Origin of the sequence: Streptomyces sp. NRRL F-5123 (assembly GCF_000721495.1) — a bacterium.
Lineage (GTDB): Bacteria > Actinomycetota > Actinomycetes > Streptomycetales > Streptomycetaceae > Actinacidiphila.
In genome coordinates this window covers 1-89,861 of sequence record NZ_JOHY01000036.1, presented here as the reverse complement: position 1 = coordinate 89,861, position 89,861 = coordinate 1, and the positions used below count along the sequence as shown (strand labels likewise).

The following is an 89,861-nucleotide window of genomic DNA, read 5'->3' as shown; positions in this document are numbered from 1 at the left end:
GGTGGGGGTGGGTGGGGTGATCGTGCCCGTCCCCCGACGTCTCGTGGGCGGCTGCCTGTCGGTGGGGGTGGGTGGGGTGGAGCGTCGCCCTGCTCGTGCGTTGCGCTGGCGGCTGCCTGCCGGTGGGGTGATGTCCCGGGGACTGCGGTGCGCCCCCGACGGCGAATGGGCCCCACGGGAAGACCGTCAGCCGATGTCCTCCTCGCACGAGTGGCGGGGGGGGGAAACACCCCGCGCCGCAGGCGCGGGCAACCCCCGCGGCGGGAGAGCCGCAAGCCACACCCGTCAGCGGGTGGCGCGGGCCGCGGCGATGCGGGCGGCGGGGGTGGGGTGCGTGCCCCAGAGGAGGTGGAGGGCCCGCGGCGGTGAGGGTTCGGCGACGTTCACCGCCGTGAGGCGGCGCTGCATGGCGATGAAGCCGGCGGAGTCGCCGGTGAGGGCGAGCGCGTGGTGGTCGGCGCGGCGTTCCACCCGGCGGGAGAGGGCACAGCCGAAGGGGCCGGCGAGGGCGGCGCCGGTCGCGGCGGTGGCGGCGAGGAGCCAGGCGGTGCGGGGGTCGGCGAAGTGGGTGGTGCCCGCGGCGGTGAGGAGAGGGGACCAGGTCACGGCGAGGGCGAGGAGGCAGACGCCGGCCGCGGCCCCGAGGGCACCGAGGGCGGTGCCGCGGGGGACGTCGCGGTGGACGACGTGGCCGAGTTCGTGGGCAACGACGAGTTCGACCTCGCGCGGCTCGGCGGTGGAGAGGAGCGTGTCGTAGGCGACGATCCGCCGGGTCCGGCCGAAGCCGGAGACGTACGCGTTGAGCGCCGTGGTGCGGCGCGACGCGTCGGCGACGAGCACGTCCCGTACGGTGACGCCGTCACGTGCGGCGAGGGAGAGCAGCGCGTCCCGCAGGGGCCCGGCGGGCATGGGCGTGAAGCGGTTGAAGAGCGGCTCGAACACCACGGGGGCCGCCCAGGAGAGCGCGACGGTGACGGCCGCGGCGCCGAGCGCGGCCCAGGCCCACCACCAGCGGGTGACGCCCGCGAGCGCGTACACGGCGAAGAGCGCCCCGGCGACGAGCGGCAGCGAGATGAGCAGGCCGCGGAGCTGGTCCGCCGCCCAGCCGCGCCAGCTCTGGGTGACGAGGCCGAAGCGGGACCGTACGACGCGGCCGCGGGCGGCGAAGGGCAGGGTGAGGAGCTGCGGCAGCAGGACGAGTGTGAGCGCGGCGCCCGCCACGCGCCCGGCCCAGGCCCCGCCGAACGCGGCGACGAGGTGTGCCCCGGCGGGGGTGAGGCCGAGGGTGAGGAGCAGCGCGAGGTTCGCGGCGCGGCCGGCGAGGGCGACGGGCCACACGCCCTGGCGCAGCGCCCTGGCCCGGGCGATGTGCTCGGGGGTGAAGTCCGCGTCCGCGGGGTTTTCCGGTGAGGCTTCCGGCCGGCTCATCGTGCGTCCCCCCGGCTTCCCGGCCCGGCGGTTGCGGGACCCCGGGCGCTCCGTTCCCGCCCGGGGAGACCGCCGCGCAGCCCCCGCTCACCTCGGCTCACGGTCGCGGAGTCCCGTCTCACGTCAGCTCCTGCCGGACGTACGTGCGCCAGCGCGCCGTGAAGGCGGCCAGGCTCAGGTGCAGGTGCGCCTGGAGGACCGCGTCCAGGGGCGTGCCCGTGCCGGCCGCGCGGTAGACGGCTGTCAGGGTCGCCGGGGACCACTGGTCCGCGATCAGGCGGTTGGCCAGCCAGCCGCCCTCGTACGCCTGCGGGAGGGCGGGCGCGGTGGGGCGGAAGTCGGCGTTGGCGGGGAGGGCGGCGGGAATGTGGCCCGCGGTGACGTCCTGGGCGAGTTCGGGGGCGATCTCCGGGGCCGTGCGGCCGGAGTCGCGGTAGGCGGCCCAGTCGGCGAAGCCCTCCGAGAGCCACAGGGGGGTGTGGGAGGTGGTGGCGAGCCGGGTCGCCACGTGGGTCGTCTCGTGCGTGAGCACGACCTGCCGGCCGAAGGCGGAGAGGCGGCCGAAGGCGGCGGGGTTGACGAGCACCCGGTCGGCCGGGGCGGCGGCGCTGCCGCCCAGCTCGCCCGTGGTGACGGCGGCGATGCCGCGGTAGTCGTCGGGGTCGGCGGCGAGCAGCGCGCCGAGCTGGTCAAGGGTCCCGGGCGCCTCGACGACGACGCTGCCGGGCCAGCCCGCCTTCCCCCACGCCCGCTGCACCTGCGGCACCGCGCGGTCGGCGTCGGCGGCGTAGCCGCGCAGCGTCGCGGTGTCGACGAGGCCCAGTACGAGGCTGTGCGTCCCCCGTACGGCCGTGACCTTGCCCTGGTCCCACAGCTGTACGGCGGTGCGCTTGCCCGCGGAGGCCCCGTCGTCGTCCGCGGCGACGTACCAGTGCCCGGCGCGGCGGGTGAAGGTCAGGTATTCGGTGGAGAGGACCGGCCGGGCGTCGTAGCCGCGCAGCCGGTAGCTCAGCTCGACCTCGGCGGCGGTGCGCACGGTGCCGCCGGCGTCGGCGGTGGGCGGGAGCGGGAAGGCGCCCGTGCGGACGAGGCGGTAGGACCAGGCGGCGAGCGGGACCTCCGCGATGTCGTCGAACATCCGCCGCTGGGCGGCGTAGTAGCGGGTCGCCCGCGGGTCGGCGCCCGCGAGGAAGGCCTGCCGGTCCCGGTGCAGGAGCGCCGTCGCGCGCCGGGTGAGGAGTTGCTGGAGGGCGGGGTCGGCCGTGGCGGTCCGGCGGGGGGCCGCGCTCCCGCTGCCGCCGGTGCAGGCGGTCAGCCCGGCGAGGGCGCCGGTGAGGGCGCCGATCGCGGAGCGTCTCGTGGGCGGCGCGGTCATGGGGCGATCGTACGGGGCGGGCCCCGCCGCTCGCCCTAGGGGCGGACCACCGCGGTGACCGGCATCATCGACACCGGGTCGTAGCGGACCCGGGCGCCGGGGTAGGGGGCGTGGATGACGCGGCCGTCGCCGACGTACATCGCCACGTGGCTGGCGTCGTTGCGGTAGATGACGAGGTCGCCGGGGCGGGCCTGGGAGAGGGGGACGCGGCGCCCGGCGTGGGCCTGCTCCTGGGAGGTGCGCGGGAGGGAGACGCCCGCGCGGGAGTAGGCGTACTGCATCAGGCCCGAGCAGTCGAAGGAGTGGGGGCCGGTCGCGCCCCACACGTAGGGGGCGCCGAGGACCTGGTGGGCGGCGGCCACGGCGAGGGCGGCGCGGCCGGAGGCGGCGGGGAGGTCGCCGAGCGGCGGCAGCAGCGGGAAGGGCCGGAAGGAGCGGTCGGCCGTGCCGGGGGCGTAACGGGCCCGCTGGGCGGCGGGGAGGGTGCGCAGGAGTTGCCGGGCCTGGGCGAGGGCGTGCTGGACGGCGGCCTTGCGGCGGGTCAGCTCCGCGGTGGCCTGGGCGAGTTCGGTGAGCTTGCCCGCGGCCTGGGCGTGCCGGCCGTCCAGGGCCTGCTGGGCGGACCGCAGTTCGTCCAGCCGCCCGGCCTGCCGGGCGCCGAGGCGGGTGAGGGTGGCGGCCTGGTCGAGGAAGCCGCGCGGGTCGTCGGACAGGAGCAGCGCGAGGGTGGGGTCGAGGGCGCCGCCGCGGTACTGCGCTGCGGCGAGCCGGCCGAGTCCCGTGCGCAGTTCGTTGATTCGCTGCTGGCCCTGCGCGGCGCGCTGCTGGAGGCTCGCGAGGTCGGCGCCGAGCTGCCGGGTGCGTTCGGTGGCGGCGTCGTACGCCTGGGTGGCCGCTTCGGCCTGCTGGTAGAGCCGGTCGAGGCGGGCGGTGGTGCCGGCCGCCGTCGCGGACGGGTCGGCCGCGGCGGGCTGGGCGGCGCCGCCGGTGAGCGCCGCGGTGGCCGCGGCCGCGGCGGTGAGCACGGTGAGCCGGGTGGCACGGGCGGCCGGGCCCGGCTGCGGTGCACGTCGATGGGATGCCACGGCAGCCGACAGTAGCCAGTCGGGCACGTACCGTACAAACGCGGTGAGCGGCGCAGCGACCCGCACATGTGCGCGGGGGTGGTCGCCGCGCAGGTCAGCCGACCGGCACGCGGGCGGGGACGGAAACGGCACCACCCGAACGCCGTAGCGTCCGGGCGGTGTTGCGGGTCGGCCCCGGCGGGATCAGCCCAGAGGGGAGCGGCTCAGATGCGGACGCCGAACTGGAAGGGCATGTTGCTCATGGCCTCGTAGCGCACGACCGTGCCCGGCTTGGGGGCGTGCAGCACCTGGCCGTCGCCGGCATAGAGGCCGACGTGGTGGTGGTCGCCGTAGAAGATGATGAGGTCGCCGACCTTGAGGTCGGACTTGGAGTAGATGCGCGTACCGGCGTTGGCCTGCTCCGCCGCGGTGCGGGGGATGGACACCCCGGCCTGGCGGTAGGCCCAGGAGGTGAGGCCGGAGCAGTCGAAGGTGTTGGGGCCGGAGCCGCCGTACACGTAGGACTTGCCGATCTTGGACTGCGCGGCGGCGAAGGCGCTGGCGGCGTACTTGCTGGCGGACGTGCCGCCCAGCGGGGCGCGGCCGGTGTCGCGGTTGGCGCGGGCCTGGTCGTTGGATATCTGCTGGCGCTGCGCTGCGGTGAGCCCGTTGAGTATGGACTGCGCCTGCGCGAGCTTGTCCTTGGCCTCGGTCTTGCGCTTGGCCAGCTCGGTCTTGGTGGACTCCAGTTCGGCGAGTTTCGCCGTGGCCTGCGCGCGCTCCTGGTCCAGGGTCCGCTTGGCGTTCTGGAGCTGCTGGAGGGCGCTGGTCTGGATCGAGCTGACCTGGTCAAGGGCGGAGGCCTGGTCCAGGTAGCTGTCCGGGTTGGACGAGAGGAAGAGCTGCAGCGACGGGTCGATGCCACCGGTGCGGTACTGCGAGGCCGCGATCACACCTAGGCCGTCGCGCAGCGTGTTGAGGTGCTGCTGCTGCCGGGCCACCTGGTCCTGGAGCGAGCTGGCCTCACCCTGCAGCGACTTGAGCTTCTCGTTCGCCGCGTCGTACTTCTCGGTGGCCTGCTCCGCCTGCGTGTAGAGCGCGTCCACCTGGGCCTTGGCGTCCTTGACCGTGGTGGGCTTGCTGGGCTTGGCAGGAGCGGCGTTGGCAGCCTGGGCGGACAGCGCGACGGCCGCCGCAGCGGTCGCGGTCAGCACGGTCACACGCGTGCGGCTTGCCGGCTTGGGTCGACGGTGGGACGCCACGAAGGCGAGCTCCTTCTTCCTTCAGCCGCCTACCGGTTGACGACTGGCGGGCGGCCTCCGAGCGCCATCCGGATTGGATGATCGACTGCGCGGAGGTACGAGGCCTGACCTTAGTGACCTTTCCGTGATCGGTTCAAATCCCGGAAGGCAAAATCTCGACCGGTTCAAGTTTTCTTTACACGCTTTCAACGCAGCGTGATGACCGATTCACACAGGGTGCGTACTAGTGCGCTGGTGAACGCCCGCACGGACGTACGGGCGCACGGGAATGGTGAACGGACTTGCGGAGGCGCCGGATTCAGACCCGGGCGAGGCGTCGCAGCAGCAGCGTGGAGGCGACGGGCCGGGCCCCCGACTTGGCGACGCCGTCGGCGACCTCACGGTCGGCGGAGACGACGACGATCTGCCGCCCGGGCGGTTCGGCCCGCACCAGCCGCCGGATCAGCTCGTCCGCGGTCTCCCCGGCCTTGCTGAACAGCACCCGCACCCCGCGCGGCGGCGCGAGCAGCACCGGCATGTCGAGGTCGGCGCCGTCGAAGACGCACGTCACCTCGGCGCCGCTCTGCGCGGCGAGCGCCGCGAGGCCGCCGAGCAGCCGCAGCCGCTGCTTCTCCAGCGGCAGCGCGGGATAGCCGGTCTTGGTCACGTTGTAGCCGTCGACCACCAGGTGCGCCTGCGGCAGCGCCAGCAACTGGTCGAGCAGCGCCGGGTCGTTGGCAGACAGCGCCCGGGTGGCGATGTCCCGCGCGCTGAACGTCCCCGGCGCGACCGCGTCCACGGTGTCCGCGGGCAGCACGCCCATCGTGTCCCGCGGCGGCAGGGCCAGCTCGCGGCGCAGCCCGGCCGCCGCGTCCAGCACGGTGTCGAGCAGCAGCCGCAGCCGTACGTCCTCAACGCTGCGCCCCTCGCGCACGGCCCGGCGGCCGGCCTCGACCGCCGCCTCGGCCTCCGCGAGCCGGGCGCGCAGCCGGCGGGCCTCGCTGTCGGCGGCGGTCCGCTCCTGCGCGGCCGACGTGCGCAGCTCGTCGACCTCCGTCTGCAGCCGGCGCTGCGCGGCCTCCGCGCGCTTGACGTCGCTGAGGGCGCTGCGCAGCTTGCGGTGCAGCGCGTCGCCCTCCTTGCGCACGGACTCCAGCTCGGCCCTCGCGCGCGCGGCCTCGGCCCTGCCGTGCTCGTGCAGCGCCTCGACCTCGGCGCGCAGGGCGGCCAGCTCGCGCAGCGCCTCCTCGTCGGCCCGCTCGGCATCCGCCCGCTGGGCCTCCTCCCCCGCGGTGGCCACCAGCTTCGCCCAGCCCGCCGGGCGCAGCAGATACGCGGCGGCCGCGACGTCCAGCGGGTCGGCGGCCGGCGGCGGGGTGCCGTCCTCCAGCGCCCCCGCGAGCTCGGCCTGCGAATCCCGCAGCCGCCCGGCCACCCGCTGCCGGAAGGCCGGGTCGTGCTCCAGGGCGGCGGCCAGCGCCGTACCGGCGTACTTCACCCGGCGGCTGGGCGTGAAGCGGGCGTAAGGGCGGAGCGAGACGGGAAGCTCCTGGTAGGTGAAGCTGCCGAACGCGTCGGCGGCGATGGCGACCACCCGGTGGCGTACGCCCTCGGGCAGCGGCCGGTCGAGCGCAGGCTCGTCGAGCGCGGAGTCGGCGGACGCAGGCTCGGCAGACGCAGCCTCGTCGCGCGCGGGCTCGGCAGACGCGGGCTCGTCAGACGCAGCCTCGTCGAGCGCGGGCTCGTCAGACGCAGCCTCGTCAGACGCAGCCTCGTCGGACGCGGGCTCGTCGGACCCAGGCTCGTCGGACGCGGGCTCGTCAGACGCAGCCTCGTCGGACCCAGGCTCGTCGGACGCGGGCTCGTCGGACCCAGGCTCGTCGGACGCGGGCTCGTCGGACCCAGGCTCGTCGGACGCGGGCTCGTCGGACGCGGAGTCCGGCCCGCCGTGCGCGGCGGACGGCCCGGACGCGTCCGCCGGAGTGCCGGGTCCGGAACCGGACTGCTCGGCGGCCGTCGGCTCGGCAGGCTCCACCGCGGCCCCGTCCGTCCCGGGGCGCGGAAAACCGCCGCTTCCGTCCACCAGTCACTCCCGTCCGAATCTGCCGACGACCCTCGGCGTCCTCCCGGCCCCCTTCGATGACAACGCCTGCTTCTATTGTCCCCGTCCAGGCGTCAACCAGACGCGGAACCGCCCCCGGCGGCACTTTCCGCACTGCTGTTCCCGTCGTCACCGTCCGCGGCCGCGCCCGGCCGGTCGACCAGCTCGATCCGGTCCACCGCGTTGCACCAGCGGCAGCGCACCGACTCCACGGTCTCGGCCAGCACCTCGGTCTCCTCCACGGACGGCTCGCCCGCCAGGTCCAGGTGCACGTACTCCACGACCCGCGAGGAGCGGGTGACGTCGAAACGCGTCAGGTTTCCGCACAGCGTGCAGCGCCACCGCGTGGTCGCGGTCGGCAGGGGAACCGGCATGGCTGGTACCTCTTCCTGTCGGGAGCGTGCGTCCCGGTCACCCTACGGCCTTTCGTGTGCGGCGCGCTGCGGCGAGGCGGCCTATGTCCGTTACGACCGCTGCGTCATGATCAGTGCATGGTCATCCCGGTGTACGACAAGAACCCGGTCCGCCGTACGCCGGTCGTCACGTACGGGCTGATCGCCCTGTGCACCGCCGTCTTCCTGCTCGGCCCGCTGTCCGGCTTCCTCCCCGCCTACGGCACCGGGCACGCCCTCGCGTGCCGGCAGGCGCTCTACTTCGACCGCTGGGGCGTCGTCCCCGCCGAGCTGTTCCACGCCCGCCCCTCCGCTGCAGCCCTCGGCCTGCCCGCGGGCTGCAGCGCCGCCGACCCGTACCCGCCGTCGCCGTACCTGTCCGTGCTCACGTCGATGTTCCTGCACGGCAGCTGGCTGCACCTGATCGGCAACATGCTCTTCCTCTACGTCTTCGGCGACAACGTCGAGAACCGCATGGGCCGGGTGCGCTTCGCCCTCTTCTACCTCGCCGCCGGCTACCTCGCCACGTACGCCTTCGCGCTCGCCCACTCCGCCGACACGCAGAGCCTCGTCGGCGCGTCCGGCGCGATCTCCGGCGCCCTCGGGGCGTACCTCTACCTCTACCCGCGGGCCCGGGTCACCAGCCTGTTCCCCTTCCTCTTCTTCGTCCCGCTGCGCTTCCCGGCGTGGGTGGTGCTCGGCTTCTGGTTCGTGCTCCAGTGGTTCGCCGCGCAGTCCGCCGCCGCGGGCCCGGGGGTGGCCTACCTCGCCCATGTCGTGGGCTTCGCCTTCGGCTTCTGCTGGGCGTGGGCCTGCTACCGGCCCCGGTCTAAGCTGAGCGTCATCGCCGGGACGACCCAAGGAGACGCGCAGCCGTGATCACCGCGATCGTGCTCATCAAGACCACCGTGGACAGGATCCCCGAGATCGCCGAGTCGATCGCGGCGCTCGACAACGTCAGCGAGGTCTACTCGGTGACCGGCACGTACGACCTCGTCGCCCTCGTCCGGGTGGGCAAGCACGACGAACTGGCCGACATCATCCCCGGCCGCATCAGCAAGATCCCCGGTGTGGAGGCCACGGACACGCACGTGGCCTTCCGCACGTACTCCCAGCACGACCTGGAGGCCGCGTTCGCCATCGGCCTCGACTCGTGACCTTTCCCTTGCGCAGGGGGCAAGCGTTCTGAGGGGCGCGTGGGGGCACCGCCCAGGCGCCCCTGAAAACGCGCACCGCCCCACGCACAGGGCAGCTCTCTCCCGGATCAAGCCCCCGGGGCGACCGGCACGCAGCGGCCGGCTTCCGTGGCGTAGGTCCAGGCCGCGCCCTCGCGGACGAGAGTGGTCAGCGCGGCCACGAAGCGCGAGATGTCCTCGACGGGCGTGCCGGCGCCGAAGCTCACCCGCACGGCGTTGCCGTTGAACCCCGCCCCGGGGTCAGGGGATCCGCACGCCCCGAGGTCCTCCGTGTCGGTGCCGAGGAGGCGGCGGACGAGCGGGTGGGCGCAGAAGAGCCCGTCCCGCACGCCGATGCCGTACTCCGCGGAGAGCGCCGCCGCGAGGTGCGAGCTGTTCCAGCCGCGGACGACGAAGCTGAGCACGCCGACCCGGGCGGAGTCCTCACCGAAGAGCGACAGCACCCGGACCTCGGGGATCGCGGCGAGGCCGTCCCGCAGCACCTTCAGCAGCTGCCGCTCGCGCGCTTCGAGCCGGTCGAAGCCCGCCTCGGTGAGGGCGCGGCACGCGGAGGCGATCGCGTAGGCGCCGATGACGTTCGGCGATCCGGCCTCGTGCCGGGCGACGGTGGTGTGCCACTCGGTCTCGACCTGCCCGTCGGCCCGCCGGACGACGGTACGGGTGGCGCCGCCGCCCGCGAGGTAGGGCTCGGCCTCGCGCAGCCAGTCGGCGCGGCCGGCGAGGACGCCGGAGCCGAAGGGCGCGTAGAGCTTGTGGCCGGAGAAGGCGACCCAGTCGACGTCCAGCTCGGAGATGTCCACGGCCTGGTGCGGCACCAGCTGCGCGGCGTCCAGCACGATACGGGCGCCGTGCCGGTGTGCGGCGGCGGCCAGTTCGCGCACCGGCCACAGCTCACCGGTCACGTTGGAGGCGCCGGTGACGCACACCAGCTTGGGCCCCTTGGGCGCGCCGTGCAGGGCGACGTCGAGCGCGGCGACGGCCTCCTCGGGGGTGTGCGGGGCGGCGAGGCAGACGACCTCGGCGTCGGTGGCCCGCTGCCAGGGCAGCAGCGCCGCGTGGTGCTCGGTCTCGAAGACGAACACCCGGGTCCCGGCGGGCAGCGCGGCGGCCAGCAGGTTGAGCGAGTCGGTGGTGGAGCGGGTGAAGACCACCTGGTCGGCGGGGCGGCAGCCGAGGAACTCGGCGACCGTGGCGCGGCTCTGCTCGAAGAGGTCCGTGGACAGCTGGGAGAGGTACCCCGCGCCGCGGTGCACGCTGCCGTAGTAGGGGGCGTACGCGGCCACGTCGTCCCACACCCGCTGGAGCGCGGGGGCGCTCGCGGCGTAGTCGAGGGCGGCGTAGGTGACGTCGCTGCCGGTCACGAGCGGGACGGTGACGTCCCGGCCGAGCACGGGCAGCGGCTCGCAACAGGCGGGGTCGGCGGAACCGGTGGCGTCGGTGGCGGCGGACACGGTGGTTGCGGTCATGGCGATCTCCTGGCACGAGAGCAGCGGGCGGCGGCGCGCCTCGGCGGCAGGCGACAGGCCTGCGCGGGCGACGGAAGCCGTCGGACGGCTGGATGGCAGCGGACGAGGTGGTGGACCGGTGCACTGACGGCACCGCGGAAAGGCGGAACCGGGGCCGAAAGGCCCTATCGCATTCGCTTGCGCATGAGAGAACTCCCCAGTCCGGCTTGCTGTGAGCCCTGCTGCTCACAGCCTGGTCATCACCCGGGGCACCCCGCCTCGGACGGAGGGTTGCCGGACAGCGAGCCGGGGCCTTTGCGCTGTCACTCGTGACCTGAAAGGGATTCTGCCACAGCCCCGCGCACGCGCAAGGCGCCGTCCGCAGTGCGGACGGCGCCTGTCGAAGCGGGTGCGGCGGGGCTCAGGCGTTGCTGGCCGCGGCCCAGCGCTCGAGCACCGCGGCGGCCGCGCCGGAGTCCAGCGACTGCGCGGCCCGCTCGACGCCGGCGGCCAACTGCTCCTCCAGCGTCCCGATGCCGGGCTCCAGGGCGACGAGCGCGGCCGCGGAGTTGAGCAGCACCGCCTCGCGGACCGGGCCGGTCCCGCCGGCCAGGACGCGCCGGGCGACGTCGGCGTTGTGCGCCGGGGAGCCGCCGCGCAGCGCGTCGACGGGCACCAGGCCGATGCCGATGTCGCGCGGGTCGAAGGACTGGTGGGTGACCTTGCCGTCGCGGACCCACCACACCTGGGAGGTGGCGGTGGTCGTGAGTTCGTCCAGGCCGTCGTCACCGCGGAAGACCAGTGCGGACGAGCCGCGTTCGGCCAGCACCCCGGCCATGATCGGCGCGACCCGGGCGTTCGCGACGCCGGTGGCCTGCGCCCGTACCCGGGCCGGGTTGGTGAGCGGGCCGAGGAAGTTGAAGGTCGTGGCGACCCCCAACTCGCCGCGCGCGGTGGCCACATGGCGCAGGGCGGGATGGAACTTCACGGCGAAGCAGAAGGTGATGCCCGCCTCTTCTGCGACCTCCACGACCCGGTGCGGCGGCAGGTCCAGGTTCACCCCGAGGTGGCTCAGCACGTCGCTGGCGCCGCTCGCGGAGGACGCGGCGCGGTTGCCGTGCTTGACGACCTTCGCACCGGTGCCCGCGACCGTTATGGCCGACATGGTGGAGATGTTGACGGTCTTGGCGCGGTCGCCGCCGGTACCGACGATGTCGACCGTGGGACCGGGCACCTCGATGGTCTTGGCGTGCGCGTACATCGCCCGCACCATGCCGGTGACTTCCTCGACCGTCTCCCCCTTGGCGCGCAGCGCGACCGCGAAGCCGGCGATCTGCACGTCGGTGGCGCTGCCGGTCATGATCTGGTCCATCGCCCACGCCGTGTCCTCGGCGTCCAGATCCTGCCCCGAGATCAGCGCGGTCAGCACGTCCGGCCAGGACCGGAGCGATCCCGTGCCGGTGCTCTCTGCCGGGTTCACAACGCTCATGGTTACGCTCCTACCTCGCCCTCGGGCCGTGGGGGCCCACCCTATCGGCAGGCGGCACCACTCAGGCGGCGCCGGGGGTGCCTCCCGGGCGAAGCTCCGGGGGCGGAACTGGGCGGCAAACCCACCACCGGCCGGTGGCCCGGCAACCGCCCGCACCACCCCTCCGGGACGGAAGAAGCCGGGCGGGCACCCGCGAAGGGCACCCACCCGGCTCAGCGGACCGCAGGTCGGTCAGTGGTGACCGTGGCCGCTCGTGATCTCGTCGTACTCCTCGACCGTCGGCTTCGGGATCTGGCTGTGCTCGCCGTAGTAACCGCGCGACAGCTTGGCCCGGAGCTTGGTGACGGGGCTGGTCTTGCGCTCGACACCGTTCTCGTCGACCGCGGGGCCGATCTCCAGCGGCTGCGGCTGCTCGTGCGCGGTGAGCATGTGCAGCTGCTCCTGCGGGAGCGGCTCGTGGACCTCGATGAACTCGCCGTGCGGGAGCCGCTTGATGATGCCGGTCTCGCGACCGTGCAGCACCTTCTCGCGGTCCCGGCGCTGGAGGCCGAGGCAGATCCGCTTGGTGACCCAGAACGCGATCACCGGCAGGACGAAGAAGCCGATCCGCACGGCCCAGGTGATCGTCTCGATCGACAGGTGGAAGTGCGTGGCCCACAGGTCGTTGCCGCCGCCGATGAGGAGCGTGAAGTACAGCGTCAGCCAGGCCACACCCAGTCCGGTGCGCACCGGGCGGTTGCGCGGGCGGTCCAGCAGGTGGTGCTCGCGCTTGTCACCGGTGATCCAGGACTCGATGAACGGGTAGACGCCGATGGCCACCAGGACCAGCGGGAAGATTATCAACGGGATGAACACACCCAGCACGAGCGTGTGGCCCCATGCGTTGATCTCCCAGCCGGGCATCACCCGGATCAGGCCTTCGGGGAAGCCCATGTACCAGTCGGGTTGGGCACCCGTCGACACTTGGTCCGGCCGGTACGGGCCGATCGCCCAGATCGGGTTGACCGTCGCGATGGCCGCGAGGGCCGCGATGACACCGAAGACCAGGAAGAAGAAGCCGCCCGCCTTGGCCGTGTAGATCGGGAGCAGCGGCATGCCGATGACGTTCTTCTCGGTCTTGCCCGCGCCCGGGAACTGCGTGTGCTTGTGGTACACGACGAGGATCATGTGCGCGGTCACGAGGGCCGCCATGATGCCGGGGAACAGCAGGATGTGCACCGAGTAGAAGATCGGCACGAAGTTGTGGCCGGGGAACTCGCCGCCGAAGATGAACATCGACAGGTACGTTCCGATGACCGGCGTGGAGAGGATCGCGCCGTCCACGAACCGGACACCGGTGCCGGACAGCAGGTCGTCGGGCAGCGAGTAGCCGGTGAAGCCCTCGAAGCAGCCGATGAACAGCAGCGTCCAGCCGAAGAGCCAGTTCAGCTCACGCGGCTTGCGGAACGCACCCGTGAAGAAGATGCGCATCATGTGCACGAGCATGCCCGCGAGGAAGATCAGAGCCGCCCAGTGGTGGATCTGACGGATCAGCAGACCGCCGCGCACCTCGAAGCTGATGTGCATGGTGGAGGCGTACGCCTCCGACATCCGCTGGCCCTGGAGCGGGGCGTACGGGCCGTGGTAGATCGTCTCGGCCATGCTGGGGTGGAAGAACAGCGTCAGGTACACACCCGTGAGGATGAGGATGATGAAGCTGTAGAGGCAGATCTCGCCCAGCATGAACGACCAGTGGTCGGGGAAGATCTTCCGCAGATTGGCTTTGCCGACCTTGTAGAGCCCGAGCCGCGCGTCTGTCCACTCCGCGACTTTCTGGCCTGCAGGTTTCGGGCCCCGGCGAGTGTTCGTCGAGGCGGTCTCAGTCGATGTACTCATCCGCGCTCCCAGAAGGCCGGACCGACGGGAACCTCGAAGTCGCCCATGGCGACCAGATTACCCTCACCATTGACGCTGATACGCAGCTGCGGCAGCCGGTGCCCGGCCGGCCCGAAGAGCACTCGCGCACCGTCCGACAGGTCGAACGTCGACTGGTGGCAGGGGCACAGCACGTGGTGCGTCTGCTGCTCGTAGAGGCTGACGGGGCAGCCGACGTGCGTGCAGATCTTCGAGAAGGCGACGATCCCCTCGTGGGACCAGTCGAGTTCCTTCTTGTCCTTGATGTCCTCCGGCTTGATCCGGACGACCATCAGGGCGGCCTTCGCGAGCTGCTCCTGGAAGTCCTCGTCGTCCTCGCTGAGGCCTTCGGGGTTGGCGAAGGTGAGCGAGCCGACGGCGATGTCCTCGGGGCGCAGCGGCTTGTTGGTGTTCGGGTTGATCAGCGCCTTGCCCTTGGCCCACGCGGTGTGGCGGAGCTTGTCCTCCGGCAGCGGACCGAGGTCGCGCAGAATCACCACGGCCGACAGCGGGACCAGCGTGAGCGCGCCGAGCATGGTGTTGCGCACCAGCTTGCGGCGGCCGAAGCCGCTCTCCTGCACGCCCTGCTTCCACTGCTCTTCCATCGTGGCGCGCAGCTCTTCGTCGGCGCCGGCGGAGTGCCGCTCGTCGGCCATCTCCTCGTCCGACATCAGGGTGCGGGCCCAGTGGACGGCACCCGCGCCGAGTCCCAGCAGCGCGACGGCGAGCGTCAGGCCGAGGGAGAAGTTCAGCGCGCTGACGTGGCCGAACGGGAAGATGTAGACGTACTTGCCGACCGGGAAGATCACGAAGCACGCGATGAAGGCGATGGTGCCGATCATCGAGAGGGTGAACAGCCCGGCGACGACGCGCTCGGAGTGCTTCGCCGCCTTCTCGTCGATGTCCTGGCGGCGGTACTCGTGCTCGGGGTGCCCCGGGTCGCCGAAGGGGTCGCGGTGGACCGCGGTCTCGGCGCCGTGGCCGCCCCCGGCGGCCGGCAGGTGCTCGTGTGGCTCTGACACGTCGTTGGATCCGGTTTCGCTCATGACTTCTTGGCCTTAGTCGTCCGGGCCGCGATCCAGGCGGCGATGGCGATCAGCGTGCCGAGGCCGAAGACGTAGGCGAACAGACCCTCGGGCACCGGGCCGAAGCCGCCGAGCGTGAAGCCGCCCGGGTTCTTGGACTGTGCGGTGTCGACCTCGTTCAGGTACGCGATGATGTCCTGCTTCTGCTGCTGCGGCATCGTCGTGTCCGGGAAGGACGGCATGTTCTGCGGGCCGGTCTGCATGGCCTCGTAGATGTGCTTGGGCTCGACACCCTTCAGCGTGGGGGCGTACTTGCCATCGGTGAGGGCACCACCCTTGCCGACGAAGTTGTGGCACTGCGCGCAGTTGGTGCGGAACAGCTCGCCGCCCTTGGCGACGTCACCGCCTGCCGGGTCGTACTGGTTCGCCGTCGGGGCCACCGGGCCGGGGCCGAGCGAGGCGATGTACGCGGCCAGCTGGTCGATTTCCTGCTGGCTGTACTGCTTCTTCTTCTTCTGGACCTGCGGGCCGGGCTGCTGCGCGGGCATCCGGCCGCTGCCGACCTGGAAGTCCACCGCCGCGGAGCCGACGCCGACCAGGCTCGGGCCGTCGGAGCTGCCCTGCCCGTGAGCGCCGTGGCAGCTCGCGCAGCCCACCGAGAACAGCTTCTGTCCCTCGGTGATCGCGATGGACTGGGAAGAGTCGTCGGCCTGCGCCTTGGGTGCCGGAGAGAGCGCGGCGTACAGCCCCCCGGTGGCCGCTAGCGCGAAGAGTAGGACGACGAGCGCCGCCAGCGGGTGGCGCCGTCGTGCGGAGAGCTTTTTCACGGATTACCCCGGTGTCAGGATCTCTTGTCTCGATGCTTCGGGTTGTGCCTGTCCGGCACCGTGCTGTGGTACGCGACCGACTACTTGATCAGGTAGATCGTGGCGAAGAGGCCGATCCAGACGACATCGACGAAGTGCCAGTAGTAGGAGACGACGATCGCAGCGGTGGCCTGCTGGTGCGTGAAGCGCTTGGCCGCGTACGTACGGCCCAGCACCAGCAGGAAGGCGATCAGACCACCCGTCACGTGCAGCCCGTGGAAGCCGGTGGTCAGGTAGAACACCGAGCCGTACGGGTCCGAGCTGAGGGAGATCCCGTCCTTCTTGACCAGGTTCGTGTACTCGAAGATCTGCCCGCCGATGAACACCGCGCCCATGATGAACGTCACGATGAACCAGGAGCGCAGCTTCTTCACGTCACCGCGCTCGGCGGCGAACACGCCCATCTGGCAGGTGAAGGAGGAGAGCACCAGGATCGTGGTGTTCGTCGCGGAGAACGGCACGTTCAACGCATGCGCGTGTTCCTTCCAGAAGTCGGCACCCGTGACCGACCGAAGGGTGAAGTACATCGCGAAGAGGGCCGCGAAGAACATCAGCTCGGAACTCAGCCAGATGATGGTTCCGACGCTGGTGAGGTTCGGCCGGTTGACCGACGGGTGCGCGTGCCCGGTTTCTACTGCTGTTGCTGTCGCCACGTCCGTCATTATGTCGGTCGCTTATCTGGCGCTCACTCCGGGGGTCCCCTTCGGTGTGTCAAGGTCCTTCGCGCGACCGTGTCCAGCGGCGTTGAGGTCACCCGGACGGGGGACGGCCGGACGCGCCAGCGGATCCGGAGGTGCTCCGGCCCCTCCACGGAAGGCCCTCGCGGGAGTAGCATCGGCAAGCACTTGAGAAAGCGTTCACGAGCTTCGAGGAGCCAGGATGCAGGCGACCGCCACGGTGCTGGTCTACAGCGACGACGCCAACACCCGGGAGCAGGTCCGGCTCGCCGTCGGCCGCCGGCCCGCCGCGGACCTGCCGCCGGTGGAGTTCGTGGAGTGCGCGACGCTGCCCGCGGTCCTGACCGAGCTGGGCAACGGCGGTATCGACGCCTGCATCCTGGACGGCGAGACGGCTCCGGCGGGCGGGATGGGCGTGTGCCGCCAGATCAAGGACGAGATCTTCCGCTGCCCGCCGGTGCTGGTGCTCATCGGGCGCCCGCAGGACGCCTGGCTGGCCACCTGGAGCCGCGCGGACGCCGCCGTCACGCACCCGGTGGACCCGGTGGCGCTGAACGACACGCTCGCCGTGCTGCTGCGCCGCAGCGTCCCGGGGGCCGCTGAGCCCTCGAAGGCCGTCGCGGCCCGCTAGCGGGCCGCTCAGGCCGTCTCGGGGCGCAGCCGGGCGGGGTTGGACAGTGGTGACATCGGGCCGCCACCGCCGGACGTGGAGCCCTGCTGCGCGCTCGGCGCCGTGGCCTTGCCCAGGGCACTGCCCTTGAGCCACTGGGCCTCGTCGAGGTTCCAGTCGCCGAATCCGTTGTCGAACGGCGTCATCGTCGCGCCGTGGCTGTTGACGACCTGGACGATGTCGCCGGGGCGCACGTGGTCGAAGAACCAGTGCGCGTCGTCGGTGCTCATGCCCGTGCAGCCGTGGCTGACGTTGGCGTACCCCTGGGAGCCGACGGACCAGGGCGCGGCGTGCACGTATTCGCCGCTCCATGTCACCCGGGTGGCCCAGTAGACGGGCAGGTCGTACGAGTCGGAGCTGCCCGCGGCGATGCCGACGGTGGTGCTCTTCATCTGTACGAAGCTCTCCTTGGCCAGCACCACCTTGATGCCGTTGCGGGTGTCGAAGCCGGGCTTGCCCGTGGTGACGGGCAGGGTGCGGACGACCTTGCCGTCGTCCTTGAAGGTCATCTGGTCGGTCGCCGCGTCCGTGACCGCCTCGATGCGGTCGCCGGTCTGCAGCGTGAGCGGCTTGTCCGCGCCGCCGAAGAGCTTGTCCTGGACCTTGACCCCGCCCAGCGTGCTGGTGGCCGTTATCCGGGCGTGCGCGGGCCAGTAGGCGCTGGGGCGGTAGTGCAGGGTGCGGTCGTCGACCCAGTACCAGGAGCCGGGGGACGCCGCCGGGCTGGCGCTCACCTGGAGGTGGGACTCCACGACGGCACGCGCCGCCGGGGACTTGACCGGGACGCTCAGCGCCGCGGTGATGGGCTGCCCGACGCCGTACGTGCCCGCGTCGGGGCCGAAGGTGACGTGCAGGCCGGCGTCGGCCGGGGTGGTGTCGAAGGTCAGCGTCTTGCGGCCGGGGTGGCCGTCGGAGTCCTCGGTGCTCACCCGGACCGTGTAGTGGGCGCCGGCGGCCAGCGCGGTGGTGGACTGCCAGCTGCGGCCGTCCTCGCTGAGCTTGCCCGCCACGAAGCGGCCGGCGGCGTCGGTGGCCGTGACGTCGGTGATCCGGCTGCCGTCGTCCTTGACGGTGACCTTGAGCGGCTTGCTGGGGTCGGCCTTGCCGCCGTCCGCGATGGAGTACGCCACCTTGGCCGCGGACTCGTGGGGCGGCTCCGCCAGCGGGTTGCCGTCGCCGCTGCATGCGGTGAGCCCCACCGCGAGGGGAGCCGCGAGCAGGGCCGCGGCACCTGGTGGGGTGCCGCGGCCCGCCCTGGGCAGTGGTGCGGTCAGACCGCGGTCACTGCGTGCGGTCCACACCGCGGTAGTACTCGAACACCCAGCCGAAGACACCCATCAGGATGACCGGCATCGAGAAGAACAGCAGCCACCAGCCGAAGATGATGCCCATGAAGGCCAGGGCGCCACCGGCGGCCAGCATCAGCGGCTGCCAGCTGTGCGGGCTGAAGAAGCCCAGCTCCCCCGCGTCGTCCGCGACGTCGGCGTCCTCGCGGTCCATCGCCCCGGTGTCCGCCCGGTTGGCGGTGAAGCCGAGGTAGAACGCGATCATCGTGCACAGGCCGAAGCCCAGGAACAGCGCGGTGGTGCCGGCCGGCTCCTTCGACCAGAGGCCGTAGACGACGGCCACCGCGAGGATGAAGGCCGCGAAGCCGCCGAACATCCATCCTTGGACCTTCACTCGCCCGCTCCCTTGCCCTCAGCGCCGGAAATAGCCGAACTGCTCGCGCCGTGGCCCGCCAGGGCGTCGATCGCCGCGATCTCCGGGTGGTGCAGGTCGAACGCCGGGGATTCGGAGCGGATACGCGGCAGCGAGGTGAAGTTGTGCCGCGGCGGCGGGCAGGACGTCGCCCATTCGAGCGAACGGCCGTAGCCCCACGGGTCGTCGACCTCGACCTTCTTGCCGTACTTCGCCGTCTTCCACACGTTGTAGAGGAACGGCAGTATCGACAGACCGAGCAGGAACGAACTGATCGTCGACACCGTGTTCAGCGTGGTGAAGCCGTCGGCCGCCAGGTAGTCGGCGTAGCGGCGGGGCATGCCCTCGACGCCGAGCCAGTGCTGCACCAGGAAGGTGCCGTGGAAGCCGAAGAAGAGCGTCCAGAAGGTGATCTTGCCGAGCCGCTCGTCGAGCATCTTGCCGGTCATCTTCGGCCACCAGAAGTGGAAGCCGGCGAACATCGCGAAGACGACGGTGCCGAACACCACGTAGTGGAAGTGCGCCACCACGAAGTACGAGTCGGACACGTGGAAGTCCAGCGGCGGCGCGGCCAGGATGACGCCGGTCAGACCGCCGAAGGCGAAGGTGATCAGGAAGCCGATCGCCCAGAGCATCGGTGTCTCGAAACTCAGCGAGCCCTTCCACATGGTGCCGATCCAGTTGAAGAACTTCACACCGGTCGGTACCGCGATCAGGAAGGTCATGAAGGAGAAGAACGGCAGCAGCACACCGCCGGTCACGTACATGTGGTGCGCCCACACCGTCACGGAGAGACCCGCGATGGAGATGGTCGCGGCCACCAGGCCGATGTAACCGAACATCGGCTTGCGCGCGAAGACCGGGATGACCTCGGAGATGATGCCGAAGAAGGGCAAGGCGATGATGTACACCTCTGGATGGCCGAAGAACCAGAAGAGGTGTTGCCACAACAGCGCTCCGCCGTTCGCGGAGTCGAAGACGTGCGCCCCGAATTTCCGGTCGGCCTCCAGGGCGAGCAGCGCCGCGGCCAGCACGGGGAAGGCGAGCAGGACCAGCACGGCGGTCAGCAGCACGTTCCACACGAAGATCGGCATGCGGAACATCGTCATGCCCGGTGCGCGCATGCAGATGATCGTGGTGATGAAGTTGACCGCGCCGAGGATGGTGCCGAAGCCGGAGAGGGCCAGACCCATGATCCACATGTCCGCGCCGACGCCCGGCGAGTTGACCGCGCTGGACAGCGGCGAGTACGCGAACCAGCCGAAGTCCGCCGCACCCTGCGGGGTCAGGAAGCCGCCGACCGCGATGAGCGAGCCGAACAGGTACAGCCAGTAGGCGAACATGTTCAGCCGCGGGAAGGCGACGTCGGGCGCGCCGATCTGGAGCGGCATGATCCAGTTCGTGAAGCCCGCGAACAGTGGTGTCGCGAACATCAGCAGCATCACGGTGCCGTGCATCGTGAAGGCCTGGTTGAACTGCTCGTTCGACATGAACTGGTTGCCGGGCCGCGCCAGCTCCGCGCGCATCAGCAGCGCCATCACGCCGCCGATGAGGAAGAACGCGAACGACGTGACCAGGTACAGCGTGCCGATCGTCTTGTGGTCGGTGGTGGTCAGCCACTTGACGGCCACGGAGCCGGGGCTCTTGACGCGGGCCGGGATCTCATCCTCATAGGAGTCGTCGGCCGGTGCCGCGCCGTGCGGTTCGTTGAGAATGCTCATGTGGTCTTGGGCTCCGAGTTCTTCGCGTTGCCCGTCGTGGCGACTCCGGACGGGAGGTACCCCGTCTTGCCCGCCTTGGCGAGATCCTTCAGGTGCTGCTGGTACTCGTCGGGCGTCACGACCTTCACGTTGAAGAGCATCCGCGAGTGGTCCACGCCGCACAGTTCGGCGCACTTGCCCATGAACGTGCCACGCTTGTTCGGGGTCACCTCGAAGACGTTGGTGTGGCCCGGGATGACGTCCTGCTTCATCAGGAAGGGCACGATCCAGAAGGAGTGGATCACGTCCCGCGAGGTCAGCACGAAGCGCACCGTCTGGCCCTCGGCCAGCCACAGCGTCGGGCCCGGGTTGCCGGTGTCGGGGTCCACGCTCGCCGGGGTGCCGACGTCGTAGACGCCCTCGGCGCCCTTCGGGAAGAGCAGCTTGTTCGCCGGGATCCCGGACAGCTCCGGCGGGACCGTGGCACCGGTCGACGGGTCACCGTCGACGTTCTCCAGGTAGTTGAAGCCCCAGCTCCACTGGAAGCCCACCACGTTGACCACGTGGTCGGGCTTCTTCGACGTCGCGAGAAGCTTGTTCTCGTCGCGCGCGGTGAAGTAGAAGAGCACCGCGATCACCACGATCGGGACGATCGTGTAGAGCGCCTCGATGGGCAGGTTGTAGCGGGTCTGCGGAGGGACCTCGACCTTGGTCCGGCTGCGCCGGTGGAAGATCACGCTCCACAGGATCAGGCCCCAGACCAGGCAGCCGGTCGCCAGCGCCGCGGCCCAGGAGCCCTGCCACAGGGCGAGGATCCGCGGAGCCTGTTCGGTGGCCGGGCTCGGCATGCCGAGCCGGGGATAGTCCTTGTAGGAGCAACCGGTGGCCATAGCAAGGACCAGGCCCGCAGCCAGCGCCTGCGGGAGCCTCCGCCGCAACCCGCGCCGTGACGTGGAGGAACCTCCCACGCCCTGGGGGCTGTGGGCGGGGGTACCTCCCATGCCCTCCGGGCGGGGGGGGAGGTCGGAGCCGTTGGGACTCACGTAGCGCCTTCCCGAGAGTCTCGCCCGCTCGTCCGGGTGTTCCGGCCGTGTGCTGGTCGGTCGGCCCGGGCTGCAGGCATTGAGGTGTGGATGTTTATGCGGACCAAACCCTACTGGACGCTATTTGGGGTCGCGCGGGGAGGGGGTCCAACGCGCCGGGGCGCACCCCGAAGGGGTGGAATCCCACGCTCAGGGCGTCTTTCTGACGCCCATTGACCGGGCGCCGGCCGCTCCGCGCGTCACCGCACCGGCGGTACGGGCGCCCGCCGGGCGCGGCCCGCGCGGCGGTAGCGTGCGGGGGTGCCCTACTTCGACACGGCCTCCGCCGCTCCGCTGCACCCCGTCGCACGCGAGGCACTGCTCGCCGCGCTCGACGAGGGGTGGGCGGACCCGGCGCGGCTGTACCGGGAGGGGCGGCGGGCACGGCTGCTGCTGGACGCCGCGCGGGAGACCGCGGCCGAGGCCGTCGGCTGCCGCCCGGACGAGCTGGTTTTCACTCCTTCGGGGACGGTCGCGCTGCATTCCGCGGTCGCCGGGGCGATGGCCGGGCGGCGCAGGACCGGGCGCCATGTGGTGGTCTCCGCCGTCGAGCACTCCGCCGTGCTGCACGCCGCCGAGGCGTACGACGCCACCACGGTCGGGGTCGACCGCACCGGCCGGCTCTCCCCCGCGGACCTGGCCGCCGCGCTGCGCCCCGACACCGCGCTGGCCTGCGTCCAGTCCGCCAACCACGAGGTGGGCACGCTCCAGCCGGTGGCCGAGGCCGCCGACGTGTGCCGGGCGGCGGGGGTGCCGCTGCTCGTGGACGCGGCCCAGTCGCTGGCCTGGGGCCCCGCGGAGGGCGGCTGGTCGCTACTGGCGGGCAGCGCGCACAAGTGGGGCGGGCCGCCCGGGGTCGGGCTGCTCGCCGTCCGCAAGGGCACCCGCTTCGCGCCCGCGCACCCGGCGGACGAGCGCGAGTCGGGCCGCTCCCCCGGCTTCCCGAACCTCCCGGCGGTCGTCGCCGCCGCCGCGTCGCTCCGGGCCGTCCGCGCGCGGGCCGCGGAGGAGGCCGCCCGGCTCTCCGCGCTCGTCGACCTCGTCCGCACCCGGGTGCCCCGACTCGTCCCCGACACCGAGGTCGTCGGCCACGCCACCGAGCGGCTGCCGCACCTGGTGACCTTCTCCTGCCTCTACGTCGACGGCGAGGCACTCCTCGGCGCCCTCGACCGCGCCGGCTTCTCCGTGTCGTCCGGCTCCTCCTGCACCTCCAGCACGCTCACCCCGAGCCATGTCCTCAAGGCGATGGGTGTGCTGTCCGAGGGCAACATCCGCGTCTCCCTCCCGCCGGGCACCTCCCGCGCGGAGGTCGAGCGCTTCCTCGACGTGCTGCCGTCGGTGGTCGCCGAGGTCCGCGCCCACCTCGGGGCGCCCACGTCCCCGGGCCCGGCCCCGGAACCCGCGGCGGACCTCGTCGTGGACTCGCTGGGCAAGCGGTGCCCGATCCCGGTGATCGAGCTGGCGAAGGTCATCGACCGGGTCCCCGTCGGGGGGACGGTGACCGTGCTCTCCGACGACGAGGCCGCCGCCCTCGACATCCCGGCGTGGTGCACCATGCGCTCCCAGGACTACCTGGGCCCCCGCCCGGCCCCGAAGGGCACGGCCTACGTGGTCCGCCGCCGGACCTGAGCGTGTTGCTGCGCAGGGCGGTGAGCGTTCTCGGGCTGCGCCTGCGCCGCGGGGCACACCAGGGGCGCGTGGGGGCACATCCCGGGCGAAGCCTGGGGGGCGAACTGCGCGAGCAACCATCCACCGGCCGGTGGTCCGGATCGGACCGACTTACCCCTTCGGGCCGGTGACGACGTGCAGCGTCATCGTGGTTGCTCGCGCAGTTCCCCGCGCCCCTGAAAACGTGTGCCCGGCAGCGCAGCCGCAGCCACAAACACCCACCCTGCGCGGAGCGCGAGCCCCCGCGCAGGGGGAGCCTCAGCCCAGGTGGGCCCGCACCTCGGCGGCGGCGTCGTCGCCGTACGCCTTGGTGAACCGCTCCATGAAGTGCGTACGCAGCAGCTCGTACTCCTGCGTACCCAGCGTCTCGATGACCAGGGTCGCCAGCATGCAGCCCACCTGCGCGGCACGCTCGAGGCTGACGCCCCAGGCCAGGCCGGAGAGGAAGCCCGCGCGGAAGCCGTCGCCGACGCCGGTGGGGTCGACCTTCGCCTGCTCCTCCGCGCAGCCGACCTCGATCGGCTCCTCACCCTTGCGGTCGATTCGCACACCGCGCGCGCCGAGTGTGGTGACGCGGACGCCGACCCGGCCGAGGATGTCCTCCTCGGTCCAGCCGGTCTTGGTCTCGATGAGGCCCTTTTCGTACTCGTTGTTGAAGAGGTACGCGGCGCCGTCGACGAGGACGCGGATGTCGTCGCCGTTCATCCGGGCGATCTGCTGGGAGAAGTCCGCGGCGAAGGGGATGCCGCGGGAGCGGCACTCCTCGGTGTGGCGGATCATCGCCTCGGGGTCGTCGGCGCCGATGGAGACCAGGTCGAGGCCGCCGACGCGGTCGGCGACGTGCTGCAGCTCGATGAGCCGGGCCTCGCTCATGGCACCGGTGTAGAAGGAGCCGATCTGGTTGTGGTCGGCGTCGGTGGTGCAGATGAAGCGGGCGGTGTGCAGCACCTCGGAGATGCGGACGGAGGCGGTGTCGACGCCGTGCCGCTGGAGCCAGGCGCGGTATTCGCCGAAGTCGTTGCCCGCGGCGCCGACCAGGATGGGCTGGGTGCCGAGCAGGCCCATGCCGTAGCAGATGTTCGCGCCGACGCCGCCGCGGCGGACGTCCAGCGAGTCGACCAGGAAGGACAGCGACACGGTGTGCAGCTGGTCGGCGACCAGCTGGTCGGAGAAGCGGCCGGGGAAGGTCATCAGATGGTCGGTGGCGATGGATCCGGTGACGGCGATGCGCACGGCGGCAGGCTCCTGTGGTGACGGGGGAATGGGACCTGAGGGGTTGCGTGGGTCCGGGCAGTCCTCCACGCTACCGGCAATCCGCCGTGCGGCCGGGACATCTGCGGTTTGCCCCGGGTTGCGGACGCGGAGTGCGCCGACGCGGTGAAACTACCCGATAGTAGGGCTTTCTCCCCCGCTCCGGTCGTGCCAGTGTCGGAGGTATGAGCGCTACGTCACACGGCACGGCCACCCCGTCCCCGATCGCCCCCGTCCCGCTCGCCGAGCCCGACTCGATGGAGGAGCTGATCGGCGACTGCCGGAAGATGGCCGCGCACTGGCACGCCGCTCCCGCCGCCGCCCCGGTCGAGCGGGCCGCGGGGCCGCACGGCATCACCGTCCCGGCAGCGTCCGCCCACGTGGTGGCGGGCATGGCGGAGTACGGGGACTGAGCCCGCCGAGCCCCGTCCCGTAGCGCGGAACCGGCGCGCGGGCCGCCGCGTCCCATCGGCACCTGGCGGAGCCGAGGAGGGTGAGCGGTGAACGGCGAGCACGGACACGAAGGCGTTGACGAACGGCCCGGCGGTGGCACCCACGGCAGGCGGCGGCTGCTGATCGCGGTCGCCGTGGCCGCGGTGCTGGCGGCGGGAACGGGCGGGGCGTATCTGACGGTGACGGCGAAAGGCGGCGGCGACACCGTCCACCCGGTCGCGCCGATCATGCGTACGCCGTACACGGGACCGGGCCCGGCCGTCACGCTCCCCGCGCCCGTGCTCCCCTCGGACTCCGGCTCCTACCGGCTCACGGGCGCACTGCCCGACGACGTACCGGGGCCGACCCCCCTCTACCGGCCCGCGGCGGCCGGGCCCGACCGCGCGGCGGTCACCCGGCTCGCGTCCGCGCTGGGCCTGGCCGGGCCGGTCGTCGACGGTGGGGGTTTCTGGCGAGTCGGCGCACCGGACGGTACGGGGCCGGCGCTGCTGGTCGGCAAGGACGCGCCGGGCGTCTGGTCGTACGCCCGCAACGGGCAGGTCGGCCCGGGGCAGCGGACGGCCGCGCCGCCGGCGAGGAACGACGACGGCTCGTACCGGGCCACGGCCGTCGCCCCCGGCACCGTCGTCGTCTCCCCGGCCGACGGTGGACCGGTCGGCGAGCAGCAGGCGAGGGCGGCGGCCGCGCCCGTCCTCGGCGTGCTCGGCCTGTCCGGGGCGGAGGTCGACGCCTCGCGCACGGCCGGCACGTCCCGGACGGTGACCGCGGACCCGGTGGTCGACGGGCTGCCCACGAGCGGCTGGGAGACGTCGGTCGCCGTCGCGCAGGACGGCGTGATCAGCAATGCGCACGGGCACCTCGCGCAGCTCGCGGCGGGCGAGCGGAAGAGCGTGGTCGGCGCCCGGCGGGCGTTCGAGGAGCTGCCGAAGCGGCGGATGATGCACCCCGGGGACATGGGGTGCCGCAGCGCGGCCGTCGCCGACGCGGGGGCCTCGGCGACCGCCCCGCCCACGAAGCCGTGCGCTGCCCCGCCCACGGCGCCGGTGGACGTCAGCGGAGCCCGTTTCGGGCTCTCCCCCCAGTTCCTCCCCGGCGGGGGCCAGGCGCTCGTGCCGTCCTGGCTCTTCACCGCCACGCCTGAGGGTTCGCACACCTCGTACGTCGTCGCCCAGCCGGCGGTGGGGTAAGCGTTTCAGGGGCGCGTGGGGGCACCTGGGAGGTGCCCCCACGCGCCCCTGAAAACGCTCGCCCTGCGCCGCGGAAGAAAGCCCACCCGGCGCGGCCGGGAAACACGTACCCGGCGCGGAGCGCTACGGCTTAGCTGAAGGAGTCACCGCAGGCGCAGGAACCCGTGGCGTTCGGGTTGTCGATCGTGAAGCCCTGCTTCTCGATGGTGTCGACGAAGTCGATCGACGCCCCGCCGAGGTACGGCGCGCTCATACGGTCGGTGACGACCTTGACGCCGCCGAAGTCCTTGACCACGTCGCCGTCGAGCGAGCGCTCGTCGAAGAAGAGCTGGTAGCGCAGGCCGGAGCAGCCGCCGGGCTGGACGGCGACCCGCAGCGCGAGGTCTTCCCGGCCCTCCTGCTCCAGCAGGCTCTTGACCTTGGAGGCCGCGGCCTCGGACAGGATGATGCCGTCCGTGGTGGTGGTCTCGTCCTGAACCGTCATCTGCTCACTCCCGGGTTGTACGGACTACTGGCTTACCGACTGCTAACCGGCGCCCTTCCGGATTCATTCCGGCACCCACGGCGGGGCCGCGGCGTGTTCGTCCCCCCATGCTCGCACAGGTGCGCGCGGATCGAATGCGTCACATTGACGCGTCCGGGCATCGTCAAGGTGACGCGAACGGGCTATGATAGATAGTGTCAAGTAGACGAAAAGGTCTGCGCTGTCGAAGAAAGGGCGTCCGGCCCGTGACCACCACCGAAACTCTGGACGTACAGCCCACGCCGCTCGCGCTGCTGCTGCTCGGCCGCGAGTCCGACCCACGCAGCGAGCGCGGCGTGGAGTGCCCGGGCGACCTTCCGGCGCCGTCCGACCCGGATCTGGTGGAGCGCGCCCGGGCCGCGAAGGCGCGGCTCGGCGAGAAGGTCTTCGTCCTGGGGCACCACTACCAGCGTGACGAGGTCATCGAGTTCGCCGACGTCACGGGCGACTCGTTCAAGCTCGCGCGGGACGCGGCCGCGCGGCCCGAGGCGGAGTACATCGTCTTCTGCGGCGTGCACTTCATGGCGGAGTCCGCCGACATCCTCACCTCCGACCGGCAGCAGGTGATCCTGCCCGACCTGGCCGCGGGCTGCTCGATGGCCGACATGGCCACCGCCGAGCAGGTCGCCGAGTGCTGGGACGTGCTGGCGGACGCCGGGGTGGACGGGGTGACCGTGCCCGTCTCGTACATGAACTCCTCGGCGGACATCAAGGCCTTCACCGGGCGGCACGGCGGCACCATCTGCACGTCGTCCAACGCCCGGCGTGCCCTGGAGTGGGCCTTCGCGCAGGGCGAGAAGGTGCTCTTCCTGCCCGACCAGCACCTGGGCCGCAACACCGCCGTCCGGGACATGGGCCTGTCGCTCGACGACTGCGTCGTCTACAACCCGCACAAGCCGAACGGCGGGCTGACCGCCGAGCAGCTGCGGGCCGCGAAGATGATCCTGTGGCGCGGCCACTGCTCCGTGCACGGCCGCTTCTCGCTGGAGTCGGTCGAGGACGTCCGCGCCCGCATCCCCGGCGTCAACGTGCTGGTGCACCCCGAGTGCCGGCACGAGGTCGTCATGGCCGCCGACCACGTGGGCTCGACCGAGCACATCATCACCATGCTGGACGCCGCCCCCGCCGGCTCGGCGTGGGCGATCGGCACCGAGCTGAACCTCGTACGGCGGCTCGCCAAGGCGCATCCGGACAAGCAGATCGTCTTCCTCGACAAGACGGTGTGCTTCTGCTCGACCATGAACCGCATAGACCTGCCGCACCTGGTGTGGGCGCTGGAGTCGCTGGCCGACGGCAAGCCGGTCAACCGCATCCAGGTCGACGCCGAGACCGAGCACTACGCCAAGCTCGCCCTGGAGCAGATGCTCGCGCTGCCGTAGGGGTGCTCGACGGGCGCCGGGGTGCCGGAAACCCCCTGCCGCCGGCGGCCGTACGGCGCGATGATGGGGCGGTGATCCTTCGACCGGTACGCGACGACGACGCGGACGCCGAGCTCGTACGGGAGATCACCGCCGCGGCCTTCGCCGCCCCGCACTCGCTCCCGGCCGGGCCGGCCGCGCCGCCCCGGCCGGCCGACGCCCGCGAACGCGACCGCACCCGGCACCTGGCCAGGACCGACCCCGGCGGCTGCTGGATCGCCGAGGACGAGACGGCGGGCCCGGTCGGCGCGGTGCTCTCCTCCCGCCGGGAGGGCACCTGGGGGCTGTCGCTGCTGGTGGTGACGCCGGGCGCGCAGGGCAAGGGCGTCGGCAAGGCGCTCATGGCGCGGGCGCTGGTGCACGGGCGGGCGTGCCTGCGCGGCGTCATCTGCGCTTCCCGCAACCCCGTCGCGGCGCGTACGTACCGCAGGGCGGGCTTCACGCTGCACCCGGCGATGCGGCTGACCGGCGTGGTCGATCCCTCCCGGCTCCCGCCGCCGGACGGCGCGGTGCACGAGGGCACCGAGCGGCACCGCGACCTCATGGACTCCGTCGACCGCCGCTCCCGCGGTGGCGCCCGCGGCCCCGACCACGAGCAGCTCCTGCGCCACTTCCGCCTCTTCGTCGTCGACGACCTCGCGGGCAGTGGCTACTGCTACGCCGACGACCGCGGCGTCCAGGCCCTCGCCGCGACCTCCCGCCGCCTCGCGACCCGCCTCCTCACCGCCGCCCTCCTGACCATGCCCGAGGGCCACCCCGTCCGCGTCACCGAACTCACGGCGGAGCAGGAGTGGGCCGTCGACGTCGGCCTCGCGGCCGGTCTGGAGGTCTCCACCGCGGGCTACCTGTGCCTTCGCGGCATGAGGCCGCCCAATCCGTTCATCCCGTCGCGGCTCTTCGCGTAGCCGCCGCTCCCCCTTGCGCCTCGGACTGCCCCGGAGGGTGCTTTGCGCGATCTTCCGCCGGTGGGGGGCCGGACGGTCCCGCGACGAACCAGGCCCCCCACCCCCGTGGGGACACCTGGCGACGGGGCTACGCCCCCTCCGCCGGAACCCCCGCGTACGGCCGCGCCGCCAGGGGCAGGCGGACCCACACGCGGAACCCCCCGCCCGGGCGGGCGCCCGCCCGGCAGACGCCGCCGAGCGCGTTGGCCCGCTCGTACATCCCCAGCAGCCCGTGCCCGTCCTCGCCGGCGGGCGTACCGGCAGACGCCTGCCGGGGAACCCCGGCGGCAGCCGGCGCGGCGGACGTGCCGTCGTCGTCCACGACGACCTCCAGCGCACCGGATTCGCGGCGGATCCGGACCACCGCCCCGGCGCCGGGTCCCGCGTGCTTGCGGACGTTGGTCAGGGACTCCTGGATCACCCGGTAGGCGGTGAGGTCCACACTGACCGGCAGCGGCGGGCGCTCCCCCGTCGCGCACCCCCCGGCCTGCGACGACAGGCACTCCACCGTGACCTGGAGGCCTTCCCGGCGGAAGCCGTCGAGGAGCTGGTCGAGGAGGCCGAGACCGGGCGCGGGCTCCATGGGCACGTCGGGCTCGCCGCGCAGCCGCAGCAGCCCGACCGTGGCGCGCAGCTCGTCGAGGGCGGAGCGGCTGGCCTCCCGGGCGTGCGCGAGCGCCTGCCGGGCCTGGTCGGGGCGGCGGTCCATGACGTGCGCGGCGACGGAGGCCTGCACATTGGCCAGCGCGATCTGGTGGGCCACCACGTCGTGCAGCTCGCGGGCTATCCGCAGCCGCTCCTCGGCGACCCGGCGCCTGGCCTCCTCGTCGCGGGCGAGCGCGGCGCGCCGCTCCCGCTCGGCGGCGGAGGCGACGTAGGCGCGGCGGCTGCGCAGGGCGTCGCCGAACGCGACGGCGGTGCCGGCCCACGCCACGAGGGCCGTGATCCAGCCGTCGACGACCCCCAGCAGGGCGAGCAGCACCGACAGGGCGCAGCACAGCAGCAGCCCCGTCCACAGCGCCCGGCGCGAGAGCCGCGCGGGCGGCCCCCACCGCCGGGAGGTCCTAGCCAGGGATCAGCCCGTCGTTGTGCAGCATGTCGCGGACCTGGTCGAGCGTGGCGTCCGGCGCGGGGAGGATCAGCTGAGAGGGCTCCAGCGCGTCGTCGGGCAGCGGTTCGCCGAGCCGGCGGACCGTGTCGAGCAGGGCGCCCAGCGTGTGCCGGAAGCCCTCCTCGTCGCCGGCCTCGACGGCGGCGAGCAGCTCGTCGTCCAGCTTGTTGAGCTCGGTGAGGTCGGCGTCCGCCAACCTCACCTGCCCCTCCCCCATGATCCGCGCGATCATGACGGCCTCCTCCGTTGCGGCTCCATTGCGACTCAAGGGCGGTACGGCTGCGGAAGTGCGGGAACAGCGGCGCGGCGCCGTGCGGGCGTACGGGACCGGGCGGGTCGAGAGATACCGGAGCCTGGGGCGTACGTACCGGAAGCGGGCCGGCCTCGCCGGTGCGGTGTCCGCCGCCGGGCGAGGCCGGCACACGGACCACCGCCCGTCGTCACTGCTTGTCGAACCTCGGGGTGTCCTGCGGCCGGCCCTGGGCGTCCTGCCCCTGCTGGCCGCCCTCGATCGCCGGGGTGCTGCTCGTGCCGCCGGCCAGCTCCGCCTTCATCCGCTGGAGCTCCAGCTCGACGTCGCTGCCGCCGGACAGCCGGTCCAGCTCGGCCTGGATGTCGTCCTTGGCGAGGCCCGACGGGTCGTCGAGGGCGCCGGAGGCGATCAGCTCGTCCAGGGCGCCGGCCCGGGCGCGCAGCTGCTCCGTCTTGTCCTCGGCGCGCTGGATCGCCATGCCGACGTCGCCCATCTCCTCGGAGATGCCCGAGAAGGCCTCGCCGATCTGGGTCTGCGCCTGCGCGGCGGTGTAGGTGGCCTTGATGGTCTCCTTCTTCGTACGGAAGGCGTCCACCTTGGCCTGCAGGCGCTGGGAGGCGAGCGTGAGCTTCTCCTCCTCGCCCTGGAGCTGGGTGTGCTGCGTCTCCAGGTCGGTGACCTGCTGCTGGAGGGCCGCGCGCCGCGACAGCGCCTCGCGCGCCAGGTCCTCACGGCCCAGCGCCAGCGCCTTGCGGCCCTGGTCCTCGTAGGTCGCCGACTTCTTCTGCAGTTCGGTGAGCTGCAGCTCCAGCCGCTTGCGCGAGGTGGCGACGTCCGCCACACCCCGGCGCACCTTCTGCAGCAGCTCCAGCTGCTTCTGGTACGAGTAGTCAAGCGTCTCGCGCGGGTCCTCGGCCCTGTCCAGAGCCTTGTTGGCCTTCGCGCGGAAGATCAGTCCCATCCGCTTCATGACACCGCTCATGGGCCTCGCGCGCCCCCTTCTCCGGCAACTGCTCCAGCACCTCTACAGACCCCAGCCTACGGGCCCTGGTTCCATTACCGCACTGTTCGGGACCGGATGCGCTCCTCCCCAAGGACGATCACGGTTCGGTTTCCCCCTGCCCGAGGAGTAGGTGAGGGGCTGGGGTAGCGCGGCGGAACCACGTAACCTGGGAGATGTGTTCCGACGTCGTACCCCAGATGAGCAGGCCCAAGCAGTAGCTACCGTGCTTGAGGACCAGACCCGCGACCCGCAGGCTCCCAAGGGTCGCCCCACGCCCAAGCGCAGCGAGGCCCAGACCGGCCGCCGCAAGGCGCTCAACACGCCGACAGACCGCAAGTCGCAGGTCCGCGCCGCGCGTGAGGCGCGCCGCCAGGACCTCGCGAAGCGCCGCGAGGCGCTGGCCAACGGTGACGAGCGCAACCTCCCGGCCGCCCACCAGGGGCCCGTGCGCAAATTCACCCGCGACTACGTCGACTCGCGCTACCGGGTCGCGGAGTTCTTCCTGCCGATGGCGATCCTCATCCTCATCGGAAGCCTGCTGCCCGCGCTCCAGAACCTCTCGCTGATCCTGTGGCTGCTGGTCATCGTGCTCATCGTGATCGACTCGGTGGTCACCGCGATCTCGCTGCGCCGCCGGCTCGCCGAGCGCTTCCCCGACCAGAACACCAAGCGCGCGGTCAGCTACGGCCTGATGCGTACGCTCCAGATGCGCCGGATGCGGCTGCCGAAGCCGCAGGTCGCGCGCGGCGCCAAGCTCTGAACGCCGGGCTGGACTCCGGACTGCCCGGCGCCGCCGGATTCCACGGCGGCGCGGACACCTGGGTGGGCACTCTCGGCGGACTGCGGAACACCGTCCGCCAGGAGCTGGTCTCCCGGCAGCTCGACGAGCAGCTGGCCCTGCACTTCCCGCCTCCCGGCGGCGCGCACGCCGCGCGCCGCCGGCTGCGCGTGCTCGACGTAGGCCCCGGGCAGGGCACCCAGGCAATACGCCTCGCCCGCGCCGGGCACCTCGTCACGGGCCTCGAGCCCGACCCGGCGATGCTCGGCGTGCTGCGCTCGGCGGTCATGGCCGAGCCCGCGGAGGTGCGGGCGCGCATCGTCGTCCTCCAGGGCGACGGCCGCGAGACCGGCCGGCACTTCGGGCCCGCGTGCTTCGACGTCGTCCTGTGCCACGGCGTGCTGATGTACGTGGCCGATCCCGAGCCGCTGCTCGCCGCGCTCGCGCGGGTCCTCGCGCCCGGGGGGCTGCTGTCGCTGCTCGTCCGCAACGGGGACGCGCTGGCCATGCGGCCGGGGCTGCTCGGGGACTTCCCGTCCGCGCTGCACGCGTTCACCTCCGAGGGGTACGTCAACCGCCTCGGGCTGGCGACCCGGGCGGACCGGCTCGGTCCGCTCACCGCGACGCTCACCGGCATCAACGTGCCGCTGCACACGTGGTACGGCGTGCGGGTCTTCACCGACGCCGCCCCCGACCACGCGATGGCGCCTTCGGCGCCGGGGGCGCTGGCCGCCCTGCTCGACGCCGAGGAGACCGCGGGGAGGACCGACCCCTACCGCGCGGTCGCCGCCCTCCTCCACGTCTGCGGCATCCGCGCGTAAGCCCTCCTGGCCGGGCCGGCCCGTGGTGGCTGCCCTTGCGGTGGGCGGTCCGCTTTCCGCCGGGGGCGGTGACCCTGCGGCCGCCCTGTTCCGCCGTCGCGGGATCGTCCCTTGACCGTGGCTCGTCGCACAGGGCACCGCAGGAGGCAGCCCGGGGGTGGGCGCCGGGGGACCCGGATGGACGCGGTGGGCGGGTCGGGGGGCGGGCGGAAAGTCAGACTCTTCCCATGAGGCGACTCCGGAGTGCCCACGTCATGGCGTGCGTAGCAGGCCTCGCGGTGACGGCATCCTCGTGCACGAGCGGCAGTGGAAGCGCCGGGGACCCGGTGAGCGCGGCCCCCGCCGCAGTCGCGGCCTCCGGCGGAGGCGGCGAGCTCCAGTCGGCGTACGAGAGCACCGTCAAGGAGGTGCTGCCGTCGGTCGTGCAGATCACGACCGACCAGGAGCTGGGCTCCGGCGTGGTCTACGACGACAAGGGCGACATCGTCACGAACGCCCACGTCATCGGCAATGCCACCGCCTTCCAGGTGTCGCTGGCCACGGGCGGCAGCCCGCTCGCCGCGAAGCTCGTCTCGTCCTTCCCGGCGAACGACCTCGCCGTCATCCGGCTGGACTCGCCGCCGAAGGGCCTGAAGCCCGCGCGGTTCGGGGATTCGTCGAAGGTCGCGGTGGGCCAGATCGTGCTGGCGATGGGCAATCCGCTGGGCCTGTCCAGCAGCGTCACGCAGGGCATCGTGTCGGCGACGGACCGTACGGTGAGCGAGAGCGCGTCGGGCGGCGGGACGGGCGCGACGATCCCCGACATGGTGCAGACGTCCGCGGCGATCAACCCCGGCAACAGCGGCGGCGCGCTGGTCAACCTGGACAACCAGGTCATCGGCATCCCGACGCTCGCGGCGACCGACCCCCAACTGGGCAGCGGGGCGGCGCCCGGCATCGGCTTCGCGATCCCGGCGTCCGCGGTCAAGCGGATCGCCGACCAGATCATCAAGAACGGCAAGGTGACGGACTCCGGCCGGGCGGCGCTCGGCGTGACCGTCCGCGGTGTGGTCGGCCCGGACCAGCAGCCCGCCGGGGTGGCAATCGTGTCCGTCACGAAGGGCGGCGCGGCCGCGAAGGCGGGGCTGGAGTCCGGGGACGTCATCACGAAGCTGGGCGGCACGACGGTCACGACCGTCCAGTCGCTGACCGCGGCCCTCGCCGAACTCGAGCCGGGCCGGAAGGTGAAGGTCACCTACGACCGGGACGGTTCGACGAAGACCGCGGAAGTGACGCTGTCCTCGCTCGACCAGTGAGCGGGGCTCAGACCTCGGCGTGCAGGCTCATCGGGCCGTAGATCTTCGTGTCGCCGTCGCTGAGGACGACCTGCTCCGCGCCGCCCTCCAGCAGTTCCTTCCAGTACAGGCCGAGCCAGGACTCGGCGTCCCCCTGTGTGGTGAACTCCTCGGGCTGCACCGCGGGCTCCACCGCGGTGCCGTCGGCCGTCTCGAACCGCCACGTCCACGCCATGTAGGTCTCCTCGTACGTCTGCTGACGGGCCCTGCCCTGGCAGCGTAGCCGCAGGACGCGCGGGTGGGGACGGTCGCCACATGGCGGACCCCGCGCGCCCGGGGCAGCCGGACGCGAGACGATCGTGTCCGTGGAAGCGACTCTGCTCGGCACCGCGGGGCCCGCGGGCCTGCCCGTCCCCGACTGCCCCTGTGCGGCGTGCGCCCTCGCGACGGGCGACGGGGGCCGCGCGCCCAGCGCCGTACTCGTCGACGACGTGGTGCTGCTCGACCTGACCCCCGGGGTGGCGCTGGCCGCGGCGCGGGCCGGGCACAGCCTGGCGGGGCTGCGGCTCGTGCTGCTCTCGCACCCGCACGACGGGCCCCCCGTGGAGATCCCGGCGGGCCTGCCCGCGCCCGCCCGGGTGCCCGACGGGCAGCGGCTCACCCTCATCACCGGCCACAAGGTGCGGGCGCTGGCCATGGACGCGCCGGGTACGGGGTACGGCGTGGAGTCGCCCGCGGGCCTGCGGCTGCTCTACCTGCCGCCCGGCTGCGCGCCCGCGGGCCTCGCGGAGGGCGCAGGCGAGCCGCCGTACGACCTCGTGCTGCTCGACGCGGTGGGGCGGCCGGACGCGCTCGCCCGGCTGCGGGCCGCCGGGGCGGTCACCGGCACCACCGACGTCGTCGCCCTGCACATCGGCCACGACGCGCCCCCGCAGCCCGAACTCGGCCGCCGGCTCGCCGCGTACGGGGCGCGGGCCGTCCCGGACGGGACGACGCTCACCGCCGGCGACTACCACGAGGTGCCGGACGTGCCGCGCCGCACCCTCGTCACCGGCGGCGCGCGCTCCGGCAAGTCCGCCGAGGCGGAGCGGCGGCTCGCCGCCTTCCCCGAGGTCGTGTACGTGGCCACGGGCGGCACCCGGGAGGGCGACACGGAGTGGGCCGAGCGCGTCGCCCGGCACCGCGAGCGCCGCCCCGCGGGCTGGCGCACGCTGGAGACCCGCGACCTCGTACCCCTCCTCGCCGACGCCTCCGGCCCGCCGCTCCTGGTCGACTGCCTCGCGCTGTGGCTCACGCACGTCCTCGACGAGGAGGGGGCGTGGGACGACGCGGCCTGGCGCGCGGGGGCCGCGCGGCGCGTCCGCGCGCGGGTCGACGAACTCGTCACCGCGTGGCGTGCGACCCGTCGCACCGCGGTGGCCGTCACGAACGAGGTGGGCGCGGGTGTCGTCCCCGCGACGGCGTCGGGCCGCCGCTTCCGCGATGAGCTCGGCGTTCTCAACGCCGCGATCGCCTCTGAGTCCGAACACGTCCTCCTGACGGTGTCCGGACTCCCCTTCCCCCTCCGCTGACCCCCTCCCGGGGAAGGCACGGCTGCGCCGCGGGGCACGCGATGTGAGGGTGCGGATGCTCCGCGGGGCACGCGTTTTTTCGGGGACGGCTGCGCCGCCGGACACGCGCTTTCAGGGGCGTGGGGGCACCTCCCAGGCGAACCTCTGGGGGAGGACCGAACTGCCCCTTCGGACCGGTGACGACGTGACGGCACGCCGTGGCTGGTCGCGCAGTTCTCCCCCAGGCTCCGCCTGGGAGGTGCCCCCACGCCCCTGGAGTACCCGGCGGAGCATCCGCACCCTCAAACGCCCGCCGCCCCGCACAGCGGCAAACTCAGGACCCCGCACCGCTGCGCGTACCCGGCGGAGCATCCGCACCCTCGGCACGCCCGCCACCCGCGCAGCGGGAACGTGCTCCCCGCGCAGGGGGAAGGGCGGGCCGCCGGACGGGGGCGGTAACGTTCGGCGGGTGAGTGGCATCGAACTCGACGACTTCGGCTCCCTCGTGGAGCGACCCGACGCCCGGGCCCGGCGCGACTCCCAGGAGCGCTGGTCCTCCCTCGTGCGGCCCGCGGCGGGGCTCGGGAAGGCCGCGGAGATCGCGGACTGGCTGGCCGCCGTGCAGGGAGTGGTCCCGGCACGGCCGATCACCTCGCCCCGCGTGCTGCTCTTCGCCGCGGACCACGGGGTCGCGGAGCTCGACGTGTCCGCGCGGCCCGCGGGCACGGCCGGCGCGCTGGTGCGGGGAGTGCTCGACGGTACGGCCCCGGTGAGCGTGATCGCCCGGCAGTTGGGCGGCGTGCCGGTCGAGGTCGTCGACATGGCGCTGGACTGCGATCCGGCGGAGCTGCCCGCCGAGGTGACGGCGTATCGGGTACGGCGCGGCTCCGGACGTATCGACGTCGAGGACGCCCTCACCCGCGAGGAGGCCGAGGAGGCCTTCCGGCACGGTATGGCCATCGCCGACCGGCACGCCGACGCCGGCACCGACCTCGTACTGCTCGGCGACCTGAGCGTGGGCGGTACGACGGCGGCCGGCGTGCTGATCGCCGCGCTGTGCGGCACGGACGCCTCCGTGGTGACCGGCCGCGGCTCCGGTGTCGACGACCTCGGGTGGATGCGCAAGTGCGCCGCGATCCGCGACGCGCTGCGCCGGGCGCGCCCCGTGCTGGGCGACCAGATCGCGCTGCTGGCCGCGGTCGGCGGCGCCGACTACGCCGCGATGACGGGCTTCCTGCTGCAGGCGGCGGTCCGCAAGATGCCCGTGGTCCTCGACGGAGTCGTGGGCGCGGCCTGCGCGCTGGTGGGTCAGCGGGTCGCCTTCCGGGCCCCCGACTGGTGGCTGGCCGCGCACGCGACCGGCGAGCCGGGCCAGGCGAAGGCGCTCGACCGGGTCTCCCTCGACCCGCTGTTCGACCACGGCCTCCACCTGGGCGGCGGCGTCGGCTCGCTGCTCGCCCTCCCCCTCGTGCAGTCCGCCGCGGCGCTCTCCGCCGAGCTTCCCCGGGAAGAGACCCCGAAGGAGCCGGAGGAGCAGAAGGAGGAGGAAGAGGACGTCACGGCGTAGGCGCGCCGCACCTCATACGTAATGCCGTAAATAGGACATTACGCCTTATGCTTCCCAGCCATGGGAACGGGCAGCGCGCGGTCGGCGGACACGCGGCACCGCGGGCCCGTCGCGGAGGCCCGGCAGCTCTTCCCCGACGTGTGGGGGCGGGTCCGCGCGGGCGGCCTGCGCGGGATCCCGGTCACGCTCGCCGCATGCGCCGGCATCCTCGTCCTCCAGCTCCTCCAGCACCGGCACGCCACGACCGGCTGGGTGGACCGCCTCGGCGCGGTCTACGCGAACCTGCCCTGGTGGCAGGCGCTGCTGCGGACGCCGCTGTCGCTCTTCCTGCCGGACCCCGAGCTGCCGGTGTGGGGCCTGGTGCTCCAGGTCGTCGTGGTCTTCGGCATCGCCGAGGCGACGGTCGGCCCGCGCCGTATGCTCGCGGTCGCGCTGCTGGCCACTCTCGCCGGCACCGGCTTCGCCCGCTGCTGCCTGTGGGCGGACCCGCGCTGGCCGCTCGCGCTGCCGCACGCGGACCTGCTGGTGCGCGACACCGGGCCGTCCGCGGCGGTCGTCGGGCTCGGGGTGTACGTCGCGCTGCGCCACCGCGCGTGGTGGACGGCGGGCGCGATCGTCGCCGCGATGGTGCTGGAGGCCGTGTCGATCCCGAACCTCGCCGGGTACGAGCACCTGGCCGGCGTCGTCCTGGTCCTGCTGCTCGCCGCGGCCCGGGCGATGGGGCGGGGAGGCGGGGCGGATAGCCTCGCGCGGTGAACGACGACTCCCGGCCCACCACCGCGGACGCCCTGCGGTTCGCCTTCGGCACCCTCACCGTGCTGCCCGTCCGGGTGCGCCGGTGGGACCGGCGCGCGGCCCGCGGCGGCATGCTGGCCGCGCCGCTCGCGGGCGCCGTCGTGGGGCTCGCGGCCGCGGGCTGCGGCGGCCTGCTGTGGGCGCTCGGCGCGGGGCCGCTGCTCGCGGCGGTGGGTACGGTGGCCGTCCCCGCCGTCCTCACCCGGGGGCTGCACCTCGACGGGCTCGCCGACACCGCGGACGGGCTCGGCTCCGGCAAGCCGGCTGACGACGCGCTGCGGATCATGAAGCAGTCCGACGTGGGGCCCTTCGGCGTCGTCGTGCTCGTCCTCGTGCTGCTCGCCCAGGTCGCGGCGGTCGCGCAGTGCTACGGGCACGGGTGGCGGTACGGGTGCGCCGCCGCCGTGGCCGCCGGCGTCACCGCGCGGGCGGCGCTGACCCTCGCGTGCCGCGTGGGCGTCCCGCCGGCCCGCCCCGAGGGCCTCGGCGCGGCGGTCGCCGGCACGATCCCCGTACCCGCCGCCCTCGCCGCCCCCGCGGCCTGCGCGGCCCTCGCCGCCGCCGCGTACACCCCCTTCGGGGGCCTCACCCCCCTGCGCGCCGCCCTCTCCGTCGTCCTCGCCCTCACCACCGCGGAGGCCCTCCTCCACCACTGCGTCCGCCGCTTCGGCGGCGTGACCGGCGACGTCTTCGGCGCCCTCGCCGAATCCGCCCTGACGGTGACCCTGCTCCCCCTCGCCCTGCGCTGAGCCCCTCTCCTGCGGAGGGCGCCACGCGTCCCGGGGCGCGGCGGCCCCGCGGGGCAACCGCTTCAGCCTTCGGCTGGAGTGGCGGGCGAGCGTCTCAGGTTGCGGCTGCGCCACCGGCGAGCATTTTCACTCCGCGTGGGGTATCACCCACGCGAAGCTCTGGGGGAGAACTGCGCGGCCCACCCCCACCGGGGCGCGGGTCGTCACCGGCCCGAAGGGGCAGTCCGGTTTCGTACCGGACCACCGGCCGGTGGCGGGTTACTCGCGCAGTTCTCCCCCAGAGCTTCGCCTGGGCGCGCCCCTGGTGTGCCCCACGCCGCAGCCGCACGCCCCCTCGGCGCCGGGCGGTGGAAAAACGCTCACCGCCCCAGGCAGCGCAACCGATAACCCGCCGCGGAGCGGCGTACGCTCGGCTGGTCGCCCGCGAAATGCCCCGATGGTGCGGCGGATTACCATGCGGAGACGGCCCGGCCGGGCCACCCACCGGCCATCGATGCGGACCTCGACCGAATAGGACCCTACCGACCGTGACAGCTCTGACACTCAGTACCTCCGCCGCCGCAGCGTTGCGCGCGGACGCCGTCGTCGTGGGGGTGAGCAAGGCCGCCAAGGGCGGCCCCGTGCTCGCGCCGGGCGCGGAGTCGGTGGACGCCGCCTTCGGCGGCAAGCTCGGCGCGACCCTGGAGACGCTCGGCGCGACCGGCGCGGAGGGGGAGCTCACGAAGCTCCCCGCGCCGGACGGCGTGAAGGCTCCGGTCGTGGTGGCGGTGGGGCTGGGCGAGCCGCCCGCCGCAGACGAGGGCTTCGACCCCGAGGCGCTGCGCAAGGCCGCCGGCACGGCCGCGCGGGCGCTGGCCGGCGCGAAGAAGGCCGCGTACGCGCTCCCGGCGGACGAGCCGGCGCTGGTGGAGGCGGTGGGGATCGGCGCGCTGCTCGGCGCGTACAAGTTCACCGCCTACCAGGCGGACGCCGGCAAGGCCCCGCTGGGCGAGGTCGCCGTCGTGGGCGCCAAGCCGCGCGACAAGGCGTTCAAGGCCGCGGTGGAGCGCGCGGTCGCGGTGGCCGTGGAGGTGAACCGGGCGCGTGACCTGGTGAACACCCCGCCGAACGACCTGACCCCGAAGGCGTTCGCCGCCGAGGTGCAGGCCGCGGCCAAGGAATTCGGCCTGAAGGTCGAGGTGCTGGACGAGAAGGCGCTGCTCAAGGGCGGCTACGGCGGCATCATGGGCGTCGGCCAGGGCTCGGCGACGCCGCCGCGGCTGGTGCGGGTGGCGTACACGCACCCCAAGGCGAACCGGTCGCTCGCCTTCGTCGGCAAGGGCATCACGTACGACTCGGGCGGCATCTCGCTGAAGCCCCCGGGCCACAACGAGACGATGAAGTGCGACATGAGCGGCGCGGCCGCGGTCTTCGCCGCGGTCGTGGCGAGCGCGAAGCTCGGCCTGCAGGTCAACGTGACCGGCTGGCTGGCGCTGGCCGAGAACATGCCGGGCGGCGGTGCGACACGTCCCGGTGACGTGCTGCGGATGTACGGCGGCAAGACGGTCGAGGTGCTGAACACCGACGCCGAGGGCCGCCTGGTGCTCGCCGACGCGCTGGTGCGGGCCTCGGAGGAGTCGCCGGACGCGATCGTGGACGTTGCGACGCTGACCGGCGCGATGGTGCTGGCGCTGGGCGACGGCCGCTTCGGAATCATGGCGAACGACGACGCCTTCCGTACCGCCGTGCACGGCGCCGCGCTCGCCGAGGGCGAGGACTCGTGGCCGATGCCGCTGCCGCAGGCGCTGCGCAAGACCTTCGACTCCCCCACCGCGGACATCGCCAACATGGGCGTACGCCAGGGCGGCGGGCTGGTCGCGGGGCTGTTCCTGCGCGAGTTCGTCGGCGAGGGCATCACCTGGGCGCACCTGGACATCGCGGGTCCGGCCTTCAACGAGGGCGGGCCGTCCGGCTACACCCCGAAGGGCGGCACCGGTTCGGCCGTACGGACGCTCGTCGCGCTGGCCCGGCGGACCGCGGAGGGCGAGCTGCTCTGAGCGCGCCCCGTCACCTCCCCCGCGCCGCCCGCGCAGGGGGCCGCGGGAGCGGGTTCTGACAAAAGCGGGCAGCAGGTGAGATGTGTCACGCGTACGGCCCCCGACGGCATGTCGGGGGCCGTACCGCGTGTTCCGTCGGGCAGGGCCGGTGCCCCGCGAGGGCGCGAGAAGTGCGAAGATGTTGTCTCGGCACGACAGGGCCCCCCTTTGAGACAAAGCGGCCGAACCAAAGCCGCCGTCCGGTCATGGTGGACCGGCTCCGGCGAACCCATGCATGGAGGACGTGACGTGGCGAACGACGCCAGCACTGTTTACGACCTAGTGATCCTCGGCGGCGGCAGTGGCGGCTACGCGGCCGCTCTGCGTGCCGCGCAGCTGGGACTGGACGTCGCCCTGATCGAGAAGAACAAGCTCGGGGGCACCTGTCTGCACAACGGCTGCATTCCCACCAAGGCGCTGCTGCACGCCGGTGAGATCGCGGACCAGGCTCGCGAGAGCGAGCAGTTCGGTGTGAAGGCCACCTTCGAGGGCATCGACATCGCAGCCGTCCACAAGTACAAGGACGACGTGATCTCGGGCCTGTACAAGGGTCTGCAGGGACTGGTCGCCTCGCGCAAGGTGACCTACGTCGAGGGCGAGGGCCGGCTGTCGTCGCCGACCTCGGTGGATGTGAACGGGCAGCGGATCCAGGGCCGGCACGTGGTGCTGGCGACCGGTTCCGTACCGCGTTCGCTGCCGGGGCTGACGATCGACGGCAACCGGATCATCTCGTCCGACCACGCGCTGACCCTGGACCGCGTGCCGAAGTCGGCGATCGTGCTGGGCGGCGGTGTGATCGGCGTCGAGTTCGCCTCGGCGTGGAAGTCCTTCGGCACCGACGTGACGATCGTCGAGGGCCTGCCGCACCTGGTCCCGGTCGAGGACGAGAACAGCTCGAAGCTGCTGGAGCGGGCCTTCCGCAAGCGCGGGATCAAGTTTAACCTCGGCACCTTCTTCCAGAGTGCCGAGTACACCGCGGACGGCGTGAAGGTGACGCTGGCCGACGGCAAGACCTTCGAGGCCGAGGTCCTGCTGGTGGCCATCGGCCGCGGCCCGGTCTCGCAGAACCTGGGCTACGAGGAGCAGGGCGTCGCGATGGACCGCGGCTACGTCCTGGTCGACGAGTACATGCGGACGAACGTGCCGACGATCTCGGCGGTCGGCGACCTGGTGCCCACGCTCCAGCTCGCGCACGTCGGCTTCGCCGAGGGCATCCTCGTGGCCGAGCGGCTGGCGGGCCTGAAGGCCGTGCCGATCGACTACGACGGTGTGCCGCGCGTGACGTACTGCCACCCCGAGGTCGCCTCCGTCGGCATCACCGAGGCGAAGGCCAAGGAGATCTACGGCGCGGACAAGGTCGTGTCGCTCAAGTACAACCTGGCGGGCAACGGCAAGAGCAAGATCCTCAAGACCTCGGGCGAGATCAAGCTCGTCCAGGTCCGCGACGGTGCCGTGGTGGGCGTCCACATGGTGGGCGACCGGATGGGCGAGCAGGTCGGCGAGGCCCAGCTCATCTACAACTGGGAGGCGCTGCCCGCCGAGGTCGCGCAGCTCATCCACGCGCACCCGACGCAGAACGAGGCCATGGGCGAGGCCCACCTGGCTCTCGCGGGCAAGCCGCTGCACTCGCACGACTGACCCTCACTACACGCCACCCATCCGCACAGATTGCAGAGGAGTAACCGCAACCATGGCGGTTTCCGTAACCCTGCCGGCGCTCGGCGAGAGCGTGACCGAGGGCACCGTCACCCGCTGGCTCAAGGCCGAAGGTGAGCGCGTCGAGGCCGACGAGCCGCTGCTCGAGGTGTCGACCGACAAGGTCGACACCGAGATCCCCTCGCCCGTGTCCGGCGTCCTGGCGTCCATCAAGGTCGCCGAGGACGAGACGGTCGAGGTCGGCGCCGAGCTGGCAGTGATCGACGACGGCAGCGGCGCGCCCGCCGCCGCTCCCGCCCCGGCCGCAGAGCCCGCCCAGCCCGAGCCCGCCGCGCCCACCGCGCCGTCGACCGAGTCCCCCGCCCCGGCCCCGGCCCCGACGGCGCAGGCCGCCGAGGGCAGCTCCGGCGCGTCCGGCACCGACGTGGTGCTGCCCGCGCTCGGCGAGAGCGTGACCGAGGGCACCGTGACCCGCTGGCTGAAGGCCGTCGGCGAGACGGTCGAGGCCGACGAGCCGCTGCTCGAGGTGTCGACGGACAAGGTCGACACCGAGATCCCGTCGCCGGTGTCCGGCACGGTGCTGGAGATCCTGGTCCAGGAGGACGAGACGGCCGAGGTCGGCGCCCGGCTCGCGGTCGTCGGCGCCGCCGGTGCCGCGCCCGCCGCCGCTCCGGCTCCTGCCGCTCCCGCCCCGGCCCCGGCTGCCCCGGCCCCCGCGCCGGCCGCACCGGCTCCGGCTGCTGCCGCGCCCGCCCCGGCTCCGGCTCCGGCTGCTCCGGCTCCCGCCCCGGCTCCGGCCCCCGCGCCGGTGGCCCCGGCTGCCCTGGCCCAGGCCGCTCCCGCGGCCACCGCCCCGGTGGACGAGGGCGCGTACGTGACCCCGCTGGTGCGCAAGCTCGCCGCCGAGAACGGCGTGAGCCTGGGCTCGGTGCGCGGCACGGGCGTCGGCGGCCGGATCCGCAAGCAGGACGTGCTCGCCGCCGCGGAGGCCGCCAAGGCCGCCGCGAGCGCCGCTGCCGCCCCGGCCGCACCCGCCGCCGCGCCGAAGGCCGCCGCGGCGGTCTCGCCGCTGCGCGGCCAGACGGTCAAGATGACCCGGATGCGCAAGGTCATCGGCGACAACATGATGAAGGCCCTGCACTCGCAGGCGCAGCTCACCAGCGTCGTCGAGGTCGACGTCACGCGGCTGATGCGGCTGCGCGGCCAGGCCAAGGAGGCGTTCGCGGCACGCGAGGGCGTCAAGCTCTCCCCGATGCCGTTCTACGTCAAGGCCGCCGCGCAGGCGCTCAAGGCGCACCCGGTGATCAACGCCCGGATCAACGAGGACGAGGGCACGATCACCTACTTCGACAGCGAGAACATCGGCATCGCCGTGGACTCCGAGAAGGGCCTGATGACCCCGGTCATCAAGGGTGCGGGCGACCTCAACATCGCGGGTATCGCCAAGAAGACCGCGGAGCTCGCGGCCAACGTCCGGGCCAGCAAGATCACCCCGGACGACCTGGCGGGCGCGACCTTCACGATCAGCAACACCGGTTCGCGCGGTGCGCTCTTCGACACCGTGATCGTGCCGCCGAACCAGGCCGCCATCCTGGGCATCGGCGCCACCGTCAAGCGCCCGGTGGTCCTGGAGACCCCGGACGGCACGACGATCGGCGTCCGCGACATGACGTACCTGTCGCTGTCCTACGACCACCGGCTGGTGGACGGTGCCGACGCGGCCCGCTACCTGACGGCGGTCAAGGAGATCCTGGAGGCCGGCGAGTTCGAGGTCGAGCTGGGCCTGTAGGCCCCGCGAGGCCTCCGGTCGGACGGCCGCGCCCCCGCCCCGTTTCCCGGGGCGGGGGCGCGGCCGTCTGACATGCGGTCCGGTGGGAGGCAGGGTTGCCTCCGCGTCGTATCGTCTAGAGCACGCCACCGGTGAAGGAGCGCGCCCCATGACCCATGCCGCAGTCCCCCACCTGGTCGTGCACAGCCTCCGCGACCAGATCCGCGAGCACATCCTGGAGGGGATCGTCAGCGGCCGCTGGAAGCCCGGCGAGCGCATCGTGGAGCGCCGGATCGCGACCGAGCTGCAGGTCAGCCAGACGCCGGTACGGGAGGCGCTGCGCGAGCTGGAGACGCTGCGGCTCATCGAGTCCGCGCCGAACAAGGGCGTGCGGGTGCGCAGGCTCACCGCGGCCGAGCTGCGGGAGAGCTACCCGGTGCGCGCGGGCCTCGAACAGGTCGCGGCCGAGCTGGCGGCACCGCGGCTGGCGGCGGACCCGTCGGCTCTGGAGCGGGAGGTCGAGGCGCTGCGGCTGGCGGACGCCGCGCTGGACGGCGAGGCCCAGGCCCGGCACACGGTGGCCTTCCACCACGAGATCGTCCGGGCGACGCACAACAAGGTGCTGCTGCACGCCTGGGAGGCGCTGGGCATCGAGGTGTGGACGACGCTGTCGATCCGCTGGCTGAGCCCCGCGCCGCGGGCGTACGCCGCCGAGCACCAGGAGATCGTGGACGCCTTCACCCGGCGCGACCCGGAGATCTGCGCCCTCATCAAGTCGCATGTGCTGAGCTGCGCTCCGCAGGTATAACCATGCCGTTGGCCGCATAATCCTCCGAGGCGCACGGAGGGTCCCGCGGAATTCGAAGGTGAAGCCCTCGCGGCACGGCGTGCCTCGAAGGTTGGCACCCCGTGCCGACTTTGAATTCGTCCCCTGAGCAGGATTGATCGATCATCGATCGCAGAGGTATCGTCGATTCCCGAGGGCGAGCCCTGTCTGCCGACGAATCCATCGCTCCTCATCACCTCCCTCCGTCCGGAAGGCGGCACCCCATGCCTGACGCCGTTGGCCGTACCCGGCCAGGTCAGCTCGATCAGATCCCGGACCGGGACCCGGAAGAGACCGCGGAATGGCTCGCGTCGTACGACGCGGTCACCCGGGCCGCCGGCCCCCACCGGGGCGCGTACCTGATGCGGCGCGTTCTCGACCACGCCTCGGCCGGCGACACCTCCGGCCCCGGGGGCGGCCCCGTGCTGCCCGCCCTCCTGGAGACGGAGTACGTCAACACCATCCCCACCGCCGCCGAGCCCGCCTACCCGGGCGACGAGGCGCTGGAGTCCCGGATCACCGCCTGGACCAGGTGGAACGCCGCGGCCATGGTCACCCGCGGCAGCAAGCTCGGCCTCGGCGGCCACATCGCCACCTTCGCGTCGGCGGCGTGGCTGTACGAGACGGGCTTCCAGCACTTCTTCCGCGGGAAGGAGGGCGCGGGCTCCGGCGACCAGCTCTACATCCAGGGCCACGCCTCCCCCGGCATCTACGCCCGGGCCTTCCTCGACGGCCGGATCTCCGAGGCGCAGCTGGACCGCTTCCGGCAGGAGGCCGGCGGCGACGGCCTGCCCTCGTACCCGCACCCGCGGCGGCTGCCGTGGCTGTGGGAGTTCCCCACCGTCTCCATGGGCCTCGGCCCGCTGTCCGCGATCTACCAGGCGCGCTTCAACCGCTACCTGGAGCACCGCGGCATCAAGGACACCTCCGACTCGCACGTGTGGGCCTTCCTCGGCGACGGCGAGATGGACGAGCCCGAGTCGACCGCCGCCCTGGCGCTCGCCGGGCGCGAGGGCCTGGACAACCTGACCTTCGTCATCAACTGCAACCTGCAGCGCCTCGACGGCCCGGTCCGCCCCAACTTCAAGATCGTGCAGGAGCTGGAGGCGCAGTTCCGCGCCGCCGGCTGGAACGTCGTGAAGGCCCTGTGGGGCTCGGCGTGGGACGCCGTCATCGCCCAGGACACCGAGGGCGCACTGCTGCGGCGGCTGCGCGAGGTCCCGGACGCGCAGTTCCAGACGTACGCCACGCGCGACGCGGCCTACATCCGCGAGCACTTCTTCGGCGCCGACCCGGCGCTGCGCGCGCTCGGCGGCACGCTGGCCGACGCCAAGCTGCTGGAGCTCTTCCAGACCTCGCGGGCCGGGCACGAGCCGCGCAAGGTCTACGCGGCCTACCGCGCGGCGGTCGAGCACAAGGGCGCCCCGACGGTGATCCTGGCCCAGACCGTCAAGGGTCACACCCTGGGCGCGGGCTTCGAGTCGCGCAACGCCAACCACCAGATGAAGAAGCTCACGCTCGCGCAGTTCCGCACGATGCGCGACCTGCTGGAGCTTCCGATCCCGGACAGCGCGCTGGACGCGGACGTCGTCCCGTACTGGCACCCGGGCGAGGACTCCGCCGAGATGCGCTACCTGCGCGAGCGGCGCGCCGCGCTCGGCGGTCCGGCCCCCGCCCGCCGGGTCACCGCGAAACCGCTGCCGCTGCCGGCCGCGGACAACAAGGCGTACAAGGCGCTGGAGCAGGGCTCGGGCAGCCAGGAGATCGCCACCACGATGGCGTTCGTCCGGCTGGTCAAGGACCTGATGCGGGAGAAGGAGACCGGCCGCCGCTGGGTGCCGGTCGTCCCGGACGAGGCGCGCACCTTCGGCATGGAGTCGCTCTTCCCGTCCGCGGGCCTGTACTCGCCCAAGGGCCAGACGTACGACCCGGTCGACCGCGACCAGCTGCTGTACTACAAGGAGGCGAAGGACGGCCAGATCCTCAACGAGGGGATCACCGAGGCCGGTTCGCTCGCCGACTTCACCGCGGCGGCCACGTCGTACGCCACGCACGGCGAGCCGATGATCCCGTTCTACATCTTCTACTCGATGTTCGGGTTCCAGCGCACCGCCGACCAGTTCTGGGCGCTCGCCGACCAGCTGGGCCGCGGCTTCGTGATCGGCGCGACCGCGGGCCGCACCACGATGACCGGTGAGGGCCTCCAGCACGCCGACGGCCACTCGCACCTGCTCGCCTCGACCAACCCGGCGGCGCTCTCCTACGACCCGGCGTTCGCGTACGAGGTCTCGGTGATCGTCCGCGAGGGCCTGCGGCGCATGTACGGGCCCGACGCCGAGGACGTCTTCTACTACCTGACGGTCTACAACGAGCCGAAGGTGCAGCCCGCGATGCCCGCGGGCGTCGAGGAAGGCATCCTCAAGGGCCTCTACCGCTACCAGGAGGCGGCGGACGCTGCGGCCGGCGCCCCCCGGCTCCAGCTGCTCGCGTCCGGCACGGCGATCCACTGGGCGCTCGACGCGCAGAAGCTGCTCGCCGAGGACTGGGGCGTGGCCGCCGACGTGTGGTCCGCGCCGTCCTGGACGGAGCTGAGGCGCGAGGCCATGGAGTGCGACGCGGCGCGGCTGCGCGGCGAGGAGCGCATCCCGTACGTGACGCGGGCGCTGGAGGGCGCGCCGGGTCCGGTCGTCGCGGTCAGCGACTGGATGCGGGCGGTGCCCGACCAGATCGCGCCGTGGGTCGAGCAGGACTGGACGTCGGTCGGCACGGACGGCTTCGGCCTGTCCGACACCCGCGACGCCGCCCGCCGGCACTTCGGTGTCGACCCGCAGTCGGTGACCGTGCAGGCCCTCGCGGCGCTCGCGCGGCGCGGCGAGATCGAGCCGTCGAAGGTCAAGGAGGCGGCCGAGCGGTACGGCCTCTGAGCCGTCGGTACGGGACCGCGGTCCCGTCGGCAGGGGCAGCGCACCCCGTACCCGCCGCTCGTACGTGGCAAGTTGCCGCCGCCCCGCAGGCTGGCTCCGGGTGACCGGGCCACCCGGCGGGGCGGCGGCGGCCGTTCGTCCCGAATAGGGGTCAAGTGCCCTCCGGCTGGGGGGAATTGGGCACGGTTGATGACCCGCAAGGGATTGCGGGCGCTTACACCTACCCGCTAGCTTGCCCCGGATGCCTGCCAACCCCAGCCCGCTGGCCGCTCCCACGGTGGAGGACCTGCACGCGTGGTACCGCGTGCAGTCGGCCGCGTTCGCGCACGACCGGCCCGGTGAGCCGGTGCCCTCGCACGCCGCGGTCCGCGCCCGGCTGACCACGACGGGCAGCAGCCGCCGCCAGGTGCTGTGGCTGCTGCGCAGCGCGGCGTCCGACCCGGTGGCCACGGCGTCCCTGCGCCTCCCGGCGGGCGAGGACGGCATCGCGGACGTCCTGACGGCGGCGGGTACGGGCGGCTCCGGCGCGGGCGGCTCCGGCGGGGGCGGGCACGTGCCGCGAGCCGACGGGCAGGGCGGGGTGACCGGCGAGATCCGGATGACCGTGCACCCGGCGCACCGCCGGCTCGGCACGGGCTCCCGGCTGCTCGCGACCGTCACCGAGGCCGCGGCCGCCGAGGGGTGCGGCAGCGTCGTCGGCGAGGTCACGTCCGGCACGTCCGGCGAGGGCTTCCTCGCCACCCGCGGCTTCGTCCCCGTCCTGCGCCGCACCTGGCAGCGGCTGCCGCTGGACGACATCCCCGCGCCCGTCGCCGAGCTGCCCGACGTACCGCACCCCGGCTACCGGCTCACCGCCTGGGAGGGCGCGGCCCCCGACACCCTCGCCGACGGCTTCACCGCCGCCCTGCGCACTCTCCCGCCGCTGCCCCCGGAAGCCGGGCTCGCCCCAGGTGCGACCCGCTGGGACCCCGCGCACGTCCACGAGACCGCCGAGCTGGCCGCCCGCCGCGGCGACCGGCTGCTCACCGTCGCCGCGCTGCACGGCACCGGCGACCTCGTCGGCTACGCCACCGTGCTGCTCCCCGGCGACGGCGCGCGGCGCGCCCGCCAGTACGACGCCGCGGTCGTCCCCGACCACCGCGGCCACGGCCTCGCCCTGTGGATGACCGCCGAGCTGCTCCGCAGGCTCGCCGCCGCGCAGCCCGGCCTGACCGAGCTGTACACCGCCGTCCCGGACGACAACCGCCACCTGCTGACCGTCAACGCGACGCTGGGCTTCCGGCCGCTGCGCCGCACCGTCCGCTACCGGCTGCGGCTGCGGCGCCGCTGAGCGGTCCTTTCCCGCCGTGGCGGCCGGTCGGCGGCGGGGTCGGCCGCCGGGCGCGGGGGCGCGTCCGCGCGCCGCACCGCGCGCCGGTGTGCGTAACGACACGGACGCGTCCGGCGGAGATCGCGTGCATGCGCCCGCGGCAACCGGGAAGCTGGACCGGTGATGGACGAGACGGAGTTCTGGGAGATCGTCGACAGCACGCGCGACGCGGCGGGCGGCGATCCGGACGAGCATGCGGATCTGCTCGTCGAGCGCCTCACCCGGCTCGACCCCGAGGCGGTGCTCGACTTCGCCCGCCATTTCGAGACCCGCTTCATGCGGGCCTTCCGCTGGGACCTGTGGGCCGCCGCCGACATCATGCTCGGCGGCGCCGACGAGGAGTCCTTCGACTACTTCCGCTGCTGGCTCATCGCCCAGGGCCGGCACGTCTTCGAGGGCGCCCTGGCGGCGCCGGACGACCTCGCCGAGCTGGTCCCAGGCTTCGACCCCGACGCGGACGGCGACGCGGAGGACGTCGGCTACGCCGCCGACGAGGCGTACGAGCGCCTCACCGCGCTCCCCCTCCCCGATCTGGGCCTCCCGGCCCGGGAGACGCCCGAGGGCGAGGACCTCGACTTCGACGACTCCGCGGCGATGGCAGCGAAGCTGCCGCGTCTGTGGGACGCGTTCGCCTGAGCGTGCCGCGGCGCGGGGCGGCGCGCGAGTTCGCGGGGGCGCGGCGGGGGTCGCGCCCCGCGGCGCGGGGCACACCCGGGGCGCGGGTCGCCACCGGCCCGAAGGGGCGGTTCGGTCCTCCCCCGGAGCTTCGCCTGGGAGGTACCCCCGGGACCACCGGCCTGTGGGGGCTGGTCGCGCAGTTCTCCCCCGGAGCTTCCCCTGGGAGGTACCCCCACGCGCCCCTGAAAACGCTCACCGCCCTGCGCCGCAGGAAGGCGTGCCCGGCGGCGCACGTGCACGCGCACCCGTGACGCCTGCCCGGCGGCGTGAAGGCGGCCCCCGGGGGAGGATGAGGGCATGCGAATTGCCGTCACAGGTGCGTCGGGGCTCATCGGGAGTGCGCTGGGGGCGGAGTTGGCCCGCGGCGGGCATGACGTCGTGCGGCTGGTCCGGCGGGAGCCGGCGGGGGCGGACGAGGTGCGGTGGGACCCGGTGGCGGGGCGGCTCGACCCCCGGGACCTGGCGGGCTGCGAGGCCGTCGTCCACCTCGCGGGCGCGGGCGTCGGCGACCGGCGGTGGACGGCGGCCCGCAAGGAGGTGCTGTACGACAGCCGGGTCCGCGGCACGCGGACGCTCGCCGCGGCGCTCGCGGCGATGGACGTACCGCCCCGCGTGCTGGTGTGCGGCTCCGCGATCGGCTACTACGGCGACACCGGCGACCGCCCCGTCGACGAGTCCGCCCCGCCGGGCACGGGCTTCCTCGCGGAGCTGGTCCGCGACTGGGAGGCCGCGGCGCAGCCGGCCGCGGCGGCGGGGATCCGTACCGCGTTCGCCCGTACGGGCCTGGTCGTGGCGCGGGAGGGCGGCGCGTGGGGGCGGCTCTTCCCGATCTTCAAGGCGGGCCTGGGCGGCAGGCTCGGCAACGGCCGACAGTTCTGGAGCTTCATCTCGCTGCGGGACGAGCTCGCGGCGCTGCGGCACATCCTCGACACGCCCGCCCTGACCGGCCCGGTCAACCTGACCGCGCCGGAGCCGCTGACGAACCGAGAGGTCACCGCGGCGATGGGCCGCGTGCTGCGCCGCCCGACGCTCGCGGCCGTACCGGCGCCCGTGCTGCGCGCGGCGCTCGGCGAGTTCGCCGGGGACGTGCTGGGCAGCCAGCGGGTGCGGCCCGCGCGGCTGCTGGAGAGCGGGTTCACCTTCGCGCACCCGGGTATCGACGAAGCGATCCGGGCGGCGTTGCGTACCGGATAAGGCCGGATCGGGCCGGTTGCGCCCGCATCAAGGACCTTTGATGGGGGCATGACCCCTACCAGCGCTCTGCGCCGCGCGCGCCCCACCGACCGAGCCGCACCGGTCGTGCGCCCCGCGCCGGGCGTCACACGAGCGGGGAGTCGGCCCGAACCTCGGGGAGGGACATCGTGCTGTCAGCACGCGGTAAGACCACAGCACCTGTGGACGTCATGGTGATCGGAGCGGGCCTCGCGGGCCTGTCCGCAGCGCACCACCTGCTGGACGCCGGCCTGACGGTCGGCGTGCTGGAGGCCGCGGAGCGGGTCGGCGGCCGGATGGCCACCGACACCGTCGACGGCTTCCGGCTGGACCGCAGGCCCCAACTGCTCAACACCTCCTACCCGGAGTTCCACCGGGTGCCGCGACTGCGGGGGCTGCAGCTCGCCCCGCTGGCGCCCGGCGCGCTCGTACGCTCCGGGGGGCGCGGCTACCGGGTCGGCGACCCGCGCGGCATACGGGCGGCGGGCCTCGGCTCCGCGCTGGACCGCGCCCGGCTCGCCGCGACCCTCGGGCGGCTCGCGGGAGCGCCCGACGGGCGGCTCGCCGCGCGTCCCGAGACGTCCGCGGCGCAGGCGCTCGCCCGGCGCGGTTTCGCGCCGCGCAGCGTCGAGGGCTTCCTGCGGCCGCTGCTGGCCGCGCTGCTGTGCGACCCCGAGCTGCAGACGTCCAGCCGGGTGGCCGACCTGGTGCTGCGCGGTTTCGCGCGGGGCCGTACGTGCGTACCGGCCGGTGGCGCGGCGAGCCTGCCCGAACGGCTCGCGGCCGCGCTGCCGCCGGGGACGCTACGTCTGGGTACGCGGGCGGACCGGGTCGCGGTGCACAGTGTGCGCACCGCGGACGGCACGGAGCTGCCCTGCCGGGCGGTGCTCGTGGCGACGGGTGCGCGGGCCGCGGCGGAGCTGCTGCCGGGGCTGCGGGTGCCCGGCTTCCACCAGGTGACGGTCTACCACCACGCCGCGCCCGTGGCACCGTTGCGGGAGCCGGTGCTCGTCCTTGACGCGGACCGGCTCGGGCCCGTCTCGCACTCGCTGCCCGCCTCCGCGATCGACCCCACCCGCGCCCCCGCCGGGCGCTCCCTCGTCACCTCGGTCGTCCTCGGCCCGCCGCCGGACGGCGACTCCGACAAGTCCGTGCGGGCGCATCTCGCGGAGCTGTACGACACGCCGACGGACGAGTGGGAGCTGCTCGGCTTCCACACCGACCCCGAGGCGGTCGCGGCTATGCCGCCCCCGCACGACCTCCACCGCCCCGTCCGCCTGCTCCACGGCCTCTACGTCTGCGGCTCCCATCGCACGTCCAGCACGTTGCAGGGCGCGCTGATCTCCGCGCGCCGCGCCGCTTCCACGGTGGTCCGTGACACCCTCCCGTCCCCGTCCCCCCACCAGGCCGCCGCCTGACCCCGCCCCCACGGGGGGCTCGCGCTGCCGCGCGGGGGCTTGCGCTGCCACGCGGGGCGCGGGTCGTCACCGGCCCGAAGGGGCAGTCCGGTCTCGTACCGGACCACCGGCCGGTGGCAGGTTGCTCGCGCAGTTCCCCGCGCCCCTGATGTACCCGGCGCGGGCAGGCGCAGCCTCAACAACGAGTCCCCCGCGGCAGAACACGGCTGCGGCTACGCCGCCGGGCATGAACTGCCCCGCCGGGTGAGCGTTTTCAGGGGCGCGGGGAACGGCGCGGCCCACCCCCACCGGGGCGCGGGCCGCCACCCACCCAAAGGGGCAGTCCGGTCTCGTACCGGACCACCGGCCGGTGGCAGGTTGCTCGCGCAGCCCCTGATCGTCGCCCGGCGCGGCAGACGCAGCCTCAACAACGAGTCCCCCGCGGCAGAACACGGCTGCGGCTACGCCGCCGGGCATGAACTGCCCCGCCGGGTCAGCGTTTTCAGGGGCGCGGGGAACTGCGCGACCCACCCCCACCGGGGCGCGGGCCGCCACCCACCCAAAGGGGCAGTCCGGTCTCGTACCGGACCACCGGCCGGTGGCAGGTAGCTCGCGCAGCCCCTGATCGTCGCCCGGCGCGGCAGACGCAGCCCCGGGATTGTCGCCCGGCGGCGGCAGGCGCAACCCCCGGGCGGTAGCGCGAGCGCTTCCGGGGCGGGGTCAGAGGGGGAGGCCCGCGGGGGAGGTGCGGGTGAAGAAGGCGCGGGCGGCGGAGGTGTCGCGGTAGGGATCGAGCCGCCGCGCGAAGTCCCGCGCGTAATCCGCCGCGCGAGCGGACCGCATGTCCGCCGCCCCGCGGACCACCTCCGCCCCGAGCGCGCACGCCGCGTCCACCTCGCCGAGGGCGAGCCGCGCGGAGGCGAGGACGGCACGGCAGAAGAGCCGGCTGCGCGCGTAGCCGGCGGCGCGCAGCTGGAGCGAGCGCTCGGCCTGCGCGACCGCGGCCCGGTACTGCCCGAGGTCGCGGTGGCAGTGCCCGAACTCGTCCGCGAGCTGCGCCTCGTCGAAGAAGCGCGCCCACGCGGGCAGCTCGTCGCCGGGCCGGGCGGCGGCGTACGCGCGCTCCGCGCGGGCGAGCGCGGCGGTGCACGCGCGGGTCTCGCCGAGCACGCCGTGCCCGCGCGCCTCCGCCGCGTGCAGCAGCGCCCGTACGGCGGGCGGCGCCGTCGTCCCGACCCCCTGCTGCGCGACCCGCGCGAGCTGCACCGCCTCCCGCCCGTGCCCGAGGTAGACCGCCTGGCGGCTCATCGTGACGAGGACGTACCCGCCGTGGACGCGGTCCCCCGCGGCCTGGGTGAGGCGCAGCGCCTGGACGAAGTAGCGCTGCGCGAGGCCGTGCGCCCCGATGTCGTAGGAGGTCCACCCGGCGAGCCGGGTGAGGTCGGCGACGGCGCCGAAGAGCCGGCGCCCCTGCGTCTCCCCGTAGGTGCCGCGCAGCATGGGCTCGGCCTCGTGCTCGAGGTAGCGGACGAGGGCCTGGCGGGCGTGGCCGCCGCCGTACGCGTGGTCCAGGGCGCGGAAGAGGTCGCCGACGGCGCGCAGCGCCGCGATGTCCCCCGCCCCGACGCGGCCCGCGGCGGTGGGCGGGACGCCGCGGGCGTCCTGCCCGGCCCCGCGCTGCGTGCCGCGGCTCTGCGCGGGCACCCGCACGCCGCTCTGGCCGTACGCGGCGGCGGGCCCGCGCACCGCGGCGCCGTAAGCCCCGCCCGGGACGCGTACGGCCGTGGCCGTGCCGGGCGGCGGGGTGCGCGGGGCGGCGACGGCGGTGCGCGGCGGCGGGAGGGGGGCGGACAGGCGGCTCACGGAGTCGTCGGCGGCGCCGATGAGCCAGTCGCGGCTGGGGACGACGAGGCCCGCAGGGGAGAAGGCGATCTTGCGCAGTTCGGCCTGGTTGCCGGTGTCCTTGCGCCACAGGCCGCTCACGATGTCGATGGCCTCGGCCGCGCCGGCTGCGTATTCGAGCCCGGCGTAGACGGGCGCGCACGCGTCGAGCCCGAGGTCCTGCGCGGACAGCCGGCGGCCGAGGCGCTGCGTGAAGACCTCGGCGATGAGCGCGGGCGTGGTGCCGCGCGGCTGCTGGCCGCGCAGCCAGCGCGTCACGGAGGTCTTGTCGTAGCGCAGGTCGAGGCCGTGCTCCTGGCCGAGCCGGTCGACCCGGCGGGCGAGTCCGGCGTGCGAGAAGCCGGCCTCGGCGATGAGCGCGGCCAGCCGGGCGTTGCGGTGCTGGGTGCGCCCGCTCCGGCCCGTACCGCCGGGTGCGGCGGCGACGGTCTGCGGGGCCTGGCCCGTTGCCAGGTCCGGGTCGGCTTCCAGGTCCGCGTCCATCGCCGCTTCGTCCTCCTCGTCCGGTGCGAACTGCGCGGGTGGGGGGTGGTGGCCGGCGGCGGTCGGGCGTCCGGGCCCGGGGGCCGGGACGACGGAGGGTCCGTTCGGGGTGCGCGGCGTGACACGGTCGGCCATCGGCGGTACGGCCCTCTTCCTCTGCGGCAACGTCGGATCGGCGCGAATGTAACGGTCTGCGCCGTCCGCCTCGCCACAAGAGCCCCGTATTCGTCCGATTGAGCGACAACGGTCCACATTGCCGGGTAAGCCGGCTGCGCCGATGGCGGCCACCGTGGTATGGGTCACGCCGTTTCGCGCCGGGCGGGGCCGCCCCGCGCAGGGTTGCTCCGCCTGGCCGCCGTACAGTTGACGGGGCGCCTCACGACAACCCGCGTCGGCCGCGCCGCGCACCGCAGAGGAGTCGCCGTGAGTGAGCTGAAGTTCGTTCACCTGGGTTTCGGACCCGACGCCGTGGAGTACCAGGAGGCGTGGCAGCAGCAGCGCACCGTGCACGCCGCGCGCTTCGCCGACGAGATCCCGGACACCTGCCTGCTGCTGGAGCACCCGCCGGTCTACACCGCGGGGCGGCGCACCGAGGACAGCGAGCGTCCGCTGGACGGCACCCCGGTGGTGGACGTCGACCGCGGCGGCAAGATCACCTGGCACGGCCCGGGCCAGCTCGTGGGCTACCCGATCCTGAAGCTGCCGCGCCCGGTCGACGTCGTGGCGCACGTCCGCCGTATCGAGGAGGCCCTCATCCGCGTGGCCGCCGACTTCGGCGTCGAGACCTCCCGGGTGGAGGGGCGCTCGGGGGTGTGGGTGCTGGGCGACCCGGTGGAGCAGCGCAGGCGAGATGCAGCGCAGGTTGCGGGTTCCGACCGAGGAACGAGGGAGGGACACGCGGCCGGAGCAGAGTCGAGCCGGAGCGCGACCACAGGCGTGGAGCAGCGGCCGAGCGGGCTGACCCTGGACTTCGACCCGCGGCTGACGGACGACGAGTTCGACCCGCGGCTCAACGGCCCGGAGTACGCACCCTCCAACGCCGGCCAGCGGCGCGAGGACCGCAAGCTCGCGGCGATCGGCATCCGCGTGGCCAAGGGCGTGACCATGCACGGCTTCGCCTTCAACTGCAACCCCGACACCACCTGGTACGACCGCATCGTGCCGTGCGGCATCCGGGACGCGGGCGTCACCTCGCTGGCGGAGGAGCTGGGGCGGGACGTCACCGTCGCCGAGGTGCTGCCGGTCGTCGAGAAGCACCTCGCCGACGTCCTGGCCACGGCCGTCCCGCTGCCCCGCGTCATCGACACGCCTTCCAGGAATTCCGCGGCGTAAGCTGGCGTTCACCGAAGAATCAAAGCCTCAGGCACAATCTCAGCTTTAGGGAGCCGGTCGTGTCCGCAGTCTCACCCGACGGACGCAAGATGCTGCGCCTGGAGGTCCGCAACAGCGAGACCCCCATCGAGCGCAAGCCCGAGTGGATCAAGACGCGGGCGAAGATGGGCCCCGAGTACACGCAGATGCAGTCGCTCGTGAAGCGCGAGGGCCTGCACACGGTGTGCCAGGAAGCAGGCTGTCCCAACATCTACGAATGCTGGGAGGACCGCGAGGCGACGTTCCTGATCGGCGGCGACCAGTGCACCCGGCGCTGCGACTTCTGCCAGATCGACACCGGCAAGCCGCAGGCGCTGGACCGCGACGAGCCGCGCCGCGTCGGCGAGTCCGTCGTCACGATGGACCTGAACTACGCCACGATCACCGGCGTCGCGCGCGACGACCTGGAGGACGGCGGCGCCTGGCTGTACGCCGAGACGGTGCGGCAGATCCACGCCATGACCGCCGGGCGGGCCGCCGGACGGACCAAGGTCGAGCTGCTCGTCCCGGACTTCAACGCGGTGCCCGAGCAGCTCGCCGAGGTCTTCGGATCGCGCCCCGAGGTGCTGGCGCACAACGTCGAGACGGTGCCGCGCATCTTCCGCCGCATCCGCCCAGGCTTCCGCTACGAGCGCTCCCTGGACGTCCTCACCCGGGCGCGCGAGGCGGGCCTGGTGACCAAGTCCAACCTGATCCTGGGCATGGGCGAGGAGCGCGCCGAGGTCAGCCAGGCGCTGCAGGACCTGCACGACGCGGGCTGCGAGCTCATCACCATCACGCAGTACCTGCGGCCCTCGGTGCGGCACCACCCGGTGGAGCGCTGGGTCAAGCCCGCGGAGTTCGTGGAGCTGAAGGAGGAGGCCGAGGAGATCGGCTTCGCCGGCGTGATGTCCGGGCCGCTGGTCCGCTCGTCCTACCGCGCCGGGCGCCTCTTCCAGCAGGCCGTCGACCGCCGCGCGCAGCTGGGCGCGCTGCCCGGCGCGGTGCACGCGGGCTGAGCCGTACCGGCCCCGCGGGGGCCGGCGTGTGAATCCCCTCACCCGGCCCTGCCCGGCTGCCGGAAGAGTGACCTGGCGGGGCGGGGTGCGGGCGGGGGCGCGGCTTTCATGTGAGATTGACCGGGTGGTCACCGGCTGGTAACACGTTGTCGCGAGCCTGGTTCTCACGGCCGGGGCGGCAGACGCGCCCGCACCGCCCCGCACCACGCACGACACTGCGCACTCCGGTTCGTCTCGTTGCTCCTGAGGGGGACGCCATGCCGTCCGAGTCGGTCCATGCACGTCCGTATCTGCACCTGCCCACGCATACGCCGGTCGCCGGCGCGCTGCGTGCTGTCGAATCGTTTCTGCTGCGCGGTGGCCAGCAGACCGCCCGGCGTAACGCCTGGGCGTCCGTCGTCGCCGACCGGCAGCGCGCCAGGGACCGCCGGGAGGCCGAGCACGAGATGGCGGCCCTGGCCACGGCCACCGTCCCCGATCCGGCGGCGCCCCTGACGACGGCCGCGCGCGAGGACGCCGTACGCGACTGAAGCGGGTCCCGCGCAGCAGGCGGTCGCCGTGACGGCTGAGCCGGCGGCCACGTATCCTTTGCCCCATGGCGAGGAAGACATCCGAGAACCCTGGGCGACTGGCACAGATCGCTCAGACATACAAGATGACCCGGCAGGCCGACCCCAAGGTCGGGCTGATCGTGGCGGCTGTGGGAATCGTCACCTTCGGTGTCATCCTCGCACTCGGATTCCTGATCGATCATCCGATCTGGGCCGGGATCCTGGGACTCCTGCTGGCCTTCCTCGCGATGGCGGTGATCTTCGGCCGCCGTGCCGAGAAGGCCGCCTTCGGCCAACTGGAGGGCAAGCCCGGCGCGGCCGCGGCAGTACTCCAGAACGTGGGCCGCGGCTGGACCGTGACACCGGCGGTGGCGATGAACAAGAGCCAGGACGTGGTGCACCGGGCGGTCGGCAAGGCCGGTGTGGTGCTCATCGGCGAGGGCAACCCGAACCGGGTCAAGGGCCTGCTGGCCAACGAGAAGAAGAAAGTCTCCCGGATCGTCTACGACGTGCCGGTGCACGACTACATCGTGGGCACGGCGGAGGGCGAGCTGTCCCTCAAGAAGCTGCGGACGACGCTGCTGCGCCTCCCCCGCACCCTGACCGGCCCGCAGACCACCCAGGTCAACGACCGGCTGCGCGCGCTGGGCGACCCGATGTCCAAGCTCCCGATCCCGAAGGGTCCGCTGCCGAGGGGCATGCGGATGCCCAAGGGCCGCTGATCTCTCCCTCACCTGACCAGGAAAGGGCGCTCCCGTCGCGGGGGCGCCCTTTCGGCTGTCACGGCGTTCGGGTTCCGACCGTTCCGGACCGTTTCCGGACCGTTCCGGATCCTCCGCAGTTCGGGAGCGGCGGCTCAGACCCGGATCTGGACGGTCTTGACGGCCTTGTCGTGCAGGCCGCGGGTGTCGCGGTCGAAGACGACGGCCGGGACGACGAGCAGCACCAGTACGGCGCGCAGGAGGGCACCCAGCAGGGTGAGGCGCGTGCCGTCGACCTGCACGACCCGCGTGCGCATGATCAGCTTGCCGGGGGTCGCGCCGACCAGCCCGAGACCGATCGTGCTCACCGCGCCGAACACGAGGAGCGCCCAGTTGCTCGCCAGATGTACGTCACGGTGCGCAAGCAGACCGTATGCGATCAGCACGCTGAGGAACCAGTCGATGAACAGCGCGGCGATGCGCCGGCCGACCGACGCGATGGAGCCGGGTCCGCTCTCCGGGAGCCCGAGCCGCTCACCGCGGTACCCGAACTCCACGCCCATCTTCTCGGCTGCCGCACGGGGCCCCGAGAGCCACGATCCGATGACTTCCCTGTTGTCCACCCGACCACGGTAACCCCCGGACGGCCCAGCGCCGCGCGCCGGGGACCAGGCGCGTCACCACCCGGTTAACATCCGCGAAACAAATGGGTCATGCTGGAGAAATGCCAGGTCTTTATGGTCATGGCAGTGTGGGCCGCCGCAGTGGCCGCACCTCGATCGCCACCCCCGGCCGGCCGGCCGGGCCTAGGAGGAGTGGGATGTTCCAGAACGCCGACGACGTCAACAAGTTCATCTCGGACGAGGGCGTCAAGTTCGTCGACGTCCGGTTCTGCGACCTGCCAGGTGTCATGCAGCACTTCACGGTCCCGGCATCGGCGTTCGACCCGGCCGAGGAACTGGCCTTCGACGGCTCGTCCATCCGGGGCTTCCAGGCGATCCACGAGTCGGACATGGCGCTGCGCGCCGACCTGTCCACGGCGCGTGTCGACCCCTTCCGCCGTGACAAGACGCTCAACATCAACTTCTTCATCCACGACCCGATCACCGGCGAGCAGTACAGCCGCGACCCGCGGAACGTGGCGAAGAAGGCCGAGGCCTACCTCGCGTCGACCGGCATCGCCGACACCGCGTACTTCGGCCCGGAGGCGGAGTTCTACGTCTTCGACAGCGTCCGCTTCCAGACGTCGTCGAACGAGTCCTTCTACCACATCGACTCCGAGGCCGGCGCCTGGAACACCGGCGCGCTGGAGAACAACCGCGGTTACAAGGTCCGCTACAAGGGCGGCTACTTCCCGACCCCGCCGGTCGACCACTTCGCCGACCTGCGCGCCGAGATCAGCCTGGAGCTGGAGAAGTCCGGCCTGCAGGTCGAGCGCCAGCACCACGAGGTCGGCACCGCGGGCCAGGCGGAGATCAACTACAAGTTCAACACGCTGCTGGCCGCGGCCGACGACCTGATGCTCTTCAAGTACATCGTGAAGAACGTCGCCTGGCGCAACGGCAAGACCGCGACCTTCATGCCCAAGCCGATCTTCGGTGACAACGGCTCCGGTATGCACGTCCACCAGTCGCTGTGGCAGGGCGGCACCCCGCTCTTCTACGACGAGCAGGGCTACGCGGGCCTGTCCGACACCGCCCGCTTCTACATCGGCGGCATCCTCAAGCACGCCCCGTCGCTGCTGGCCTTCACCAACCCGACGGTGAACTCCTACCACCGCCTGGTCCCCGGCTTCGAGGCCCCGGTCAACCTGGTCTACTCGCAGCGCAACCGCTCGGCGGCGATGCGTATCCCGATCACCGGCTCGAACCCGAAGGCCAAGCGCGTCGAGTTCCGTGCCCCCGACCCGTCCTCCAACCCCTACCTGGCCTTCTCCGCCCTCCTCCTGGCGGGCCTGGACGGCGTCAAGAACAAGATCGAGCCGGCCGAGCCGATCGACAAGGACCTCTACGAGCTGGCCCCCGAGGAGCACGCCGGCGTCCCCCAGGTCCCCACCTCCCTCCCCGCGGTCCTCACCGCCCTGGAGGAGGACAACGAGTACCTCCAGGCCGGCGGCGTCTTCACCGCCGACCTGATCGAGACCTGGATCGACTTCAAGCGCACCCACGAAATCGCCCCGATCCAGCTCCGCCCGCACCCGCACGAGTTCGAGCTCTACTTCGACCTGTAAATCCGGGTCCTTGACCCCCCTGTCCGGGGGGTCACAACAGAGCCTCTGAGCTGCGAATACGCCGCTCAGAGGCTCTCGTCGTCGCTCGCCCGTCCTCACCCTCAGGTGAATGGATGTGAAATGACGGGCTTGCAAGCTGACCGGGCATCAGCCGAGGAGGCAGGGCCGGTCGCCGTCACGTGGGGTGCCACAACCAGCCCTGTCCCTGGTTCCGCCAGTGGCCGGCCGGCGGCAGGTGGTCTAGCCGGTGACGTACGTCGGGTAGTACGTCACCGCCTTGCCGCAGTAGGTGGGGGCCTTGATCTGGCTGTTCACCGGGGAGCGGCAGATCTGGATCACCAGCGTCTCGCTGACCACGCTGCCGCTCCGGACGTCGATACCGCCCCTGAGGGGGAAGCCGAATCCGACCACGCCGTTGTCGACCTGCTCATGGGCGGTGGTCACCGCGTTCGCTCCGTCATAGATCGTGAAGCTCGCGTCCGATTCGTACCCGTCCTCGGCGCACGCGAAGGAGCCGCTGGAGGCGGACTCGGGCTGGTCGCTGAGCGTGCCGTTCACGTACACCACAGCGTGCCAGGACTGGTCGACGACCCAGCTGAGGGTGCCCTGCGTGAGGCCGTGCGGGCAGGCGTCGGCGGACTGGGCCGAGAACGCCTGGGACGGCGAGGCGTCCGCGCTTGCCGTGGTGGGCACAGCGAGTACGCCCGCGAGCAGGCCGGTCCCTAAGGCGAGGGATCCACGGGTGAGCGATGTCGTGCACTTCATCTGACATCCCTTCGGGGATGGGCGGCGCCAGGGTGAGAACGAAGCGGGTACCCGCGCCGCCGTGGGGGGAATGAGTGACGCACACCACGCTATCGGCGACACCGCCGGCCCCGACAGCCCTCGCCGCGTCCGAACCGGCCCCGCGGCCGGCGCCGGCGGGACGGGATCGCCATGCCCGCCGAAGGGGAAACCGGCTGCTCATCGCATCCGTGCAGGCCCGCCGGTCCGCACGCCTCTCGCGGGCTTCCACCCACGATGTCCCCATCCGGACCCGCGGCAGCGAAGCCGCTCCCGCGGGCCGCCGAGGGGGACCCCCATCGCCTGCCGGGCTACATCGGTGGCACTCGGTGATGCCCCGCAGCGAGCACGGCGACGTGCATCCCGTCGGCCTGCGGGACGCGGTGCTGCCCGGCTCCGTCAGACGTCGGGGACCAGGCGGCGGGCGTCGCCGGAGTCGGGTTCGAGCGGAGGGTCGTCGTCGAACCACGGGGTGACGATGTCGGGCGGGACGCGGCGGAAGGCGGTACCGGGCTCCTTGAAGACCCGCAGCGGTGGGCCCGCGTACCAGGTGTAGGACTGGTGGATCAGGATCGGGTTCAGGAGGTCACGGACCGCGGCGAGGGTGGCGTCGGAGGTGTGGAGGGTGGGCTCCTCACCACCCACCACCGCCCCCGGCGGAAGGTCACCGCGCGGCACGGGCTGGTAGCGCAGGCCGAGTTCGGCGCAGCGCGCGGCCACCTGTGCCGCGCCGCCGAGGGCGTCGAGGTGCGTGGCGGTCAGGAAGTTGCGGGGGAAGTAGCCGCGGGGATGGGTACGGGCCTGGGTGGCGCCGTCCGGAATGGCGAAGTACGTCTCGTAGGGAGTGCCGTGCGGGACCGGGACGTCGTAGCTGACGGCACCCCAGACCGTAAGCGGCAACCGCCCAGCCGAGTCGAGGAGTTCTTCCCACAGCGCGTCGATGTCCTGGTGCCTGTCCTCGGTCTGCTGTGCGGGCCCGGTGTGCAGACCCAGTTCCCAGGTCGGCCTGCCGAAGACGGGCTGGAGGATCAGCACCGCACTCGGTTCGGTTTCCTCGGCGTCGCGACGCATTGAGGCGAGTGACCAGCGCAGGAAGACGTTCGATGTGCGTCCGTCCGCGAGGCGGGCCAGTGCCTCGTCCTCCCCTTCCGGACCGGCGGGCAGGCGTTCGAAAGTCTCCGCAAAGCCCGTTTGCGCCCCGTCCGCACTGGCAGCTGGGTCGAGGCCTCCCACTCCCCCGTGCACCTGCTCGATGATCCGTCGCGTCCATTGTGCGACGTCGGCGCTGTCACCCTCGGCCACAAGGCGCAGTTTCAGTACGTGCGGGACGTCGGTCCGGCGGCCGAGGAGTCGCTGGCGGGCCTGCCACCAGGCCGTGCCGTCGCCTTCGCGTCGCAGCATTCCTTCTCCGTTTCGGATCTCAGGCCGCGAGCCCGAAGCCGTCTTGGGTCCCGGCAACGATACGCGGCAGACTCCACGGCAGCAGCTCGCCTTCGAACGGGGCGAGCGGTCCCTCGGTCACCGACGTACCTGTGACGAGTTCCAGACCGAGTGCAGGCACGAGGGGCACGGTGAGCGCCGCGAGGCTCTGCCAGAGGTAGGCCTTTCGGCCGAGGACGTTGAGCTGCTCCATGAGCGGATCGACCTGGGAGTTGGCGGCAGTCTGCGCCGCCAGGTAGAGGCAACTGCTCAGTGAGGCGTTCAACGGGCTGATCACACCCCATGCCATTGGCGACCTCGGTGAACGTCTCAAGGTCCATACCGAGGTTGGAAGCCGCAAGTTGGACGGACGCGAGCTCCCGCTCGAACTCCTTGGAGCGGTCCTTCTCCTTCTTGAGTTTGAAGGAGGAGTAGTAGATCAGTCCCTGCAGACTCTCGATGTTCGGGTCCGGATGCGTGTAGTTACGGCCGTACGTGTCCCAGTCGGCGGGCTGGAAGACGGTGACCAGTTGCCCGGTATGCGGATTGATTTCGGAGTTCGGGACCAGGACGCCGTCATCTCCCGCGTGGGCGTTGATCCCGGTGTTACGGAGCCCCTCGATGTATCCACGGAGCTGCAGCATGGTGCTGGCAGAATTCCCGTAGGTGGTTCCGATCTCAATTGCCTGAGTCGCGGGCTTCATCTCGTAGAGCCACCAGCCGGTGCCCGTTCCTTCCGGAGCCATGGGCATGTTCTGGATGCCGAGGTCGGGCTTACCGACGCCGCCTGCCGGGCCCGCGTCGGGGATCGCCCATTGGCCGGCACGGGGCCCGTAGTTACGGTTGACGTCCGCGTAGACGTTGTTGACGCCGTATCGTGCGGCGAACTGTTCCCACGCCATCTGGACTGCGAAATCGTGGTTGCGGCGTCCTGCGCGGCCGCCCGCAGGAGTCGGGCCTCCGGCGGCAGGCTCCAGGTCCGCAGGCCCCGACGATCTGAGTCAGTCGAAGAGGGCGACGAGTCCGTTCACCCAGATCGCGAAGAACGCGAGGACCGCCACCAGGCATCCTGCCCCTGCGAGGAAGTCGGCGAAGGCGCTCCACCTGCTGTCCGCCTTCTCGCCGGACGGCACCGTGTCCCAGTCGACGGGGCGTCCCATGGCATCGGAGCACGCTGCCCGCACCGATGCCAGTTGCTCTCCGGCGAAGGTGGTTCGGGCAAGCGACTCCGGGCCCTGCCAGGCAAGTGCCCGCATTCGCTGCGGAGCCGTGCGGTATCTCGCTTCGAACGCGGTGGTCTCCTGTGCGTCCCGGTCCTGTTCGAGGTACATCCAGCGGCCTGCTTCCGCAGGGTCTCCGTACAGGCGGTACACCTCGGCCAAGCGCCGGCGAAGCATCAGGTCGTTGGGAAAGGACGACACCAGCCCGCGCAGGCGCTGGCGCGCGACGGGGACCCGGCCGGCGGCCAGGTCTGCATCGACCCGGGCAAGGGTGTCTGTCAAAGGCATGAACGCATGATCGGGTACCGCAGTGGCCACCGTCGACCCGGTTTGTCGCTCAGCAGCGGCTCGCCCCCGACGGCATCGGGGCGAGCTCTGCCGAGACGGGCCACCAGCGGTTACGGGACAGCGGCGAGAGCGGTTGGGGGCGGATTGGACACGCGCCGGGCCGACGGTCGCGGCAACGCCAGGACGGCGGTGCGGCACCGCCGCCACGGCTCCGGTCCGGGGCAGGATGGGTTCATGGAAAGGGCAGGACGGGCTGCGCTCGTGGTCATCGACGTGATCAACACCTACGACCACCCGGACGCCGATCTGCTGGTCGCGTCGGTACGGGAGAAACTGCCCGCCCTCACCAGGGCGCTGGCCGGTGCGCGCCGGAGCGGCACGGAGGTCATCTACGTCAACGACAACTTCGGCCGGTGGCGCTCCCACCACGACGAGCTGGTCGACGCGGCGCTCAGCGGTCCGCACGCGGAGCTGGTGGAGCCGCTGGTGCCGGACGAGGAGTCGCTGTTCGTCGTGAAGGCCCGTCATTCGGTCTTCTACCAGACGCCACTGGAGTACCTGCTCCAGCAGGAGGGCATCGGGCACGTGGTGCTCTGCGGCCAGGCGACCGAGCAGTGCGTGCTCTACTCGGCGCTCGATGCCCACATCCGGCATCTGGAGGTCACGGTGCTCCGGGACGCCGTGGCCCACCTCCACGCCGATCTGGCGGAGGCGGCGCTGCGCATGATGGAGCGCAACATGGGCGCCCGTCTGACGGACGTCGACGCCATGCGGTGGTGAGCGGCTGTCCGGGCGTACGCGTCGCGCGTGGCGCCGTACGGAGAGCACGGTGCGGGTCCGCAGGCCTCCACCGTCAGCTGAGCCCGCCGGGGGGAATCCGTTGCGCCGATCGGCGGATGTCGACGTGCGCGCTCCCGGTTTCGGGGTACTCAGCGCCGAAGGGTGGCCGCTCCCGGCCCCCGCGTCCCGTCCTTCGGTGTGGTGGGAGGGTGATCGGCGGTGCCGGTGTTCCGCAGACGGCGGATGCGTGCGCGCGCGGCGGTGCGCGGAGCCGTGCGCTCCGGCGTCACGGCCCTCGACCAGCGGCTGCCGGTCAGCGAGACGGTCCGGGTCGTGCTGCGCAAGGCCTTCCCCGACCACTGGAGCTTCCTCCTGGGCGAGCTGGCCCTCTACAGCTTCGTCATCCTGCTGCTCACCGGGTCGTGGCTGGCGCTGTTCTTCGACTCCGGTTCACGCCAGATCCTTTACCACGGCAGCTACGCACCGCTCGCCGGGCTGCCGGTGTCCGAGGCGTTCGACTCGACGCTGCACATCAGCTTCGACGTCCGCGGCGGGCTGCTGGTCCGCCAGATGCACCACTGGGCGGCGCTGTTGTTCCTCGCTTCGATGGCGGTGCACATGCTCCGCAACTTCTTCACGGGAGCCTTCCGCAAGCCGCGCGAGATCAACTGGATGATCGGCGTGCTGCTGTTCTTCGTCGCCCTGCTGGAGGGCTTCTGCGGCTATTCGCTGCCCGACGACCTGCTGTCGGGGACCGGCCTGCGCACCGCCCACACCATCGTGCTGTCGATCCCCGTCGCCGGCACCTACCTGGCGTATCTGCTGTGGGGCGGGGCGTATCCGGGGCACGTGCTGATCGGGCGGCTGTTCGTGCTGCACGTGCTCTTCGTCCCGGCCTTGCTCCTGGCGCTGGTGACGGCACATCTGATCCTGGTGTTCTACCTCAAGCACACCCAGTGGGGCGGGCCCGGGCGCACCAACCGGAACGTGGTGGGGCGGCCGATGTTCCCGTACTTCGCCGCCAAGTCCACCGGGCTGTTCCTGCTGGTCTCCGCCACACTCGCGGTCCTGTCCGCGGTGGCGGAGGTCAACCCGGTCTGGACGTACGGCCCCTACCGTGCCGATCAGGTCAGCACCAACGCCCAGCCTGACTGGTACGTCGGCTTCCTGGAGGGCGCGCTGCGGCTGATGCCCCCCTGGGAGACGAACGCGGCCGGGCACACGCTGATGTGGAACGTGCTGCTGCCCGCGGTGCTGCTGCCGGGGCTGCTCTCCGTCCTGCTGCTGTGCTATCCGCTGGTCGAGCGCTGGGTGACCGGTGACAGCCGCGAGCACCACCTGTGCGACCGGCCGCGCGACCGGCCCACCCGTACCGGGCTCGGAGTGGCCGGCATCGTCGCGTACGGCGTCCTGCTCGCCGCGGGCGGGAACGACGTGACGGCCTTCTCCTTCCATCTGTCCCTCAACGCGCTGACGTGGGTCTTCCGCATCGGGTTCTTCGTCGCCCCGGTCGTCTCCTTCGCCGTCACCAAGCGGCTGTGCCTGGCGCTGCAGGAGCACGAGCGGACCGTGCTGATCCGGGGTGAGGAGACCGGGGTCGTTCGGCAGAACGTGCACGGGGCGCTGGAGCCGGGGCACGTGCCGGCCGCGCCCGACAAGCTGTACCGCTTCGTGGTGCGGGATCTGCCGTCCCCGCGGCCTCCCGAGCCCGGCGCACCCCGATGGCGGCGGCTGCGGGTGGCGCTGAGCCGCTGGTACTACGGGCGGCGGGTGGAGCTGGGGGCGACTCCCGAGCAGCGGCGCCGCGCCGAGGAAGCGCTGGCCGAGCCCGAGCGGAGGAAGCGATGACACGCACCCGGCAGGAGCAGGCGCAACCGGAGGCGGCCGGGCCGACGCCGGTGGAGGTGGTGCGGGGCAGCAGGCTGGGCGACCGGCTGCTGCGGTATCTGACGACGACCGATCACAAGGTCATCGGCAACATGTACATGGTCACGGCGTTCGCCTTCTTCCTCTTCGCCGGACTACTGGCGATGGGCATGCGCGCCGAACTGGCCCGCCCGGGTCTCCAGTTCTGGAGCAACGCCCAGTACAACCAGCTGGTCACCATCCACGGCACCATCATGATGTTGCTCTTCGCGACCCCGATGTTCGCGGGCTTCGCCAACGCCGTGATGCCGCTCCAGATCGGCGCGCCGGACGTCGCCTTCCCGCGGCTGAACGCGGTGACGTACTGGCTCTACCTCTTCGGCGCGCTCGTCGTCGTGTCCGGCTTCGTCGTTCCCGGCGGGGCGGCGGCCTTCGGCTGGTTCGCGTACGCCCCGCTGAACAGCGCCGTCCACTCCCCCGGCGCGGGCGGCGACCTGTGGGCGATGGGGCTGGTGATGTCCGGGCTGAGCACGACGCTGGGAGCGGTGAACTTCGTCGCCACGATCGTGTGCCTGCGGGCGCCGGGGATGACGATGTTCCGGATGCCCATCTTCACCTGGAACATCCTCTTCACCTCGATCCTGGCGCTGCTGGCCTTCCCCGTACTGACCGCGGCACTGCTCGCCCTGGAGGCCGACCGGAAGTTCGGCGCGCACGTCTTCGACGCGGCCGACGGCGGGGCGATCCTGTGGCAGCACCTGTTCTGGTTCTTCGGGCACCCCGAGGTGTACATCGTCGCCCTGCCGTTCTTCGGGATCATCACCGAGATCGTGCCGGTCTTCAGCCGCAAGCCGGTCTTCGGCTACATCGGCATGGTGGGGGCGACCATCGCGATCACCATGCTCTCGGCAACCGTGTGGGCGCACCACATGTTCGCCACCGGCATGGTGCTGCTGCCCTTCTTCTCCCTGATGTCGTTCCTGATCGCGGTGCCGACCGGCGTGAAGTTCTTCAACTGGATCGGCACCATGTGGCACGGCAGCCTCTCCTTCGAGACCCCCATGCTGTGGGCCGTCGGATTCCTCACCACCTTCCTGCTCGGCGGCCTGAGCGGGGTGCTGCTGGCCTCGCCGCCCCTGGACCTGCACGTGACGGACAGCTACTTCGTGGTGGCGCACCTGCACTACGTGCTCTTCGGCACCGTGGTCTTCGCGATGTTCGGCGGCTTCTACTTCTGGTGGCCGAAGTGGACCGGGCGGATGCTCGACGAGCGGCTCGGCCGGATCCACTTCTGGACGCTCTTCACCGGATTCCAGACGACCTTCCTGGTGCAGCACTGGCTGGGCGAGCAGGGCATGCCGCGCCGCTACGCCGACTACCTCGCGGCTGACGGCTTCACCACGCTGAACACCGTGTCGTCCGTCGGGGCCTTCCTGCTGGGCATGTCCACGCTGCCGTTCCTCTACAACGTGTGGCGGACGGCGCGCTTCGCGCCCCGGGTCGCCGAGGACGACCCGTGGGGCTTCGGCCGCTCGCTGGAATGGGCGACCTCCTGCCCGCCGCCCCGGCACAACTTCCTCACCCTCCCGCGCGTGCGGTCCGACTCCCCCGCCTTCGACCTGCACCACCCCGAGGCCGCCGGGCTCCCCGTGCCCCGCACGCCCCCGGGCCGGGCCACCCCCGACCCGCACGGCGAGGCGGCCCGATGACGACCGAGGCGTGGCTGTTCGGCGGGGTGTCGGGCTTCTTCCTCGGCACCGGGCTCTGGTACGGGATCTGGTCGCGCGAACCGGCGGGCAGCGCGGTGCTCGGCGTCGCCTTCCTGATGTCCGCGCTGATCGCCGCCTTCTTCGCCAGGACGGCACGGGACGGCGGTGCCCGCCCTGAGGACCGTCCGGACGGCGAGATCGCGGAACGCACGGGCCCGGTGGACTTCTTCCCCGCCCGCAGCCCCTACCCGCCCGTCGTCGGGGCCGGTGCGGCACTGACCGCGCTCGGCGTCGTCTTCGGTGTGTGGCTCTTCCTGCTGGGCCTGGGCGTCCTGCTGGCCGGCGTGCTGGGCCTGGTCTTCCAGTACGTGCACCGTGCGGACCCGCCTGGCACACCCACCGCCGGACACCCGAGGCCACCGCGATGACGACACGCCGCGCCCCAGCCGACGGCGCACCGGGAGCGGCCTTTTCGGGGGCCGCCCCCGGTGCGCCGGGCCGGGGTCAGAAAGCGGCGAGGCCGTTCGGGGTGCCCAGGCCCGTGGGTCCGTCGTAACCGGGGGCGCTGTTGCACAGGTTGTCGCCGCCGCAGTCGAAGCCGTAGGCCGCGTTGGACCCGCCGGTCACGTCGTACAGGTCGGCGGTGCGGCGGTAGAGGCGGGAGGCGTCGGGGAAGTCGCCCGGGTTCCCGGCCAGGGCGATGACGGCGGCCACGATCGGGGAGGCCAGGCTGGTGCCGCCCGCCTCGATCCAGCCGGGGTAGGGGAAGTTGTCCGGGGTGGTGTCGTAGACGGCGAGGCCGCCGGTGTTGGGGTCGGCGTCCGCGGACACGTCGGCGGTGACGCGGCCGGGGCAGTCGGGAACGCCCGTCTGCCAGTCGGGCTTGGCGTACCAGGCCGAGCAGCCGCTGCTCGACGGGCCCCAGGCCGTCTCGGACCAGCCCCGCGCGGTGCCGGGGTCCCGTACCAGCGACGTGCCGCCGACGGCCGTCACGGAGGGCAGCACCGCGGGGAACTTCGGTACCGAGAAGCCGAGGTCACCGGAGGCGGCGGTGATCGCCACCCCGGGGTGGCGGTAGGCCGACTCGTACGCGGACATCCCCCAGCCCTCGTCCTCCCCGTAGCTGTTGGAGATCTCGGTCGCGCCCAGCCGCGCGGCGGTGTTCTCCGCGGCGGCCATGTCGTCGTCGTTGTTGCTGTCCGCCTCGACCAGCAGGATGCGGCAGGCCGGGCAGACCGCCGACACCGCGTCCACGTCGAGCGCCGTCTCCAGACTCCAGCCGGTGTACTGGTCGCCGGCGGGGTAGCCGGACTGCTTCCCCTCCTGGTTGGTCTTGGTGAAGCAGCCGTTGGCGGTGGTGCAGGCGGGCAGCCCGTAGGTGGCGCGGTAGACCGCGAGGTCGGCCTCGGCGGTGGGGTTGTCGTAGGCCTCGACGACGGCGACGGTCTGCCCGGCGCCCCCGGCGGACGGCAGGTTGTAGGCGGAGCGGATGTCGGCCGGGCTGTACCCGGTCGGCAGCGCGTCCGCCGCCCCGGCGGGGTGTGCGGCGCGGCCCCTGACGCCGCGGCCGCCGTGCACGTCGGTGCGGATCAGGGCCATGCAGCGGACCTGGCCTGGCGAGGCCGCCGGGCAGGCGTCCTGGAGGTTGGCCGGCCGCTGGTAGTGCGGTCCGTGCTGGTCGTACTGTGCCGGGTGCGCGGCGGGGCCGGCGGCCGTCGCACCCGGCGCCGCGCAGAAGAGGGCGACCGCGGCCAGCGCGGCGGATATCGCCGTGGCTGGGAAGAGGCGTCCGAACATGGTCTCGTTCCTTCCGGCCGGATCAGCGCGCTTGCGCGGCGATGGTGTAGGCGTCGTCGACGACCTGGGTGATCGACCCGCCGTCGGCGTCGGTGGCGGTCACCCGCAGCGCGGGGTTCGTCCCGCGGGCGGAGGCCGGGTTGGGCCAGTGCGCGGTGTAGGCGCCGTCGTGCCCGCCGACCACCGCGTGCTGCCACGTGGTCCCGCCGTCGAAGGACACGTCCACCGAGGCGGAGGTGATCGCGGCGTGCGACCCGAGGCCGTCGTAGGTGAGGTGGCCGACGTTCAGCTTCAGCTGCTGCACCGGGGCGGAGCTGGTGTTCAGCTCGTCCGCCGCCAGCTCGTAGTTCAGCGTGAGCACCGGCAGGATCTCGCAGGCGCCCTTCACGGGGAACTCCTCGCACTGGTAGCCGGACGGCAGCGCCATGTCCGCCGGCGGCCGGGACTTGTAGGCGAATCGGAAGGTCAGGTCCGTGTGGGTCGAGGTGGCCTGGCTGTAGTGGGGCGTCCGGGGCGACAGCGCGGTGTCGTACACCAGGCGGTACGTCCTCGGCTCGGCCGGGGCGCTGCCCGCAGCGAGCGGGTGGTCGTCGATGCAGGCGGGGTATGCGGCGACCTTCTGCCCGTCGATGTAGCAGGCCCCGCTCTCGTCGAGGTACCGGATGCCGGACGCGGCCTGCTGGGTGTCCTGGGCGTCGGCGGGGTAGAGCGCGACCACGTGGTTCTCGTCGGCGTTCTCGGTGACGCACGCCTCGCAGTTCATGTACAGGGCGTCCGGCCGTGGCAGGTGCTGGCCCCACTGCGGTGTCAGCGGTCCGCGGCCCCAGTCCGTCGAGTACGTGTGGCCGCCGGCGTAGGTGCGGGGATCGGCCATGATCTCGTTCAGGCTGTAGCCCAGGCCGATGCCCGCGTTGAAGATCCAGGTGCCGCCGTCCGCGGTGCCGACGTAGTCGGTGAAGTCGCCGGGCGCCTCGCGGGTGAGCCCGTCGCTGTTCTGCGTCGCGGCGACTTCCGCCGGCAGGACCGGGTCGATGGGGGCCTTCGAGAACTCGAAGTTCGCGGGCGTCTGCACCGGGTCGGCGTAGAGGTGCTCCTTGACGGTGGCCAGGTCGCCGCCGCGCACCTGGTACGGGCCCTTCGGGATCGTGTCGTCCCAGCCGAACGCCAGGTCGTACCGGTAGGGGTAGGCGCTCTCCCCCTGGTACGGGAAGGTGCCGCCGGACGGGGGCGCGATGCCGTCCCACTGCACGAAGTAGCGCAGCCTTCCGGCGGAGGGGCCCGAGGACGTCGGCGCGACGTAGATGTCGGTGCCGGGGCTGCCCTGGATCTCGGTGCCCTGCGCACCGTTGAGCATCGTCGAGATGACGTCCCAGTCGCCGGTCGCGCTCTGCAGTCCCCAGGCCACGTTCTGGTTGATCTGCAGGGAGGGCCGCGGGGTGGCGGCGGTGGAGCGCGACGTGGCGCTCTTCTCGTCCAGGGACACCTCGGTGACGGCGCCGCTGCCGGCGGGAACGGTGAAGCTCGCGCTCACGTACCGCAGTTCGACCGGGTTGCCCTGGTCGTCGAACTCGGCGAACTGGGCGACGGCGAAGTAGTGGCCCTCGGGGACGGCGATCCGGACGACACCGCCGGTGGACGCGAGGGTGGTCGACAGGGCCTTGAACGAGTCCATGTCCCACAGCCTGACGATCGCGTTCGCCGGGCCGGTCAGGCCCGGTGTGTCGAGCTGCGCGATCTGGTAGGCGTACTGCGGGGTCACGCCCTGGCCGGGCGCGGCCGCTGCCAGCGCCAGCCGGTTCACGCCGGGCAGGGGCGTGGCGCCGGCGGGCCGGCCGGCGGTGACGTCGGCGGCGATCCGCTCGCGCAGGTACGCCGCGAACTCCTCGGCCGAGGAGGGCGTCATGTAGCCCACGGCGCTGATGCCGCCGCCGGAGGAGGTGAGGGTGATGCCGGGCGGCGGGGTCGCGCCGGCAGAGCTGAAGGACAGCGCCACGGGGATTTTGGCCCCGTCGGTGATGTGGTCGCGCACCAGCGCGGAGACGTCGAACAGCGCCCAGTCCAGCGACCGGCCCGCGTAGGGCGCGGCCTCCGCGGGCACGACGTAGCGGTCGCCGTTCGGGCCGGTGTAGTTCAGCGCCGGGCCGCCGTCCCGGATCACCTGCGTGCCGTCGGGGCGCACCAGGATCTTCCCGCCGGTCAGCGTGGTGACGGTCTGCCCGGCCCCGGGCGCCGCGGCGGCGGGCGACGGCACGGCGGCCGTGTCCGGCGCCGAGGGTGAACCGGCCTGCGCCGGAACGGCGTTCAGCGCGACGGTCAGCGGCGCCGCCAGCAGCGCCGCCGCGAACACGGCCAGCCGGCGGGCGACGCGGCGGCTCAGCCCCGCCCGCGGCCGCGGAGGTCGTCTGTACTCACTCATCTGTCGACTTCTCCTTGTGCAGGGGACATCCGGTTCCGGCTGCGTCGCCGGGAGCGTGCGGTACGGATTCCGCCGGGTCGGGGCGGTCCGGGGACGGCCCGCGGGGCCGAAGTGCCGCGGGGCGCCGGCCCGTTGGCGGGCCCTGCGCCTCGGCCCGGGCGGGCCGGGGATCCTGAGTGCCTTGCGGCGGGCTCGGACGGGATCAGGAACGGTCCCCATGACGCCGTCGTCGTGACGCGCCCCGCCCGTTCCCGCCGGCCTGTGAGGCGCCTGTCCGGTAACTCTGGCCCCGCAGGACGCGGCCGGGCATCCGGCAGATCACCTATTTTTGGCCACGCCGCCGGACGGCCGGTCCGGTACGTCCCGCTGCGGGAACTCCGTGCCGGTGGCGAGCACCGCGAGGGCCGTGCGCGAGGAGACGCCGAGCTTGCGCATCGCCGAACTCAGGTGCTGGGCCACCGTCTTCGGGGACAGGAACAGCGCCTCGGCGATCTGCCGGTTGCTGCGTCCGGTGGCCACCAGGCGGGTGACGTCCAGTTCGCGCGGCGACAACCGGTTGCCGTGGGCGCGCCGGCCGCCGCGCTGGGGACGCTTCGCCGCGACGCCGTGCTCGCGCAGCCGGGCCACCACCCGGTCGGCGTCCCCCAGGGCGCCCAGCGCGATCAGCCGTTCCCGCACGTCGGCCAGCAGGGACAGCGCCGCCTCCCGCTTCCCCGCGGCGAGCTGGCAGCCGGCCTGCCGCTCCTGGGCCAGCAGCGCCTCGTAGGGTCGGGGGAGGGCCTGCCAGGCCGCGGCAGCGCGGGCGAACAGCCGGGCAGCCGAGGCGTGTTCGCCGCGCGCCTCGGCGAGGACGGCCCGGCAGGCGGCCAGCCCCGCGCGCGGCCCGGGGGCGTCCCGGCCGCGCAGCCCGCGGGCGAAGGCCGCGGTCAGCTTCGCGGCCTCCTCGACGCGGCCGGCGGCGGTCAGCGCGGCCACCCGCGCCGGGCCGAGGTCCGAGGCCCAGACCCAGGTGCGTTTGCGGGCGATGAGGGCGGCCGGCTCCTCGGTGATCTCCAGCGCCTCCTCGATCCGGCCGGCGGCCAGCGCCAGCCGGGCCAGCGCCGCGGCGGGCTCCATCGAGTCCGCCAGCGCCCCGCTGCCCACCTCGCCCTCCAGCACGGGCCGCAACTGCTCGGCGGCCGGTCCGTACGCGCCCGCCGCGGCCTGCAACTGCCCGACGACGAGCAGCAGTTCCAGCCGGGCCAGCGGGAGGATGTCCTCGGACCCGGCCAGCGCGGCGGCGCGTTCGGCCAGGCCGTCCCAGGCGCCGGTGAGCCAGTCCAGATGGGTCCGGGTCACCACGGCGACGGACGCGTAGCGCCGGTACCGGCGGCGGTCGGCCAGGGCGAGGGCCGTGTCGAGCCGCTGCGCGGCGACGGCGTAACGGCCCCACAGCATCGCCATGTCGCCGATGTTCACGTTGGCGCGGGCGATCTGCTGCCACTCCGCCGGGGCGGCGGCGGCCTCGGGGATCCGCGCCACCAGCTCCCACCCGTCCGTCTCGCCCAGCATCAGCCGGGCCGTGGCCTGGTCCGCGGCGAAGCCGATCCGGTCGGCGGCCGTCATCGACGGCACCTCCAGCTCGGCGGCCCGCTCCAGCCACCGCAGATGGGCCGGGACGGGCCAGCTGCTGCTGCGCGGCCAGCCCAGGCGCATCATCGCCCGCGCGGCCTCGGCCGGATCGTGGCCCAGGTGCGGGATCGCGCGTTTCAGCTCGGCGCGGCCCGCGTCGTCCTCGCCCATGAAAAGCAGCACGTTGCCGAGCTGGACGCGGATGTCGGCCTCCTGGCCGGGGTCGCGCACACCGGCGGCCAGGGCGGCGCGCAGCGGCGGCACCAGCTCCCGGAACCGGGCCGGCCCCGCGAAGGACGCGAAGGGGAACTTCCTGATCAGCCGGGCCATCGAGGCAGGGGGGAGGCCCGCGTTGACGGCCAGGTCGTGCAGCAGGGTGCCCGCGGTCGTCTCGTCGCCCGAGGCGAGCGCCAGGTCGGCGGCCCACTCGGCGTACCGGCACCAGTCGGCCCGCTCGCCGGCCACGCGGAAGTGGTCGGCCAGCTCCCCCACGGGCGGCGGGACCAGCGCCTCCAGCGTCCGTCCCGCCCGCCGGTGCAGAGCCCGGCGGCGGGACGGCGGTATCGCGTCGTACACCGCCTGGCGGGCCAGCGCGTGCCGGAAGGCCACCTGGCCCCAGCCGTCGTCGTCGAGCAGGCCGCGGTCCAGGGCCTCGGCCAGGCCCGCCTGGGCGCGGACGGCCGCCAGGTCCGCCACGGCGCGGACGGTCGCCTCGTCGGCGGGCCGGCCCAGCACCGCCGCGGCCTGGAGCACGGCCCGCCCGTCCCGGCCGAGCCGGCCCAGCCGCTCCAGCACCATGTCGCGGACGGTCGCCGGCACGCCGATCTCGTCGAACCGGTTGCGCCCCCAGCCGGCGGCGCCCGGCCGCAGGTCCGCCCGGTCGGCCATCAGCCGCACCGCGCCCTCGACCGCCAGCGGCACACCCTCGGTGCGCTGGTGGACGAACCCGGCGAGCCTGTCGGAGACGTGCTCGCCGGCCAGCATCGACGACATCAGCCGCGCCGTCGCCGCCACGTCCAGCGGCCCGAGGGGCAGCCGCAGCCGCCCTGCCGCCGAGGACGAGTCGGCGGCGAGCCGGGTGGCGAGCCGCCGCAGCAGCGAACCGCCCGCCACGTCCTCCGGACGGCACGTCACCACCAGGCCCACCGGCTGCGGCACCCCCGAGGCCAGGAAGAGCAGGAACTCCAGCGTCGCCTCGTCCGCCCAGTGGACGTCCTCCACGGCGAGCACGGCCACGTCCAGCCTGCCCAGCAGCTCGGCCAGCGCCCGGAACACCCGGTGCCGGACCGCCGTCGCGTCCTCGGCCGGGCCGGGCGCCGCCGGCAGGTCGCCGGACCACTCGGGGAACAGCGGCCGCAGCGCCCCCGCCAGCGGGCTCAGCGGCAGCCCCGCCACCGTCTCGACGGCCTGCCGCACCGCGTCGACCAGCGGGCCAAGGGTCTGCGGGTGGTGCAGTGGCGGGCAGCGCGCGACCAGTACCCGCCCGGCTCCTTCGGCCGCCCCGGTCACGTACTCGCGCAGCAGCCTGCTCTTGCCGATCCCGGCCTCGCCCTCGATCCACACCGCCGCGGGCGGCGCGGCAAGGGCCCGGGCGAGCTCGGCGAACTCCCGGGTCCGGCCCACGAATTCCGGAGCGTGCACGACCGCCGGCGCGCCGCTGCCGTCCGGTTCGGATACCTCCATGGCGGCCCCTCGCTCCTTGCCGATCATCAAGCAGGAGGATATGTCGCCTGGTTGACGCGCCTGTCGGTCGCTGTCGTCAACTCCCTGTTACCGGCCCTCGTTTCGTCCCGTGGTTTCGCTGCCCCGGAAGGGGCCGGTGCGGGCCGGCGTCAGGCGGTGGTGTCCTCGGGGGCGGCGGGTGCGGTCTCAGCCGGTGGGTGGTGACAGGAGGGCGTCGGCCACGGTGGTGCGGGCGTAGAGGACGGAGCGGCCCGCGCGGTGGGCGGTGACCAGGCCGGCGTCGCGGAGGGCGGTCAGGTGCTGGGAGGCGCCCGGGGCCGACAGGCCGCAGCGGTGGGCCAGTTCGGTGGTGGAGGCGGGGGTGTCCAGCTCGGCCAGCAGCTGGGTGCGGGAGCGGCCGAGGACGGCGGCGACGGCCTCGGTGGATCCGGTGGGGCGGGGCTCCCACAGGGTCCCGATGCCGCGGGCGGGGTAGGCAAGCTGCGGCGGGTCCGGCGGCACCGACCGGGTGAGGACGCGCGGCCAGGCGAACGCCGAGGGGACCAGCAGCAGGCCGGAGCCGGTCTCGGTGCGGGTGAGCGAGCAGTGGCGCCGTACCAGGTGCAGCGTCCCGGCGTCCCAGGTGACGGATTCGTGCAGATCGCCCAGGACCCGGCCGGCGCCGTACTCGGCGACCTGCCGGGCGCGGTGGAAGACGTCGGCCTCCAGCAGCCGGCGGATGCGGTCCCAGTAGGGCGCCAGGGCCAGTTCCCAGTAGGCCGCCACCTCTTCGGTGATCTTGTCCAGGGCCGCCTCGGGCGCCTGCCGCAGCAGGCGGACGCGCGCGGAGCGGGACAGGTCCTGCTCCGCGGCCAGCATGTCCAGCTCGACGTGCACACGGTCGGCCGGTGTCCGCCGGATCGCCGCCAGCTCGTCGGTGAGCGTGGGGAAGGGGTCGGCGGGGGTCGGGTTCAGGAAGTCCGCGAGATAGCCGTCGGCGGGGATCACCGTGGCCAGCCAGCCGCGGTCGAGCCCCGCCTCCGCCAGGCGCGGCCGGACCTGCGCCGTCCACCGCCGGTGCAGTGGCTGCTCCTGCTCCGAGCGCAGCAGCCGGTAGCTGGTGACCACCTCCCACATGGGTGAGACGGCGAACCGGGTCTGGGCCATGTCGGCTGCGGAGAAGCTGAGTTCGGCCTTCATACGCTGCGCCCCTGGTGCGTTCCGGGTGGCTCGCCGCCTGGTTCACGAGCCGTGGATTCAGCCCTATCTTAATCAATGGCCGCCCGGGGTGACCTGGTCGCAAGCTGCTCGCATGTTCACCCCCTTCCGCGGCCTTCCCTCCGTCGTCTGGACCCTCTTCGCCGGCACCGTCGTCAACCGGCTCGGCTACCTGGTCTCCCCGTTCCTGGTCTTCTTCCTCGCCGCTCGCGGCGTGACCGGCGCGGAGACCACCTATGTGCTCGGCGCCCTGGGCGCGGGCAATCTGATCGGGCCCGCGCTCGGCGGCCTGCTGGCCGACCGGGTCGGCCGCCGCGCCACCATGCTGGTCGGCCTGACCGGCGCCGCGGCGGCCCAGGGCCTGCTCTTCGCTGCCCCGGGCGTGGCCACGATGGCGGCCGCCGCCCTGCTGCTGAGCGCAGCGGGCGCCACCGTCTCCCCGGCCGCGTACGCACTGATGGCCGATGCCGTCGACGCGCGGCGGCGGCAGCGGGCGTACGCGCTGTTCGGCTGGGGCGTCAACCTCGGCACCGCGGCCGCGGGCGTGCTCGGCGGGGTGCTCGCCGCGCAGGGCTACTGGCTGCTGTTCGCCGTCGATGCGGCCACCCTGCTCGTCTTCGCCGTCATCGTCGCCGCCACGATTCCCGAGACCCGGCCCGAGCCCACGGCCGAGGTGGCCCCGGGCACCGGGTACGGCGTGGTGCTGGGCGACCGGCTGCTGCTCGCGCTGCTCTCGCTCTTCGGCGTCCAGTTGTTCGTCTACTCCCTCACCGAGGTCGCGCTCCCCCTGGCCGTCCACGACTCCGGCCTGTCGCCCGCCGTCTACGGCGCGATGGCCGCCGTCAACGCGGTCCTGGTGGTGCTGCTCCAGCCGCTCGCCACCTCGCTGCTGGCCCGGCTGCCGCAGCTGCCGGTCCAGGCGGCGGGCAGCGCGCTGATCGCCGTGGGCGTGGCGCTGACCGGGGTCGCCGACAGCGTGACCGGCTATGCGGTGTCCGTGGTGGTCTGGTCGCTCGGCGAGGTCGCGGTGGCCGGCATCGCCGCGGCCCTGGTCGCCAACCTGGCTCCGGCGGACGCCCGCGGCCGCTACCAGGGGGCCTTCCAGGGGACCTGGGGGGTGGCCCGGTTCACCGCCCTGACGGCGGGCGTGGCGCTCTACAGCACGGTCGGCCCGGCCGTCCTGTGGTGGTCCGCGCTGCTGGCCGGCACCGCGACCGCGGCGGCCACGCTGGCCCTGCGGGGGCGCGTGGAACGCCGGGCCGCGCTGAGCCTCGCGGCCTGACGCGCTGCCCGGACCGCGCTGAGCCTCGCGGCCTGACGCGCCGCCCGGACCGGAACCGGCAGTTCGCTCCGCCGCCGAACCGACCTGCGGGAACGACCCGGGGTTCACGTCGTCACGGGCGGGACCGGCCCGGCCGTAGCCGGCCTCGGTACGCTGGCCGGCGCCGGGCCGGCCCCGCAGCGGCCGGGCGTGTCGAGCGCCTGCCTCTTCCGTCACTTCGTCTTCGGGGGTGAACTCCTTCATGCCTCGTGCGACAGCCCCGGACGGCACGCGCATCGCCTACCAGGTCCGGGGCGAGGGGGCTGCGCTCGTCCTGCTGGCGGGCCAGGCGAACAGCCACCACTGGTGGGACGGTGTCCGCGACGACTTCCACGCGACGCACAGCACTGTGACACTCGATTACCGGGGGACGGGCGACAGCGACAAGCCGGACCGGCCGTACAGCACCGAGATGTTCGCCGACGACGTCGTCGCGGTCCTGGACGACTCGGGTATCGCCGCTGCGGACGTGTACGGCACGTCCATGGGCGGACGTGTGGCCCAGTGGGTCGCGGTCCGGCACCCGGGCCGTGTCCGCCGTTTGGTGCTGGGCTGCACGTCACCGGGCGGGCCCCGCAGCGTGGCACACGAGCCGTCGGTGGAGGCCGCGCTGACCGCCGCCGATCCGGCGGCGGTCCGACGCGCGCTCCTCGACCTGATGTACACGCCGCAGTGGCGGGCCGATCATCCCGGTCCGTACAGGACGCTGGGCGACCCGGACATGCCCGCCTTTGCCCGCCGCCGCCACCGCGTCGCCAGCAGGCGCCACGACGCGTGGCAGGCTCTGCCGGAGATCGAGGCGCCCACGCTGGTCGTCCATGGCAGCGACGACCGCTTCAACCCCACGGCCAACGCCCCGCTCCTGGCGCACCGGATCCCCTCCGCCCGGCTGCACCTCATCGACGGTGCACGGCACGCCTACTTCGAGGAGTTCCGCAGCGTGGCCGCCCCCGTGGTGCTCGACTTCCTCACCGCCTCGGGCACCGGCTGACGGCAGCTGCGGGTCGGTGGGCGCAGCGGAAGCGGCGGACGGTCGCCGACTCCGGCCCGGTGGTGCGCATCCCGGGGCGGTACTCAGCGGAGCGATCGGTCACATGGGGAGTGAGAGCAGGTGGACCTCTCCGGCAGGCCAGTCCGCGTCGTCGCGTAGCGGCGTCCACATGGTCCGCAGCGGCATGATCACGGACCCCTCGGGCTGTTCCACGCGAACGTGCTGCTCAAGGGCTCGCCAGCCGAGTCGCTCGTAGAGCGCGACGAGGGGCGGCCGGCAGAAGAGAAGTCCGTACCGGGGCCCTATCGTCCGTGCGTGGTCCAGGGCTGCCGACACGACCGACCGTGCCAGTCCGTGGCCTCGCAGCTCGGGAGCGACAGCGACCCCGCCGAGGCCCACCACCTCTGTGCCGACCCCGCCGATCGACAGGGGGAGTTGCAGCAGACCGGCGTGCGCGACGAGGCGGCCCTCGTGCCTGACACCGAAGTGGTCTTTCTTGGGCAGCCATGTCAACCCGGCGTCTGCGACACCGAAGGGATCGGCACCCTCGCCGAGGATCTCGACCAGCTCGGTCCTCGAGTACGTCGCGAGGCGTACCACGGTCGGTGGTGCGGGGAAGTGGTGGCCCGTCATGTCGTCGTGCTCCTTGTGCAGTCGTCGAAGGCCGGGGTTCCGGGTTCGGGCGGGAGCCGGAGGACCCGCGCGGCAAAGGAGATCGCGTGGTACCAGCCGCAGAGCAGCAGAAGGTCCACGGTAGCTTCCTGGCCGACCGCGTCGGTCAGCTCCTGCCACTGGTCGTCGGACAGGTCGTTCGTCTCGCACAGGGCGTCCACCGACCTGAGCACGGCGCGGTCGGCCGGATCACTCCAGCAGCCGTCCTCCGGGCCTCCGGCGACGAGGGAACGGATCTGCTCGGCGTCGAACCCCGCCTTCTCGGCGAAGACCGCGACATGGACGCCCCACTCGTACTCGGCCCCGCACCGTACGGTGGTGCGGTCGATCACCAGCTCACGGTGCCTCAGCCCCAAGGCCGACTGCCGGGAGAGGTAGTACCGCCCCCACCCGTGAATGCCCTGCGCCCGTTCCGGCCGGCGAGCGAAGATCCGGAACAGCGCGATCGGCGGTCCCAGCATTTCCAGGGCCGCAGTGGTCTCGGAGTCGTACGGAGGTTCGACGGGAGCGAGGCGCGGCGGTCCTCCGTGCTTCGAAAATCGCAGCATACACGCAACGCTACCCGCCGCGCTTCGCATACGGAAGCACTGCGTTCGGAGGAGCGGCGCGGGGGGCGCACGTCGCACCGACCCCGCCGGTCGGACGCCCGTTCCCTTACGATGCGGTCGGCAACCAACTCCAGGGAGTGGCATGGCGGCGCGTACACCGAAGCCCGGTGAGCCAGTCCGGGGATCGGAGTCCGGCCGTCCGGTGATGGCGGCACTCGATCTGCTCGGCCGCCGTTGGAGCATGCGCATCCTGTGGGAGCTGAGCAGGTCGGCCGCCGGGTTCCGGGACCTCCAGCGACGGTGCGGGGACATGTCGTCCAGCGTTCTCAACACCCGGCTCAACGAGCTGACGGACGCCCGGCTCGTCGCGCTCGGCGACGAGGGTTACCGCCTGACCGCCCTCGGCCGCGACCTGGTCCGGGCGCTGGCCCCCCTGGACGCCTGGAGCAGGCGCTGGGCTGCAGCCGTGGACGCCGACGACGAGTAGATCCGGGCCCTGGGGTCTCCGGGGCTCCCCGGCGAGCGGCTGTGCGTGGCGTCAGCGTGCGAACTTCTCGACGGCCGCCGGGGTGACGGGGGTGAAGAAGTTGACGAGGTTGCCGTCGGGATCGCGGAACAGCAGGGACCGGTTGCCCCAGGGCATCGTGGTGGGTCCGTTGACGAATTCGGTCACGAAGCCGGTCAGGTTCTGGTGGACGCGGTCCACGTCGTCGACGAGGAATTCGGTGATCACGCTGTGGTTGTCCGCCGGGCGGGCGGAGCCCGGGGCGAACAGCGGGACGGTGCGGGTGCCGGCGATCGCGAGGGTGGCGCCCGCGGTCCTGAGTTCGGCGAAGTCCTCGGTGGCCCACGTCGCCCGTACTTCCGTGGCTCGTTCGTAGAACTCGACGAGGCGTGCGACGTCGCCGGTGATGATGCGGATCGAGACGAAGTCCATGAGATCTCCTCTGCTGTGCTGGAGGCGTGCTCGTCGCAGGCTAGGAGAAATAGTGGACAGAATCGGTCCTGTATTCGCGTTAGGCTGCCGACATGCCCCGACCGACCGGCCGCGTGCTGACACTCCTGGAGCTGCTGCAGTCGGGCGGCACCCGGACCGTGGCCGAACTCGCCGACCGGCTCGGCGTCGAAGGGCGCACCGTCCGCCGGTACGTGGAGCAGCTGATCGACCTGGACGTGCCCGTGGAATCGGTGCGCGGCCGCTACGGCGGTTACCGGCTCGCGCCCGGGTACCGCCTGCCTCCGCTCATGCTCAGCGACGACGAGGCGCTGGCGGTTCTGCTCGGCCTGCTCGCCGGCCGCCGGGCAGGGCTGACGACCACGGAGCGCACGGCGAGCGAGACGGCGTCGGCGAAGATCCGGCGGGTGCTGCCCAAGCACATCGCCCGTCGGCTCGACACCCTCCTGGATGCTCTCGCCTTCACGGATCAGCCCGACGACGTCGACACCCCGGACGCCGACGTCCTGCTCGCCGTCGCCGATGCGGTGAACCACCGACGACCGGTCTCGATCCGCTACACCGACCGCGACGGACGGCGCAGCGAACGCACGCTGCACGCGTACGGGATCGTCGTCCATGCGGGCCGGTGGTACGTCACGGGCAGGGACCCCCGGATCGGCGAGGACCGAACCTTCCGGCTCGATCGCATCGCGGACGCACGAGCCCTGCCCGGCTCGTTCGAGGCGCCCACGGGTCCCGACCCGGCACAGCGCCTGTTGTCGGCGTTCGCCGCGGCCGAGTACCGCCACGAGGTGACCCTGCGGATCCACGGGACGGTGGAGCAGGTCCGCGCCCGCCTTCCGGCCGGCGTCGCGACCGTGGAGGACCACCCGCCAGGGGCAGGCGAGGACCGGGCCACCGAGCGCTGGCTGCGCGTCGAGCTGCGGGCGGAGCGGCTCGACTGGTTGCCTCCCGTGCTCGCCTCACTCGACCTGCCGTTCGTCATCGAGCGCCCCGGTGAACTGCGCGACCTCGTCGTCGCGCTCGCCGACCGCCTCACCTCCTACGCCCGCCGGGCCTGACGGCGGGGAACCGGTGCCATGGGACGGGCGCAGCCAGTGCTGCGCCCCCTCCCGGTCACAGCACTGGCGGCCGGTGGCGTAGGCGGCCATGAACATGTCCAGCAGGCCGTCGACCACGCCCTCGTCGACGGGGCGGGTCGAGAGCAGGCTGCGGTAGTACAGCGAGCCGCACAGCACCTCGGCGGCGTGTTCCAGATTCACCCCCGCGGTCAGTTCACCGGCGCGCTGGGCGCGGACGATCCGGTCGAGGGTGCTCTGCTCGACGGTGGCCAGGAAGCGTTCGTGCAGGGTCGATCGCAAGGTGGGGTCGGACTGCGCCTCGGCGATGAGCGCACGGTAGACGGGGCCGATCGGCGGGCTGGACAGGGCGAGACCCGAGCGGAGGAACTGCTCGCGCAGATCGGCGCGGACATCCCCGGTGTCGCGGTAGTCCAGGTCGCTGGTCCACACCCGGCTGAGCGCGTCGAGCAGCAGCGTCGGCATGGACGGCCAGCGCCGGTAGATCGTGTGCTTTCCCACCCCGGCCCGCCGGGCTACCGCCTCGATGGTCAGCCCCGCGTAGCCGGCCTCCGCGGCCAGATCGAGGGTCGCCTGCAGCAGCTCCTGGGTGCGCACGGCGCCTCGGCGTCTCGGTGCGGCGGGCGTCTCGGTCATGCCCGGCATCCTAACGGCACTGTGCGTGCCGTTGACAAGGTCGGGACGGCTCTGCGAGATTCGTCCCCATCGGCACGCCGTGTGCCGTTGCCGGGTGGCGGTACGCCGCCGCTCGCCATGCGTCGGGACCGCGCACGAAGAACGTCGAAGGGGAGTCCGCCATGAGCAGCACCGGGAACAGCAGACACGAGGGGTTCACCGACGAGGAGCGGGCCGCGCTGAAGGACCGCGCCCAGGAGCTGAAGACGGCGGCGCGCCGTGGCTCGCGTGCGGACAAGGCAGCGGAAGCGCTGCGGGACGTGCTCGCGAAGATCGCCGAGATGCAGGACTCGGACCGGATCATGGCCGAGCGCGTCCACGCCGTCGTCACGGCCACTGCCCCGGCACTCGCCCCGAAGCTCTGGTACGGGATGCCCGCGTACGCGCTGGACGGCAAGATCGTCTGCTTCTTCCAGAGCGCGGAGAAGTTCAAGGCCCGTTACGCGACGCTCGGGTTCAGCGACCAGGCGAAGCTGGACGAGGGCACGATGTGGGCGGCCGGCTTCGCTCTCACCGACGTGACGCCCGAGGTCGAAGCGCGAATCGCCCTGCTCGTGAAGCAGGCGGTGAGCTGAGCCCGGCACCTGCCCCGGCCCGGTCAGGTCGGGCGGGCCGGGCGCCCCGGCGCGCCTCCTCCTCCGGGTTACGGTGTACGCGTTCACGTGAACGTCCGCCTGCGACGACGACGCCCGAAGGATTGCTGAGCCGGCTTGATGTGCGATAAGCCCACAGTGCCGCGAGCCGCGAGCCGCGAGCCGCGAGCCGCGAGCCGCGAGCCGCGAGCCGCGAGCCGCGAGCCCCGGGCCGCGAGCCCCGGGCCGCGGGCCGCGGGCCGCGAGCCCCGGGCCGCGAGCCGCGAGCCCCGGGCCGCGAGCCGCTGACTGATGGGCGGGGCAGGTATGGCGGAGACGGGCGCGGTGTCCGGTAGCCGTCCGCTGCGCGTGCCCGTCGGGCAGGACGCCCCGCGCTGGAGGACTTTCCAGGGGGAGCGCACCCTCGTCGTCGCCGCGCGTACGGTCACCTCGACCGTGCGGGCCCTGGAGACGCTGCCGGCGCTGCTGCGGGACGACCCCCGGGTGACGGTCGTCTTCGCCTACGACCCCACGTCCGCCTTCAGCTCCGGGGTGCTGGACCTGCTGAGCAGCAGCGGGTGCCGGGTCATGCCGTGGGAGCAGCTGGGGGACCTCTCCCCCGACCTCATCGTCTCCGCGAGCGAGAACATCGACGTGCCCGAGGGCGACTGCCCGGTGCTGGTGCTGCCGCACGGCATCGGCTTCCAGAAGCTCGTCCCGGACTCCCGCAGCACGCGGACCCGGCTCTCCGGTGCGGTGCCGGACGCGCTGCTGGAGAGCGGGCGGGCCTGGCTCGCGGTGTCGCACCCCGCGCAGGAGGAGCAGCTGGTCGCCGCCCATCCGAAGGCGGCCGGGCGGACGCTGCTGGTGGGCGACCCCTGCTTCGACGAGCTGGCCGCCAGCCGTCCGCGCCGGGCGGCGTACCGTACGGCCCTGGGCGTCGCGGAGCATCAGCGGCTGGTCATGGTGAGCTCCACATGGGGCCCCACCTCGCTGCTGGGCCGGCACCCGGACCTGCTCCCGCGGCTGCTCGCGCAGCTGCCCTGCGACGAGTACCGGGTCGGCGCGATCATCCACCCCAACGTGTGGTCGGGGCACGGGGCGTGGCAGATCCGTACGCTGCTGGCCTCCGCGCTGGACGCCGGCCTGCTGCTGATCCCCGCCGTCCACGCCTGGCGGCCCGCGCTCGTCGCGGCGCACGTCCTGGTGGGCGACCACGGCTCGGTGACGCTGTACGGCGCCGCGAACGGAACGCCCGTCCTGCTGGCCGGTATCGGCGCGGACGCGGTGCCGGGCACGGCCGTCCACGCGCTGGCCGCCGCCGCGCCGCGGCTCGAGCCCCGCGGCGATCTGCTGCGGCAGGTGCGGGCGATCGCGGCGGAACGGCACACACCCGAGCGGTACGCCGGCGTCGCCGGTCAGGCCTTCGCCGAGCCCGGCCGGGCGCTCGCCCGGCTCCGCAGCGCCGTCTACGGCTTCCTGAAGCTGCCGGAGCCGCCCTCGCCGCCGCCTGCGCCCCTCGCGCTGCCGGCCCCGGACTCCCCCGCCGGGCCGGTCACGTCATGGCTGGTGACGGCCGGCGTGACGGCGAGCGCCGACGCCCCGGCCGTCACCGTCCGCCGCGTCCCGGCGGCTGTCGCCGCGTACGGGACCGCGGGCCCGGACACCGTCAGCTCCTTCACCCACCTGGCGAGCACGGACGACGAGCGCGACCGCCGGCTGACGGAGAGCGCCTCCGCCCTGCTGCGCAGCCGTCCCGCGGCCACGGCCGTCGAGGCGCTGCGCTGGATCGGGGACCGCCTCGACGAGCTGCCCGGCAGCCTCCTCGCGGCCTCGGCCGTCCGCGGCGGCGGCACGCTGGTCGGACTCAGGGACGGCCGGGTCGTGGCGGTGGACGCGACCGGGCCGGCGCGGGACGCGGGCCTGGCCGCGGCGGTCGTGCACGCGTGCCTGCTCGCCGGCGCCCCGCTGGACGGCGCGGTGATGACGCTGCAGGTGGGCGAGCGGCCGGGCGAGGACGTGGCCCTGCGGCTGCGCCCCGCGCCCCCGGCCCGGTAGCGGCGTCGCCCCGGCCCGCGGACCGTACCAGCCCGGCCCACCGCCCCCGTCAACCCGCACGACCAGCCGCACCAGCCCGGCCCACCAACCGCACCAACCCGCTCAACCGGCCGCATCACTCCCCGAGGGCCTCAAGCCAACGGTCCAGGCTCCGGACGCGGTCGTGGCCGACCGCCGCGTAGATCTCCCGGGCGCGGCGCACGTACGCGCGGACCTGCTCCGTACGCCCCTCGGCCAGCTCCGTCACGCGGGCGAGCTGCTCCAGGGCCTGCGCCGCGTAGTGCGCCGCGTCGTTCTCCTCCAGCGTTCGCACCGCCGCGCGCAGTTCGCGCACCGCGTCCTCGTACTCGCCGAAGTGGGCGTGGACGGCGCCGATGCCCGCGCCCACCCGGGCCGCCATCCGCGGGTCGGGTTCGGGGAGCGCCGCGAAGGCGTCCCGGGCCCTGAGCAGCGTGGCCATCGCCCCGGCCGGGTCGCCGTCGACGTGCTGCGCGCGTCCGAGGAAGAAGAGGGCGAGGGCGGCGCCGCGCGGATCCCCGGCGCGCTCGTTGAGCTCCAGGCAGCGGCGCAGCGTGTCGACGGCTCCCGACAGCTCGAAGGGCGTCAGGTACCGCCCGAGGAATTCCAGCACCGAGGCGTGGACGTGGAGGTCGCCCGACACCGCGGCGAGCGCCTCCGCCCGCCGCAGCTCCCTTCCCGCCCCCGCGGTGTCGCCGAGGTCGAGCAGCGGGCGGGAGAGCAGGCTGCGCAGCCGCGCCTCGGCGGCCGTGGCCAGCGCGACGTCCTCGGCCGTGCTCGCGCGCGCCGCGGCCTGCGCCGCCGCGTCGGCGCCCAGCTCCAGCGACTCCTGCCACGCGCCGAGGTAGCGGTGGTGCAGGAAGAGGACGGTGAAGGCCTCGGCCAGCGGCCACACCAGGCCGTACAGCTCGTGCGCCGTGGCCGCGCGCAGCACCGCGAGGATCGCGGCCCGCTCGGTGTCCAGCCATTCCAGCGGGGCCGGTCCGCCGGGCGCGGCGAAGGGGTCGGCGGCGTCGCGCAGCAGCTCGTCCAGCCGGGCCACCCGCAGCCGGTCCCGCCGCACCGCCCGGTCGGCGAGCGCGGCCAGGGCGAGGTAGTGCCGCGCCACCCGCTCGGTCAGCTCCGCGTACGCGGACGCGGGCTCCTCCTCCACCGCTCGCTCGCGCGCGTGCAGGCGGACCAGGTCGTGGACGCGGTAGCGGCCGCCCCGCACGGTCTCGACGAGGCTCGCCTTCACCAGGACGCCCAGCAGCCGCTTCGCCGCGGCGGTGTCCACGCCGGCGGCGGCAGACGCCACCCCGGCGTCGAAGTCGGTGGCCGGCAGCCAGCCCAGCAGCCGGTAGAGGCGCGCCGCTTCCGGCGGCAGCAGGCGGTACGAAGGTCCCAGGGCGACGGACACCGGCGACTCCTCCCCGAACAGCGACAGGCCCGCCAGCCGGCCGGCCTCCTCCTGCAGTTCCGCGGCCAGCTCGGCCACGCCCAGCCCTTCGCCGGTGACCAGCCGGGCCGCCGCGACCTGCAAGGCCACCGGCAGCCCGCCGCACAGCTCCACCAGCCGTTCGGCGGCCTCCCGTTCGGCCTCGACGGTCTGCTCGCCGCACCGGTCCCGCAGCAGCGCCAGGCCGCCGTGCCCGTCCAGCGGCCCGACCGGGATGGGCCGGGCGCCGCCGTCCAGGAACAGCTCGGCGAGCCGCCCCTGGCTCGTGACCAGGACGGCGCTGCCCGCGCCCTTCGGGATCAGCGCCCGTACCTGGGAGGCCGCGGTCACGTCGTCCAGGACGAGCAGGATGCGCAGATCCGCCGAGCGCGACCGGAAGAGGTTCGTCCGGGCCGCGACGGAGTCCGGGATGTCCCGGTCACCGCCCGGGAGCGACTTCAGGCACATGGCCAGCGCCTCGGAGACGTCCCCGCCTGCGGGTCCGGACGGCGCCGCCTGGTCGCGCAGCGCGGCGAAGTCGACGTACAGCTGCCCGTCGGGGAAGCGCTCGCGCGCCAGCTCCGCCCAGCGGCGGGCCGTGGCCGTCTTCCCCACACCGGGGAGCCCTTCGAGGACCCCGACGCCGACCCGCGCCGGCCCCTCCGGCGGCCTGCCCAACGCCACGTCCAGCGCGGCAAGTTCGGCGCGCCGGTTGCTGAACGGAACGGTCACGGGCGGGACCTGGTCCGGCCGCACCCGCCCGTCCGGCTCGGGCGTCGCGGCGGGCCGGACGTTGAAGACGATGCCGCCGTGGATGTGCGAGCCCTGGAAGGCAGGGCCGTAGTTCACGCCGCCGCTGACCAGGCTGACGAAGCCCCGCGACGCTTCCGGCGCCAGCTCCGACAGCAGCCCCGCCAGCTCGGCCGCGGCACCGGGGTCGTCCCGGAAGATCACCGCCAGCCGCGCCTGCCACCGCTGCCGGACGTCGGCGAGGGCGCCCTCGTCCCCCGCCTCCCGTGCCCGCAGCGCCACCCGGCTGTCCTCCTGGAGCTCCCCCGCTGCGGCCGCGCCGCCGGACCCCCGCCGCAGGAACCGGGCCAGCGGGCGCCTCACCCGCTCGAAGGCCTCCGACACCAGCAGTTCGACGAACGCCGTGGCACCAGACGTCGCAAGTGCCGCCAACTCGGGCTCCACACAACCCCCTTCGGGTCACCGCCGGCGCACAGCCGCGGACACCCACCGTAGGGACTTCCCCGCCGCTTGCACACCGCGGCTCGCGGCACACCGCTCAGCCGGTGCACCCCTCCCCCACATGCGCGCCGGCACGCCGTCCCCCGGCCCGGCGTGCGGAGCGCGGACGTCCCGGCCGCGGCCGTACGCCCCGCGCGGCGAGCGGTCAGCGATCAGCCGGCCAGCCGGTCAGCGGTCAGCGGTCAGCGGTCAGCGGTCAGCGGTCAGCGGTCAGCGGTCAGCGGTCAGCGGTCAGCCGGCCAGGATCACGTCGAGGGTGCGGGGCCGTGGACCCCGACCGGGTCCCCGGCGCGGCCGCCGCTTCCTACCGCTACCAGATCTGCGACCGGTCCTCCGCCGCCCGCTGCCCGAACGAAGCCGTCCTGGCCCTCGCCCCGTGGCCCCACCGGGCAGGAGGGCGGGTACGCCGAAGGGCGGCGGGGCCTGTGTGGCCCCGCCGCCCTTCACGCGCGGTGGCGGATCAATTCACGATCAGCGGCGGATCAGTACGCGGAATTCACGTTGTCCATCGTGCCGTAGCGGTCGGCCGCGTAATTGCACGCGGCGGTGATGTTCGCGACCGGGTCGTAGATGTTGTGCGACGTGCCGGCCACGTGGAAGCGGTCGAACGTCGGGTCGATCACCTGCAGCAGACCCTTCGAGGGAATGCCGTTGCGGGCGTTGATGTCCCACAGGTTGATCGCCTTGGGGTCACCGCTGGACTC

The 89,861-nt window shown here is 73.2% G+C and carries 76 protein-coding genes, 1 pseudogene and 1 riboswitch; of the genes and pseudogenes, 39 read left to right on the top strand and 38 right to left on the bottom strand.

Translation table 11 applies throughout. The features are described 5' to 3' along the window. Positions 1–285: 285 nt before the first annotated feature. The 6 genes from IH54_RS0125305 to IH54_RS0125275 all read right to left on the bottom strand — a co-directional run bounded on the left by IH54_RS0125305 (position 286) and on the right by IH54_RS0125275 (position 7,583). Positions 286–1,428, bottom strand: a complete 1,143-nt coding sequence (locus IH54_RS0125305; protein ID WP_052397854.1) for a M48 family metalloprotease — start codon at positions 1,426–1,428, stop codon at positions 286–288. A gap of 118 nt (positions 1,429–1,546) precedes the next feature. Beyond that, entirely contained in the window at positions 1,547–2,803 is a 1,257-nt protein-coding gene (locus IH54_RS0125300; protein ID WP_031520870.1) for a hypothetical protein, read from the bottom strand. Positions 2,804–2,838: 35 nt separating this feature from the next. Then, entirely contained in the window at positions 2,839–3,888 is a 1,050-nt protein-coding gene (locus IH54_RS0125295) for a C40 family peptidase (RefSeq protein WP_031520869.1), read from the bottom strand. 203 nt (positions 3,889–4,091) lie between these two features. After that, complete coding sequence (locus tag IH54_RS0125290; RefSeq protein ID WP_031520867.1) at positions 4,092–5,129, bottom strand: C40 family peptidase; 1,038 nt, start codon at positions 5,127–5,129, stop codon at positions 4,092–4,094. Positions 5,130–5,427: 298 nt separating this feature from the next. Further along, a complete protein-coding gene (locus IH54_RS0125285) occupies positions 5,428–6,726 on the bottom strand; it encodes an NYN domain-containing protein (RefSeq protein ID WP_031520873.1) in 1,299 nt (432 codons plus the stop codon). A 557-nt stretch (positions 6,727–7,283) separates the two neighbouring features. Next, positions 7,284–7,583, bottom strand: a complete 300-nt coding sequence (locus IH54_RS0125275) for a hypothetical protein (protein ID WP_234343821.1) — start codon at positions 7,581–7,583, stop codon at positions 7,284–7,286. A gap of 117 nt (positions 7,584–7,700) precedes the next feature. On the opposite strand from IH54_RS0125275, the gene IH54_RS0125270 reads away from it, so the two are divergent. After that, a complete protein-coding gene (locus IH54_RS0125270; protein ID WP_031520863.1) occupies positions 7,701–8,480 on the top strand; it encodes a rhomboid family intramembrane serine protease in 780 nt (259 codons plus the stop codon). Then, positions 8,477–8,758, top strand: a complete 282-nt coding sequence (locus IH54_RS0125265; RefSeq protein WP_031520861.1) for an Lrp/AsnC family transcriptional regulator — start codon at positions 8,477–8,479, stop codon at positions 8,756–8,758. Before IH54_RS0125270 ends, IH54_RS0125265 begins: the two co-directional genes overlap by 4 nt. A 107-nt stretch (positions 8,759–8,865) precedes the next feature. On the opposite strand, the gene IH54_RS0125260 is transcribed toward IH54_RS0125265, so the two are convergent. From IH54_RS0125260 to IH54_RS0125235, 6 genes are all read right to left on the bottom strand, one after another. Next, the gene (locus tag IH54_RS0125260) at positions 8,866–10,263 is read right to left on the bottom strand and encodes an aminotransferase class V-fold PLP-dependent enzyme (RefSeq protein WP_052397853.1); all 1,398 of its coding nucleotides are present in this window, start codon (positions 10,261–10,263) and stop codon (positions 8,866–8,868) included. Between the two features lie 197 nt (positions 10,264–10,460). Next, positions 10,461–10,577: riboswitch (SAM riboswitch) on the bottom strand. A gap of 86 nt (positions 10,578–10,663) precedes the next feature. Next, positions 10,664–11,731: an anthranilate phosphoribosyltransferase gene (gene trpD / locus IH54_RS0125255; RefSeq protein WP_031520857.1), complete on the bottom strand. Its 1,068-nt coding sequence runs from the start codon at positions 11,729–11,731 to the stop codon at positions 10,664–10,666. A gap of 231 nt (positions 11,732–11,962) precedes the next feature. Then, positions 11,963–13,606, bottom strand: a complete 1,644-nt coding sequence (locus IH54_RS0125250) for a cytochrome b (protein WP_031520855.1) — start codon at positions 13,604–13,606, stop codon at positions 11,963–11,965. After that, complete coding sequence (locus IH54_RS0125245) at positions 13,603–14,670, bottom strand: ubiquinol-cytochrome c reductase iron-sulfur subunit (protein WP_031520852.1); 1,068 nt, start codon at positions 14,668–14,670, stop codon at positions 13,603–13,605. The genes IH54_RS0125250 and IH54_RS0125245 overlap by 4 nt, the downstream gene beginning before the upstream one ends. Next, positions 14,667–15,476, bottom strand: coding sequence for a c-type cytochrome (locus tag IH54_RS0125240; RefSeq protein WP_031520850.1), 810 nt, complete (start codon positions 15,474–15,476; stop codon positions 14,667–14,669). The genes IH54_RS0125245 and IH54_RS0125240 overlap by 4 nt, the downstream gene beginning before the upstream one ends. Positions 15,477–15,556: 80 nt before the next feature. Further along, complete coding sequence (locus IH54_RS0125235; protein WP_031520847.1) at positions 15,557–16,177, bottom strand: cytochrome c oxidase subunit 3; 621 nt, start codon at positions 16,175–16,177, stop codon at positions 15,557–15,559. A gap of 217 nt (positions 16,178–16,394) precedes the next feature. On the opposite strand from IH54_RS0125235, the gene IH54_RS0125230 reads away from it, so the two are divergent. Next, on the top strand, positions 16,395–16,823 hold the full coding sequence (locus IH54_RS0125230) for a response regulator transcription factor (protein ID WP_031520845.1): 429 nt from the start codon (positions 16,395–16,397) through the stop codon (positions 16,821–16,823). An 8-nt stretch (positions 16,824–16,831) separates the two neighbouring features. Here the strand turns inward: IH54_RS0125230 and IH54_RS0125225 are convergent, their stop codons facing one another. The 4 genes from IH54_RS0125225 to IH54_RS0125210 are packed head-to-tail and all read right to left on the bottom strand — an operon-like array spanning position 16,832 to position 21,261. Continuing rightward, complete coding sequence (locus IH54_RS0125225; RefSeq protein ID WP_078862515.1) at positions 16,832–18,124, bottom strand: L,D-transpeptidase family protein; 1,293 nt, start codon at positions 18,122–18,124, stop codon at positions 16,832–16,834. 19 nt (positions 18,125–18,143) lie between these two features. Then, positions 18,144–18,542, bottom strand: coding sequence for a cytochrome c oxidase subunit 4 (locus tag IH54_RS0125220; protein WP_031520841.1), 399 nt, complete (start codon positions 18,540–18,542; stop codon positions 18,144–18,146). Continuing rightward, positions 18,539–20,281, bottom strand: a complete 1,743-nt coding sequence (gene ctaD, locus IH54_RS0125215) for a cytochrome c oxidase subunit I (RefSeq protein ID WP_031520839.1) — start codon at positions 20,279–20,281, stop codon at positions 18,539–18,541. The genes IH54_RS0125220 and ctaD (IH54_RS0125215) overlap by 4 nt, the downstream gene beginning before the upstream one ends. After that, the gene (locus tag IH54_RS0125210) at positions 20,278–21,261 is read right to left on the bottom strand and encodes a cytochrome c oxidase subunit II (protein WP_052397852.1); all 984 of its coding nucleotides are present in this window, start codon (positions 21,259–21,261) and stop codon (positions 20,278–20,280) included. The genes ctaD (IH54_RS0125215) and IH54_RS0125210 overlap by 4 nt, the downstream gene beginning before the upstream one ends. A gap of 342 nt (positions 21,262–21,603) precedes the next feature. Here IH54_RS0125210 and IH54_RS0125205 point away from each other — a divergent pair, with 342 nt between their 5' ends. After that, positions 21,604–22,971, top strand: coding sequence for a cysteine desulfurase/sulfurtransferase TusA family protein (locus tag IH54_RS0125205; RefSeq protein WP_031520835.1), 1,368 nt, complete (start codon positions 21,604–21,606; stop codon positions 22,969–22,971). Between the two features lie 297 nt (positions 22,972–23,268). On the opposite strand, the gene IH54_RS0125200 is transcribed toward IH54_RS0125205, so the two are convergent. Next, entirely contained in the window at positions 23,269–24,243 is a 975-nt protein-coding gene (locus IH54_RS0125200; protein ID WP_031520833.1) for a carbohydrate kinase family protein, read from the bottom strand. A 203-nt stretch (positions 24,244–24,446) separates the two neighbouring features. On the opposite strand from IH54_RS0125200, the gene IH54_RS0125195 reads away from it, so the two are divergent. Both IH54_RS0125195 and IH54_RS0125190 read left to right on the top strand, forming a co-directional pair. Continuing rightward, positions 24,447–24,674 (top strand): hypothetical protein, encoded by a 228-nt coding sequence (locus tag IH54_RS0125195; protein ID WP_052397851.1) that lies wholly within the window; start codon positions 24,447–24,449, stop codon positions 24,672–24,674. An 87-nt stretch (positions 24,675–24,761) separates the two neighbouring features. Continuing rightward, positions 24,762–25,901, top strand: coding sequence for a hypothetical protein (locus IH54_RS0125190; protein WP_052397850.1), 1,140 nt, complete (start codon positions 24,762–24,764; stop codon positions 25,899–25,901). Positions 25,902–26,031: 130 nt separating this feature from the next. Here the strand turns inward: IH54_RS0125190 and IH54_RS0125185 are convergent, their stop codons facing one another. After that, positions 26,032–26,385 carry a HesB/IscA family protein gene (locus IH54_RS0125185; RefSeq protein ID WP_031520826.1) on the bottom strand — a complete coding sequence of 118 codons (354 nt, stop codon included), beginning with the start codon at positions 26,383–26,385 and terminating at the stop codon, positions 26,032–26,034. 245 nt (positions 26,386–26,630) lie between these two features. Between IH54_RS0125185 and nadA the strand changes: the two genes are divergently transcribed. Together nadA and IH54_RS0125175 are read left to right on the top strand one after the other, a co-directional pair. Beyond that, positions 26,631–27,803 (top strand): quinolinate synthase NadA, encoded by a 1,173-nt coding sequence (gene nadA / locus IH54_RS0125180; RefSeq protein ID WP_031520824.1) that lies wholly within the window; start codon positions 26,631–26,633, stop codon positions 27,801–27,803. 71 nt (positions 27,804–27,874) lie between these two features. Beyond that, positions 27,875–28,747, top strand: a complete 873-nt coding sequence (locus IH54_RS0125175) for a GNAT family N-acetyltransferase (protein WP_031520822.1) — start codon at positions 27,875–27,877, stop codon at positions 28,745–28,747. Positions 28,748–28,874: 127 nt separating this feature from the next. On the opposite strand, the pseudogene IH54_RS0125170 reads toward IH54_RS0125175, so the two are convergent. From IH54_RS0125170 to IH54_RS0125160, 3 genes and pseudogenes are all read right to left on the bottom strand, one after another. Continuing rightward, positions 28,875–29,825, bottom strand: a pseudogene (locus IH54_RS0125170) (sensor histidine kinase); the annotation flags it as partial. Positions 29,826–29,850: 25 nt separating this feature from the next. Further along, entirely contained in the window at positions 29,851–30,129 is a 279-nt protein-coding gene (gene pspAA / locus IH54_RS0125165; RefSeq protein ID WP_031520818.1) for a PspA-associated protein PspAA, read from the bottom strand. Positions 30,130–30,337: 208 nt separating this feature from the next. Continuing rightward, positions 30,338–31,132: a PspA/IM30 family protein gene (locus IH54_RS0125160; protein WP_031520816.1), complete on the bottom strand. Its 795-nt coding sequence runs from the start codon at positions 31,130–31,132 to the stop codon at positions 30,338–30,340. Between the two features lie 196 nt (positions 31,133–31,328). Between IH54_RS0125160 and IH54_RS0125155 the strand changes: the two genes are divergently transcribed. From IH54_RS0125155 to IH54_RS0125145, 3 genes are all read left to right on the top strand, one after another. Further along, a complete protein-coding gene (locus IH54_RS0125155; protein ID WP_031520814.1) occupies positions 31,329–31,913 on the top strand; it encodes a DUF3043 domain-containing protein in 585 nt (194 codons plus the stop codon). A gap of 62 nt (positions 31,914–31,975) precedes the next feature. Next, positions 31,976–32,752, top strand: a complete 777-nt coding sequence (locus IH54_RS0125150) for a class I SAM-dependent methyltransferase (protein WP_052397848.1) — start codon at positions 31,976–31,978, stop codon at positions 32,750–32,752. Positions 32,753–32,979: 227 nt separating this feature from the next. Next, positions 32,980–34,047, top strand: a complete 1,068-nt coding sequence (locus IH54_RS0125145) for a trypsin-like peptidase domain-containing protein (RefSeq protein ID WP_031520810.1) — start codon at positions 32,980–32,982, stop codon at positions 34,045–34,047. Positions 34,048–34,054: 7 nt separating this feature from the next. On the opposite strand, the gene IH54_RS0125140 is transcribed toward IH54_RS0125145, so the two are convergent. Next, complete coding sequence (locus IH54_RS0125140; RefSeq protein WP_031520807.1) at positions 34,055–34,261, bottom strand: hypothetical protein; 207 nt, start codon at positions 34,259–34,261, stop codon at positions 34,055–34,057. Positions 34,262–34,391: 130 nt separating this feature from the next. On the opposite strand from IH54_RS0125140, the gene IH54_RS0125135 reads away from it, so the two are divergent. From IH54_RS0125135 to IH54_RS0125075, 13 genes are all read left to right on the top strand, one after another. Further along, the gene (locus IH54_RS0125135; RefSeq protein WP_031520805.1) at positions 34,392–35,597 is read left to right on the top strand and encodes a bifunctional adenosylcobinamide kinase/adenosylcobinamide-phosphate guanylyltransferase; all 1,206 of its coding nucleotides are present in this window, start codon (positions 34,392–34,394) and stop codon (positions 35,595–35,597) included. A 448-nt stretch (positions 35,598–36,045) separates the two neighbouring features. Next, the gene (gene cobT, locus IH54_RS0125130) at positions 36,046–37,143 is read left to right on the top strand and encodes a nicotinate-nucleotide--dimethylbenzimidazole phosphoribosyltransferase (protein ID WP_031520802.1); all 1,098 of its coding nucleotides are present in this window, start codon (positions 36,046–36,048) and stop codon (positions 37,141–37,143) included. A 60-nt stretch (positions 37,144–37,203) separates the two neighbouring features. Next, positions 37,204–37,899, top strand: coding sequence for a hypothetical protein (locus tag IH54_RS45685; protein WP_052397847.1), 696 nt, complete (start codon positions 37,204–37,206; stop codon positions 37,897–37,899). Continuing rightward, entirely contained in the window at positions 37,896–38,687 is a 792-nt protein-coding gene (locus tag IH54_RS0125120; RefSeq protein ID WP_031520797.1) for an adenosylcobinamide-GDP ribazoletransferase, read from the top strand. Before IH54_RS45685 ends, IH54_RS0125120 begins: the two co-directional genes overlap by 4 nt. Positions 38,688–39,214: 527 nt before the next feature. Further along, positions 39,215–40,723 (top strand): leucyl aminopeptidase, encoded by a 1,509-nt coding sequence (locus IH54_RS0125115; protein ID WP_031520794.1) that lies wholly within the window; start codon positions 39,215–39,217, stop codon positions 40,721–40,723. Positions 40,724–41,011: 288 nt separating this feature from the next. Further along, positions 41,012–42,400, top strand: coding sequence for a dihydrolipoyl dehydrogenase (lpdA, locus tag IH54_RS0125110; RefSeq protein WP_031520791.1), 1,389 nt, complete (start codon positions 41,012–41,014; stop codon positions 42,398–42,400). Between the two features lie 52 nt (positions 42,401–42,452). Next, positions 42,453–44,207, top strand: coding sequence for a 2-oxoglutarate dehydrogenase, E2 component, dihydrolipoamide succinyltransferase (sucB, locus tag IH54_RS0125105; RefSeq protein WP_031520789.1), 1,755 nt, complete (start codon positions 42,453–42,455; stop codon positions 44,205–44,207). Between the two features lie 148 nt (positions 44,208–44,355). After that, the gene (locus tag IH54_RS0125100; RefSeq protein ID WP_031520787.1) at positions 44,356–44,994 is read left to right on the top strand and encodes a GntR family transcriptional regulator; all 639 of its coding nucleotides are present in this window, start codon (positions 44,356–44,358) and stop codon (positions 44,992–44,994) included. A gap of 242 nt (positions 44,995–45,236) precedes the next feature. Beyond that, positions 45,237–47,936: a pyruvate dehydrogenase (acetyl-transferring), homodimeric type gene (gene aceE / locus IH54_RS0125095; protein ID WP_031520784.1), complete on the top strand. Its 2,700-nt coding sequence runs from the start codon at positions 45,237–45,239 to the stop codon at positions 47,934–47,936. Between the two features lie 241 nt (positions 47,937–48,177). Further along, positions 48,178–49,266: a GNAT family N-acetyltransferase gene (locus IH54_RS0125090; RefSeq protein WP_159012066.1), complete on the top strand. Its 1,089-nt coding sequence runs from the start codon at positions 48,178–48,180 to the stop codon at positions 49,264–49,266. A gap of 162 nt (positions 49,267–49,428) precedes the next feature. Beyond that, positions 49,429–49,941, top strand: coding sequence for a DUF4240 domain-containing protein (locus tag IH54_RS0125085; RefSeq protein WP_031520780.1), 513 nt, complete (start codon positions 49,429–49,431; stop codon positions 49,939–49,941). A gap of 339 nt (positions 49,942–50,280) precedes the next feature. After that, positions 50,281–51,177 carry a TIGR01777 family oxidoreductase gene (locus tag IH54_RS0125080; protein WP_031520778.1) on the top strand — a complete coding sequence of 299 codons (897 nt, stop codon included), beginning with the start codon at positions 50,281–50,283 and terminating at the stop codon, positions 51,175–51,177. 209 nt (positions 51,178–51,386) lie between these two features. Continuing rightward, complete coding sequence (locus IH54_RS0125075; RefSeq protein ID WP_031520777.1) at positions 51,387–52,613, top strand: NAD(P)/FAD-dependent oxidoreductase; 1,227 nt, start codon at positions 51,387–51,389, stop codon at positions 52,611–52,613. 699 nt (positions 52,614–53,312) lie between these two features. On the opposite strand, the gene IH54_RS0125070 is transcribed toward IH54_RS0125075, so the two are convergent. After that, positions 53,313–55,112, bottom strand: a complete 1,800-nt coding sequence (locus IH54_RS0125070; protein ID WP_234343818.1) for a regulator — start codon at positions 55,110–55,112, stop codon at positions 53,313–53,315. Between the two features lie 288 nt (positions 55,113–55,400). On the opposite strand from IH54_RS0125070, the gene lipB reads away from it, so the two are divergent. The 4 genes from lipB (at position 55,401) to IH54_RS0125050 (ending at position 58,619) form a co-directional block, all read left to right on the top strand. Continuing rightward, positions 55,401–56,309 carry a lipoyl(octanoyl) transferase LipB gene (gene lipB / locus IH54_RS0125065; protein ID WP_031520772.1) on the top strand — a complete coding sequence of 303 codons (909 nt, stop codon included), beginning with the start codon at positions 55,401–55,403 and terminating at the stop codon, positions 56,307–56,309. A 59-nt stretch (positions 56,310–56,368) separates the two neighbouring features. Continuing rightward, positions 56,369–57,346, top strand: a complete 978-nt coding sequence (gene lipA, locus IH54_RS0125060; RefSeq protein WP_052397845.1) for a lipoyl synthase — start codon at positions 56,369–56,371, stop codon at positions 57,344–57,346. Between the two features lie 257 nt (positions 57,347–57,603). After that, entirely contained in the window at positions 57,604–57,876 is a 273-nt protein-coding gene (locus tag IH54_RS0125055; RefSeq protein ID WP_052397844.1) for a hypothetical protein, read from the top strand. 65 nt (positions 57,877–57,941) lie between these two features. Beyond that, positions 57,942–58,619: a DUF4191 domain-containing protein gene (locus tag IH54_RS0125050; RefSeq protein ID WP_031520766.1), complete on the top strand. Its 678-nt coding sequence runs from the start codon at positions 57,942–57,944 to the stop codon at positions 58,617–58,619. A 134-nt stretch (positions 58,620–58,753) separates the two neighbouring features. Here IH54_RS0125050 and IH54_RS0125045 read toward each other — a convergent pair whose 3' ends face one another. Then, complete coding sequence (locus tag IH54_RS0125045) at positions 58,754–59,221, bottom strand: RDD family protein (protein ID WP_078862509.1); 468 nt, start codon at positions 59,219–59,221, stop codon at positions 58,754–58,756. Positions 59,222–59,418: 197 nt separating this feature from the next. Between IH54_RS0125045 and glnA the strand changes: the two genes are divergently transcribed. After that, positions 59,419–60,828: a type I glutamate--ammonia ligase gene (glnA, locus tag IH54_RS0125040; protein ID WP_031520761.1), complete on the top strand. Its 1,410-nt coding sequence runs from the start codon at positions 59,419–59,421 to the stop codon at positions 60,826–60,828. Between the two features lie 240 nt (positions 60,829–61,068). On the opposite strand, the gene IH54_RS0125035 is transcribed toward glnA, so the two are convergent. From IH54_RS0125035 to IH54_RS0125020, 4 genes are all read right to left on the bottom strand, one after another. After that, positions 61,069–61,521: a hypothetical protein gene (locus IH54_RS0125035; RefSeq protein ID WP_031520759.1), complete on the bottom strand. Its 453-nt coding sequence runs from the start codon at positions 61,519–61,521 to the stop codon at positions 61,069–61,071. Positions 61,522–62,010: 489 nt separating this feature from the next. Further along, entirely contained in the window at positions 62,011–63,012 is a 1,002-nt protein-coding gene (locus IH54_RS0125030) for a hypothetical protein (protein WP_031520757.1), read from the bottom strand. Between the two features lie 19 nt (positions 63,013–63,031). Beyond that, positions 63,032–63,316 (bottom strand): hypothetical protein, encoded by a 285-nt coding sequence (locus tag IH54_RS0125025; protein ID WP_159012064.1) that lies wholly within the window; start codon positions 63,314–63,316, stop codon positions 63,032–63,034. Between the two features lie 715 nt (positions 63,317–64,031). Then, positions 64,032–64,538: a DUF6584 family protein gene (locus tag IH54_RS0125020; RefSeq protein ID WP_031520753.1), complete on the bottom strand. Its 507-nt coding sequence runs from the start codon at positions 64,536–64,538 to the stop codon at positions 64,032–64,034. 234 nt (positions 64,539–64,772) lie between these two features. On the opposite strand from IH54_RS0125020, the gene IH54_RS0125015 reads away from it, so the two are divergent. The 4 genes from IH54_RS0125015 to IH54_RS0125000 all read left to right on the top strand — a co-directional run bounded on the left by IH54_RS0125015 (position 64,773) and on the right by IH54_RS0125000 (position 69,321). Beyond that, positions 64,773–65,318 (top strand): cysteine hydrolase family protein, encoded by a 546-nt coding sequence (locus IH54_RS0125015; RefSeq protein WP_031520751.1) that lies wholly within the window; start codon positions 64,773–64,775, stop codon positions 65,316–65,318. A gap of 243 nt (positions 65,319–65,561) precedes the next feature. Beyond that, positions 65,562–67,166 (top strand): cytochrome b, encoded by a 1,605-nt coding sequence (locus IH54_RS0125010; protein ID WP_031520749.1) that lies wholly within the window; start codon positions 65,562–65,564, stop codon positions 67,164–67,166. Next, a complete protein-coding gene (gene ctaD / locus IH54_RS0125005) occupies positions 67,163–68,893 on the top strand; it encodes a cytochrome c oxidase subunit I (protein ID WP_078862508.1) in 1,731 nt (576 codons plus the stop codon). Before IH54_RS0125010 ends, ctaD (IH54_RS0125005) begins: the two co-directional genes overlap by 4 nt. After that, positions 68,890–69,321 carry a cytochrome c oxidase subunit 4 gene (locus IH54_RS0125000; RefSeq protein ID WP_052397842.1) on the top strand — a complete coding sequence of 144 codons (432 nt, stop codon included), beginning with the start codon at positions 68,890–68,892 and terminating at the stop codon, positions 69,319–69,321. Before ctaD (IH54_RS0125005) ends, IH54_RS0125000 begins: the two co-directional genes overlap by 4 nt. Before the next feature lie 76 nt (positions 69,322–69,397). Here the strand turns inward: IH54_RS0125000 and IH54_RS0124995 are convergent, their stop codons facing one another. The 4 genes from IH54_RS0124995 to IH54_RS0124980 form a co-directional block, all read right to left on the bottom strand. Next, a complete protein-coding gene (locus tag IH54_RS0124995; protein ID WP_031520742.1) occupies positions 69,398–70,690 on the bottom strand; it encodes a S53 family peptidase in 1,293 nt (430 codons plus the stop codon). 22 nt (positions 70,691–70,712) lie between these two features. Beyond that, complete coding sequence (locus tag IH54_RS0124990) at positions 70,713–73,106, bottom strand: hypothetical protein (protein ID WP_031520740.1); 2,394 nt, start codon at positions 73,104–73,106, stop codon at positions 70,713–70,715. A 318-nt stretch (positions 73,107–73,424) separates the two neighbouring features. Next, positions 73,425–76,400, bottom strand: a complete 2,976-nt coding sequence (locus IH54_RS0124985; protein WP_063762369.1) for a helix-turn-helix transcriptional regulator — start codon at positions 76,398–76,400, stop codon at positions 73,425–73,427. Between the two features lie 186 nt (positions 76,401–76,586). Further along, a complete protein-coding gene (locus IH54_RS0124980; protein ID WP_031520735.1) occupies positions 76,587–77,579 on the bottom strand; it encodes an ArsR/SmtB family transcription factor in 993 nt (330 codons plus the stop codon). Between the two features lie 112 nt (positions 77,580–77,691). Here IH54_RS0124980 and IH54_RS0124975 point away from each other — a divergent pair, with 112 nt between their 5' ends. Next, positions 77,692–78,879: an MFS transporter gene (locus tag IH54_RS0124975; protein WP_031520732.1), complete on the top strand. Its 1,188-nt coding sequence runs from the start codon at positions 77,692–77,694 to the stop codon at positions 78,877–78,879. Between the two features lie 241 nt (positions 78,880–79,120). After that, complete coding sequence (locus tag IH54_RS0124970; protein ID WP_031520730.1) at positions 79,121–79,909, top strand: alpha/beta fold hydrolase; 789 nt, start codon at positions 79,121–79,123, stop codon at positions 79,907–79,909. Between the two features lie 99 nt (positions 79,910–80,008). Here the strand turns inward: IH54_RS0124970 and IH54_RS0124965 are convergent, their stop codons facing one another. Continuing rightward, positions 80,009–80,542: a GNAT family N-acetyltransferase gene (locus IH54_RS0124965; protein ID WP_031520727.1), complete on the bottom strand. Its 534-nt coding sequence runs from the start codon at positions 80,540–80,542 to the stop codon at positions 80,009–80,011. Beyond that, the gene (locus IH54_RS0124960; RefSeq protein ID WP_043182173.1) at positions 80,539–81,129 is read right to left on the bottom strand and encodes a carboxymuconolactone decarboxylase family protein; all 591 of its coding nucleotides are present in this window, start codon (positions 81,127–81,129) and stop codon (positions 80,539–80,541) included. Before IH54_RS0124960 ends, IH54_RS0124965 begins: the two co-directional genes overlap by 4 nt. Positions 81,130–81,271: 142 nt before the next feature. Between IH54_RS0124960 and IH54_RS0124955 the strand changes: the two genes are divergently transcribed. Next, complete coding sequence (locus IH54_RS0124955; RefSeq protein WP_031520723.1) at positions 81,272–81,616, top strand: winged helix-turn-helix transcriptional regulator; 345 nt, start codon at positions 81,272–81,274, stop codon at positions 81,614–81,616. Positions 81,617–81,667: 51 nt separating this feature from the next. Here the strand turns inward: IH54_RS0124955 and IH54_RS0124950 are convergent, their stop codons facing one another. Beyond that, positions 81,668–82,066, bottom strand: coding sequence for a VOC family protein (locus IH54_RS0124950; RefSeq protein ID WP_031520720.1), 399 nt, complete (start codon positions 82,064–82,066; stop codon positions 81,668–81,670). Between the two features lie 92 nt (positions 82,067–82,158). On the opposite strand from IH54_RS0124950, the gene IH54_RS0124945 reads away from it, so the two are divergent. Further along, the gene (locus IH54_RS0124945; RefSeq protein ID WP_031520718.1) at positions 82,159–83,148 is read left to right on the top strand and encodes a helix-turn-helix transcriptional regulator; all 990 of its coding nucleotides are present in this window, start codon (positions 82,159–82,161) and stop codon (positions 83,146–83,148) included. Here IH54_RS0124945 and IH54_RS0124940 read toward each other — a convergent pair. Then, positions 83,050–83,802: a TetR/AcrR family transcriptional regulator gene (locus IH54_RS0124940; RefSeq protein WP_078862507.1), complete on the bottom strand. Its 753-nt coding sequence runs from the start codon at positions 83,800–83,802 to the stop codon at positions 83,050–83,052. The genes IH54_RS0124945 and IH54_RS0124940 overlap by 99 nt on opposite strands. A 161-nt stretch (positions 83,803–83,963) precedes the next feature. On the opposite strand from IH54_RS0124940, the gene IH54_RS0124935 reads away from it, so the two are divergent. Next, on the top strand, positions 83,964–84,416 hold the full coding sequence (locus tag IH54_RS0124935) for an iron chaperone (RefSeq protein WP_031520714.1): 453 nt from the start codon (positions 83,964–83,966) through the stop codon (positions 84,414–84,416). A gap of 324 nt (positions 84,417–84,740) precedes the next feature. Next, a complete protein-coding gene (locus IH54_RS0124930; RefSeq protein ID WP_234343816.1) occupies positions 84,741–86,471 on the top strand; it encodes a hypothetical protein in 1,731 nt (576 codons plus the stop codon). Positions 86,472–86,586: 115 nt separating this feature from the next. Here the strand turns inward: IH54_RS0124930 and IH54_RS0124925 are convergent, their stop codons facing one another. Further along, positions 86,587–89,100 carry an NB-ARC domain-containing protein gene (locus tag IH54_RS0124925; RefSeq protein WP_234343813.1) on the bottom strand — a complete coding sequence of 838 codons (2,514 nt, stop codon included), beginning with the start codon at positions 89,098–89,100 and terminating at the stop codon, positions 86,587–86,589. 539 nt (positions 89,101–89,639) lie between these two features. Next, positions 89,640–89,861: transglycosylase SLT domain-containing protein (locus tag IH54_RS0124920; RefSeq protein ID WP_031520708.1), on the bottom strand; the 222-nt coding region annotated here is incomplete at its 5' end.

Excerpts from the sequence above, each read along its gene's own strand:
- IH54_RS0125300 (WP_031520870.1), bottom strand. The coding sequence starts at position 2,803 with ATGACCGCGCCGCCCACGAGACGCTCCGCGATCGGCGCCCTCACCGGC.
- IH54_RS0125250 (WP_031520855.1), bottom strand. The coding sequence starts at position 13,606 with ATGAGTACATCGACTGAGACCGCCTCGACGAACACTCGCCGGGGCCCG.
- ctaD (WP_078862508.1), top strand. The coding sequence starts at position 67,163 with ATGACACGCACCCGGCAGGAGCAGGCGCAACCGGAGGCGGCCGGGCCG.
- pspAA (WP_031520818.1), bottom strand. The coding sequence starts at position 30,129 with ATGATCGCGCGGATCATGGGGGAGGGGCAGGTGAGGTTGGCGGACGCC.
- IH54_RS0124930 (WP_234343816.1), top strand. The coding sequence starts at position 84,741 with ATGGCGGAGACGGGCGCGGTGTCCGGTAGCCGTCCGCTGCGCGTGCCC.
- glnA (WP_031520761.1), top strand. The coding sequence starts at position 59,419 with ATGTTCCAGAACGCCGACGACGTCAACAAGTTCATCTCGGACGAGGGC.
- IH54_RS0124970 (WP_031520730.1), top strand. The coding sequence starts at position 79,121 with ATGCCTCGTGCGACAGCCCCGGACGGCACGCGCATCGCCTACCAGGTC.
- sucB (WP_031520789.1), top strand. The coding sequence starts at position 42,453 with ATGGCGGTTTCCGTAACCCTGCCGGCGCTCGGCGAGAGCGTGACCGAG.
- IH54_RS0125145 (WP_031520810.1), top strand. The coding sequence starts at position 32,980 with ATGAGGCGACTCCGGAGTGCCCACGTCATGGCGTGCGTAGCAGGCCTC.
- IH54_RS0124950 (WP_031520720.1), bottom strand. The coding sequence starts at position 82,066 with ATGGACTTCGTCTCGATCCGCATCATCACCGGCGACGTCGCACGCCTC.
- IH54_RS0125160 (WP_031520816.1), bottom strand. The coding sequence starts at position 31,132 with ATGAGCGGTGTCATGAAGCGGATGGGACTGATCTTCCGCGCGAAGGCC.
- IH54_RS0125050 (WP_031520766.1), top strand. The coding sequence starts at position 57,942 with ATGGCGAGGAAGACATCCGAGAACCCTGGGCGACTGGCACAGATCGCT.
- IH54_RS0125245 (WP_031520852.1), bottom strand. The coding sequence starts at position 14,670 with ATGAGCGAAACCGGATCCAACGACGTGTCAGAGCCACACGAGCACCTG.
- IH54_RS0125210 (WP_052397852.1), bottom strand. The coding sequence starts at position 21,261 with ATGGGAGGTACCCCCGCCCACAGCCCCCAGGGCGTGGGAGGTTCCTCC.
- IH54_RS0125030 (WP_031520757.1), bottom strand. The coding sequence starts at position 63,012 with ATGCTGCGACGCGAAGGCGACGGCACGGCCTGGTGGCAGGCCCGCCAG.
- IH54_RS45685 (WP_052397847.1), top strand. The coding sequence starts at position 37,204 with ATGGGAACGGGCAGCGCGCGGTCGGCGGACACGCGGCACCGCGGGCCC.
- IH54_RS0124935 (WP_031520714.1), top strand. The coding sequence starts at position 83,964 with ATGAGCAGCACCGGGAACAGCAGACACGAGGGGTTCACCGACGAGGAG.
- aceE (WP_031520784.1), top strand. The coding sequence starts at position 45,237 with ATGCCTGACGCCGTTGGCCGTACCCGGCCAGGTCAGCTCGATCAGATC.
- IH54_RS0125090 (WP_159012066.1), top strand. The coding sequence starts at position 48,178 with ATGCCTGCCAACCCCAGCCCGCTGGCCGCTCCCACGGTGGAGGACCTG.
- IH54_RS0125080 (WP_031520778.1), top strand. The coding sequence starts at position 50,281 with ATGCGAATTGCCGTCACAGGTGCGTCGGGGCTCATCGGGAGTGCGCTG.
- IH54_RS0125195 (WP_052397851.1), top strand. The coding sequence starts at position 24,447 with ATGAGCGCTACGTCACACGGCACGGCCACCCCGTCCCCGATCGCCCCC.
- IH54_RS0124995 (WP_031520742.1), bottom strand. The coding sequence starts at position 70,690 with ATGTTCGGACGCCTCTTCCCAGCCACGGCGATATCCGCCGCGCTGGCC.
- IH54_RS0125010 (WP_031520749.1), top strand. The coding sequence starts at position 65,562 with ATGCGTGCGCGCGCGGCGGTGCGCGGAGCCGTGCGCTCCGGCGTCACG.
- IH54_RS0125070 (WP_234343818.1), bottom strand. The coding sequence starts at position 55,112 with ATGGCCGACCGTGTCACGCCGCGCACCCCGAACGGACCCTCCGTCGTC.
- IH54_RS0125270 (WP_031520863.1), top strand. The coding sequence starts at position 7,701 with ATGGTCATCCCGGTGTACGACAAGAACCCGGTCCGCCGTACGCCGGTC.
- IH54_RS0125100 (WP_031520787.1), top strand. The coding sequence starts at position 44,356 with ATGACCCATGCCGCAGTCCCCCACCTGGTCGTGCACAGCCTCCGCGAC.
- IH54_RS0124945 (WP_031520718.1), top strand. The coding sequence starts at position 82,159 with ATGCCCCGACCGACCGGCCGCGTGCTGACACTCCTGGAGCTGCTGCAG.
- IH54_RS0125235 (WP_031520847.1), bottom strand. The coding sequence starts at position 16,177 with ATGACGGACGTGGCGACAGCAACAGCAGTAGAAACCGGGCACGCGCAC.
- IH54_RS0124965 (WP_031520727.1), bottom strand. The coding sequence starts at position 80,542 with ATGACGGGCCACCACTTCCCCGCACCACCGACCGTGGTACGCCTCGCG.
- IH54_RS0125260 (WP_052397853.1), bottom strand. The coding sequence starts at position 10,263 with ATGACCGCAACCACCGTGTCCGCCGCCACCGACGCCACCGGTTCCGCC.
- IH54_RS0124955 (WP_031520723.1), top strand. The coding sequence starts at position 81,272 with ATGGCGGCGCGTACACCGAAGCCCGGTGAGCCAGTCCGGGGATCGGAG.
- IH54_RS0125000 (WP_052397842.1), top strand. The coding sequence starts at position 68,890 with ATGACGACCGAGGCGTGGCTGTTCGGCGGGGTGTCGGGCTTCTTCCTC.
- IH54_RS0125230 (WP_031520845.1), top strand. The coding sequence starts at position 16,395 with ATGCAGGCGACCGCCACGGTGCTGGTCTACAGCGACGACGCCAACACC.
- IH54_RS0125305 (WP_052397854.1), bottom strand. The coding sequence starts at position 1,428 with ATGAGCCGGCCGGAAGCCTCACCGGAAAACCCCGCGGACGCGGACTTC.
- IH54_RS0124960 (WP_043182173.1), bottom strand. The coding sequence starts at position 81,129 with ATGCTGCGATTTTCGAAGCACGGAGGACCGCCGCGCCTCGCTCCCGTC.
- IH54_RS0124980 (WP_031520735.1), bottom strand. The coding sequence starts at position 77,579 with ATGAAGGCCGAACTCAGCTTCTCCGCAGCCGACATGGCCCAGACCCGG.
- IH54_RS0125275 (WP_234343821.1), bottom strand. The coding sequence starts at position 7,583 with ATGCCGGTTCCCCTGCCGACCGCGACCACGCGGTGGCGCTGCACGCTG.
- IH54_RS0124985 (WP_063762369.1), bottom strand. The coding sequence starts at position 76,400 with ATGGAGGTATCCGAACCGGACGGCAGCGGCGCGCCGGCGGTCGTGCAC.
- IH54_RS0124990 (WP_031520740.1), bottom strand. The coding sequence starts at position 73,106 with ATGAGTGAGTACAGACGACCTCCGCGGCCGCGGGCGGGGCTGAGCCGC.
- IH54_RS0125085 (WP_031520780.1), top strand. The coding sequence starts at position 49,429 with ATGGACGAGACGGAGTTCTGGGAGATCGTCGACAGCACGCGCGACGCG.
- ctaD (WP_031520839.1), bottom strand. The coding sequence starts at position 20,281 with ATGAGCATTCTCAACGAACCGCACGGCGCGGCACCGGCCGACGACTCC.
- IH54_RS0125015 (WP_031520751.1), top strand. The coding sequence starts at position 64,773 with ATGGAAAGGGCAGGACGGGCTGCGCTCGTGGTCATCGACGTGATCAAC.
- IH54_RS0125140 (WP_031520807.1), bottom strand. The coding sequence starts at position 34,261 with ATGGCGTGGACGTGGCGGTTCGAGACGGCCGACGGCACCGCGGTGGAG.
- trpD (WP_031520857.1), bottom strand. The coding sequence starts at position 11,731 with ATGAGCGTTGTGAACCCGGCAGAGAGCACCGGCACGGGATCGCTCCGG.
- IH54_RS0125055 (WP_052397844.1), top strand. The coding sequence starts at position 57,604 with ATGCCGTCCGAGTCGGTCCATGCACGTCCGTATCTGCACCTGCCCACG.
- IH54_RS0124940 (WP_078862507.1), bottom strand. The coding sequence starts at position 83,802 with ATGACCGAGACGCCCGCCGCACCGAGACGCCGAGGCGCCGTGCGCACC.
- IH54_RS0125185 (WP_031520826.1), bottom strand. The coding sequence starts at position 26,385 with ATGACGGTTCAGGACGAGACCACCACCACGGACGGCATCATCCTGTCC.
- IH54_RS0125020 (WP_031520753.1), bottom strand. The coding sequence starts at position 64,538 with ATGCCTTTGACAGACACCCTTGCCCGGGTCGATGCAGACCTGGCCGCC.
- IH54_RS0124975 (WP_031520732.1), top strand. The coding sequence starts at position 77,692 with ATGTTCACCCCCTTCCGCGGCCTTCCCTCCGTCGTCTGGACCCTCTTC.
- IH54_RS0125075 (WP_031520777.1), top strand. The coding sequence starts at position 51,387 with ATGGTGATCGGAGCGGGCCTCGCGGGCCTGTCCGCAGCGCACCACCTG.